General features: G+C 70.5%; 105 protein-coding genes, 2 tRNA genes and 1 pseudogene (1 of these 108 only partly in view). 73 read left to right on the forward strand and 35 right to left on the reverse strand.

From position 1 onward, the window contains the following. The first annotated feature begins 162 nt into the window (after positions 1–162). From ACFW6B_RS20185 to ACFW6B_RS20195, 3 genes are all read left to right on the forward strand, one after another. Complete coding sequence (locus tag ACFW6B_RS20185; protein WP_386597821.1) at positions 163–1,128, forward strand: zinc-binding dehydrogenase; 966 nt, start codon at positions 163–165, stop codon at positions 1,126–1,128. Between the two features lie 204 nt (positions 1,129–1,332). Beyond that, positions 1,333–1,542: a helix-turn-helix domain-containing protein gene (locus ACFW6B_RS20190; RefSeq protein ID WP_010984411.1), complete on the forward strand. Its 210-nt coding sequence runs from the start codon at positions 1,333–1,335 to the stop codon at positions 1,540–1,542. Then, positions 1,542–2,120 carry a Clp protease N-terminal domain-containing protein gene (locus ACFW6B_RS20195; protein WP_386597822.1) on the forward strand — a complete coding sequence of 193 codons (579 nt, stop codon included), beginning with the start codon at positions 1,542–1,544 and terminating at the stop codon, positions 2,118–2,120. The genes ACFW6B_RS20190 and ACFW6B_RS20195 overlap by 1 nt, the downstream gene beginning before the upstream one ends. Positions 2,121–2,340: 220 nt before the next feature. Here ACFW6B_RS20195 and ACFW6B_RS20200 read toward each other — a convergent pair whose 3' ends face one another. Continuing rightward, positions 2,341–3,417 carry a helix-turn-helix transcriptional regulator gene (locus ACFW6B_RS20200; RefSeq protein WP_386597823.1) on the reverse strand — a complete coding sequence of 359 codons (1,077 nt, stop codon included), beginning with the start codon at positions 3,415–3,417 and terminating at the stop codon, positions 2,341–2,343. 1 nt (position 3,418) lies between these two features. After that, complete coding sequence (locus ACFW6B_RS20205) at positions 3,419–4,399, reverse strand: DUF4097 domain-containing protein (RefSeq protein ID WP_386597824.1); 981 nt, start codon at positions 4,397–4,399, stop codon at positions 3,419–3,421. Between the two features lie 165 nt (positions 4,400–4,564). Between ACFW6B_RS20205 and ACFW6B_RS20210 the strand changes: the two genes are divergently transcribed. After that, on the forward strand, positions 4,565–5,398 hold the full coding sequence (locus tag ACFW6B_RS20210; protein WP_386597825.1) for a hypothetical protein: 834 nt from the start codon (positions 4,565–4,567) through the stop codon (positions 5,396–5,398). A 38-nt stretch (positions 5,399–5,436) separates the two neighbouring features. Here the strand turns inward: ACFW6B_RS20210 and ACFW6B_RS20215 are convergent, their stop codons facing one another. Continuing rightward, positions 5,437–5,610 carry a DUF6104 family protein gene (locus ACFW6B_RS20215; protein ID WP_386597826.1) on the reverse strand — a complete coding sequence of 58 codons (174 nt, stop codon included), beginning with the start codon at positions 5,608–5,610 and terminating at the stop codon, positions 5,437–5,439. 180 nt (positions 5,611–5,790) lie between these two features. Here ACFW6B_RS20215 and ACFW6B_RS20220 point away from each other — a divergent pair, with 180 nt between their 5' ends. From ACFW6B_RS20220 to fxsT, 8 genes are all read left to right on the forward strand, one after another. Continuing rightward, on the forward strand, positions 5,791–6,357 hold the full coding sequence (locus tag ACFW6B_RS20220; RefSeq protein WP_386597827.1) for a CU044_2847 family protein: 567 nt from the start codon (positions 5,791–5,793) through the stop codon (positions 6,355–6,357). A gap of 68 nt (positions 6,358–6,425) precedes the next feature. Further along, on the forward strand, positions 6,426–8,477 hold the full coding sequence (locus ACFW6B_RS20225; RefSeq protein ID WP_386597828.1) for a trypsin-like peptidase domain-containing protein: 2,052 nt from the start codon (positions 6,426–6,428) through the stop codon (positions 8,475–8,477). Positions 8,478–8,634: 157 nt separating this feature from the next. After that, positions 8,635–9,663, forward strand: coding sequence for an AAA family ATPase (locus ACFW6B_RS20230; protein ID WP_386597829.1), 1,029 nt, complete (start codon positions 8,635–8,637; stop codon positions 9,661–9,663). 7 nt (positions 9,664–9,670) lie between these two features. Further along, complete coding sequence (locus ACFW6B_RS20235) at positions 9,671–12,985, forward strand: SAV_2336 N-terminal domain-related protein (protein ID WP_386597830.1); 3,315 nt, start codon at positions 9,671–9,673, stop codon at positions 12,983–12,985. A 54-nt stretch (positions 12,986–13,039) separates the two neighbouring features. After that, positions 13,040–13,282, forward strand: coding sequence for an FxSxx-COOH cyclophane-containing RiPP peptide (gene fxsA, locus ACFW6B_RS20240; RefSeq protein ID WP_386597831.1), 243 nt, complete (start codon positions 13,040–13,042; stop codon positions 13,280–13,282). A 369-nt stretch (positions 13,283–13,651) separates the two neighbouring features. Beyond that, positions 13,652–14,860, forward strand: coding sequence for an FxsB family cyclophane-forming radical SAM/SPASM peptide maturase (locus tag ACFW6B_RS20245; RefSeq protein ID WP_386597832.1), 1,209 nt, complete (start codon positions 13,652–13,654; stop codon positions 14,858–14,860). Then, positions 14,860–16,341: an aKG-HExxH-type peptide beta-hydroxylase gene (locus ACFW6B_RS20250; RefSeq protein WP_386597941.1), complete on the forward strand. Its 1,482-nt coding sequence runs from the start codon at positions 14,860–14,862 to the stop codon at positions 16,339–16,341. Before ACFW6B_RS20245 ends, ACFW6B_RS20250 begins: the two co-directional genes overlap by 1 nt. Before the next feature lie 233 nt (positions 16,342–16,574). Next, entirely contained in the window at positions 16,575–19,586 is a 3,012-nt protein-coding gene (gene fxsT / locus ACFW6B_RS20255) for an FxSxx-COOH system tetratricopeptide repeat protein (protein ID WP_386597833.1), read from the forward strand. Between the two features lie 89 nt (positions 19,587–19,675). On the opposite strand, the gene ACFW6B_RS20260 is transcribed toward fxsT, so the two are convergent. The 5 genes from ACFW6B_RS20260 to ACFW6B_RS20280 all read right to left on the reverse strand — a co-directional run bounded on the left by ACFW6B_RS20260 (position 19,676) and on the right by ACFW6B_RS20280 (position 26,942). Next, positions 19,676–23,449 (reverse strand): multifunctional oxoglutarate decarboxylase/oxoglutarate dehydrogenase thiamine pyrophosphate-binding subunit/dihydrolipoyllysine-residue succinyltransferase subunit, encoded by a 3,774-nt coding sequence (locus tag ACFW6B_RS20260; RefSeq protein ID WP_386597834.1) that lies wholly within the window; start codon positions 23,447–23,449, stop codon positions 19,676–19,678. 281 nt (positions 23,450–23,730) lie between these two features. Next, on the reverse strand, positions 23,731–24,870 hold the full coding sequence (locus ACFW6B_RS20265) for an ATP-binding protein (RefSeq protein WP_386597835.1): 1,140 nt from the start codon (positions 24,868–24,870) through the stop codon (positions 23,731–23,733). Between the two features lie 61 nt (positions 24,871–24,931). Further along, positions 24,932–25,669: a response regulator transcription factor gene (locus ACFW6B_RS20270; RefSeq protein ID WP_037620929.1), complete on the reverse strand. Its 738-nt coding sequence runs from the start codon at positions 25,667–25,669 to the stop codon at positions 24,932–24,934. Positions 25,670–25,782: 113 nt separating this feature from the next. Beyond that, on the reverse strand, positions 25,783–26,460 hold the full coding sequence (locus ACFW6B_RS20275) for a spermidine synthase (protein ID WP_386597942.1): 678 nt from the start codon (positions 26,458–26,460) through the stop codon (positions 25,783–25,785). 203 nt (positions 26,461–26,663) lie between these two features. Beyond that, entirely contained in the window at positions 26,664–26,942 is a 279-nt protein-coding gene (locus tag ACFW6B_RS20280; RefSeq protein ID WP_386597837.1) for a hypothetical protein, read from the reverse strand. A 154-nt stretch (positions 26,943–27,096) separates the two neighbouring features. On the opposite strand from ACFW6B_RS20280, the gene lon reads away from it, so the two are divergent. After that, the gene (lon, locus tag ACFW6B_RS20285) at positions 27,097–29,511 is read left to right on the forward strand and encodes an endopeptidase La (protein WP_386597838.1); all 2,415 of its coding nucleotides are present in this window, start codon (positions 27,097–27,099) and stop codon (positions 29,509–29,511) included. A gap of 90 nt (positions 29,512–29,601) precedes the next feature. On the opposite strand, the gene ACFW6B_RS20290 is transcribed toward lon, so the two are convergent. After that, entirely contained in the window at positions 29,602–30,420 is an 819-nt protein-coding gene (locus ACFW6B_RS20290; RefSeq protein WP_386597839.1) for a lysozyme, read from the reverse strand. 299 nt (positions 30,421–30,719) lie between these two features. Between ACFW6B_RS20290 and ACFW6B_RS20295 the strand changes: the two genes are divergently transcribed. Next, positions 30,720–31,238: a MarR family winged helix-turn-helix transcriptional regulator gene (locus ACFW6B_RS20295; protein ID WP_386597840.1), complete on the forward strand. Its 519-nt coding sequence runs from the start codon at positions 30,720–30,722 to the stop codon at positions 31,236–31,238. 388 nt (positions 31,239–31,626) lie between these two features. Here ACFW6B_RS20295 and ACFW6B_RS20300 read toward each other — a convergent pair whose 3' ends face one another. Further along, positions 31,627–32,436 carry a protein phosphatase 2C domain-containing protein gene (locus ACFW6B_RS20300; RefSeq protein WP_386597842.1) on the reverse strand — a complete coding sequence of 270 codons (810 nt, stop codon included), beginning with the start codon at positions 32,434–32,436 and terminating at the stop codon, positions 31,627–31,629. Between the two features lie 369 nt (positions 32,437–32,805). On the opposite strand from ACFW6B_RS20300, the gene ACFW6B_RS20305 reads away from it, so the two are divergent. From ACFW6B_RS20305 to ACFW6B_RS20325, 5 genes are read left to right on the forward strand one after another with little or no spacing between them, the layout of a single operon-like run. Next, positions 32,806–35,889, forward strand: a complete 3,084-nt coding sequence (locus ACFW6B_RS20305) for a nitrate- and nitrite sensing domain-containing protein (RefSeq protein WP_386597843.1) — start codon at positions 32,806–32,808, stop codon at positions 35,887–35,889. Next, positions 35,886–36,392 carry a roadblock/LC7 domain-containing protein gene (locus tag ACFW6B_RS20310; protein ID WP_386597844.1) on the forward strand — a complete coding sequence of 169 codons (507 nt, stop codon included), beginning with the start codon at positions 35,886–35,888 and terminating at the stop codon, positions 36,390–36,392. Before ACFW6B_RS20305 ends, ACFW6B_RS20310 begins: the two co-directional genes overlap by 4 nt. Next, positions 36,392–36,832, forward strand: coding sequence for a DUF742 domain-containing protein (locus ACFW6B_RS20315; RefSeq protein WP_386597845.1), 441 nt, complete (start codon positions 36,392–36,394; stop codon positions 36,830–36,832). The genes ACFW6B_RS20310 and ACFW6B_RS20315 overlap by 1 nt, the downstream gene beginning before the upstream one ends. Continuing rightward, on the forward strand, positions 36,813–37,451 hold the full coding sequence (locus ACFW6B_RS20320) for an ATP/GTP-binding protein (RefSeq protein ID WP_386597846.1): 639 nt from the start codon (positions 36,813–36,815) through the stop codon (positions 37,449–37,451). The genes ACFW6B_RS20315 and ACFW6B_RS20320 overlap by 20 nt, the downstream gene beginning before the upstream one ends. 34 nt (positions 37,452–37,485) lie before the next feature. Beyond that, a complete protein-coding gene (locus ACFW6B_RS20325; protein WP_386597847.1) occupies positions 37,486–38,739 on the forward strand; it encodes a styrene monooxygenase/indole monooxygenase family protein in 1,254 nt (417 codons plus the stop codon). A 248-nt stretch (positions 38,740–38,987) separates the two neighbouring features. On the opposite strand, the gene ACFW6B_RS20330 is transcribed toward ACFW6B_RS20325, so the two are convergent. The 8 genes from ACFW6B_RS20330 to ACFW6B_RS20365 all read right to left on the reverse strand — a co-directional run bounded on the left by ACFW6B_RS20330 (position 38,988) and on the right by ACFW6B_RS20365 (position 44,631). Continuing rightward, positions 38,988–39,266, reverse strand: a complete 279-nt coding sequence (locus tag ACFW6B_RS20330; RefSeq protein WP_386597848.1) for a hypothetical protein — start codon at positions 39,264–39,266, stop codon at positions 38,988–38,990. Positions 39,267–39,353: 87 nt separating this feature from the next. Beyond that, positions 39,354–39,506, reverse strand: coding sequence for a hypothetical protein (locus ACFW6B_RS20335; RefSeq protein WP_386597849.1), 153 nt, complete (start codon positions 39,504–39,506; stop codon positions 39,354–39,356). Between the two features lie 158 nt (positions 39,507–39,664). Continuing rightward, entirely contained in the window at positions 39,665–39,976 is a 312-nt protein-coding gene (locus ACFW6B_RS20340; protein ID WP_386597850.1) for a hypothetical protein, read from the reverse strand. A gap of 72 nt (positions 39,977–40,048) precedes the next feature. Next, on the reverse strand, positions 40,049–40,738 hold the full coding sequence (locus ACFW6B_RS20345) for a DJ-1/PfpI family protein (protein ID WP_386597851.1): 690 nt from the start codon (positions 40,736–40,738) through the stop codon (positions 40,049–40,051). A gap of 130 nt (positions 40,739–40,868) precedes the next feature. Continuing rightward, positions 40,869–41,996: an NlpC/P60 family protein gene (locus ACFW6B_RS20350; RefSeq protein WP_386597852.1), complete on the reverse strand. Its 1,128-nt coding sequence runs from the start codon at positions 41,994–41,996 to the stop codon at positions 40,869–40,871. 109 nt (positions 41,997–42,105) lie between these two features. Next, positions 42,106–42,420: a hypothetical protein gene (locus ACFW6B_RS20355; protein WP_386597854.1), complete on the reverse strand. Its 315-nt coding sequence runs from the start codon at positions 42,418–42,420 to the stop codon at positions 42,106–42,108. A gap of 10 nt (positions 42,421–42,430) precedes the next feature. After that, entirely contained in the window at positions 42,431–43,156 is a 726-nt protein-coding gene (locus ACFW6B_RS20360; RefSeq protein WP_386597855.1) for a TetR/AcrR family transcriptional regulator, read from the reverse strand. A gap of 545 nt (positions 43,157–43,701) precedes the next feature. Further along, complete coding sequence (locus ACFW6B_RS20365) at positions 43,702–44,631, reverse strand: diiron oxygenase (protein ID WP_386597856.1); 930 nt, start codon at positions 44,629–44,631, stop codon at positions 43,702–43,704. Between the two features lie 140 nt (positions 44,632–44,771). On the opposite strand from ACFW6B_RS20365, the gene ACFW6B_RS20370 reads away from it, so the two are divergent. Next, the gene (locus ACFW6B_RS20370; protein ID WP_386597857.1) at positions 44,772–45,881 is read left to right on the forward strand and encodes a ferritin-like domain-containing protein; all 1,110 of its coding nucleotides are present in this window, start codon (positions 44,772–44,774) and stop codon (positions 45,879–45,881) included. A gap of 187 nt (positions 45,882–46,068) precedes the next feature. Further along, the gene (locus ACFW6B_RS20375) at positions 46,069–46,971 is read left to right on the forward strand and encodes an ADP-ribosylglycohydrolase family protein (protein WP_386597858.1); all 903 of its coding nucleotides are present in this window, start codon (positions 46,069–46,071) and stop codon (positions 46,969–46,971) included. Between the two features lie 24 nt (positions 46,972–46,995). Here the strand turns inward: ACFW6B_RS20375 and ACFW6B_RS20380 are convergent, their stop codons facing one another. The 5 genes from ACFW6B_RS20380 to ACFW6B_RS20400 all read right to left on the reverse strand — a co-directional run bounded on the left by ACFW6B_RS20380 (position 46,996) and on the right by ACFW6B_RS20400 (position 51,961). Then, positions 46,996–47,499: a DUF3291 domain-containing protein gene (locus ACFW6B_RS20380; RefSeq protein WP_386597859.1), complete on the reverse strand. Its 504-nt coding sequence runs from the start codon at positions 47,497–47,499 to the stop codon at positions 46,996–46,998. 142 nt (positions 47,500–47,641) lie between these two features. Then, positions 47,642–49,099, reverse strand: coding sequence for a penicillin-binding transpeptidase domain-containing protein (locus ACFW6B_RS20385; RefSeq protein ID WP_386597860.1), 1,458 nt, complete (start codon positions 49,097–49,099; stop codon positions 47,642–47,644). After that, positions 49,096–50,472, reverse strand: a complete 1,377-nt coding sequence (locus ACFW6B_RS20390) for an FtsW/RodA/SpoVE family cell cycle protein (RefSeq protein WP_386597861.1) — start codon at positions 50,470–50,472, stop codon at positions 49,096–49,098. The genes ACFW6B_RS20385 and ACFW6B_RS20390 overlap by 4 nt, the downstream gene beginning before the upstream one ends. 118 nt (positions 50,473–50,590) lie before the next feature. Beyond that, the gene (locus ACFW6B_RS20395) at positions 50,591–51,178 is read right to left on the reverse strand and encodes an SH3 domain-containing protein (RefSeq protein ID WP_386597862.1); all 588 of its coding nucleotides are present in this window, start codon (positions 51,176–51,178) and stop codon (positions 50,591–50,593) included. Between the two features lie 276 nt (positions 51,179–51,454). After that, on the reverse strand, positions 51,455–51,961 hold the full coding sequence (locus ACFW6B_RS20400) for a dual specificity protein phosphatase family protein (RefSeq protein ID WP_386597863.1): 507 nt from the start codon (positions 51,959–51,961) through the stop codon (positions 51,455–51,457). 99 nt (positions 51,962–52,060) lie between these two features. Between ACFW6B_RS20400 and ACFW6B_RS20405 the strand changes: the two genes are divergently transcribed. Beyond that, on the forward strand, positions 52,061–52,864 hold the full coding sequence (locus tag ACFW6B_RS20405) for an NERD domain-containing protein (protein WP_386597864.1): 804 nt from the start codon (positions 52,061–52,063) through the stop codon (positions 52,862–52,864). A gap of 45 nt (positions 52,865–52,909) precedes the next feature. On the opposite strand, the gene ACFW6B_RS20410 is transcribed toward ACFW6B_RS20405, so the two are convergent. After that, a complete protein-coding gene (locus ACFW6B_RS20410) occupies positions 52,910–53,374 on the reverse strand; it encodes a hypothetical protein (RefSeq protein ID WP_386597865.1) in 465 nt (154 codons plus the stop codon). Between the two features lie 308 nt (positions 53,375–53,682). Between ACFW6B_RS20410 and ACFW6B_RS20415 the strand changes: the two genes are divergently transcribed. Continuing rightward, positions 53,683–54,027 carry a hypothetical protein gene (locus ACFW6B_RS20415; protein WP_386597866.1) on the forward strand — a complete coding sequence of 115 codons (345 nt, stop codon included), beginning with the start codon at positions 53,683–53,685 and terminating at the stop codon, positions 54,025–54,027. 349 nt (positions 54,028–54,376) lie between these two features. Here ACFW6B_RS20415 and ACFW6B_RS20420 read toward each other — a convergent pair whose 3' ends face one another. The 5 genes from ACFW6B_RS20420 to ACFW6B_RS20440 form a co-directional block, all read right to left on the reverse strand. Continuing rightward, positions 54,377–55,162 carry a DUF3592 domain-containing protein gene (locus tag ACFW6B_RS20420; protein WP_386597867.1) on the reverse strand — a complete coding sequence of 262 codons (786 nt, stop codon included), beginning with the start codon at positions 55,160–55,162 and terminating at the stop codon, positions 54,377–54,379. A 272-nt stretch (positions 55,163–55,434) separates the two neighbouring features. Then, positions 55,435–55,505: transfer RNA gene (locus ACFW6B_RS20425), tRNA-Ser, on the reverse strand. Positions 55,506–55,647: 142 nt separating this feature from the next. Then, on the reverse strand, positions 55,648–56,343 hold the full coding sequence (locus ACFW6B_RS20430) for a hypothetical protein (RefSeq protein ID WP_386597868.1): 696 nt from the start codon (positions 56,341–56,343) through the stop codon (positions 55,648–55,650). Between the two features lie 3 nt (positions 56,344–56,346). Next, complete coding sequence (locus ACFW6B_RS20435; protein WP_386597869.1) at positions 56,347–57,600, reverse strand: DUF262 domain-containing protein; 1,254 nt, start codon at positions 57,598–57,600, stop codon at positions 56,347–56,349. A 79-nt stretch (positions 57,601–57,679) separates the two neighbouring features. Beyond that, the gene (locus ACFW6B_RS20440) at positions 57,680–58,588 is read right to left on the reverse strand and encodes a YDG/SRA domain-containing protein (RefSeq protein ID WP_386597870.1); all 909 of its coding nucleotides are present in this window, start codon (positions 58,586–58,588) and stop codon (positions 57,680–57,682) included. Positions 58,589–58,986: 398 nt separating this feature from the next. On the opposite strand from ACFW6B_RS20440, the gene ACFW6B_RS20445 reads away from it, so the two are divergent. The 18 genes from ACFW6B_RS20445 to ACFW6B_RS20530 all read left to right on the forward strand — a co-directional run bounded on the left by ACFW6B_RS20445 (position 58,987) and on the right by ACFW6B_RS20530 (position 72,309). Further along, positions 58,987–59,499: a DUF4365 domain-containing protein gene (locus ACFW6B_RS20445; protein WP_386597871.1), complete on the forward strand. Its 513-nt coding sequence runs from the start codon at positions 58,987–58,989 to the stop codon at positions 59,497–59,499. After that, entirely contained in the window at positions 59,496–60,644 is a 1,149-nt protein-coding gene (locus tag ACFW6B_RS20450) for a hypothetical protein (protein WP_386597872.1), read from the forward strand. The genes ACFW6B_RS20445 and ACFW6B_RS20450 overlap by 4 nt, the downstream gene beginning before the upstream one ends. A 128-nt stretch (positions 60,645–60,772) precedes the next feature. Beyond that, positions 60,773–61,522, forward strand: a complete 750-nt coding sequence (locus tag ACFW6B_RS20455; protein ID WP_386597873.1) for a transposase family protein — start codon at positions 60,773–60,775, stop codon at positions 61,520–61,522. A 513-nt stretch (positions 61,523–62,035) separates the two neighbouring features. Further along, on the forward strand, positions 62,036–62,872 hold the full coding sequence (locus ACFW6B_RS20460; protein ID WP_386597943.1) for a helix-turn-helix domain-containing protein: 837 nt from the start codon (positions 62,036–62,038) through the stop codon (positions 62,870–62,872). A 170-nt stretch (positions 62,873–63,042) separates the two neighbouring features. After that, positions 63,043–63,363: an ATP-binding protein gene (locus ACFW6B_RS20465; protein ID WP_386597944.1), complete on the forward strand. Its 321-nt coding sequence runs from the start codon at positions 63,043–63,045 to the stop codon at positions 63,361–63,363. 175 nt (positions 63,364–63,538) lie between these two features. Next, positions 63,539–64,390, forward strand: coding sequence for a sigma-70 family RNA polymerase sigma factor (locus ACFW6B_RS20470; protein WP_386597874.1), 852 nt, complete (start codon positions 63,539–63,541; stop codon positions 64,388–64,390). After that, positions 64,387–65,208: a protein phosphatase 2C domain-containing protein gene (locus ACFW6B_RS20475; RefSeq protein WP_386597875.1), complete on the forward strand. Its 822-nt coding sequence runs from the start codon at positions 64,387–64,389 to the stop codon at positions 65,206–65,208. The genes ACFW6B_RS20470 and ACFW6B_RS20475 overlap by 4 nt, the downstream gene beginning before the upstream one ends. A 178-nt stretch (positions 65,209–65,386) precedes the next feature. Then, complete coding sequence (locus ACFW6B_RS20480) at positions 65,387–65,734, forward strand: hypothetical protein (RefSeq protein ID WP_329299726.1); 348 nt, start codon at positions 65,387–65,389, stop codon at positions 65,732–65,734. A gap of 5 nt (positions 65,735–65,739) precedes the next feature. Further along, entirely contained in the window at positions 65,740–67,107 is a 1,368-nt protein-coding gene (locus tag ACFW6B_RS20485; protein WP_386597876.1) for an FtsK/SpoIIIE domain-containing protein, read from the forward strand. 85 nt (positions 67,108–67,192) lie between these two features. Next, a complete protein-coding gene (locus tag ACFW6B_RS20490; protein ID WP_386597877.1) occupies positions 67,193–67,849 on the forward strand; it encodes a DUF2637 domain-containing protein in 657 nt (218 codons plus the stop codon). Between the two features lie 17 nt (positions 67,850–67,866). After that, the gene (locus ACFW6B_RS20495) at positions 67,867–68,052 is read left to right on the forward strand and encodes a hypothetical protein (protein WP_386597878.1); all 186 of its coding nucleotides are present in this window, start codon (positions 67,867–67,869) and stop codon (positions 68,050–68,052) included. Further along, positions 68,049–68,228 carry a mobile element transfer protein gene (locus ACFW6B_RS20500; protein WP_386597879.1) on the forward strand — a complete coding sequence of 60 codons (180 nt, stop codon included), beginning with the start codon at positions 68,049–68,051 and terminating at the stop codon, positions 68,226–68,228. Before ACFW6B_RS20495 ends, ACFW6B_RS20500 begins: the two co-directional genes overlap by 4 nt. A gap of 15 nt (positions 68,229–68,243) precedes the next feature. Further along, complete coding sequence (locus ACFW6B_RS20505; protein ID WP_385706818.1) at positions 68,244–68,399, forward strand: hypothetical protein; 156 nt, start codon at positions 68,244–68,246, stop codon at positions 68,397–68,399. 26 nt (positions 68,400–68,425) lie between these two features. Then, positions 68,426–68,731, forward strand: a complete 306-nt coding sequence (locus tag ACFW6B_RS20510) for a SpdD protein (RefSeq protein WP_386597880.1) — start codon at positions 68,426–68,428, stop codon at positions 68,729–68,731. A gap of 97 nt (positions 68,732–68,828) precedes the next feature. Then, positions 68,829–70,169, forward strand: coding sequence for a replication initiator (locus ACFW6B_RS20515; RefSeq protein ID WP_386597881.1), 1,341 nt, complete (start codon positions 68,829–68,831; stop codon positions 70,167–70,169). Between the two features lie 20 nt (positions 70,170–70,189). Continuing rightward, positions 70,190–70,360: an AlpA family transcriptional regulator gene (locus ACFW6B_RS20520; protein ID WP_266765852.1), complete on the forward strand. Its 171-nt coding sequence runs from the start codon at positions 70,190–70,192 to the stop codon at positions 70,358–70,360. Continuing rightward, positions 70,357–71,730 (forward strand): tyrosine-type recombinase/integrase, encoded by a 1,374-nt coding sequence (locus tag ACFW6B_RS20525; protein WP_386597882.1) that lies wholly within the window; start codon positions 70,357–70,359, stop codon positions 71,728–71,730. Before ACFW6B_RS20520 ends, ACFW6B_RS20525 begins: the two co-directional genes overlap by 4 nt. Positions 71,731–71,925: 195 nt before the next feature. Continuing rightward, the gene (locus ACFW6B_RS20530; protein WP_386597883.1) at positions 71,926–72,309 is read left to right on the forward strand and encodes a DUF6083 domain-containing protein; all 384 of its coding nucleotides are present in this window, start codon (positions 71,926–71,928) and stop codon (positions 72,307–72,309) included. 175 nt (positions 72,310–72,484) lie between these two features. Here the strand turns inward: ACFW6B_RS20530 and ACFW6B_RS20535 are convergent. Then, a tRNA-Arg gene (locus ACFW6B_RS20535) sits at positions 72,485–72,556 on the reverse strand. 257 nt (positions 72,557–72,813) lie between these two features. Between ACFW6B_RS20535 and ACFW6B_RS20540 the strand changes: the two genes are divergently transcribed. The 27 genes from ACFW6B_RS20540 to ACFW6B_RS20670 all read left to right on the forward strand — a co-directional run bounded on the left by ACFW6B_RS20540 (position 72,814) and on the right by ACFW6B_RS20670 (position 101,695). Beyond that, positions 72,814–73,386, forward strand: coding sequence for a response regulator (locus ACFW6B_RS20540; RefSeq protein ID WP_386597946.1), 573 nt, complete (start codon positions 72,814–72,816; stop codon positions 73,384–73,386). 327 nt (positions 73,387–73,713) lie between these two features. Next, the gene (nrtL, locus tag ACFW6B_RS20545) at positions 73,714–74,829 is read left to right on the forward strand and encodes an ArgS-related anticodon-binding protein NrtL (protein WP_386597884.1); all 1,116 of its coding nucleotides are present in this window, start codon (positions 73,714–73,716) and stop codon (positions 74,827–74,829) included. A gap of 22 nt (positions 74,830–74,851) precedes the next feature. Continuing rightward, positions 74,852–76,243, forward strand: a complete 1,392-nt coding sequence (gene lysA, locus ACFW6B_RS20550; RefSeq protein ID WP_386597885.1) for a diaminopimelate decarboxylase — start codon at positions 74,852–74,854, stop codon at positions 76,241–76,243. A 194-nt stretch (positions 76,244–76,437) separates the two neighbouring features. After that, the gene (locus tag ACFW6B_RS20555; protein ID WP_386597886.1) at positions 76,438–77,730 is read left to right on the forward strand and encodes a homoserine dehydrogenase; all 1,293 of its coding nucleotides are present in this window, start codon (positions 76,438–76,440) and stop codon (positions 77,728–77,730) included. 6 nt (positions 77,731–77,736) lie between these two features. Further along, positions 77,737–78,795 (forward strand): threonine synthase, encoded by a 1,059-nt coding sequence (thrC, locus tag ACFW6B_RS20560; protein WP_386597887.1) that lies wholly within the window; start codon positions 77,737–77,739, stop codon positions 78,793–78,795. Between the two features lie 676 nt (positions 78,796–79,471). Further along, positions 79,472–80,401, forward strand: a complete 930-nt coding sequence (gene thrB, locus ACFW6B_RS20565; protein WP_386597888.1) for a homoserine kinase — start codon at positions 79,472–79,474, stop codon at positions 80,399–80,401. A 388-nt stretch (positions 80,402–80,789) separates the two neighbouring features. After that, complete coding sequence (gene rho, locus ACFW6B_RS20570; protein ID WP_386597889.1) at positions 80,790–82,826, forward strand: transcription termination factor Rho; 2,037 nt, start codon at positions 80,790–80,792, stop codon at positions 82,824–82,826. Between the two features lie 177 nt (positions 82,827–83,003). Next, on the forward strand, positions 83,004–84,791 hold the full coding sequence (locus ACFW6B_RS20575) for a trypsin-like serine protease (protein WP_386597890.1): 1,788 nt from the start codon (positions 83,004–83,006) through the stop codon (positions 84,789–84,791). A 211-nt stretch (positions 84,792–85,002) separates the two neighbouring features. After that, entirely contained in the window at positions 85,003–86,139 is a 1,137-nt protein-coding gene (locus ACFW6B_RS20580; RefSeq protein WP_386597891.1) for an LCP family protein, read from the forward strand. A 223-nt stretch (positions 86,140–86,362) separates the two neighbouring features. Next, the gene (rpmE, locus tag ACFW6B_RS20585) at positions 86,363–86,584 is read left to right on the forward strand and encodes a 50S ribosomal protein L31 (protein WP_386597892.1); all 222 of its coding nucleotides are present in this window, start codon (positions 86,363–86,365) and stop codon (positions 86,582–86,584) included. Between the two features lie 168 nt (positions 86,585–86,752). Continuing rightward, a complete protein-coding gene (prfA, locus tag ACFW6B_RS20590) occupies positions 86,753–87,829 on the forward strand; it encodes a peptide chain release factor 1 (protein ID WP_386597893.1) in 1,077 nt (358 codons plus the stop codon). Between the two features lie 33 nt (positions 87,830–87,862). Beyond that, a complete protein-coding gene (gene prmC, locus ACFW6B_RS20595; protein WP_386597894.1) occupies positions 87,863–88,708 on the forward strand; it encodes a peptide chain release factor N(5)-glutamine methyltransferase in 846 nt (281 codons plus the stop codon). Next, a complete protein-coding gene (locus ACFW6B_RS20600) occupies positions 88,705–88,857 on the forward strand; it encodes a hypothetical protein (protein WP_386597895.1) in 153 nt (50 codons plus the stop codon). Before prmC ends, ACFW6B_RS20600 begins: the two co-directional genes overlap by 4 nt. Beyond that, complete coding sequence (locus ACFW6B_RS20605; RefSeq protein ID WP_386597896.1) at positions 88,858–89,505, forward strand: L-threonylcarbamoyladenylate synthase; 648 nt, start codon at positions 88,858–88,860, stop codon at positions 89,503–89,505. It begins immediately after the preceding gene. A gap of 52 nt (positions 89,506–89,557) precedes the next feature. After that, a complete protein-coding gene (locus ACFW6B_RS20610; RefSeq protein WP_386597897.1) occupies positions 89,558–90,205 on the forward strand; it encodes a protein-tyrosine-phosphatase in 648 nt (215 codons plus the stop codon). 70 nt (positions 90,206–90,275) lie between these two features. After that, positions 90,276–91,514 (forward strand): serine hydroxymethyltransferase, encoded by a 1,239-nt coding sequence (gene glyA, locus ACFW6B_RS20615; protein WP_386597898.1) that lies wholly within the window; start codon positions 90,276–90,278, stop codon positions 91,512–91,514. A 129-nt stretch (positions 91,515–91,643) separates the two neighbouring features. Beyond that, entirely contained in the window at positions 91,644–92,999 is a 1,356-nt protein-coding gene (locus ACFW6B_RS20620) for an MraY family glycosyltransferase (RefSeq protein ID WP_386597899.1), read from the forward strand. A gap of 294 nt (positions 93,000–93,293) precedes the next feature. Beyond that, positions 93,294–93,731: a hypothetical protein gene (locus tag ACFW6B_RS20625; protein ID WP_386597900.1), complete on the forward strand. Its 438-nt coding sequence runs from the start codon at positions 93,294–93,296 to the stop codon at positions 93,729–93,731. Between the two features lie 225 nt (positions 93,732–93,956). Further along, positions 93,957–94,778 (forward strand): F0F1 ATP synthase subunit A, encoded by an 822-nt coding sequence (gene atpB / locus ACFW6B_RS20630; protein ID WP_386597901.1) that lies wholly within the window; start codon positions 93,957–93,959, stop codon positions 94,776–94,778. Between the two features lie 83 nt (positions 94,779–94,861). Beyond that, positions 94,862–95,092: an ATP synthase F0 subunit C gene (atpE, locus tag ACFW6B_RS20635; protein WP_024884520.1), complete on the forward strand. Its 231-nt coding sequence runs from the start codon at positions 94,862–94,864 to the stop codon at positions 95,090–95,092. A gap of 41 nt (positions 95,093–95,133) precedes the next feature. After that, positions 95,134–95,679 carry a F0F1 ATP synthase subunit B gene (locus ACFW6B_RS20640; protein WP_386597902.1) on the forward strand — a complete coding sequence of 182 codons (546 nt, stop codon included), beginning with the start codon at positions 95,134–95,136 and terminating at the stop codon, positions 95,677–95,679. After that, on the forward strand, positions 95,676–96,497 hold the full coding sequence (locus tag ACFW6B_RS20645) for a F0F1 ATP synthase subunit delta (RefSeq protein WP_386597903.1): 822 nt from the start codon (positions 95,676–95,678) through the stop codon (positions 96,495–96,497). Before ACFW6B_RS20640 ends, ACFW6B_RS20645 begins: the two co-directional genes overlap by 4 nt. Positions 96,498–96,625: 128 nt before the next feature. Then, positions 96,626–98,215: a F0F1 ATP synthase subunit alpha gene (atpA, locus tag ACFW6B_RS20650; protein ID WP_386597904.1), complete on the forward strand. Its 1,590-nt coding sequence runs from the start codon at positions 96,626–96,628 to the stop codon at positions 98,213–98,215. A 21-nt stretch (positions 98,216–98,236) separates the two neighbouring features. Beyond that, positions 98,237–99,151 (forward strand): F0F1 ATP synthase subunit gamma, encoded by a 915-nt coding sequence (locus ACFW6B_RS20655; RefSeq protein WP_386597905.1) that lies wholly within the window; start codon positions 98,237–98,239, stop codon positions 99,149–99,151. Further along, the gene (gene atpD / locus ACFW6B_RS20660) at positions 99,151–100,587 is read left to right on the forward strand and encodes a F0F1 ATP synthase subunit beta (protein ID WP_103550962.1); all 1,437 of its coding nucleotides are present in this window, start codon (positions 99,151–99,153) and stop codon (positions 100,585–100,587) included. Before ACFW6B_RS20655 ends, atpD begins: the two co-directional genes overlap by 1 nt. Before the next feature lie 127 nt (positions 100,588–100,714). After that, entirely contained in the window at positions 100,715–101,089 is a 375-nt protein-coding gene (locus ACFW6B_RS20665; protein WP_103550961.1) for a F0F1 ATP synthase subunit epsilon, read from the forward strand. Between the two features lie 159 nt (positions 101,090–101,248). After that, positions 101,249–101,695 (forward strand): DUF2550 domain-containing protein, encoded by a 447-nt coding sequence (locus tag ACFW6B_RS20670; RefSeq protein ID WP_386597906.1) that lies wholly within the window; start codon positions 101,249–101,251, stop codon positions 101,693–101,695. Positions 101,696–101,753: 58 nt separating this feature from the next. Here ACFW6B_RS20670 and ACFW6B_RS20675 read toward each other — a convergent pair. The 3 genes and pseudogenes from ACFW6B_RS20675 to ACFW6B_RS20685 form a co-directional block, all read right to left on the reverse strand. Beyond that, positions 101,754–102,990, reverse strand: a pseudogene (locus ACFW6B_RS20675) (RNA-guided endonuclease InsQ/TnpB family protein). 469 nt (positions 102,991–103,459) lie between these two features. Beyond that, positions 103,460–105,286: a glycosyl hydrolase family 18 protein gene (locus ACFW6B_RS20680; protein WP_386597907.1), complete on the reverse strand. Its 1,827-nt coding sequence runs from the start codon at positions 105,284–105,286 to the stop codon at positions 103,460–103,462. 346 nt (positions 105,287–105,632) lie between these two features. Beyond that, a complete protein-coding gene (locus ACFW6B_RS20685; protein ID WP_386597908.1) occupies positions 105,633–106,205 on the reverse strand; it encodes a cob(I)yrinic acid a,c-diamide adenosyltransferase in 573 nt (190 codons plus the stop codon). A 224-nt stretch (positions 106,206–106,429) separates the two neighbouring features. On the opposite strand from ACFW6B_RS20685, the gene ACFW6B_RS20690 reads away from it, so the two are divergent. From ACFW6B_RS20690 to ACFW6B_RS20700, 3 genes are all read left to right on the forward strand, one after another. Continuing rightward, positions 106,430–107,278 carry a 3-hydroxyacyl-CoA dehydrogenase family protein gene (locus ACFW6B_RS20690; protein ID WP_386597909.1) on the forward strand — a complete coding sequence of 283 codons (849 nt, stop codon included), beginning with the start codon at positions 106,430–106,432 and terminating at the stop codon, positions 107,276–107,278. A gap of 215 nt (positions 107,279–107,493) precedes the next feature. After that, the gene (locus ACFW6B_RS20695) at positions 107,494–107,817 is read left to right on the forward strand and encodes an STAS domain-containing protein (protein ID WP_386597910.1); all 324 of its coding nucleotides are present in this window, start codon (positions 107,494–107,496) and stop codon (positions 107,815–107,817) included. 261 nt (positions 107,818–108,078) lie between these two features. Continuing rightward, positions 108,079–110,538, forward strand: coding sequence for an ATP-binding protein (locus tag ACFW6B_RS20700; RefSeq protein WP_386597911.1), 2,460 nt, complete (start codon positions 108,079–108,081; stop codon positions 110,536–110,538). Between the two features lie 97 nt (positions 110,539–110,635). Here the strand turns inward: ACFW6B_RS20700 and nucS are convergent, their stop codons facing one another. Beyond that, complete coding sequence (gene nucS / locus ACFW6B_RS20705; RefSeq protein WP_386597912.1) at positions 110,636–111,307, reverse strand: endonuclease NucS; 672 nt, start codon at positions 111,305–111,307, stop codon at positions 110,636–110,638. Between the two features lie 362 nt (positions 111,308–111,669). Between nucS and ACFW6B_RS20710 the strand changes: the two genes are divergently transcribed. After that, positions 111,670–112,062 (forward strand): SCO5389 family protein, encoded by a 393-nt coding sequence (locus ACFW6B_RS20710; RefSeq protein WP_386597913.1) that lies wholly within the window; start codon positions 111,670–111,672, stop codon positions 112,060–112,062. Between the two features lie 104 nt (positions 112,063–112,166). On the opposite strand, the gene ACFW6B_RS20715 is transcribed toward ACFW6B_RS20710, so the two are convergent. Continuing rightward, a complete protein-coding gene (locus ACFW6B_RS20715; RefSeq protein WP_386597914.1) occupies positions 112,167–113,195 on the reverse strand; it encodes an LLM class flavin-dependent oxidoreductase in 1,029 nt (342 codons plus the stop codon). A gap of 243 nt (positions 113,196–113,438) precedes the next feature. Between ACFW6B_RS20715 and ACFW6B_RS20720 the strand changes: the two genes are divergently transcribed. Further along, positions 113,439–113,745, forward strand: the 5' portion of a protein-coding gene (locus tag ACFW6B_RS20720; protein ID WP_386597915.1) for an ATP/GTP-binding protein. Its footprint extends 26 nt past the window's final position; only the first 307 of its 333 coding nucleotides appear in the window; the start codon lies at positions 113,439–113,441; its stop codon lies beyond the right edge, outside the window.

The raw sequence follows: 113,745 nt of genomic DNA on the forward strand, positions 1-113,745 counted from the left end.
GCCCCTACCCGTCCCGTCCCTGGGGGCTGCCGCCCCCGTGACGGGACGGGTAGGGGCGGAGGGGGCGAAGGACGTCTGTGCCCGGGGCCACCCTGTCGGTGGGGGGCGTGTCACAGACGGAGGCGGTTCCCCCTGCCGGGGGCGGAGCCTATCGTCGGGGTCATGTTCGCTGCCTATGCCGCCCGAATCGACCGTGACCAGCCGCTGAACGGCCTGGAGTTGGGGGAGCGCCCGGCCCCCGGACAGAGGCCGGGCTGGACGACCGTGAACGTACGGGCCGCCTCCCTCAACCACCATGACCTGTGGTCGCTGCGCGGGGTCGGCCTCGCCGAGGACAAACTGCCGATGATCCTCGGCTGCGACGCCGCCGGGATCGACGAGGACGGCAACGAGGTCGTCCTGCACTCCGTCATCGGCCAGAGCGGGCACGGGGTCGGCCCCGAGGAGCCCCGGTCCATCCTCACCGAGCGCTACCAGGGCACCTTCGCCGAGCAGGTCTCCGTGCCCACGTGGAACGTGCTGCCGAAGCCCAAGGAGCTGTCCTTCGCGGAGGCCGCCTGTCTGCCGACCGCGTGGCTGACCGCGTACCGCATGCTGTTCACCAACGCCGGGGTGCGGCCCGGCGACTCCGTGCTCGTCCAAGGAGCGGGCGGGGGCGTGGCCACCGCCGCGATCGTGCTCGGCAGGGCCGCGGGGCTGCGGGTCTTCGCCACCAGCCGGGACGAGGCCAAGCGCAAGCGGGCGCTCGAACTCGGCGCCGTCGAGGCGCTGGAGCCCGGGGCGCGGCTGCCGCAGCGGGTCGACGCGGTCATCGAGACGGTCGGCGCCGCCACCTGGTCGCACTCGGTCAAGTCGCTGCGCCCCGGCGGAACCGTCGTCATCTCGGGCGCCACCAGTGGTGACCGGCCCTCGCACGCCGAGCTGACGCGGATCTTCTTCCTCGAACTCAAGGTGGTCGGCTCCACCATGGGGACGAAGGACGAGCTGGAGGACCTGCTGGCCTTCTGCGCGGCCACCGGCGTGCGGCCCGTCGTCGACGAGGTGCTGCCGCTCGACCGGGCCCGCGAGGGGTTCGAGCGGCTGGAGTCGGGCGAGCTGTTCGGCAAGATCGTGCTGACGGCGGGCTGACGGCCGTGCGGTGAGGGCCGTGCGATGACGGTCGTGTACTGACGGCTGTGCGCGGCCGGCCGTGCGGGTGCGGCCGGCCGGGGGTGGGTTCTGGCGGCGGGTCCGGGTTTCCGGGCCCGCCGTTTCGCGTGTCCGGGGGCGGGCACGGTCCGGCGGATGTCAATTTTGGTTGACAGGGGAGAGTTGTCAACATAGGTTGACGTCATGACCGAAGCAACGGATCTCGCCGAGCGTGCGGGTGATCGCGATCCGCGGATCGGACTGCGGGCGGTCTCCGCGTTGCGGAGGCTGCTGGAGCAGTTGGAGGCGGTACAGGTGCGCAGTGCGCGCAATCAGGGCTGGTCGTGGCAGGAGATCGCCGCGGAACTCGGCGTGAGCAGGCAGGCCGTGCACAAGAAGTACGGGAGGCAGTGATGTTCGAACGCTTGACCAGGGACGCGCGTGCCGTCGTCGAGGGCGCGGTGTCGCACTCCGGGCGGGTGGGGGCCGAGACGGTCGAGGAGGAGCACATGCTGCTGGCCCTCCTGGACCGGGAGGGCAGCCGGGGTTCCTTCGCCCTGACCTCGCTCGGGGAGTCCGGGTTCCGGGAGTCGCTGGAGCGGGACCTCGCCGAGGCGCGGCGCAGGGGCGGGCTGTCGCGCGCCGACGCGGACGCCCTCTCCGGCCTCGGCATCGACCTGTCCGAGATCGTCTCCCGGATCGAGGAGGCGCACGGGGAGGGGGCCCTGGAGTCGGGCAGGCGCGGCGGGAACGGCAGGCGGGTCCGTCGGCGGCCCTTCGGGCAGGAGGCGAAGGACGTGCTGGTGCGGGCCCTGCGAATCGCCGTCGCCCGAAGGGACCGGCACGTCGGGGACGAGCACCTGCTGCTGGCGATCACCCTGCGCGGCGGGATCGCCGCCGAGGTGCTGGCCGATCACGGCGTCACCTACGAGTCGGTGACCCGCGTTCTGTACGGCGGGACCGGGGCGGACGGGGTGGCGGAGGCGGGATGAGCCCTGGGGGCGGACCGGTGCGACCGGCGCGGGCCGTGTGACTGGCACGAGTCGGTGTAACTGGCACGAGCCGGTGCGACTGGTGCGGGCCGGTCGCCACTGTGTCGGCCGCCCCTGCCCGGTGTGCCGCCCCGCCCCGTGCCGGCCCACCACCCCGGTACGCAGCCCGGTCCGGTACGCCGCCCCGCTCCGGCACGCCGGACCGGCGGACCGGCGTGAATTACGGCCGCCCGCTTCGCAGTGCCGCGCCGATGTGGGCCGCCGCTGTCGACAAGTGGCGGCGGATGTCGCGGAGTTGGTCCTCCGTGATCCCGTGGTCGCGGGACGTGTCGCGGATGTCGTCGCGGAAGCGGTCCAGCAGACGGTCCAGGTCCCGGGCGGGGTTGCCCGTGGAGTCCTCGTGCGCCCAGGCCGGTTCGTACGCGGCGGGGAAGTCCTCCGGCGTGGCCGAGTACTCCGGGTCCACGGGCGCTCCGGAAGGCGTGCGGCCGAAGCCGAACTCCTTGCCGAGGTCCTTCCCCAGGTCCTTGCCGAAATTCTTCCCGAAGTCGCCGAACTCCTTGGCCAGTTCGGCCAGCCCCTCGCGCACGCCCGTCGGCCAGTCGCCGCGCGCGAAATGGTCCTGGACCTGGTCCTGGACGCGCTTGGCCATGCGCTGCATCTCCTCCTGGGCCTGCGCACGGGCCTTCTCCTGGGCCTCCTTGGCCTGGCGGCGGGCCCGCTGCGCCTCGTCGCGGGCGCGGCGGCTCTCGTCCTTCGCGCGGCGGGCCTGTTCCTTCCACTCCTGACGGACGCGCCGCATCTCCTCCTTCGCCGCCCGCCACGACTCCCTGTCCTGGAAGTCGTCCATGCCGCCGAAGCCGCCCGCCGGATCGTCGTGCTTCGGCCGGGTGCCCCCCTTCGAGCCGTTGCGCGCCTCCGTGGCCGCCGCCAGCATCTCGCGGCGCAGGTCACCGGCCGCGCCCCGGACGTCCGCGCGGATCTCCGCCGCGAGCTCCGCGACCGACTCGCGGATCTCCAGCTCCAGATCGGCCAGCTCGCCGCTGCGGTCGGCCAGTTCGGCGCGGCCCGCGTCGGTGATCGCGTACACCTTGCGGCCGCCCTCGGATGTGTGGGTGACGAGTCCCTCGGCCTCCAGCTTCGCCAGCCGGGGGTAGACGGTGCCCGCCGAGGGTGCGTACAGGCCCTGGAAGCGCTCCTCCAGGAGGCGGATCACCTCGTACCCGTGGCGCGGGGCCTCGTCCAGCAGCTTGAGGAGGTACAGACGCAGTCGGCCGTGGGCGAAGACGGGGGCCATGTCAGAGCACCTTCTTGTCGGTCGAGGAGTCGGCCGGCCGGCCCTCCGTGGCATCGGTGTCCGGTGCGCCGCCCTCCGTGCCGCCCGTCGTGGCGGCGGCGGAGTCACCGGCTGTGTCGTCAGGGGTGTCGGCCGTGTCCCGGGGCCCGGGGGCGTCCTCGTACGGCTCGTCCTCCGCCGGGGGCCTGCGCAGCAGGGCGATCGAGCCCGAGACGGTCATCGCCCGCAGCCTGCCGTTGCCCGCGCCGAGCCGGCCGGTGATCTTCTTGGCGCCCCACTGGCCGTTGACCCGCAGGTCCTCGAAGGCACTGGAGACGCTGCCGCTCGCGGTGTTCGCCTCCACCTCGGCGTCCGCGGGGTGGGGGAGCCGCACGGCGATCTCGCCCGAGACGTTCGACAGCCGGACGTCGGTCGGCGAGCCCGCGGCGTCGAGGTCCACGATCATCGAGCCGCTCACCGACTCGGCCCGCACGGAGGTGCCGGAGCCCTCGACGACGGTCAGGTCGCCGGAGACCGAGTTGAAGTGGAGGTCGCCGGTGACGGCCTGGGCCTCCAGGTTCCCCGAGACGGTCTCCACGCGCACCGGGCCGGCGACGCGGACGAGCGTGGTGTCGCCGGTGACGCCCCTCACCTGGACCCGCCCGTCCGTCCCCGAGACCACGGCGGCGGCGCCGACCACGCCCACCTCGACGTGCGTGCGCGCCGGGACGGTCAGGGAGACCACGGCCGTACGGCGCCAGCCCTTGCGGTCGAGCCACTTCATGAAGCCCTTCCAGGGAAGGTCCTCGTAGGCCACGGTGAGGGTGCCGCCCTCCTGGGTCACCTGGAGCGGGGGGCCGTCCAGCTCGGACACCTCCAGCCGGGCGGAACCCTCGTCGGTCCCCACGACGTTCACCGTTCCGTTGACGATGCGTACGTGCAGTGTCTGCACGGGGCCGTCGAAGGAGAACTTCTCCGGCTCTGTCACGGACCACTCGGACATGGTGCAGACCTCCTCGACCCGACCGGACCCCCGTACGGGCCCGGGCCCGACGCGGCATATCGCGTCTCTCGTATTCACGATATATCGCGGATATGGAAAGTCAAGACACCCGTTCTGGGGATCATTCGGTGCGTCGAACCGGTCGATTCGGCCTAAAGTGGGGCCATGTCGACTCCCTCCGGCGCGCCCAGGGACGACCGTCCGGCCCCCGGCGCCCTGCTGCTGTGCCGGGCCCGTCCGGAGTCGGTCGGTCCCGCCGTCCAGCTCCTGCGCGAGCGGATGCTGCTCGCCGGGGCGGGACCCGACTGGAGCGTGCTGGTCCCGGAGGGCAGGCCCTGGCGGCACGGCGCGGAACCCGTCGACCGCGTGCTCGCCGGCTGGGCGTCGGCGCTCGCCGTCGGCGCTCCCTGGCCCGTCCTCGCGCTGTGGTGGGACACCGACCGCAGCGGCTTCACCCTCGCCTCGGGATTCCGGCGCACCGTGGGCTACGAATGGCTGGCGAACGGCACCCCGGTCGGCGAGGACGAGGCGATGCGCACCTTCGCCGCCCGTCTTGGGCTCGACCCGGTGCTCGACGTGCAACTGCTGGAACCGCTGACGCGGCCCGACCCGGCCGCCGACGCGCACGCGCGCGTGAGCGGACTGCTCGCCGTCCTCACGCGCGCGGGAGTGCTCCTCCCGCCCGGGGTCGACCCCGGGGAACCCGTGGAGCGGCTCCGCGACGCGGTCCGGGTCCGGCCGGACGCCGAGCAGATCGAGTGGACCGGCTGGCGCGACGCCGTGGGCGCCGAACTCGACGTCGTGGAGAGCGGCGGTCTCGGGCCCTGGCTGCGCGGCCCCAAGGCCCGCACCCTCGCCGCGGTCCAGCTCTCCGCCGGCCTCCCGCTCACCGCCTGGGGGATCCGGCGGCACAGCGGCGGCTGGACCGTCGTCGGCGCGGCCCTGACGCTCCACGGCGCCCTCGGCCTGGCGTACGACCACCTGCGCGCGTACGACTGACCGGTCCGCGCGCGGGAGCGGTGCCGAAGGCCCCGCTCCTACTCCTCGTCGTCCAGCCGGGCCAGCCAGGTCGCCAGCCGCTCCACCGGCACCTCGAAGTCCGGGTTGAGGTCGACGAACGTGCGCAACTGCTCGGCGAGCCACTCGAAGGTGACCTCTTCCTCGCCGCGCCGCTTCTCAAGTTCCTCGATGCCGCGGTCGGTGAAGTACATGGATGGTGCTCCGTGGGTGAAAGGGAAGTGGAACGCTGGGAAAAGGATAGGCAGGCTCCAGGGCCCCGTGGGGGCCTCGGGGGGCGGGGCCCCGTGGAGGGCCTCTGTCGTGCGGGGACCGCCGCCGCTAGCCTGCAAGGTCGGCCGGAACCACGGGGGCGTGGGGGAACGGGGGATGCCATGGGCGACGGGACGACCCGCATCGCGCGGATCGAGATGCCCGACGGGACACCGGTGTGGGCCCGGATCTCGGGAGCGGACGAACTGGAGGATCCCGGCGGCGAGCTGTCGTTGACGGACGTCGGCTTCGCGGAACGGGTCGAGGCGCAGGTCGAGTCCCTGCAGTCGGTGATCACCGGCGTCGCGCGCTCGCTCGCCGCCCCGCTGCGCGCGGTACGGCCCGACGAGGTCAGCGTCGAGTTCGGCATCGAACTGACGGCGAAGGCCGGCAAGGTGGTCGGACTGCTCGCGGACGGCGAGGCCAAGGCGGGCATCACGGTGACGCTCACCTGGAACGGCGCTCCCCCCGACCTGGAAGGAAACGGGTCCGCCGCCCCGGACCCGGGACCACCCGCGCCGGCCCCGGGGTTACCCGCCCCGGCAGGTTCCGCCGTCCCGCCCGCCCGGGCAGGTTCCGCCGTCCCGCCCGGCCCGGAAGGGGGCCGGGCCGCCCCGCACGGGGGCGCGTCCCCCGGCGCCCCGGCGCACGGCGGTGCCACCGACCCCTTTGGCGGGGGACGGGTATGACGGACGGGCACGCCCCGGGCGCACCGGGCGGCCCCGGGAACGCTCACCGTGCGCTCCGTGATCTCGTCATGGCCGCCACCGTGCGCATCCATCGCGCGGGCCCCGGGTATGCCCTCGACGAACCCGGCACGTTCCTCGGGAGCGGCTTCTTCATCGCTCCGAACTGGGTTCTGACCTGCGCGCACGTGGTCCGGAGCGGGGAGGGGAACGAGGTGAGGGTGGTGTACGAGAGGGGGCCGGGCCGCGGTACGTCCGCCGTCACCGGCGAGGTCGCGACGGTCCTCCCGGACCGCGCGGGGCTCCCGGTGCGCGGCACCTGGCCGTCCCCCGACCTCGCCCTGGTGCGACTGAGCGAGCCGGTGGACCACGACTGCGCGTACGTCACCGAACGCCCGGCCGCCTACTACGAGGAGGCCGTCGTCCTCTACTCGGGCTGGTCCGTGGTCGGCGGGGAACTGCGCCGGCTGAGCGGCACCTGCACGGTGCAGGGCACGCTCGGCGGCTGGTCCGACGACGAGCAGATCCGCCTCGGCGGCGACGTGCTGCCGCCCGGCGTCTCGGGCGGGCCGGTCGTCGACCCCGTACGCGGTGAGGTCGTCGGTGTCCTCAAGTCGCGCACGGACCGGGGGCTCGGCGGCACCTGCACGGGCGTGGAGCAGCTGCGGTCGCTGCCGGTGCCGGCCGGGGAGACGGCCGCCGAGCACGACGACCCGTACCACGCCGTCTTCCACGCCCACGACCGCTACCACCGGGACCGGCAGCGCCACCCGGACACCGACCGCAGCACCTGGGCCGACGTCCAGAACCAGCTCGGCGCCCGGCCCGGCCGGGCCCTCAGTCCCGAGGAGCGGACCCAGCTCCTCGGCAGGCTCGCCGACCTGCCGCCGCCGGTCAGCACCCGCGCCCTGCTCGACCTGCTCGAATCCCTGCTGGGCGACCAGGCCGCGATCCCGCATCCGGCGCCCCGCGGCTGGCGCGACGGACTCGGGGCGCTGTACGAGAGCTCGCGCCACGCCGCCGCGCTCGACCTCGTCCTCGACTACGCGATGCGGGCGATGTCCGCCGAACGCCCCTTCGTCACGCCGGGCACCCGGGCCGCCGAACGGGCGCTGTGGGAGTGGGTGCGGCAGACCGCCGAGGGCCGTCCGGGCCCCGCGTACCGGCGCCGCCTCGGCCAGCAGTGGATCGAACGGCTCCAGCTGGTGCCCCGCGGCCCCTCGGCGGCGGGAGCAGAGGCGGCGCACGCCACCGCGCACAGCGCCGACCGTGCGCCCCGCCTCTTCGTCCTCCTCGAACTGGAACAGCTCGGCTGGGAGCCGGGCCGCTGCGACTGGCACGTCTCGGTGGGCCGGCCGACCGGCGAGGTGGTACGGCTGCGCGACGGCGAACGCACCCCGCTGGAGGAACTTCCGGCCACCCTCGCGGCACCCCTGACGGAGGCGTTCCGCCAGTGCGACGAACCCGGACGGCCCGCGGACCTCCAGGTCGCGCTGCCCCACCTGCTGCTCGGACTCGACGTCGACGCCTGGCGGTTCGGCCCCGACGAGGCGCCGCTCGGCGCCCACCGGCCCGTCGTCGTGCGCTGCGCCGACCGGGAACAGTTCCCCGAACCCGCCGACACGGCCGCCCACGCGGCGAAGCCGCTCCCCGCCGACGAGGAGCAGCACGAGCGCGAGGCCCGCTGGCGGTGGATCCACGCGCACGGCGCACAGGCCGAGGTCCTCGACTGCGAGGACGGGTTGCGGGTGCCGGTACCGGCGGCGGAGTCGTTGCGCGGCCTGCCGCACACGACCGTCCCGGTGCTCTGCCGCTACGGGGACCACCGCTTCGAGGACGACCCCGTCGCGCTCGTCCGGATCGTGCACGGCGGGTACGGGGTCGCGCTGTGGCGGCGCTGGCGCGGCCAGTCCGAGGCGGTCTGCGGCGAGTTCCACCGCAGGGCCGGTGACACGGTGGCGGGCGCGGGCGGCGCGGACCGGCTCCCCGCCCTGGTGCACGCCCTGCGGGCCGGGCTGAGCGAGGGCCGGCCGGAGACCTACTGGGCCCATGGGATCGCCCTGTTCTACGACGACCCGCGCCGGCCCCTGCCCGGGACCGGAGACCTGCTGGAGGCGCCATGACCGCATCGGTGGACCCGCTGTCGCGTGATGCTCGAAACAGGCCGAAGCGGGCTGCCACGAGCCCCTCTCGGGGCCTTACGGGGCCCACCGCGGATCGATACGGTGAGGCGACGATCGACGGCTGCCGGGGTGGACGAGTGACGACGAGGACTGGGCAATGACCGATTCCAGCGAGTGGCTCATCTACCGAGGCGCAGGCGAACCCCACGACGGCCTGAACCGGCTTCCGGCCCCGCCGCCGTGGCGCGACTTCGCGAGCCGGGACGCCGCCGGGAGCGACGGCGACGGCTCCGAGGACCGCAGGCTGGGCGCCTACCGGCACCTGGCCGAACTGCACCGGCCCGGCGCCGAGGAACTCGAGATGATCAACGCGGCGCTCTATCTGCGCCGGCCCCTGCTGGTCACCGGCAGCCCCGGCGCGGGCAAGAGCACGCTCGCGCACTCGGTGGCGTACGAACTCGGCCTCGGCAACGTCCTGCGCTGGCCGATCGTCAGCCGGTCCACCCTGCAGAGCGGCCTCTACCACTACGACGCGATCGCCCGGCTCCAGGACGTGCAGCTCGCCGCCCCGCACGGCGCGGGCCCGGCCGAACCCGGCGCCCCCGGCTCCGTCGAGGGCATCGGCAGCTACATCCGGCTCGGCCCGCTCGGCACCGCGCTGCTGCCCTCGGAGACCCCGCGCGTGCTGCTCATCGACGAGCTGGACAAGAGCGACATCGACCTGCCCAACGACCTCCTGAACGTCCTGGAGGAGGGCGAGTTCGAGATCCCCGAACTCCAGCGCGTCGCCGACCGGCTGCCCGGCGGCGAGGCCGAGGTGCTCACCGCCGACGGCACCAAGGCGCGGGTGCGCGACGGCCGCGTGCGCTGCCACGCCTTCCCCTTCGTGGTCCTCACCAGCAACGGCGAGCGCGACTTCCCCGCCCCGCTCATGCGCCGCTGCATCCACCTCGAACTGGGCCGCCCGGACCACAAGCGGCTCGCCACCTTCGTACGCGCCCACCTGGGCGACGAGGCCGCGCGGGCCGGGGACGACCTGATCACCCACTTCCTGGAGCGCTCGCGCAGCGAACTCGTCGCCGCCGACCAGCTCCTGAACGCCATCTACCTCACCGACGCGGCGGCCCCGCCCAGCCGCGACCGGCTCGCCGACCTGCTCATCCAGCGACTCGACCGTCCGAGGTGACGCGCTGATGACCGGCGGCGACCCGATCGCCGAACTCATCGCCCGGATACGGCGGGCCGGGCTGGACCCCGATGCCCGGCAGCTCGCCGACGCGCTGTGGCTGGCACGCTGGTCGCGCCCGACGGACCGCACCGGCGGCGAGCCCGGGAGCGCTCCGCCGGCCGGCCGGCGGACGGCGGCCGAGGAGCCCGCCGGCGGACGCGCGGACGCGCGGGGAGACGAACGCCCGGCGCCCGGCGACCGGCCGGGACCGGCGTGGCCGGACACGGAGACGGACCGGCGCGTCGCGCTGTACCCGGTCCCGCGCGACGGAGCGCCGCGCGGATACGGACAGGGCCGGTCGGCGGTGCTGCCGGTCGGCGTACCGGCCGCGCCCGTGTTCCCCTCCCCCCTCGAACTCCAGCGCGCATTACGCCCGTTGCAGGGCTACCGCACCGCCGCGCCACCCCTGCGCGCCGTCCTCGACGAGCCCGAGACCGCCGAACGGACCGCCCGCGCGGGAGGTCTGGTCCTGCCGGTTTTCCGCGGGGTGACCCGGGCCGACGCCACGCTCCAGCTGGTCATGGACGCCTCCTCGTCCATGCGCGTGTGGGACCGGATGTTCGCCGAACTGGAACAGGTCTTCGGCGGGTTGGGCGCCTTCCGGGACATCCAGGTCGGCCACCTCCACCAGGGCCCGGACGGAGAGCCCGCCGTCAGCCGCAGCCCCGAACCCGACGCGGCCCCCCTGCACTCCGCCGACCGGCTGAGCGACCCGACGGGCCGCCGCGTCACCCTCCTCGTCAGCGACTGCGCCGGCCCCCTGTGGCACAGCGGCCACGCCCACCGGCTCCTGCACCACCTGTCCGGGCTCGGCCCCGCCGCCGTGCTCCAGCCGCTGCCGCAGCGCATGTGGAACCGCACCCGGCTCCCGGTCTCGTACGGCGAACTGACCCGCGGTGAAGCCCTCGCGGGCGCCGCCACGCTCAAGGTCCGGCTGCCCGTCGGCACCGTGCCGGAGGCGCGCGGCGGCGCGCTCCCGGTGCCCGTCCTGCCGCCCGAGCCCACCGCGCTCGGCGCCTGGGCGCGCCTGCTCTCCGGGGCCGGCGCGGGCCCGGTGGCCGGCGCCGTCGGCTGGGTGCGCAGGCACCACGAGCCCGCCCCGGGCGCCCGGCCCGGACGCCGTATGTCGGGGCTCGAACTGGTCAGCCGCTTCCGCTCCAACGCCTCGAAGACCGCCGGGCGACTGGCCGGCTACCTGGCCGCGGCCCCGCTCAGCCTCCCCGTGATGCAGCTCGTCCAGCGCACCATGCTCCCCGACTCCGGACCCGCCGAACTGGCCGAGGTCCTGCTCAGCGGCCTGGTCTCACGCGCCAGGACCGAGGAGTACGGCGCGGACGGCACCCAGTGGTACGAGTTCGTGCCCGGCGCGCAGGAAGCCCTGCTGTCCCCGCTGGGCCTCGACGAGGCCATGCTCGTGCTCAAGCACTGCTCCGAGTACATAGAGCACCGCTTCGGCAAGGGCGGCCCCAACTTCCCCGCCCTGGCGCTCGCACAGCTCGGCGAGGGCGGCCTCGGACCGCCGTTCTCACCCGGTGCCGGATACCCGGGCGAGAACGGCGACAACGGCGGCGCCACCCTCGTGCCCCAGCCCTTCGCCGAGGTCGCCGCACGGGTACTGGAGCGATTCATGCCGCTGCCGGAACACTTCGCGAGCCACGTGCCGGCCCGGCGCCCCGACGACCCGCCCGGCCGGCGGCCCGCCCACCCCGCCGTGCCCAGGGCCCGTTCCCTGGCCGCCCGGTTCGCCGGCGAGGGCATGGTGCAGGACCTCATCGACGCCGTACAACTGCTGCGCGGCGCGACCGAACACGAGGTGCTGCCCGGCGCCGACCCGGAACTGTGGGCCGAGTACGCCAACTGCGTACTGCTGCTGTGGGAGGTGCAGGGCGGCGCCGACCTGCTGCGCGAGGCGGAGGCCGCCGCCGAACGCGCCGTCGCGCACCCCCGGGCCCTGCGCGAGCGGGCCGTCCTGGCCAGGGTGCTGCACGCCGCCGCCACCGACCGCAGGCGGCGCGGCGACCGGCGCGGCGCGCTCGACCTGCTGCAACGCGCGGACCGCGAGTACGCGGTGGCCTGCGCCGCGCCCGACCTGGACGCCGCCGAGGCCCTGCGGCTCACCCTGGAGCGGGTACGGGCGCTGGAGGCGCAGTGGCGCCTCGGCGGCGACAGCGCGCTCCTCCAGGGCGCCGTCGGCATGCTGGAGGCGTTCGCCGACGCCTGGCCCGACCGGCGGAGCCGTCCCTCCGGGCTCCCGCTCGCCCACGGCCGCATCCTGCTGCGCCTGTCGGGCGCCACGGCCGACCACGAACAGGCCCGCCTGTACGCGGAACAGGGCGCGCGCTCCCTGCGCGCCGCCCTGGACACCAGCCCCGGCGGCACGCCCGCCCCCGGCGGCGAGTCCTCGCGCGTCCGCATCCTCCTCGACCTCGTCGACGCGCTCCTGAGGTCCGGCGGGGCGCTGGACGACGCCCGCGACCACGTCGAGGAGGCGCTCGCCCTCACCCGTGAACAGGGCCTGCGCTCCGCCCTGCTGGTGCGCGCCGGACGCGTCCACGTCGCCCGGTACGCCGACACGGGCGACCCGCGCGAACTCCAGGACGCCGCCGCGCGGTTCGAGCAGGCGTCCCGCGGAGTGCCCCGGGACGCCCCCGCGCACGCCGACGTCCTCGCCGAATGGGGCGAGGCCCTGCTGCGGCACGCCGTGACGGACGGCGGACGCGGCCCGGGCGAACCGCTGTACCGGGCCATCCGGGTGCTGCGGGACTGCCGCACCGAGACGCCCGCGGGCAGCACCGAACTCGCGCACCGCCTGCTGCTCCTCGGCCGCGCGCTGATGCTGCGCTACCGCGCCCGCGGCGACCGGGTCGACCTGCGCGAGGCCGAGCACCTCTTCGGCCTCGCGGCCCTCGAGGACGGCCCGCCGCTCACCACCGCCCGCTGCTGGCTGGAGCTCGGACAGGCCCAGTTCGAGGCGTACCAGAGCCTCGGCCGCAAGGCGCGGCTCGACGAGGCCATCGACGCCTTCCGGGCCGCGGCCGAGTCGGCCCGCGAGGCCGAGGAGGAGGCGGAGACGGAGCGCACCCGCCAGGAAGCCGTGGAACTGGGTGCTCGGGCACAGCACTGGCGGGGTATGTCCTACGAAGCGGCGGCGCGCCCGCGTGCCGCGCGCGAGGCCTACCGGGCCGCACGGACCGAGTGGTCCAGGCTGCCGGACGGTGTCGCGAGCACGGGCGAGCCGACGGCCGGGCAGACGGCACAGCGGCTGGCCGAACTGGAGTGAGAGGCGCCTGCCGGCGGCCGCCGGGGCGGAGTCAGGGAAGGCGAGGGAGAAGACATGGGCGCACGGGACGACGTACGGGACGGCATACGGGACGGCGCGCGGGACGCCGACGCGGCGGGGGACCGGCCGGCCGGGTCACCGGACCCGGCGGACCTGCCCGTCCCCGACCTGCTGGACCTGGACCTCGCGGCACTGCGGACCGTCCAGCACCCGGTCCTGACGGAGGTACTGGCCGATCTGCGGGCCCGCTCCGGAGAGCCGAGCGAGATCCTGTGGGGGTTCAACAACGCCTTCTGAACGGCCGGGTGAGCGGGGGTCCGGCGAACCGTCGCTCACGCGCGGTCGGTTCAAGGCCAGCCCTGTGATTGAACCGGACAAACTCGGACGGCCGGTGTTTGTGACCGGTGCGCGGGCGGGCATGTCGCCCGGTACGGGCAGGGGGCCGTGGAGCGGTTCGCGGCGTGGGATCGTGCGGCCGTACACCATGGGGGTGCCGGAGTGTCTGCAGAGGCGACCTCCCCGACACCGACACCGAGACCGGCCCCGGCACCGGTCGCGACACCGGCACCGATACCGCACCCCGTCACCTCCGCGCCGCTCCCCGCCGTCCGGCCCCCGCGAGACGGTCCCGGACCCGAACCGCCCTTTCCCTTCCGGCAGTTCATCGTGAAGACGCACGGCCGCTGCAACCTCGCCTGCCGCTACTGCTACCTCTACGAAGGCCCCGACCACACCTGGCGCACCCGTCCCGCCGCCGCCCCGCCCGGAGTCCTGGAACGGACCGCGCGGCGGATCGGCGAACACGCCGAGGCCCACGGCCTGACGGATCTGTCCCTGGTCCTGCACGGCGGCGAACCCCTGCTGGCCGGAGCGGACACCCTCACCCGGTTCACCGGCCTCGTGCGCGACCGGGTCCCGCACGACTGCGCCGTGCACGCCACCGTCCAGACCAACGCCACCCTGCTCACCGAACGGCGGCTCGCCGCCCTGGCCCGGCACTCGATCCGCGTCGGCATCAGCCTGGACGGCGGCCTGCCCGAGCACAACACGCTGCGCACCGACCACGCCGGCCGCCCGTCCTGGCCCGCCGCCGCGCGCGGCGCCCGCCTGATCGCCGAGCAGCACCCGGAGGCGTACGCCGGGATCCTCACCGTCGTCGACCCCACGACGGACCCGGTCGAGGTGTACGAGTCCCTGCTCGCCCTGCGGCCGCCGGCCCTCGACCTGCTGCTCCCGCACGGCAACTGGTCCGCGCCCCCACCGCACCGGGAAGGCCCCGGAACCCCCTACGGCGACTGGCTGTGCGCCGTCTTCGACCGCTGGTGGCGGGCCGGGCGGCGGGAGACGCGGGTGCGGCTCTTCGAGGAGTGCCTCGCGCTGCTCCTCGGACTGCCCGCCGCCACCGAGTCGCTCGGCCTCGCGCCCTTCGACGCCGTCGTCGTCGAGACCGACGGCTCCATCGAACAGGTCGACTCCCTCAAGTCCTGCTACGAGGGGGCGGCCAGGACCGGTCTCGACGTCTTCCGGAACAGTTTCGACCAGGCCCTGCGCCACCCCGGCGTCGCCGCCCGGCAGGCGGGCACCGCCTCACTGGCCGCGCGCTGCCGGGCCTGCCCCCTGCTCTCCGTGTGCGGCGGCGGACACTACGCGCATCGATACCGCTCCGGCCACGGCTTCGCCAACCCGTCCGTGTACTGCGCCGACCTCCAGCGCTTCATCCGCCATGTCGCCGGGAGTCTCGCGGAGACCGCCGCCGTTCCCCCCGTGGCCACCGTGGCCACCGTGGCCGCGGTGCCGGCCTCCGGTCCCGCGCCCGCTTCCGGAGCCCCCGCTCCCCCCGCCGCCTCCGCCGCCCTCGAAGGAGATGCCCCGTGATCCTCCCCGCGGTCCCGGAACGGGCCGTGGACGAACTCGGCCGCACCGAAGGCGGCCCCGAGACCCTCGGGCTCCTCGTCCGCGACCAGCACACCCGCCGGCTGCTCCTGCTCCGCGCGGTCCTCGACGCCGCGGAGTCGGCCGCCCCGGACGTCTGTCCCCCCGCCGCGCTGAACCGGCTGCGCGAGGACTGGTCCCTGCTGGAGGAGGCCGAACGACTGGAGCCGTACGGACCCGCCGGCCTCCCGCCGGCGGCCGGGCCGGGCGCGGCCCGCGGGAACCGGCCCCCGCCGTCTCCCGTCCGAGCCCTCCTCCTCCACCCGTTCATCGGTCCCTGGGCCAGGGACGCCCTGCGCGCCCTCGGATCCGCGGCGGGGCCGCCGTCCACCGGTGAGACCCGTGAACCGGCCCGCGCCTTCGCACACTTCGGGGCACTCGCCGTCGTCGCCGCCGCCCGCGCCGGGGTGTCCTGCACGGTACGGCTGACCGCCCACGACGGCCTGCTGGCGCTTCCCTCGCTCGGCGCGCTGCGCACGGGCGGCCCCGGTTCCGGGACCACGGAGGTGGCGCTCGTGCACCGGCACGGCCGGCTGACGCTCAGACGGCCCGGCGAGGCCGACGTGGTCGTTCACCTCCAGAGCGGCACCGGCGCGTGGTCGGAGTCGGCGGCCTGGACGCCCGCGTACACGCTGCCCGGCCTGGTGCCGGGCTCCGCCCCCGTACCGCTGGACGACCTCGACCCCTACCGCACCGCACGCGGCGGACCCCGCCCGGACACCCTGAGCGGCCCGGCCGCCCTCGACGAAGCCGACCGCAAGCACTGGCTGCACACCTGGTCCGGCACCGCCGCGGCGCTCGGCACGGGCGGCGAGCGCCGGCTCGCGGAGTCGGTGGCACTGCTGCGCTGCCTGGTCCCGCTGGCCGCGCCGCCCGGCTCGGTCCCGGGCGGCACGGGCGGCAGTTGCAGCGGCACCCGGCGCGAGGCCTTCGGTGCGGTCCTCAGCAGCGCGCCCGCCACCGCGACCGCCTTCGCCGCCACCCTCGTCCACGAGATCCAGCACACCAAACTCGCCGCGCTCAGCGACATGACGACGCTCCATCACGCGAGCCCGGCGCTCCGCCACTTCGCGCCCTGGCGCCCCGATCCCCGCCCGTACGACGGCCTGTTGCAGGGCGCCTACTCCCACCTCGCGCTCGCGGACTTCTTCCAGTGCAGCGCGCTCTCCGCCACCCTTCCCGCCCGCCGCGACGCCGCCTGGGTGCAGCACGCGCGCTACCAGGCACAGGTCGGGGCCGTCCTGCCGACGCTCGTCGGATCGGGTGATCTCACCGTACGGGGACGCCGGTTCGTCGACCGCATGGTCGAGGTGTACGAACGGCTCGCCGAACAGCCGCCGCCCCGCGGACACGCTGCGCGCGCCACGGCGTACGTACAGGCCGCACGGACCCTGTGGAACCGGCGCCATGCCCCGGGCGAATGAACCGCGCGCCCCTCGCGCCCGCCGAACGCACCACACGCCGCCGTACCGATTGAGCCATCCTCGCCGGGAATCCACGGCTCTCGGCGAGGATGGCTCAATCGGTACGGACCGTACGCCAAGATCGTCGCTGAAGACCTTCGAGAAGGAACCGTGGAGCAAGCGACCGGCGTGTGTTCGCGCCCTATCGCCGACCCCCGCGGCGGTTCTAAAATCACGCGCGGGGAGGCCGCTGCATGTCTGGAGCTCGTACACCGGTCGGGCCGTCCGAGAGGGGGCCCGAGAAGCAGACCGTCACCATCAGCTTCGCCGGTTTCAACCGGGCCTGGGCGGCCTGGATCGGGGACCGTCTGGAGCGGCGCGGACACCGCGTGGTGTACCAGCGCTGGGACTCCCCGGCCGAGGTGCCCCTCGTCGACCTGCTGCGCGACCTGACCCTGGCCAAGGGCCGCATCCTGATCGTCGTCAGCGAGTGGTACTTCCAGCTCGGCCCGCGCACCCACGAGGAGTGGAACGCCGCGCTGCGCGAGGTCGTCGTACCCGACCCGTCCCGCTTCGCGGCCGTCTCCGTCACCAACAGCATCCTGCCGACGGCCACCACCGTGCTCGGCGCGGTCGACCTGAACAACATGGGCGCCGACGAAGCCGAGCGCCGCGTCCTGGAACGCCTCGACCTGCCCTCCGAACCGCTCCCCGACTCCGTCGAGGGCACCCGGCGCGGCCCCCGCTTCCCGGCGGCCATGCCCGAGGTCTGGGGCGGGGTACCGCGCCGCAACACCCGCTTCACCGGCCGCGAGCCGCTCCTGAACGACGCCTACCACCTGCTCCAGGGCGCCGAGGCGGGCGCGGGCGTGGTCACCCTGCACGGCATGTCCGGCGTCGGCAAGACCCAGCTGGCCGCCGAGTACGTGTACCGCTTCGGCTCCGAGTACGACGTGGTGTGGTGGGTCAACGCCGAGAAACGGGTCACCTACCGGCGCCGACTGGCCGAACTCGCACCGCAGTTGGGTCTGACGACCGGCGCCGAATACGGTGAACGGCTGCGTGCCGTACGCGACTCGCTGCGCCGGGGCGACCCGTACGCCCGCTGGCTGCTGATCCTGGACGGCGCGGACGAGCCCGACCAGATCTACGACCTCGTCCCCACCGGACCCGGCCACGTCCTGATCACCTCGCGCAACCCCGAGTGGAGCGAGCACAACAGCAAGCTGCTGGAGGTGCCGGTCTACGCCCGCGACGAGTCCGTCGCCTTCATCCGCCGCCGCGCTCCCCGCCTGACCGAACCCGAGGCCGACCAGCTCGCCGAGGCCCTGGAGGACCTGCCGCTCCTGCTGGACCAGACGGCCGGCTGGCTCAACGACTCGGACCTGTCCGTCCAGGAGTACATCGCCCTCCTGGACGGCGGAATCGACCAGGACGTCGTCAAGATCTCCGCCGACTTCCCGGTCGCCTTCCAGACCGCCTGGTCGATACTGCTGAACAAACTCCGCGACACCGTCCCGGAGTCCGTCGACCTGCTGCGCCTGTGCACCTTCTTCGCACCGGGCTTCATCCCCGTACGCCTCCTGAAGGAGATGCCGCACGACCAGCTGCCGGAACAGATCGCGGGCCTGCTCAACGACCCGCTGCTGTGGAACAGGGCGATCAACCAGCTCCGCCAGTACTCCGTCGTCCGCCTGGAGTCCCACGAGGCGGCCGGCGACGAGGCGGCCTCGTCCGGCGAGTCCCTGTACCTGCACCGCATGGTCCACCAGATCGTCCACAAGGACATGCCCGACGAGGACCGCCGCGAGTTCATCGACGTGGTCCGCCGCGCCCTGGCGGCGGCGGACCCCCGCCGCCCCACGGACACCCGCCTGTGGCCCGGCTACGCGGAGATCGTCCCGCACCTGAAGTACGCGGACGTCCTGCAGAGCAACGACTCCGCGGTCCAGCGGCTCGTCTTCAACTCCCTGCGCTACATGTACCTTTCGGGAGAGTACGTCGCGGGCATCAAGCTGGGTGAACGTGCCATGGAAACCTGGCGCGCCCTGCTCGGCGACACCCACCCCCGAGTCTGGGAACTGACCCACCACTACGCCAACCTCCTGCGCGCCGTGGGCGACTACGAACGGACGGAAGCCCTGGAGAGGGCGGCCGTCGACCATCTGCGCCAGGAACGGGGCGAACACGACCTCGATCATCTGCGGGCGGTCGGCGGGCTTGCCGCCGACCTGCGGGGTCTGGCGCGCTACGACGAGGCGCTGGAGCGCTCCGAGTGGCTCCTGTCGGCGTACCGGGAACTGCTCGGTGAGACGGACTCGCGCACCCTGAACGCGCAGAACAACGTCGCCGTCTCGCTGCGCCTGCTCGGCCGCTATCAGAAAGTGCTGGAGATCGACCAGCGGATGCTGGAAGCGCGTCGGCAGCTTCTGCGCGGACGGCACCCGTGGACCCTGTACTCGGAGATCGCCTACGCGACCGACCTGCGCCTCCTGGGGCGTTACACCGAGGCCGAGTCGATCCAGGCGAAGAGCGTCCGCGAGCACCGTATCGTCATGGGCGCCGATCACCCGGAGACTCTGCGCGCGGAGCACAACCTCGCGCTGTGCCAGTACCGTGCGGGTGACCGGACCAGGGCCGGAGCGATGTTCGCTCATGTACTGGAGCGCAGCGAGCGGGTCCTCGGAGAGAGCCACCCGACCACTTTGAGCTTCGCCGTCAGCGAGAGCTGCTTCGCCCGCGAGCACGGAGACATCGACCACGCGCGGGAAGTCAGCGAAGCCGTCGTCGCACGCTACGAACTGCTGCTCGCCGAGGGGCACCCCTACCTCGCCGGAACCCGGGCCAACCACGCCCTGGTGCTCCGCAGCGTGGGCGAGCGCCAGGCGGCCCACGTGACCATCGAACAGTCCCTGGCCGAGATGACCGCGGCCGTGGGGGAGAACCACCCCTGGACCCTGGGGTGCGCCGTCAACGCCGCTGCCCTGCGCAATCTCCTGGGAGACCCCGAGTCGGCGGCGGAACTCGGCCATCTGACGGTCATGAGGGCCACCGAGATGCTGGGACGGGTCCATCCCCTGACCCTGTCGGCGCGCGTCGCGCTCGCGGCGGACCTCCGCGGACTGAGGGACGTCCAGCAGGCCGAGAAGATCGAGCAGGAGGCGCTGGAGGATCTGGCGGGCACGCTGGGCGCCCAGCACGCTCACACCATCTCGGCCCGCTCGCGCAACCGGCCGTTCTGGGACTTCGAGCCCTACATCACCTGACAGGCAGGTACCAGGACAGCGGAAAAGGGCCCGGCCCCGAGTCCACCAGGACTCGGGGCCGGGCCCCTTCGTGCTGCCGTGCCGGAGGCCTACGCCTCGTACACCTCACGCACCAGCTGCTCCTGCTCCGCCTGGTGCCGCTTCGCGGAACCGACGGCGGGGGAGGAGGAGTGCGGACGCGAGATGCGGCGCAGGCGCTCGGCGCCCGGGACGTCCGCGCCGACCGCCAGGTCCAGGTGGTCGATCAGGTTGAGCGCGATGAACGGCCAGGCACCCTGGTTCGCCGGCTCCTCCTGGGCCCACAGGTACTTCTCGGCGTTCGGGTACTTGGCGATCTCCGCCTGGAGCTCGGCACCCGGGAGCGGGTACAGGCGCTCGATGCGGATGATCGCCGTGTCCGTGGAGCCGCGCTTCTGCCGCTCGGCCTCCAGGTCGTAGTACAGCTTGCCGGCGCAGAACACGACCTTGCGCACGGCGGCCGCGTCGACCGAGTCGTCGCCGATGACCGGGCGGAACTGGCCCGAGGTGAACTCCTCCGCCTTCGAGGCCGCGGCCTTCAGGCGCAGCATCGACTTCGGGGTGAAGACCACCAGCGGCTTGTGGTGCGGGTTGTGCACCTGCCACCGCAGGAGGTGGAAGTAGTTCGCCGGGGACGTCGGCTGGGCGACCGTCATGTTGTTCTGGGCGCACAGCTGCAGGAAGCGCTCGATACGGGCCGAGGAGTGGTCCGGGCCCTGGCCCTCGTAGCCGTGCGGCAGGAGCAGGGTGACGCCGGACGTCTGGCCCCACTTCTGCTCGGCGGCCGAGATGTACTCGTCGACGACCGTCTGCGCGCCGTTGACGAAGTCGCCGAACTGCGCCTCCCACATCACCAGCGCGTCCGGGCGGGCCAGCGAGTAGCCGTACTCGAAGCCCATGACCGCGTACTCGGAGAGCAGCGAGTCGTAGACGTTCAGACGGGCCTGCTCGTCCGAGAGGTACTGGAGCGGGGTGTAGTCCTCGCCGTTGACCCGGTCGATCAGCACCGCGTGGCGCTGGCCGAAGGTGCCGCGGCGCGAGTCCTGGCCGGACAGCCGGACCGGCGTGCCCTCCAGGAGCAGCGAACCGATGGCGAGGGTCTCGCCCATGCCCCAGTCGATCGTGCCGTCCTCGATCATCGCCGCGCGGCGCTGGAGCTGCGGGAGCAGCCGCGGGTGCACGGTGACGCTGTCGGGGATGTTGACCTGGGACTCGGCGATCCGCTTCACGACCTCCTGGGAGACCGCGGTGGGCACGGCGACCGGGAACTCGGCCTTGGCGTCCGGGACGTGGGCCTCGGGTGCCTGCGAGACGGCCTCGCGGACCTCGGTGAAGACCTTCTCCAGCTGGCCCTGGAAGTCCTGCAGCGCCTGCTCGGCCTCTTCGAGGGTGATGTCGCCGCGGCCGATCAGGGACTCGGTGTAGAGCTTGCGCACCGAGCGCTTCTTGTCGATCAGGTCGTACATCAGCGGCTGCGTGAACGCCGGGTTGTCGGACTCGTTGTGTCCGCGGCGGCGGTAGCAGATGAGGTCGATCACGACGTCCTTGTTGAACGCCTGACGGAACTCGAACGCGAGGCGCGCGACGCGGACGACGGCCTCGGGGTCGTCGCCGTTCACGTGGAAGATCGGCGCCTCGATCATGCGGGCCACGTCGGTGGCGTACATGGAGGAGCGCGACGACTCCGGGGCGGCGGTGAAGCCGACCTGGTTGTTGATGACGATGTGGACCGTGCCGCCCGTGCGGTAGCCGCGCAGCTGCGACATGTTGAGCGTCTCGGCGACCACGCCCTGGCCGGCGAAGGCCGCGTCACCGTGCAGGGCGACGGGCAGGACGGTGAAGTCCGTGCCGCCCTTGTTGATGATGTCCTGCTTGGCGCGGACGATGCCCTCGATGACCGGGTCGACCGTCTCCAGGTGGGACGGGTTGGCGGCCAGCGAGACCTTGATCTGCTCGCCGTCCAGGCCGGTGAAGGTGCCCTGGGCGCCCAGGTGGTACTTCACGTCGCCGGAGCCGTGCATCGACTTCGGGTCGAGGTTGCCCTCGAACTCGCGGAAGATCTGCGCGTACGACTTGCCGACGATGTTGGCGAGGACGTTCAGGCGGCCGCGGTGGGCCATGCCGATGACGACCTCGTCCAGGCGGGACTCCGCGGCGCTGTCGATGACGGCGTCGAGGAGCGGGATGACGGACTCGCCGCCCTCCAGGGAGAAGCGCTTCTGGCCGACGTACTTCGTCTGCAGGAAGGTCTCGAAGGCCTCGGCGGAGTTCAGCCGGCGCAGGATGCGCAGCTGCTCCTCGCGCTCCGGCTTGGAGTGCGGGCGCTCGATGCGGTCCTGGATCCACTTGCGCTGCTTCGGGTCCTGGATGTGCATGAACTCGATGCCGGTGGTGCGGCAGTACGAGTCGCGCAGCACGCCGAGGATGTCGCGCAGCTTCATCAGGGACTTGCCCGAGAAACCGCCGACCGCGAACTCGCGCTCCAGGTCCCACAGGGTGAGCCCGTGCTCGGTGATGTCCAGGTCGGGGTGCTTGCGCTGCTTGTACTCCAGCGGGTCGGTGTCGGCCATGACGTGGCCGCGGACCCGGTAGGAGTGGATCAGCTCGAAGACGCGGGCGGCCTTGGTGACGTCGTCGTCGTGGCTGGCGTCGATGTCCTTGAGCCAGCGGACCGGCTCGTAGGGGATCCGCAGCGACTCGAAGATCTCGTCGTAGAAGCCGGTCTCGCCGAGCAGGTAGTTCGCGACGATGCGCAGGAACTCGCCGGAGGCGGCGCCCTGGATGACCCGGTGGTCGTAGGTCGACGTGAGCGTCATGACCTTCGCGATGCCGAGCTTGTTCAGGGTGTCCTGGGAGGTGCCCTGGAACTCCGCCGGGTAGTCCATCGAGCCGACGCCCATGATGACCGACTGTCCGGGCATCAGACGCGGGACCGAGTGGACGGTGCCGAGGCCGCCGGGGTTGGTCAGGGAGACCGTGACACCGGTGAAGTCGTCCATCGTCAGCTTGCCGTCACGGGCGCGGCGGACGATGTCCTCGTAGGCCTGCCAGAACTCGAAGAAGTTCAGCGTCTCGGCCTTCTTGATGCCCGCGACGACGAGCTGGCGGTCGCCGTTGGGCTTCACCAGGTCGATGGCGAGGCCGAAGTTGACGTGCGCGGGCTTGACGAGGGTGGGCTTCCCGTCCTTCTCCGCGTAGTGCCAGTTCATCGACGGCATGGCCTTGATGGCCTGCACCATCGCGTACCCGATGAGGTGGGTGAAGGAGATCTTCCCGCCCCGGGCGCGCTTCAGGTGGTTGTTGATGACGATGCGGTTGTCGAAGAGCAGCTTCACCGGGACCGCGCGCACGGACGTGGCCGTGGGCAGCTCGAGGGAGGCGTTCATGTTCTTCGCGACGGCACCGGCGGGACCGCGCAGGGTGACGTACTCGGGGCCCTCGGGCGCCTCGGCGGCCGGAGCGGCCTTCGGCTTCGCGGCGGCGGGAGCCGGGGCGGCGGCAGCGGGCTTCGGAGCCGCGGGAGCGGCGGCCGGAGCGGGCGCGGCCGGGGCCTGGGGAGGAGCCTGGCGCGCCGGGGGAGGCACGGGAGCGGCCGGTGCGGCCGTGGTGGTCCCTGCGGCCCCCGCGGCCGCAGTACCCGCCGCAGCCGCGGCGGCGGGCGCCCCGGGCTTGTAATCGGCGAAGAAGTCCCACCAGGCTCGGTCTACGGAGTTCGGGTCCTGGAGGTACTGCTGATAGATCTCGTCGACGAGCCACTCGTTGGCACCGAAGGCGGCCGCGGGGTTCTTCCCGGCGGCCTGGTCATCGGTCGAGATACTCGAGTTACTGGGGGACTGTGGCGACACGGCGCTAACCGCCCTCTTCCGCTTCACAAGGTGATGGACAGCGGGAATAAAGGCTACGCCTCCCCGGCCGAGAAGGTCAGGCCGGGCCCGTCCAACGTCGCGTAAGTCACATCGGATTCCGTGTTTCGCCCATGGAAATGGCGGGAAACAAGCGTGGTTCCGCATCGGAATGGGTACGTCGGCCCGGGGTCGCGGCATGCCTCACGCGGCCCTGTGCCTGATCACACGTGTACGCGCGCGGCGACAGCGATGGATCTTGTGGCTCCGGTTCGAACTTTACGTCAACTTGGCAGAGAAGGGAGGCCCGGAAGGATGACCTGGATCCGGCAGCCCCGCTGAGATTCGGCCACACCGATGCGTCCGCCGTGCAGATCCACGGCCCAGCGGGCGATCGCGAGCCCCAGTCCCGTACCGCCGTCGCTGCCCGGACCGTGCGGCGCGGGCACCCCTCCGCGGTTGAACCGCTCGAAGACGCGGTGCCACTCCGACTTCGGAATGCCGGGCCCCTCGTCCAGGACCTCCAGGGCCAGCGACTCGGGAAGGTCGCCGCGCCTGGCCCGTACCGTCACCCGGCCGTGCGGCGGGCTGTGCTTGACCGCGTTGTCGATGAGGTTCGCCACGACCTGGTGGATCCGCTCCGGGTCCGCGTGCGCGGTCAGCTCCGGCGGGGACACGTCGAGGTGCAGATGGACGTCCGTACGGGTGTGGCCGCCGCCGGAGCCCGAGGTGAGGTCCGCGCGCGCGGAGGCGACCATGTTGGCCTCCTTCAGCACCCCGGACAGATACGGCCACACCTCGAAACGCCGCCTGCGCAGCGGTACGACGCCGTTGTCCAGCCGGGACAGGTCGAGGAGGGTCTCCACCAGCCGCCCGAGCCGCTCCGTCTGCTTCAGCGCGGTGCGCATCGTCTCGGGATCGGCCTCGGAGACACCGTCCACGACGTTCTCCAGGACGGCGCGGAGCCCCGCGATGGGGGTCCGCAGCTCGTGCGAGACGTTCGCCACGAGCTCCTTGCGCTGACGGTCCTGGGCCTCCAGCTCGTCGGCCATGAGGTTGATCGTCTGGGCCAGGTCGCCCAGCTCGTCCCGCCGGTCGTCGCGCACCCGGCGGGTGTAGTCCCCGTGCCATATGGAGCGGGCCACCGCGTTCATCTCGTCCAGCGGCGCGGTGAGCGAGTGCGCCACGAACTGCGTGATCAGCAGGGTGGCGATCATCGAGAAGACCGTGATGAAGCGGAGCTCCGTCTTGGTGTGCACCGCGATCATCGACAGACCGGTCGTGATGAGCACGGATATGACGACCAGCGCGCCCAGCTTGGTCTTGATCGAGAAGGGCCGCACCTCGCCCCAGGAACCCGAGCTCCTGCGCTCCGCGGACGCGCGCTCGCCGAGCCCGCGTCCCCGCTCTCCGAGTCCGCTCATCACATCAGCCCCTCACGCGGGTCCCGTCGAACGGGTCCCGACGTCTTCTACGAAACCCGGCTCAGGGAGTCGGGGTCTCCAGCGCGTAGCCGACGCCGTGGACCGTACGGATCCGCTCGGCGCCGATCTTGCGGCGCAGCGCCTTGATGTGGCTGTCGACCGTCCGGGTGCCGGAGGCGTCCGCCCAGTCCCACACCTCGGCGAGCAACTGCTCGCGCGAGAGTACGGCACGCGGGGTGTTCGCGAGGCAGACGAGCAGGTCGAACTCGGTCGGGGTGAGGTGGACGTCCTCGCTGCGGACCCGCACCCGGCGCTGCGCGTGGTCGATCTCCAGCTCGCCGAGCCGCAGGATGCCGCTGCGCGGGGTGGAGGCCGCGACCACCGCGCGCTCGACCCTGCGCAGCAGGACGTGCACCCGGGCGGCCAGCTCGCGCATCGAGAACGGCTTGGTCATGTAGTCGTCGGCGCCGACCCCGAGCCCGACCAGCATGTCGGTCTCGTCGTCGCGCGCGGTGAGCATCAGCACCGGCACCGGGCGGGCGGCCTGCACGCGCCGGCAGACCTCCAGACCGTCGAAGCCGGGCAGCATGATGTCGAGGATCAGCAGGTCGGGCTGCCATGCCTCGGCGGTGTCGACGGCGGCCGGGCCGTCGCCCGCGGTTTGCACGAGGAATCCCTCGGCTCGCAGACGGGCCGCGATGGCGTCGACGATCGTGGGGTCGTCCTCGACGACCAGGACCCGGCGCTGAGCGCCCGGGGTCGCCGCCGTGCCGTTCTGGGAGGTGTGTGTCTGCTCCATCGCCCGCCCCTGAAGTGTGCTTTCCGGAATCCGTGGGGTGATCCCATGACTGCGCTTGACGCTTGAATGATCCGCGCCAGGCAAGCAGGGTACGGGCAGTGGGTGCGCCGCGGCTATCCAGGTCTTACCGCGAGGTGCACCACGTCGGGAACGCCTCGGGCAACAGGGATCATTTCGGTGCGCACCCGATGGAATCCGGCATCACGCAGGGTTCCCTCGAACTCCGGGGAGGGCTGCGCCGACCACACGGCGAGGACCCCGCCCGGCCTCAACGCCCTTGCGCAGCTCGCCAGTCCGGACGGTCCGTACAGTCCCGCGTTGCCTTCGGTGACCGTCCAGCCGGGTCCGTTGTCGATGTCGAGGCACAGGGCGTCGAACGTGTCGGAGATCTCGGCGACGTACTCGACGAGATCCCGCTCGACGATGTCGGTGCGCGGATCGGCGAGCGCCCGGGCCGACAGCGCGGCGAGGGGGCCGTCCCGGTGCCAGCCGACGATCGCCCGTTCGCGCTCGACGACGGTGATGCGCCCCCAGCGCCGGTCGGCCGCGGCGTGCGCCAGCGAGAACCCGACGCCCAGCCCGCCGATCAGCACGCTCGGCTCCGGGCGCCCGTCCAGGGCGTCGTACGCCGCGTCCATGAGCAGCCGCTCGGAGCGCCCGTCGGAGGTGTCCATCAGGAAGCACCCGTTGGCGATGATCTGCAGCAGGTCGCCGTGGCGCCGCAGCACGACCTCCCCGTACGGACCCTGGCGGCGGTCGATGACTTCGGGAGTCTCGTACGAGGCGGTCATGGCCGCCATCCTGGCATTTTCACCTGTACGGGTTCCGGGATTTCGCCGGGAACGGCTCTCTCGGCTCCCGGGGTGACGGCGGCCGCACGAGGTTGACGCGTCCCGCAGGCGCCCCTTTCTCCCCTCCCCCGGCGGACGGGAGGCGGCCCGTTGAGCCGTCGGAGGGAGGGTAGGGCGGAGGAGGCCGGGCCGGAGGGGACCGGTCAGCGGTGGTGGGCCCCGTTCTGGGCGTGGGACGCGGAGTGCCACGCCTCCATGCCGGCCAGGGAGGCTTCCTTGGCCTGCCGCCACTTCATGGCCGCCGCCTGCGACGGGGGCACGTCCATGGCGCGGATCATGCGCCGGCCCGCGGAGACCACGGCGCCGGCCGCGATGACCATGCCGGTGCACGCCACCAGGGCGCCGGCCGCGGTGAGCGCGGCGCCGACCGTGACGAGACGGGTGTCGATGTCGAGCTTGTTCTGGGCGAGGTGATGGTTCATGACTCCACCATCCGAGCCGGACGGCCACCCCGCATCCCGGGCGGCCTCCGGGAGCCCGTAAGCGATCGCTCACAGCGAACGGTCATCGGGGAACATTGCGGAGCCCCCGTGCATTGAGTCGGCATAGCTCAACTTGACTGCCGAAGGGGAGATCATGGCTTCGACGTCCGCATCACTCACCCTGCCCGTGCTGCCGCTCGACGACGAGGTGGTGCTGCCCGGGATGGTGGTTCCGCTGGACCTGAACGACACCGATGTGCGCGCCGCGGTGGAGGCAGCCCAGGCCGCCGCCCGTTCAACGCCCGGAAAGCCTCAGGTACTCCTGGTGCCGCGCATCGACGGGACCTACGCGGGCACCGGAGTGCTCGGCACGGTCGAGCAGGTCGGCCGGCTGGCCGACGGTGACCCGGGCGCGCTGATCCGGGGGCGCGGGCGCGTGAGGGTGGGCGCGGGGACCACCGGTCCCGGTGCCGCGCTGTGGGTCGAGGGCACCCGGGTCGAGGAGACCGTGCCCGAACCCCTGCCCGGCAAGGTCGCCGACCTGGTGAAGGAGTACAAGGCCCTGGCCACGAGCTGGCTGCGCAAGCGCGCCGCCTGGCAGGTCGTGGACCGGGTGCAGCAGATCGACGACGTCTCCGCCCTTGCCGACAATTCCGGTTACTCACCCTTCCTCACCGTGGAACAGAAGGTCGAGCTCCTGGAGACCGCCGACCCGGTGGCCCGGCTCAAGCTCGCCACCGAGCAGCTCCGCGAGCACCTCGCCGAGCAGGACGTCGCCGAGTCCATCGCCAAGGACGTCCAGGAGGGCGTCGACAAGCAGCAGCGCGAGTTCCTGCTGCGGCGCCAGCTCGAAGCGGTGCGCAAGGAGCTGCGCGACCTCAAGGGAGAGGGAGGCGAGGACGAGACCGACGACTACCGCGCCCGGGTCGAGGCCGCCGACCTCCCGGAGAACGTCCGCGAGGCGGCGCTCAAGGAGGTCGAGAAGCTGGAGCGGTCCAGTGACCAGTCGCCCGAGGGCGGCTGGATCCGGACCTGGCTCGACACCGTCCTGGAGCTGCCGTGGAACGAACGGACCGAGGACGCGTACGACATCAGGGGCGCCCGGGCCGTGCTCGACGCCGAGCACGCCGGTCTGGAGGACGTGAAGGAGCGCATCACCGAGTACCTGGCCGTGCGCAAGCGGCGCTCGGACCGGGGCCTCGGAGTCGTCGGCGGGCGGCGCGGCGGCGCCGTGCTCGCACTCGTCGGCCCGCCCGGCGTCGGAAAGACCTCGCTCGGCGAGTCCGTCGCCCATGCCATGGGCCGCAAGTTCGTCCGCGTCGCCCTCGGCGGCGTCCGGGACGAGGCCGAGATCCGCGGACACCGCCGTACGTACGTCGGCGCGCTGCCCGGCCGGATCGTCCGAGCGGTCAAGGAGGCCGGGTCGATGAACCCGGTGGTCCTGCTGGACGAGATCGACAAGGTCGGCTCCGACTTCCGGGGCGACCCGGCGGCGGCCCTGCTCGAAGTCCTCGACCCGGCGCAGAACCACACCTTCCGCGACCACTACCTGGAGGTCGAACTCGACCTGTCCGACGTCGTGTTCCTCGCCACGGCCAACGTCCTGGAAGCCATCCCGGAAGCCCTGCTCGACCGCATGGAGCTGGTCCGCCTCGACGGCTACACCGAGGACGAGAAGGTCGTCATCGCCCGGGACCACCTGCTGCCGCGCCAGCTGGAGCGGGCGGGCCTGGAGAAGGGCGAGGTCGTCCTCGACGAGAGCGCGCTGCGCAGGCTCGCGGGGGAGTACACCCGGGAAGCGGGCGTGCGGAACCTGGAGCGGGGCATCGCCCGGTTGCTGCGCAAGGTCGCGGCCCAGCACGAACTGGGCGAGCGGGAGCTGCCGTTCACGGTGACCGACGCCGATCTGCGCGGGCTCATCGGGCGTCCGCACCACGTGCCGGAGTCGGCGCAGGACCCGGCCGAGCGCCGCACGGCGGTGCCCGGTGTCGCCACGGGGCTCGCGGTCACCGGCGCGGGCGGTGACGTCCTCTACGTGGAGGCGTCGCTGGCCGACCCGGAAACGGGCGCGGCCGGACTGACCCTCACCGGCCAGCTCGGCGACGTGATGAAGGAGTCGGCGCAGATCGCGCTCTCCTTCCTGCGCTCGCACGGCGCGGAGCTCGAACTGCCCGTCGGCGACCTGAAGGACCGGGGCGCGCACATCCACTTCCCGGCGGGCGCGGTCCCCAAGGACGGTCCGAGCGCGGGCGTCACGATGACGACCGCCCTGGCGTCGCTGCTGTCGGGCCGGCTGGTGCGCACCGACGTGGCCATGACCGGTGAGGTCTCGCTGACCGGGCGGGTGCTGCCGATCGGCGGGGTGAAGCAGAAGCTGCTCGCCGCGCACCGGGCGGGTGTCACGACCGTGATCATCCCCAAGCGCAACGAGGCCGACCTGGACGACGTCCCGGCCGAGGTCCTGGAGAAGCTCGACGTCCACACCGTCACGGACGTCCGCCAGGTCCTTCAGCTGGCACTCGCGCCGGCGACGAACGGCGCGGTGCCGGAGGTTCCGGTGGCGGCGTGACGGGCTGCCGCCGGAAGGGAAGGCCCGGGTCCCGTGAGGGAGGCCCGGGCCTTCGCCGTACGCCGGCGTCCCGTCGTACGGCGGGTGCTGTCAGCCGTTGGCCAGGGCCTTGACCCGGTCCAGGGCGCCGTTGAACTTGTCGTGGTCCCCGACCGTCGGGCCCGACGACGTGTACTGCCACATCGTGTAGTAACCCCAGCCCGCCGGGAGCGTCCCCGGGTCGGAGGCGTAGCGGGCGATCCACAGGGGGTGGTCGGACGCGAAGCCGCCGTGGTTGCCGGTGCACTGGGTCCACCAGGTCGCGGCCGTGTAGATCACCGCGTCACGGCCGGTCCTGGCCCGGTACTGGGTGAGGAAGCTGCTGATCCAGCTCACCATCGCGCTCTGCGACTTGCCGTAGCAGGCGGCCCCGTACGGGTTCCACTCGATGTCGAGGGTGCCGGGGAGCGTCTTGCCGTCGCCCGACCAGCCGCCGCCGTGGTCGACGAAGTAGTTGGCCTGGGCGGCACCCGTCGTGGTGTCCGGGGTCGCGAAGTGGTACGACCCGCGGATCATGCCGACGTTGTACGCGCCGTTGTACTGCTGGGCGAAGTACGGGTTCGTGTAGTACGTCCCCTCGGTCGCCTTGGTGTAGGCCCATCTGACCCCGCTGTTCCACAGGGTCGACCAGGCGACGTTGCCCTGGTGGCCGGAGACGTCGACGCCTTCCGTCTGGGTGGCGTCACCGGTGGACGGCGTGCCGTCCTGGCCGTCGTGGGCGATGACCCCGGTGCCCATCCGGGCGGAGCCCCGGGCGGGGGTGTCGGCGGCGGAGGAGGGGAGGGCGGAGAGGAGGGAGAAGGCGACGAGCAGGGTTCCTGCCGCGAGCACTCGCAGGCGGCGGGCCGTTCCGGATCTGTGCACGGACATGTGCGTGCCTCCGAAGGGCGAGGGAGCTCCGGAGCCCAGCAGGGGGAGCTCGGTGGAGCTCGGTGGGGGGAAAGCGCGGGCATGCGTGCCCCGGGGGGATCAGGTCGTCCTTGACCTGGGAGTGGCGTGCGCATGCCAGTAAAGGTGTCTGATAAAGAAGCTACGCACGTAGACGACGGCGTGGAAGAGGGGTCGGAGGCTGCCGTTGGTCTACGCCTGCGAAATACTGGCCGAGCTGCGGCAACGGCGAGTTCCGGCAGAAACTTTCAGGATCGGGAAACCGGGTCAGGGGTGCTGACGTGCACGAGGGCGGAAACGACGGCGGACGTCCGGTCGAATCCGGTGTGTCGGGAAATGGTGTGGACCGGCCCGCGGCGCTCGGCGGCGGGGACCGCGAGTTCCTTTCCCTGGAACGCGAGTTGACCGTGTTCCTGCGCCGCGCCCGCGCCAACCAGGGGGAGATGGCCCGCGAGGTCCACCCCGATCTGGAGTCCGCCGCGTACGGACTCCTCGTCAGGCTCGAGGAGTGCGGCCGCCAGCGCGCCACGGAACTCGCCGCCTACATCGGCGTCGGCAAGGCCACGATGTCCCGGCAGCTCCGCGCCCTGGAGGAGCTGGGCCTGGTCGCGCGCGAACCCGACCCCGCCGACGGCCGCGCCTGGCTCGTCCACCTCACCGAGGAGGGCCGCGGCCGTGTCTCCAGCGTCCGCGAGGCCCGCCGTGCCCGCTACGTCCGCCAGCTCGCCCACTGGGACCAGAACGAGGTCGCCGAGCTCGCCCGGCTGCTGAACCAGCTCAACCGCGGCATGGAGAAGTAGCCCCCACCCGGCCGACGCCCGCACACCACCTCCGGCGGGTCCGCCACCGCTTCCCCGGCGGACACCCGGGCCCGCCATCCCCGGCCGACGCCCGGGCCGCGTCCCGGGCCGCCTTCCCGATCGATGTCCGGGCTCGACGCCCCGGTCGACGCCCGTACCGTCGGCTCCGGCCGATGCCGGGCCCGTCGCCTCCCTCCGGCCGGCATCCGTGCCGCCGCTTCCCTGGTGGACGCCTGACCGCTTCCTCGGCCGACGCCCGGGCCCGCCGCCCCGGCCGATGTCCGGGCCGCAGCGCCCGCCGATGTCCGGGCTCGCCGCCCCGGCCGACGCCCGCACCGCCGGCTCCGGCCGATGCCGGGGTCCGTCAGGCCGGCATGCGCGCCGCCGCTCACGGCCCCGTCCGTGCCTCCGGGAGTTCCACGAACACCACCGTCGCGTCGTCGTGCGTCTTGCCCCGCCGGCCCTCCGGCCGCTCCGCGGCCTCCGAGCGCTCCAGGCGCCGTACGCGCTCGACGAGCGAGGCGGAGCCCTCCTCGCGCACCAGCGCGAACAGCTCGGCCCAGTCGCCCGCCCGGAACCTCTCCACCCACCGGGCGGCGCCGTCCGTGAGGGCCGTCAGGGCGCGCACCGAGGACCGGGGGAGGACGCCCGTCACCGCGCGCGAGGCCACCGACGGGTCCGCGGCCGCCGTGAAGAAGCCGCCCTCCATGTTGCGGACGGTGGAGTCGACGACGGCGTCCGAGACGAGGGCCGCGCGCGGCAGGCGCGCGAGACGGTCGTCCATCAGGACGGCGACCTCGCCGGCGGGGGACTCCACCAGCAGGGCCGAGTCCGAGAGGATCAGGTACTCCACCTGCGCCGGGGACCACCGCGCGAGGACCACGGTTGCCTGGGGCGTGCGCGGGTGAGAAAGGTCACAGGTGTCGGCGTGCGCGTCGGCGACGCGGCGAATCGCCCGCGCCAGGACCTCCGAGAGGGGCAAATCCCCCTGCGAAACGGACAGTTCGGTCAGTGCTCCGCCGAGCCGCGCGCAGAACCAGGGCACCGGGTGCACACAGCCGTAGTCGCTCCGGGGCGGCGTCACCCCGTCGAGCAGGACCAGCGAACCGCCCTGTCCTGAAGCGGGAAGCCCGACCGATGCGAAGTCCTCATTGGGGCGGTCCGGGTCTCCGGGCTCCGACACGAGTTCAGTGCGCATTCCGCCAGTCTGCACGAGGGCTTCACAAGGGTGCCCGGAGGACGCCGGGGAACGTCCGACGTGCGGTTCGGCGGCGCGGGCGCCGGGTTTGGCCCGGAATGATCGACTCCGGCAAAACGTGGCGGCGAATATTGCCAAAGCCCGTCCCGGACGTCCAACCGGCCCACCGCACAGGGCGCCCGTGAGCACCTGGGAGACTTGCTCGCCAACTCCCCTCCGATGTTCACTCCTTCGGGTGGCGGGTCAGATGATGCGGGACCACTGCCCACCGGCACTGGGAGGGTCGGGATCCGTACCGGGCGTACGCCGCGATTGACAGGACGTCACCCGGGCCCCAAATGGGTACACGAGTCAGGAATGCGAGCACCGGTGCAGAAGACGCGGCCGAGGCGCACAGGCAAGAAGACGGCCTCCAACTCCACAGAGGGCGGCGTCGTCGGCGACGCCACCGACTCCACGGGCCGGGGCAGGACCGCCCATGTGCGCAACAGGCTGATCGTGGCCGTGGCGGTCGTCGCGGCCGCCATCGCCGGAGCAGGCGCGCCCATGGTGCTGTCGGCCTCACAACAGCTGAACGACTCCCAGAATCTGGTGACGCTCGCCCAGCGCACCCAGCAGGCGCTGACCCTCGCGCACGCGCTGGCCGACGAGCGCGACGAGGTCACCTCCTACGTCGCCGCGGGCAGGCCCAAGACCAAGGCGCCCTCCGAGCAGCGCAGCGCCCAGGTCGACCGGCAGGTCGACGAGCTGCGCTCGGACGCGGACGCCCCCGCCTCGCTGCTCGAGGACCTCGACGGCATCGCGACCCTCAGGCGGGCGGCCCTCACCGGGAAGAGCTCCGCCCTGGAGGCGCACCAGGCGTACTCCGGCACCATCGCCGAGCTCCACGCCCTCGCCGAGGACCTGGCCGACCGGATGCCGCCGCGCGCGGGCTCCGGCTCGCACGCCCTCGCCGAGCTGGACACCGCCGTCCAGCAGTCCGCCGCAGCCCGCGGACTGCTCCTGGCGGCCTTCGGCGTCCCGCACACCACCCAGAGCGTCTACAACCCGGTCACGGGTCTGACGAGCACCACGGCCGTCTCGTCGGCCGCCGACACCAAGCAGCGTGACGCGCTGAGCGCCGCCGCCCAGCAGGCGCGCCTGCGCTCCGACGCGGCGATCGCGGACTTCCGCGAGACCGCGCCCGAGCAGGCCGCGACGTCGTACGACTCCACGGTCACCGGCCCCGACGTCGGCTCCGCGGAGAGGTACCTGGCGAGACTCACCGGGCAGCCCAAGCTCTCCGGCTCCGCGCTCGGCACCGACACCAAGAAGCTGAACGCGGCCCTGTCCGCCCGGATCGACCTGATGCGCGGCGCCGAGGCGTCCCTCAACGAGCACCGCACCAAGGACCTGGAGAAGCTGCGGGACGACGACGTCACCGCGCTGGAGCTGCGCGTCACCCTCCTCGGCGTCCTGATGCTCGTCGCGGCCGGCATGACGATGGCCATGGCCCGCACCCTCACCCGGCCGCTCGCCGTCCTGCGCCTCGGCTCGGCCCGGCTCGCCACCGACCCGGCCGCCGGGGAACCGATCAGGTTCACCGGCCGCAACGACGAGTTCGCCCAGGTCGTCCGCTCCGTCAACGCGCTGCACAAGCACGTGGTCACGCTGCACGAGCGCAACACCACCCTCGAAGGCGACCGCAAGCACCTCATCGGCCAGCGCCAGCAGACGGCCGACGAGCGCGACCGGCTGCGCGGCGAGCTCGCCGAGGCGGCGGCCCACCTGGAGCAGGTGCGCGGCACCATCCACAGCACCTTCGTGAACCTCGCGCTGCGCACCCTCGGCCTCGTCGAGCGCCAGCTCGGCGTCATCGAGAGCCTGGAGGAGCGCGAGCAGGACCCGGACCGCCTCGCCACCCTCTTCAAGCTCGACCACTTCGCCACCGTCATGCGGCGGCACAGCGAGAACCTCCTCGTCCTCGCGGGCGCCGAGCACGTCCAGCACCACGCGAACCCGGTCCCGCTCGTCGACGTCGCCCGCGCGTCGGTCAGCGAGATCGAACGGTACGAGCGGGTACGGATCGCCGCGCTGCCCCCGCACGCGCACATCGCCGGGTTCGCCGCCGACGACATCAGCCACCTGCTGGCCGAGCTCCTGGAGAACGCCACCTCGTTCTCACCGCCCGACGTCCCCGTCGAGGTCTCCGGCTGGCTGCTGGAGAGCGGTGACGTGATGCTCTCCGTGCAGGACGAGGGCATCGGCATGACCGACGACCGGATGAGGCACCTCAACGTCCGCCTCTCCGAGTTCGAGCCGGAGGATTCGTACGACCAGGAGAGCGGCGAGGGACTCGGGCTCGGCCTGTACGTCGTGGCCCGGCTCGCCCACCGGCACGGCGTGCGGGTGAAGCTGCGCGAGCAGAAGCAGGGCGGGGTGGCCGCCGTGGTCGTCCTCCCGAAGGCGCTGCTCGCCGCCGCCCCGGCGTCCACCGTCCCCACCTCCGTGCGCATCGTCGGGGGAGCCCCCGCGGTGACCCTGCCCGGCGCGGACGCCGAGGCCAACTCCAACGTGCTGCGCGGCCGTTCGATCCGGCGTGCCTCGGTCCCGGTCACGGCCGACGGCGAGGACCCGCTGATCGCGGCGGCCGAGGCGGCCCTCAAGGAGTCCGCCGCCGAAGCCGAGTCCGCCACCGAGCCGGAGTCCGTCACCGAGCCGGATACGGCATCCGGCCCGGATACGGCATCCGACCTGGAGACGGCGCCCGAGAAGACGCAGGCCCCCGAGGGGACGCAGGCCCCCGAGGCCGGCCCGGACGTCCGGACCCCGGTCATCCCGGGCCCCCGTGAGCCCGAGCCGGAGCGCGTATCCGAGACGACGATGGAGCTGCTGCTCCCGGAGCTCGCCCCGGCGGCCTCCAAGCCGGAGGCCCCGGCACCGCACTCCGCCGCGGACGAGGAGACCTCCCGCCCGGACGGGACCGCCGCCGAACCGGCCGCGGCTTCCGAGGCCCCCGAGGCGGACGCCCCCGCGGCGTCGGTCACCGAGGCACCCGCGGACGCCGACGCCGACCCGGCCGCGGGTCAGGAGGAGGCCGACGACTCGTACGCCATCGGCCCCGACGACCACGAGCGCGTTCCCGACGAACACCCCAGGCTCACCGACAAGGGCCTGCCCAAGCGCACACCGAAGATCTCCGCCCCCGTCGCCGCCCCGAGGCCCCGTGTGGGCGGCGTGGACGCCGACGCCCTGCGCCGCAGGCTCGGCGGGTTCCACCGGGGGGCCGTCGAAGGCCGCCGCGACGTGGAGGCCGAGATCGCCGAAAGGACGGCGGAGACCCCCGCACCCGAAGGACAGACCCCGCAGGCCCCCACACCCGCACACGCGCCCGCAGGACCCGCGCCCACCGCGCACCGGTCCGGCGCACAGGACGCGGAAGCCGGGGGCACAGCCGAGGAGGCAAGCAGTTGACCGCGACCAGTACCTTCGGCCTGAGCAGCGAAGCACGTAACCTGCACTGGCTGCTGACCAATCTCGTCGAGGAGGTGCCCGGCCTCCAGTCGGTCGCGGTCGTCTCCTCCGACGGCCTGCTCCTGCTCTCCTCCGACCCCGGCCACAACGCCGAGGCGAGGACGGCCGACGGGACCACCAAGCCGAAGGGCCCCAAGGGCTCCGCGGCAGACCTCGCCACCATCGTCTCCGGCATCGGCAGCCTCACCCTCGGCGCCGCCAAGCTGATGGACAACGGCGGCGTCAAGCAGACCATGGTCGCGATGGACGAGGGCAGCCTCTTCGTCATGGCGATCAGCGACGGCTCGCTGCTCGGCGTGCACGGCTCCGCGGACTGCGACATGAGCGTGGTGGCGTACCACATGGCGCTCTTCGTCGGCCGGGCCGGACACGTCCTGACCCCCGAGCTGCGCATCGAGCTCCGAAAATCCATCGAGGCCGACGCCGCCGCCGGGAGCGCCTGATGACCGTGTCGAACGGCGTCAGGAAACTCCCGGTCCGCGGCGGCGACCGAAAACCCGCCCGCGTACGCCCCTACTCGCTCACCGGCGGACGGACGCGCTTCGGCCACGTCCTGCTGGTGGAGACGTTCGTGGCCGCGCTGGACGCCCCGGAGGTGCGCAAGGAGCTGACCGGGGGCACCTCCCACGCGCTGAGCCACGGGGCGGGCCCGCTCACCGCCCGGGTCATGCCCGAGATGCGGGCCATCGTCGAACTCTGCCGCCGGATGCGTACGGTGGCGGAGATCTCCGCCCTCCTCAGGATGCCGCTCGGGGTGGTCCGAGTGCTCCTGAGCGACCTGGCGGACCAGGGAAAGATCCGCGTGTACGGAACAGGTCACGGTCCGGGACAGCCGGACCGTGCTCTGCTGGAAAGGGTTCTGAGTGGACTCCGTCGTCTCTGACGCCGAACCTGGCGTCACCCCCCTCCTCGACGAAGAGGAGAATCTGCAGCCCTGGCAGACGGACCGCACGCGCGCGCCGATCGCCACGAAGATCGTGGTGGCCGGCGGCTTCGGCGCCGGCAAGACCACCCTCGTCACGTCCGTCTCGGAGATCACGCCCCTCCAGACGGAGGCGCTGATGACCCGGGCCAGCGAGGAGACCGACGACCTCACGGGGACGCCGGACAAGCTGACCACCACCGTGGCCATGGACTTCGGGCGCATCACGCTCGACGACGACCTGGTGCTCTACCTCTTCGGGACGCCGGGCCAGGAGCGGTTCTGGTTCATGTGGGACGACCTGGTGCGCGGCGCGATCGGCGCGGTGGTCCTCGCCGACACCCGCCGCCTCTCGGACTGCTTCCCGGCGCTCGACTACTTCGAGAGCTGCGGACTGCCGTACGTCGTCGCCGTCAACCACTTCGACGGCAGCGACGAGTACGAGCCGGACGACGTGCGCGAGGCCCTTACCGTCCCCTCGCACATACCTGTCATGATCATGGACGCGCGCCGCCGGATCTCGGTCGTCGAGACCCTGCTCGCGCTCGTCGGCCACGCACTCGAAGTCAGCCCCGAATAAGCGGGGCCCCCGAGGACTGGGAGAAGCAACCCGCATGCGGAAGATACTCGTCGTCGGAGCCGGTCAGTCCGGACTCCAGCTCGCCCTCGGACTCCAGTCGCACGGGTACGAGGTCACCCTGATGTCGAACCGGACGGCGGACGAGATCCGCTCCGGCCGGGTCATGTCGACGCAGTGCATGTTCGACAGGGCGCTCCAGCACGAGCGCGATCTTCAGCTGAACTTCTGGGAGTCCCAGGCCCCGAAGATCGAAGGGCTCGGGGTCTCCGTCGCGGTCCCCGGCTCCTTCGACCCGGGCCCCTCGCAGCGGGCCATCGACTGGGTCGGCAAGCTCGACGGCTACGCGCAGTCGGTCGACCAGCGGGTCAAGATGGCCGGCTGGATGGAGACGTTCGCCCAGCGCGGCGGCCAGCTGGTCATCCACGGTGCCGCGGTCTCCGACCTCGACTACTTCTCCCGCGCGTACGACCTGGTGCTCGTCTCGGCGGGCAAGGGCGAACTCGTCTCCATGTTCGGCCGTGACGCCGCCCGCTCCCCGTACACCGAGCCGCAGCGCGCCCTCGCCGTGTCCTACGTGCACGGCCTGGGCCCGCGCCCGGAGCACCCGGACCAGGAGGCGGTCCGCTGCAACCTGGTCCCCGGCGTCGGCGAGCTGTTCATCATGCCGACCCTCACCACCTCGGGCCGTGCCGACATCCTGTTCTGGGAGGGCGTCCCCGGCGGTCCGCTCGACGTCTTCAACGGCGTCAAGGACCCCGCCGAGCACCTCTCCCTGACCCTGGAACTCATGGAGCGGTTCACGCCCTGGGAGTACGCGCGCGCCACGAACGTCGAACTCACCGACGCGGGCGGCACGTTGTCCGGGCGGTACGCCCCCACCGTCCGCAACCCGATCGGCCGCCTCCCCGGCGGCGGACTGGTCCTCGGTGTCGCCGACGTCGTCGTCGCCAACGACCCGATCACGGGCCAGGGTTCCAACTCGGCCTCCAAGTGCGCCGCCGCCTACCTCGCCTCGATCGTCGAGCAGGGCGACAAGCCGTTCGACGAGGAGTGGATGCAGGCGACGTTCGACCGCTACTGGGACACCGCGCAGCACGTCACCAAGTGGACGAACGCGATGCTGGGCGTCCCGCCGGAGCACGTTCTCAACCTGATCGGCGCCGCGGGCCAACTCCAGCCCGTGGCCGACCGTTTCGCCAACGGCTTCAACGACCCGGCCGACTTCGAGGAGTACTTCTTCGACCCCGAGAAGACGAACGCCTACCTGGCGTCGGTCGCCGGGGCCTGACGCCCCCTCCGACCCGCGGTCCGGCTGTCGACGCCTGTCGTCGTTCGTCGTCGCCGGTTCCTCTCGGACGGCCCACGGACGGCCCCGGGGATGTCCCCGGGGCCGTCCGTTCCGGCTTGCTGTCGCCGGCCGCGAGGACCGTCAGGGTGACGGCGAGTTCGTGGACCGAGGCGAGGGACGCGGTGCCCAGTCGGGTCGGTCCGTACCCGTGGCGACCGCGGCGAGCGGTCCCGTGATCACTTGCTCTGTCAGGCGGGCGTGCACTTCTTCTTCACCGTGTCGTAGAAGTCGTCGGCGAACTCGTCCTCCGACATCGCCGAGGCGTACGAGGGGACACGGATGGGGCGCTGCGGATCGTGCGCTCGGTAAGCGGCGCAGTACTCCTGTCGCTGCTTCTCGGTGCTCTCGTACCAGGCCGCTTCCCCTGGCGACCTTGTCGGATGCAGTGGCTTGGGCTCCTCCTGCGCGCATCCTGCGAGCAGGGCGGCCAGCGACAGGGCCAAGGCGGCTGCCGATACGCGTCTCACACGGTCTCCCGGTGCTGAAAATCAAGGTCGGTGGGGCTATGACGGCCGACTCGAAAGTCCAGTGATCTTAAGCGTGGCCGTTCCACGCTAGTCGGTGATCCTGTGGTGGACGGCCTGCTTGCCCGTTGCTTCGCCGAGCCGGCCGGCCATCTCGTTCACCATCTGATCGGCCGCTTCCGATGATGGCGCACCTTCGGCATGGACATACCAATTTCCGGCCAGCTCCCAGGACGCTTCCACGGTGGTGTTCCCGGTGCTGAGTCCGAGCAGGGCATCGTCCTGCAGGATCTCGCATTGGCGGGATCCGGGCCGGAGGACCGCGGCAAGGCTGGTGCCGAGGGCCGGCCGGTCGTCGCCGCCGCCGCGCTGATCGCGTATTCGAGCATGGACACATCATGTCAGCGTGTCGGGCCGCCGCGGCGCTCGCCGGTGACCTTCGAGGCCGGAAGGCGTCCGGCCCTGGAAGTGCCCGCCAGGGTGTCGCCGTCGACCGTCACGGCGAAGACCAGGTTCAGCCGCACGGGCCTGGTGACGGCCTGCTTCCACGTGAGCCGGTGGCCGTCGAGGACGACGTCGCTGAGGGACACCTCCTCTCCCGCCCCGCGGGCGGTCCCGACGAGGTCACCGTCCTCGCGCCGGAACTCGACCGTGGCCTCGATCCTGCCGATGGGGGTGGAGATGGACAGGTCCCAGGTGCCTTCGACGGACATGCTGTTGTTCTTCCTCACGGCGTGGTGCGAGTGGGCGGTGCGAGTGGGCAGTGCGGGGGAAAGGGGCCCGGGTCAGAACGGGACGGGCTCCGGGCCCCTGTCGCGCCAGACGGTGCCGCGACGCTCGTGGGCGAACAGCTCTTCGACGGCATGGGCGATCCGGGGACCCACCTCGCGCTCCAGGAGGTACAGGCCCAGGTCGAGTCCGGACGTGACACCGGCGCCGGTGACGAGGTCGCCGTCGTCGACGACACGGGCGCTCACCGCGTGGACACCTGTGGCGTCGAGCATGTCCAGGCCCAGGTGGTGGGTGGTGGCACGGCGCCCCTCCAGCAGGCTGGCCATGGCCAGGACGAGCGAGCCGCCGCACACGGCGCAGACCGTCACCTCGGGATTCTCCATCGCGGCCTTCAACAGCGCGGGCAGCTCGGTGGTCAGGGTACGGCCCAGCAGTACCGGGATGGATTCGTCCTGCCGCAACTGACCGGCCCCCGCGTCGTGGTCGGGCACCTCGCCGGGTTCTCCGACACGGCCCGAGGCGCCGGGGACCATGATCAGACCGGCCCGCCCGGGGTCGAGGGCGGCAGTGGCGCGCAGCGCCAGCCCGCCGGTGCCGCTGACCACCTCACGCGGTCCTTCGGCGGAGACCAGTTCCACGCTCACCGCGCCCGCGGAGGCACCGCCGCCCGCGTACAGCACCTCGTAGGGGGCGATGACGTCGAGCGGATCGAAGCCGTCGAACAAGACGATCTGGGCGTGCATCAGGGGGTCCTTCGGGTACGGGAAGTCCGGCGTGCGCCGGTACGCCCCGAACGTAAAGGGCCGCCGCCCCGCCTCCCAGTGGCAGGAGTGACACCCTTCAACGGGATACTGCCAACGCCCCGAAGCGGCCCTACCCCGCCGCGGCGGCGTAGCCCTCGTCGGAACCTGCCGTGGCGTCCTCGGGGAGCTCGGGGGGCGTGTAGTGCCGCAGGGGCTTCCCGCCCGGGTCCGGGCGCACGGCGCCCAGCAGTGGGTTCGCCGCGATGGGGGACACCTTGATCCTCGCCCCGGGCCGCGGCGCCTGCACCACCATCCCGTCGCCCAGGTACATGGCGACGTGCGTGGCCTCGGGGAAGTAGACCACCAGATCGCCGGGACGCAGCTCGTCCAGCGGGATCCTCGGCAGCTCGGCCCACTGCTCCTGACTGGTGCGCGGGATGGGCCGGCCGGCCCGCTCCCAGGCCCGTGACGTCAGCCCCGAGCAGTCGTAGGCCTTCGGGCCCTGCGCACCCCACCGGTACGGCTTGCCGAGCTGCCCGACGGCGTAGCGGAGCGCGTCCTCGCCCTCCCGCGTGGGCGGACGGACACTGCTGAGGGCGCCGGACGCCATGATCTTCTTCTGGGCGGCCGCCGTTCCCGCCTCCTCCGCCCGGTCCAGTTCGGCGAGCTGTTCCGCGGTCAGCGAGGCGAGCAGCCGCTGCACGTCGTCGAGACGCTCGCGCACCTCGTCCCGCTCCTTCTTCTGCCGCGCGGCGAGGGAGAGTTGTCCGTCCAGCGCCTTGCGGGCCGCCCGGGCGAGTTCGCCGGCCCGCTTCTCGCGGCCCGCGACCCGCCGTACGGTCCCGGCCCGCTCCAGCGACAACTGCCTGATCAGATGCCCCTGGTCCAGGGCGTGCTGCGGATCCCGGGCGAGCAGCAGCCGTACGTACGCGGAGATCTCGTCGCCGCTCTGGTACTGCTGCCGGGCCAGCCGTCCGGCGGCGGTCCGGCTGTCCTCCAGCGACAGACGGGTCCTGGCCAGACGGGCGTCGAGCCCGGCGACCACCGCACGCTGCTTCCTCAGCCTCTCGGCGGTCCCGTTGTACCTCTCGGTGGCGCGCTCGGCGTCCCGGTAGAGCCGCTGAAGGTCCGTCAGCAGCGAGGCCGCGGACCGCCGGTCGCCGTCGGGTCCGGGGGCGGCCGGCGCGGGCGTGGAGGGGAGCAGCGCCCCGACCGCCACCGCTCCCGTACAGACCAGACGCAGAAGCCTTCCTGACACGCCATCACCTCCGGTGCCGGGGTGGCCCGTCCACCACCCGCCTCGCACCGGCAGGATCGGACCGGCGCACCCCGGGCGCTCGCGGAAGGGGCGCTTCGGACCAAGAAGCTCACCCGTCGGCGTTGCCGCCCGGCGTGGCGCCGCCGTCCCCGCCCCCGCGCGTGCCCGGGGACCAGGGCAGCTTGAACCGGCGTCCCGACGGCTCGCCCTCGGGGTCGTACTCGTACTTCCACCCCTGGTGCAGCCCGAGCTTCTTGCCGGAGGTCACCTGGACCCGCCGGTAGACCACCACGGTGGAGCCGCCGTCCGGGCCGGGCACCGGGATCCGGTACGTCTTCGGCGGGTGACCGGTGATCCCGAGCAGGACCGGCAGGACGCGCCCGTCCAGCGGGCCGCCGACAAAGGGGGTGTCTTCGCTCTTCACCGGACCAGTGTCACAGCAGGTGGGCCGCATTCCCGACAACGGGCAGCACCCGGCGGACCAGCGCCCCCGCGATCCCGTCGGGGCGTTCCATCACGAGCGCGGCCCGGACCACCGCCGCCGTCTGCGGATCACTTCCCGCGCTCGCCACGAGCGCCGCCGTGAACTGCTCGACGAGCCAGTCCCGCAGCTCGTCCAGCGGCGGTTCCTTGTCCTCGTCGAGCCAGATCAGCGAGGCGGCCTCCACGGCCGTGATCCACATCCGTACGGTCATCCGCAGCCGGGGCCCGGGATCCTTCACCACCAGATGGTCGAGGATGCGCTCCGCCGCCACCCTGCGCACTCCGTCGACTATGGCCGTGGTCCGCGAGGTCTCGATGACGCTGCCGCCCTGGAGCAGGGCGCTGAATCCGGCGGCGTGCTGGTCCACGAAGGCGAGGTACCGGTCGAGGGCCCGGGAGAGCCGCTCGGTCAGCGGCCCCTCCGCGGGCTCCGCGAAGCACTGCTCCAGCTCGTCGGCGGCGGACCGCAGGGCGGCCTCGTACAACTGCTGCTTGCCGCCCGGGAAGTACCGGTACACGAGAGGCCGCGACACCCCGGCCGCCTCCGCCACGTCGTCCAGCGAGACCTCCTCGGGCACCCGCTGGGCGAACAGGGACAGCGCGGCCTCGAGCAACTGGCTGCGCCGCTCCTCGACACTGAGCCGACGGTAAGCGGGGGAGGAAGCCTGCGAGGTCATGCCGGGCAGCGTAACCGCCCACCCGCACACACCCACGACACACGACGGCCACCCGGCCCCGCACTCCCCGCCACCCCACACCCACCCGAGGCCGCGGGCCCCTTGCCCACCCGAGGGCGCAAGCCCCGCACCCTCGCACGCGCGCCCCACGGAGGAGGCGAGCCCCGTACTTCCCGCACACGGCGCACCCCGCCCGAGGAGGCGAGCCCCGTACTTCCCGCAGCCGCCGTACGACGCGAGGGGCAAGCCCCGTACTCCCGCACATGGCGTGCCCCGCCCAAGGAGGCGCGCCCCGCACTTCCCGCAGCCGCCGTACGACGCGAGGGGCCGTGCCGGTACATCAGATGCCCGCAGGCCGGACGGATCGGAACCCGCCCGCACCTCGAAACCCCGCTGGGATCCGTTCGGATGCGGGCGGATGTACCGGCGCGGCCCCGCCCCACGGAGGGCCCGGCGCCCACCCCGGGCCCGAGCCCCGCCCTGAAACCCCAGCCGAGTCCGGACGCCCGGAAGCGAGAGTGGCCCACCCCCGCCCGGCGGTCACGTCAGGCCAGCAACCCCGACGCCCTCCACAACCGCCGCCCGACCCCCCGCAGCACCCCGATGTCGTCCAGGAAGTCCGTCAGCTTCCGGGCCCCGGTCTGCATGACCTCCCGCCGGTGCCCACTGGCCTTCACCTGGGCCAGGGCCTCCCGCTTGTCGAGCCCGACGTTCGTGTAGACCTCGGGATTGACGAACGCCACGGAGAACACCCGCGCGAACTCCCCCGAGGTGACCCGCGTGAACTCCTGCGACCACCGCGGCGCGGTGAGCATCTGACGCCGCAACTCCTCCCGCGCGTAGCGGACGTGCCGAGCCTCCTCGACGACATGGATCCGCGTGACCCCCCGGACGAGGGTCTGCACCCGCTCGTCCGGGAACGTCAGCCGCTGCATCCAGTCGAGGATCTCCTCACCGAGCAGCGTCGCCGTGAACGACCCCGGAGTGGTCGAGACGGTCTTGAACACCCGGCCCAGGTTCTGGTGCGCCCGGCTCACCGGGTAGTACGGCGTGCCCCCGCGCGTGATCAGCCGCGCGAACATCTTCGAGTGCCGGCACTCGTCCTCGATCTCCGTCAGCGCGTACCGCACGTGCGCGCTCGTCGCCGCCTTGTCGTAGATGTGCCGCACCAGCAGCTGTATCAGGATGATCTCGAACCAGATGCCCAGCGAGGCCAGCGCCGCCGCCTCGTGCTGGGACAGCGCGATCCGCTGCTCCTCGCCCATCTTCCGCCACAGCGGCGTGTCGTACAGCGACACCAGCTCGGGCGGCCAGAACCACTTGCCCTCCTCGAAGGGCGCGTCCCAGTCGAGCTCCTTGTCGGGGTCGAAGGAGTGCTTGGCGGAGGAGTCGAGGAGGCGCTCGGCCACCTGCTCCCGGTCCTTGAGCAGACCGAGCGCGTCACGGAGGACATCGGCTTCGGGCACCGTCGTCATGGCTGTTCCCACCTCGTCGTACGGGATCACTTCAGGAGTTACCGGCGGTCACGACTTATGAGACTGCCTGTCAGCAAGCTCGTCAATCCCTTGCGCCGGACTTGTTGACGGCGCGTCTACTCCATGTGAGCCTGCCGGGTATGCCGACGCATGAGCTGTACGCCGCGGACTCGGGAGATCCCCTCTGGCAGATACCGGCCTCGGGGGCGGCCCGCTTCAGCTGGGAGTACGACGACGGTCGTGACCGGCTGCTCGCCCTCTACCAGAAGGGCAAGGACAAACAGTGGGACGGCCAGAAGCGCATCGACTGGGGCCTGGAGGTCGACCCCGCCGATCCGCTCGGCACCCCCGACGAGGCACTGACCCTGTACGGCACCCCGTACTGGGCGAAGATGACCGACCGGGACAAGGGTGAACTGCGCACGCACTACGCGTCCTGGCAGTTCAGCCAGTTCCTGCACGGCGAGCAGGGAGCGATGGTCTGCGCGGCGCGGATCGTGGAGTCGGTCCCCGACCTCGACGCCAAGTTCTACTCGGCCACCCAGACCATGGACGAGGCCCGGCACGCCGAGGTCTACGCCCGCTTCCTGCACGAGAAGATCGGGATGCTCTACCCGATCAACGACAACCTCCAGGCCCTCCTCGGCGACACGCTCCGCGACTCGCGATGGGACATGCCCTACCTGGGCATGCAGGTCCTGATCGAGGGCCTGGCGCTGGCCGCCTTCGGGATGATCAGGGACACCACCGACAAGCCGCTGCCGAAACAGATCCTGTCCTACGTGATGCAGGACGAGGCCCGCCACGTGGCCTTCGGCCGCCTGGCGCTGCGCGACTACTACAAGCAGCTCTCCGACGCCGAACTCCGCGAGCGCGAGGAGTTCGTGATCGAGGGCTGCTACCTGATGCGGGACAGGCTGCGCGGGGTCGAGGTCCTGGAGAACTTCGGCGTCCCCCGGGCGGAGGCCGAGGAGTTCAGCGAGAACTCCGAATTCCTGCACCTTTTCCGCCAGTTGCTCTTCAGCCGTATCGTCCCGTGCGTCAAGGACATCGGTCTGTGGGGCGAACGCCTCCAGCGCGCCTACGTGGACATGGGCGTCTTCGACATGGGCAACTCCAACCTGGACCTGCTGATGGCACAGGACGAGGAGCTGGCCGAGCAGCTGGACGCGGAACGCTTCGCGGCCGAGGAACGGGAACGCGTGGCGGAGATCGAGACCACGATCGACGAGGGCCGCGCCGGCCCGTGACCCCGCGCCCGTGACCCCGCGCCGCCCCGGCCCCCGAAGCCCGTGATCCCGGCTCCCGCGCCACGGGATCACGGGCACCGGGCCGGGACAGGAACCACGGAGGTGCGCCCCCGCCTCCTCCGGGGCACCCGGGATCACGCTCGAATTCGCCTCCCCGTTCCCGCCCTCCACCCGGGATGATCACCCCATGACCCCGTCGATCACCCCGAACCGCACAGCCGCCCGACGCAGCCTCGAAGGCCTGGCCCTCGGCGACGCCTTCGGGGAGCGCTGGTTCCCCCTCTTCAGGGACAGGCTCCAGGCATACGAGGAGATCCGCGCCCGGCGGACCCCGCAGGAGCCCGTCTGGCACTGGACCGACGACACGGCGATGGCCCTCGGCGTCATGAGGGTCCTCGACGAGCACGGCGAGATCCGGCAGACCGAGCTGGCCCAGGCCTTCGCGCTCTCCTTCGAGGCGGACCCGGCCCGCGGGTACGGCCGCGGCATGTGCGAACTCCTGCCGAGACTGGTCCAGGAACCGCACCTGTGGCCGGAGCTGGCGCGCGGACTGTTCGGCGGCGAGGGCAGCCTCGGCAACGGCGCCGCGATGCGCGTGGCTCCGCTGGGGGCGTGGTTCCAGGCGAGCCTGCCGGCCGTCGCCGAGCAGGCCGTGCTGTCGGCCGAGGTGACGCACGCGCACCCGGAGGGCGTCGCGGGCGCCGTAGCGGTGGCGACGGCGGCCGCGCTGTCCGCCCGGGGCGAGCAGGACATCGCCGCCGTCGCGTCGGCGACCCCGCGGAGCGCTGTCCGGGACGGCCTCGAAAGGGCGGCGGACCTTTCCTTCTCCACCGCTCCGTGGAAGGCCTCGGACCTCCTCGGCAGCGGCCAGCGGGTGAGGGCCGACGACACCGTTCCCTTCGCGGTCTGGTGCGCCGCCCGTCACCCCGACGACCTGACGGCGGCGCTCTGGAGCACCGCCGAGGGCTTCGGCGACATCGACACGACGTGCGCGATCACCGGCGGGATCGTGGCCGCCCGCACCGGTGTCGACGCGGTCGCCGCCGACTGGCTGGGCCGCAGGGAGGCGGTGCCCGGTGGAGCCGGGTGACCCGGCGCCCCGGGCTTGCCACTGCTACCGGACCGGGACGTCCGGCCCCGGACGCCCGGAGTCGTCCACGGCTCCCGGCGGGAAGGAACTGCGCAGACCGAAGGCGTGCGGGGTGGGTCCGTGTTCGCGCAGACGCAGCAGACGGGACTCGGCTTCGGCGACCGTGGGCCGGTGACCGGCGGGGACCCACCACAGCGCGGTCATCGCCTCCTCCACCCGCTCGAACCAGTCGTGGCGCCTGGACAGCAGCTCCCGATGCCGGCCCCGGTACATGAAGGCCGTCAGTGCGTCGACGTCCCGCCACACGGTCAGGTTGACGATCAGCCGGTGATCGCCGAGGACGGGGACGTCCGTGGCGTTGCCGGAGTCGCTCTGCAGACGCCAGACGAATCCGTCCGCCGCGTCGGCGACGGCGTTCACCGGATCGAGGGCGTCGACGAAATCCTTCAACCGGGGTGAGTCCAAAGGTGCTTTGAGCCGTGCGATGTTGACCTGGGCGAGCTCGAACGAGGCTGTCGGCTGAGTCATGACCGAACGCTAGGCGGGCCGGCCCGGTGGCCACACCCCCTGTCTCATGGAGTGGTCGGCCCCACAAGGCGGGGACCCCCGGCGCGACACGGGGTCCTCACGGCACAGCACGGGGCCCCTCACGGGGCACGGCACGGACCCCTCAAGGCCCCAGCACCGCCTCCATCACCCCCCGGGCGATCGGCCCCGCGAACCCGCCCCCGGTGATGTCCCCCCGTTCCGCCGCCGCGTCCTCGACGACCACCGCGACGGCCACCGCGGGCTCCACGGAACCCTCGGCACGGGCCCAGGAGATGAACCAGGCGTACGGAGTACCGGCGTTGCCGATGCCGTGCTGGGCGGTGCCGGTCTTTCCGCCGACCGTGGCGCCGGGAACCGCGGCCACGGTCCCGGTGCCCTTCTCCACCACGTCGGTCATCAGCTCGCGCATGCGCTGCGCGGTCGACGCGGTCATCGCCTGACGGAGGATCCGCGGGCCGGCCGTGGTGAGCGTCGCGCCGCTGTGCGTGGTCGTCCGCTCCACCAGGTAGGGCACCTTGACCGAACCGTCACCCGCGACGGCCGCCGCGACCATCGCCATCTGCAGCGGAGTCGCCCGCGTGTCGAACTGGCCGATGGAGGAGAGCCCCAACTGCGCCCTGTCGAGCCGCAGGTCGAAGTTGCTGGGCACCACCGAGAAGGGGATGCGCAGCGTGCGGTCGTTGAAGCCGAAGTTCGCCACCGTGCGCGTCATGCCGGCGAGCCCGACGTCGACACCCAACTTCGCGAAGACCGTGTTGCAGGACCAGGTGAAGGCGTAGCGCAGGGAGGCGTTCTCGCAGCCCTCGGTCTCGTTCGTGAGCCTCGTCGTGGTGCCGGGGAGCCGGTAGGGGTCCGGCGACCCGGTCGGCGCGTCCACGTCCTCGACGACCCCGGAGTCCAGCGCCGCCGCGGCGGTCAGCACCTTGAACGTCGACCCCGGCGGATACGTCTGCCGGACCGCCCGGTTGAGCATCGGCCTGTCGTCCTGGCCGTTGAGCCCCGCCCACGCCCTGGACGTGTCCGGTCCCGTCCCGGAGAGCCGCGCGGGATCGTAGGAGGGCGTGGAGACCAGGGCCAGGATCCGCCCGGTGGACGGCTCGATCGCGGCGACCGCGCCCCGGCGGCCGTCGAGCCCCTCGTAGGCGGCCCGCTGCGCCGCCGCGTCGAGGGTCGTGACGACTCTGCCGCCGACGCCGCGGGCCCGGGTGAGGCCGCCCAGCAGGGGGAGCGGGGCGAGCATCGGGTCGCTGCCGGAAAGGACGCCGTCCTCGGTGCCCTCCAGCAGCGTGGCCCCGTAGAGCTGCGAGGCGAAGCCGGTGACGGACGCGTACAACGGCCCGTCCAGATAGGTGCGTTCGTAGCGGAACTGCCCACCGGTGTCCCTGGAGCCGGTGACCGTGCGGCCCTCGACGACGATGTCCCCGCGCGGCTGGCCGTAACGGGCGATCGCCGCACGGCGGTTGGCGGGATTGCCGTCGTACGACGGGGCCTCGACGACCTGGAGCCGGGCGGTGTTGACCAGGAGGGCCACGAGCAGCAGGGCGCACAGTCCGACGGCCCGGCGGATGTACTTGGTCATGGCGCCGGTGTCCCGTCGTACTGACCGCGGGCGCAGTCGCTGATCCGGATCAGCAGGGCCACGATGATCCAGTTGGTGACGACGGAGGAACCGCCCTGCGCGAGGAACGGCATCGCCATGCCGGTCAGCGGGATCAGCCCGGTCACGCCTCCCGCGATGACGAAGACCTGGAGCGCGACGATCGAGGCGAGACCGACCGCGAGCAGCCGGCCGAAGGGGTCGCGCAGCGCGAGGCCCGCGCGGTAGCCGCGCTCGACGAGGAGCGCGTAGAGGAGGAAGACGGCGGACAGACCGGTCAGCCCGAGTTCCTCGCCCGCGGTGGCCAGGATGAAGTCGGACTTGGCGGCGAAGCCGATGAGGACCGAATGGCCGAGCCCGAGACCGGTGCCGAGCATCCCGCCGGCGGCGAACGCGAAGAGGGACTGGGCGATCTGGTTGGGTCCCTGGCCGGAGGCGATCGAGGCGAAGGGGTCGAGCCAGTCCTCCACCCGGCTGTGCACGTGCGGTTCGAGACGGCCGACGGCGACCGCGCCGACGCAGGCGAGCAGCAGCCCGACCGCGATCCAGCCGGTGCGGCCGGTGGCGACGTAGAGCAGGATCACGAACAGGCCGAAGAAGAGCAGCGAGGTTCCGAGGTCCCGCTCCAGGACCAGGACCAGGACGCTGAGCAGCCAGACCGCCACGATCGGGCCGAGCACGCGGCCGGTGGGGAGCTGGAGCCGCCGGAACCGCCAGATCCGGCGGCCGCCGCGGGCGAGCGCGTTGCGGTTGGCGGCGAGGTAGCCGGCGAAGAAGACGGCGAGCAGGACCTTCGCGAACTCGCCCGGCTGGATGGAGAATCCGGCGATCCGGATCCAGATGCGGGCGCCGTTGACCGCCGGGAAGAAGATCGGCAGGACGAGCAGGGCGAGCGCGCCGACCACCGAGACGTAGGTGTAGCGCTGGAGGACGCGGTGGTCGCGCAGGCAGAGCACCACGACGATGAAGAACGCGACGCCGAGCGTGGACCAGACGAGCTGGACGGGGGCCGCCCGGTCGTCCGGGGTCTCCAGGTCGAGCCGGTAGATCAGCACCAGCCCCAGGCCGTTGAGGAGGACGGCGATGGGCAGCAGCAGCGGATCGGCGTGCGGGGCCCGCAGGCGCACGGCGACATGGGCGAGGAGCGCGAGCACGCCGAGCCCGGCGCCGTAACCGGCGGCGCCGGGCGGAACGGTGCCGTGCCTGGCCAGCCCGACGGCGCAGTAGCCGTACACGCAGAGCAGGACGGCGACGACGATGAGGGCGAGCTCGATCCCACGGCGCCTGGGCAGGCGTTCAGCGGGAGGGGCCGGGTCCGCCGCCACGGCCGTTCCGGACATTCCGGGCTGGATCATGTCCGGAACGTAGCAAGCGGGCGACCCGATGTCCCGTTACCCGATGTCCCGTCATGTGGCGACGGGCGGGCGGGCCGGTGGCGATGAGCGGGCGTGCCGGTTTCGCCGCCGCCGGGTGTCAGCACCAGCGGGGGGCCGGGCCGATGCTGTCGATGTAGCGCGCGGCGCCCCAGGCCCAGGTGCCGTCCGCGAGGAGGTACCAGAGCGGGTTGCCGTCGACGGTCTCGCCCGGCGTCTTGCAGAAGATGGAGACGATCTCCCCCTGCCGCGCGACCCGGATGAGCTGGCTGCCGCGGGTCGGGGCGCTGCGCAGGGCCAGTCCGCCGCGGGCGGTGACCCGGCCCTGGGACAGCTGCTGGCCGTTCTGGCCGTGGCTGTTGCCGTTGCCGTTGCCGTTGTTGTTCGCGTTGCTGTTCGCCGGTTCGCGGCCGTCGCCGCCACCGCCCCCGCCGTTGTTCCAGTTCTGGTTGCCGCCCCCGCCGTTCCAGGTGTTGCCGCCACCACCGCCGTTGTCCCCGGTGCCGCCACCTCCGTTGTTCCACGAGGTGCCGCCCCCGTCGCCACCGGTGCCCTGGTCGCGGCCGCCTCCGTCCCCGTCGCCGCCGGCGTTCCACTGGTGGCTGCCGGTGCTTCCGGTGCCGCCGCCGTCGTCGGCGAGGGCGGGAACGGTGCCGGAGAGGGCGAGCCCGCCGATGGCGAGGGCCATACCGATTCGGGTGCATGTGGACCGCAGGGACATGGAGGGCTCCTCCAGGAAGGGGGCGAAGCTGGCTTATCGCCACATTAGGATCGTGAGTCGGGGTGCGCAGTTCACGCTCCGCCATCGGAGACGCCGGCTCCGGGGCCTCCCGCCCTGAGGAAACGTCAGCGTCGCCACCGCCCACCGCCGACGGTGCGGTGGTGACGGCGGCGACGGCGGTGGTGACGGCGGTGCCGGGAACGACCCGACCGGCCCACCGACCCGGTCCTGCCCCCTACTCCGCTACTCCGCGAGTTCTTCGAGGAGGCGTGCCGTGGGGAGCCCGGCCCGCAGGTACTCCACGAACAGCTCGTTGTGCAGCGCCCAGGGCGAGCGCCGGGCCCGGATCAGCCGTATCGCGTCCTCGGCGGTGTGCCCCGCCAGGATGAGCGCGTGCGCGACGACCAGCCCCGAGCGGTTGTACCCGTGGAGGCAGCGGACGAGCACCCTGCGCCCGTCCTCCAGCGCGTCGTCGGCGGCCCGCGCGAGCCGCATGACCCCGGTGAGCTGCGTACCGTCCAGCGGCCCGTCCGGTATCGGCCACACGTGATGCTCGACCCCCGGGTCGGGCCCGTGCCCCGGCTGCCGCAGCAGCGTCAGGACCAGGTCGAACTCGTCGTGCACGACGACTGGTTGTGGCTGGCCCGAACGCCCCGCGAACTCGTGGCCGCCCATCCACAGGCCGGGCACGATCTCACTCCACGGGCTGCCCGGGGCCGGAACATCCGGATATCTTCTGCGAGTTCGCAACAGCGCCTCCCACCCAACCGCCCCAACTCCTGCCAAAGGTAACCGGGTTCTTGCCCCTGGAGCACCCCGCCTGTTCCCATGGTCATGGGGTGATGGTTCATGGACCGACTGCGCGTCGTACCGGCCCGGCGGCACGGACAGGAGCGCCTGTACGTGTGCATGGCCGACGGGAGGAGCATCGCCTGGTACGACCGTGACACGGCCCGGGTGAACCTGCTCAGCGAGGACCGGCGCGAGGACGTCCTCGGCGTTCTGCGCCCCTTCCTGGCCGGACCGGTGACCGTCGGACCACCGCCCGTCCCCACCTCGGCCGAGCTGGCCCGTCTGGCGCTCCACCCGGACGACGACCTCGCGCCCAACCGGCCCGGCGAGGCCCTGCTGATCGACCTCGACCGGGATCCCGGCCCGGCGCACCGGCTGCGCCCCGACCCGCGCCGCCGCGCGCTCGCCGCCGAGCAGACAGTCGGCACGGCCCTCGACCGCCTTGCGGGAGGCGGTCGGCACACCCTGCACTCGGTCCCGCTGCCGGGCGGCGACCGCGTCCACCACCTGCTGATCGGCCCCGCCGGCCTCTTCTGCTTACATGCCCTGGACGCCCACAGGCAGCGCGTCCGGATCGCCGATCCGATGGTCACCGTCGGCCGCAGGGAACCGCACCCGCTGCTCCGTCGGGTCCGCTCCGACGCCGACCGCGCGTCCCACGCCCTGACCGCCGAGGTCCATGCCGTCCTCGCGGTGGTCGGCGCCGCCCGCCTGGACGCGCCGGCTCCCCCGCGCCGGGTCCGCGTCCTGCGGGACACCGACCTCGGGGACCTCGTCCGGGCCGGCGGGGTGCTCAAACCGGCGGACGTGGAGGCCCTGCACGCGATGGCCCGCGACCGGCACACGTGGCTGCGGGTGTGAACCCCGGCAGAGGGGAAGGGCCCCGTACCGAAAGCCCCCGAAGCCCTACCAGCCAGGCAGGTGCACGAGGACACCGCACACCAGGAGGAGCGAGGCGACCTGAGCGATCGCCCAGGAGAAGCGGTAGCTGAGCGTCCGGTGGTTACGGACCTCCAGCAGCCGGGGGAAGATCTCGTTCGGGTGCTCCAGGTCGTACGTGTCGGTCCAGTGCACCGAGACGACCGTCAGGCTCAGGGCTCCGGACAGACCGCTCGCGACGAGGGCCGCGACCAGGAGGGCCGTGGATCCGGTGCCGCCGGGCAGGACGGTCAGGACGACGGAGGCGGCCGCGACCAGGAAGCCGTCGTAGGCGAGCAGCACCTGCGCCTTGGAATCCAGCACGCTCAGACACGAGTACAGGTAGTCGTGGGCGTACATGTCCTTCGGCTCGGGCTGCAGCCTTTTGAGCGCCTCCAGATGGGCCCGGGACCGAGGTCCTTGGAAGATCCCTTGCCGCAGCCAGGACCGCATCCGTCTCATCCCCCCACGCATCACCACCGCGTCCCTGACCGAGCATGCCCACCGCCCCCGACACCGCACGCCCGCGCGCACGTACCTGCGGCACGTATACGGCGGCATCGGTAGCCGACGCTCCTGCAGGACGAGGACGGCACGGCGAGCAGGGGCCCGCGCCAGGCCCGGAGGCCGGCGGGGTGACCACCACCGTCGTCCAGATCGGCAGGACGCGGCCGACCGGCGCATCGAGGACCTGCCGCACGAAGAGGACCTGCCGCACGAATACGAGTGACCGCACGGAACGGGGGCCTCATACTTCCGGCGTGGACGTATCCGACGATGCCCCGAAGCTCGATCCCGAGTGGGTGGAGGCCGGCAACAACGTATGCGGTGTCCTGCGCGGCTGCGGGGACGCCTCCGCGGTGGCCCGGCACTTCGTGCGGACGGGGTGGAGTTCGAGGTCGTCCTCCTGGCACGGCCACGAAGTCGAAACCAGCTGGTGCCGGCTGGAGATCGACCCGGTCAGGGGCCCGGACATCCTGCTGAACGGAGTCGTCGACCCCCGGCGCTTCGACGAACTCGGCGGCCTACTCCACCGCCTCGGGCTGAGCTGTTCCCTGGAGCTCTACGACGGAGACGACACCTTGGTCCACGAGATCCAGGCATGACCACCGGGCCCACGCACGAGGCCCCGGCACGTTGTCCGGGGCTTCTCCCGTCATGAGCGTGGGACGCCGCTCTCGATTCCGAACGGCTGAACTTCCCGGGCCGCGCCCAGGGGAACTGCACAGTGCTCTACGGGACGGCAGACCCGCGCGGATCGGCTACTGGGGGTCACCGCCGACTAGGGGGATCGATACTGCTTCGCGAGGACGAGTAGCACTCCTGCCCGCATCCGAGGCTTCTGGCGTCCCGTCCAAGGCCCCGTCCTTTCCGCCCGGCACTGTGTGGTGGCCTGCCAGATCGGCAAAGCCGGCCTGAAATCTCAAGGCATGACCACGAGTTGCATCGTGGCGTTCAGGCTCCGGGGCGGGGGGTGTCCGGTGTCTTGGCTGCTTCCGTCTGCTCCTTGACACGCACCACCTCTCGGGCGGTTCCCACCAGAAAACCTGCCGCGAGCAGTCCGGTCACCACGGAACCCAGTCGAATCCCGTCGGCGTCGGATCCGTCCAGACGGTCAGCGTGGCGGACCTCCGTGGAGTCCGACGGGTTGTAGACGACGGGTACGTGGCCTCCGGGCTTCGCGTCGTTTCCCGAGCCGTCGCCGACATCGATATCCGCCTGCACCGTGCTGGACGGTGCAGTGAAGCGCACGGTCAAGGAGTTGGCCCGGCCTTCCTCCGACCGGCCGGCAATGGCGACCACGGTCGCTTCGGTCCTGTGCCCGTGCTCCCGGAGGTTCTGCAGCATCTGGTCCTCCTGGCCGGCTTTCCATCCCATGAATCCGGCCACGGTGGCGAACAGCAGGAAACCCGCAGCAGCCGATCGCGCTCTGGCCCAGCGGGGGTCCAGCAGCGGCGATGGCACACCAGGTCTGGAGACCAGCCCCGTCGCGAGGCGGCCCGGCGGAGGAATCCGGCCGGCCCAACGACGAGCCCAGCCCCACCGCCGTAGGAGCAAGCTCGCGATGGCGCCCGCTGCGGACAGTGCCACCGCGCCGCCGAAAACCTGGTTCCAGGTCAGCTCGAACGGATCGAACGCGAGCCACACCACGAAGGCCGCGACGCCCGCCAGCGAGGCCCACCCCTCGAGAAAGCGGTACTTCCCCCGGCTGTCGCTCCGTACGGACCTGCGCTCACTCATCTGCGCCTCCTCGCCCCGTTACGAGCTAGGACACACCGGTCGCCGCCGAGGTTGCAGTGGTGGCCGGCTCCGCGCCAGAGACTCCGCGCCCCTGCCCGGAAGATTTATTCGTTTCCGGGCTTGGCCTGCGGCAATAGACCAAGATCCCATCCACGCCTCGTCCACAGACCTCGGCATGGAGCCGCTTCGGGCTACATCCGCCTGCACATACGTGAAGACCCCGGCCTCAGCGTTTCCGCTGGTGACGGGGTCTTTGGGCACCTGATAAGGGGTGCCCCCGGCAGGATTCGAACCTGCGCACACGGCTCCGGAGGCGGTTTCGGTTGATGATGTTCCTACTGGCCAAGCCCGTCACGGTCACTCTTTCGCTGGCGACTTGTCCACAAATGGTCCACGTGCCAGCTTCAGGAGGTTGGCCTTCCTCTGAGCTGCCGTTGAGCCGTCTCCGTGCTTACGCGTCGGCCATACGGTTGTTCAGGTGCCTTCTACCTCCAAAGAGGTTGTAGTAGCCGTGGGACGAACCGATCGGCCAGGCTCAGACCGGGTTCAATATCGAGGAATCTTTGCAATTCGCCACGACCTGTGGGAACACTCGAAACAAGCGCGCCGGCGCCGTGTGCTACTCGACCTCTTTGCTCCCCGAGTTCATCCATTTTGTCTCGAAAGCGAGATGTGAAGAAGGCGTCACGGAAGCCCACCGGAAGGAGAATCGTGTTCATGTTTGCTACCTTGATTCCATTATTCCCCTTGACTCTCTTCCGGTGGGCTTCAACTGCCTTTTGGAGTGAGCTTGCTGTAGCAGGCCAGTTAGCCCTCAGATCCTTCGACGAATACTGTGGGTAGCTTGCCTTAGCCGATGTCCTCGGAGTGGCAAGTGGGTTCATTGCTTGGAATACGAGCAGATGGTGGCCGGCGTGAGTGATTCGGGCATGAATTGACGATTCCTGCTCAGTCACGTCAAGTACCTGAGTTACGATACTTTCGAGGTAATATTGCACCTCGGCGTGCATTAAAACCCTGAAGGCGTGCAACCTATCGATCTCCGCTTGCCCGGTTGGGATTAGCTGCTCATTTACCCCCAACGAACTTGCAAGCTCTTTAATGCGGAGTTTTAGCTCTATTAGCTTTCGTGATCTCCTGCAAGGCTTTAGGATGGAGTCACCCAATTGAAGGTTTGCCATCGACTACGCCTTTCGTGGCGCAATGGGCAGGAAAGATGTCTGGAAATCTCGGTAGTCCAATTCGATACCGAGTGCCTGCCCCAAGGCTTCGCCCCAGAGACCGAGACGTCCCGTGACTGCATCGTAACGCTTCGTTGTCGAAATGAGGTAGGAGGCGAATTGCTGGTTGGTGGTACAGAGGTTTTCGAACGCATCTACCACGCTCTCGCCATTAGCCCTTGACAGCTCTGCCAGGCGAGGATCGGAGAAATACCAGGTCATGACGTCGAAGACTGCTACATTGAAACGCGGCATGTACTTCGCGCGCTCGGCATCGAACCGCAAGAAAGCAGTGCGTCCGAAGATTTCGAAGGTGACTTTAATGGCTAGCTCCAGTCTAGCTAGGAGCTCTACCAAGTCGTCAGAGATTTCATTGAAGTGATCATTGCCTCCACTCAGGACGCGATCCAGGAAATCTCTGAGATCTCCACCATATTTGGAAACATTTGTCTTGAAGCCGATGTAGCGCAAAAGCGTCTCGGCGTCCCTCAACCGGCTATCGGCGTCCTTGAGGCGACGCGCATCCAGAATTGGCTGACTGTTCGCGCTCTCATGGTTAACGAAGTTAGTCAAGCTTCCTGGGTAAAGAGCCTGGCGTAGTTCGTGCGAGGCCAGGGGAACGCTAGCCTTATTGAGGCGGGAAAAGATGAGGTGAAGGAGCGCCGGCGTCCGCCAGTTCCTTACCACGATGGTACGAATAGGTTGAGCATACATTGTCTGAATTAGTTTGCGAGTGTCGCTATTTAGGCGAATCTGGTCATAGTCGTGGCCTCCCACTCGATCATCAAGTAGTTCTAGGCCCGTAAGCCTTAGCTTATTAGGTGCCCCTTTAATGAAGGATTTGAGTGCGGTGAGTCGCTGCTTCCCGTCTAGAACGTAGAACTGACTAGGATTGGTTAGGCTTTCGGCAAGTACCAGTGGTGGGACTGGTAGTCCGAGCATCAAAGACTCAATGTAAAGACTCTGTCGCTTGGCATTCCAGGCCGTTCGGCGCTGGAACGGTGGTGTTGTGTAAATTACGCCTTGCGCTTCTGGGTCATTGGGATCCGCGTCGATTTGCTCGATGACTGAGCTAATCGTCCAGTCCACTGTGTAGACAACGCTTCCTTGGACCTGCTCGGCGGTGAGCTTGCCCGGCTCTTCGTATGACTCTCCAAATTCGTCATCGGGGTCCACTTCGAATTCGATGCGAGTATCACGACTGTCGGAATTTTTCACTTATTTATCCATTCTCAGATAATTGAGGTGGAGGTGAGCAGGTTGCTGACCGTTTTCATCGGATCCAGTGCTGGTGGCGTCAGGCGTGGCGCCACCGCTCACGGTGTTGGCGTACGCACTCCATGTCGAGGGTGTGCTGCGGTTGGGTACGGAGGGTACCGCCCTCAATTCCTCCCCGGACCACGGTCAGATCGTCGCGAATCATGATGGCGCCCGCATCGAACATGACATGGCAATTCGGGCACAAGCACAGGACGTTACCCGTCGTGTCGGGTCCGTTGTGGGGGCTACCGAGTGCCTGTATGTGGGCGCCTTCGCTGTAACTGCCGCCAGGTACCTCGATGCGCAGGCCGCAGATTTGGCAGCAGTTGTCGTGCCAGCCTTTGACCTGACGTTTGACCGCGCTGTTGCGAACGATGCGCTGGACGGTGGTGGCTACGCGCTTGGGCGACTGGTTCCCGGCCGAAAGCTGCTCGGGGCTACGGTCGACAGGTGCCCTGTCCTCGGTGTAGCCATCCTGCACCAGGGACTTGAGAGCTGATGCCCCGTCATACTCCTCGAGCCGGAATTGCCAGATAAGGAAGCCGTCGATGCCGAGCTTGCTTCCGTAGCTGGTGACTCGGAAGAGCCCGTCGTACCTGTACCCGTGCACTGGGGCCCACCGGGATCCTCTGTGGGCTCCGCGAAGCACCCGGACGGGGAGGCCTTCCAAGTAGCTCGTGACGAGCGCCGCGTTTCCCGCGTCGTCGAGACTCTGATCACTAGCCTGGCTGCCAGACGAATCCTGACCGCCGTGGCCGGTGTAGACGATGACATCCCCGTAGTCCTCATCGTCCTTGTAGCCACCAGATACGACGATCGACTCGGCGCCGTTCTTCTTGGTGCCACAGATGCCTGCCTGGAGTGGGCGATGGACGCCGGCCTCGTGGGCGAGCCGCCGGCTGACGAACTCCTGGCCAACCTTGGTGTTGGGGACTTCACCGATCATGCGTACACCCTGCCACCTGTCACTGACCGTTGCCGAGGAACTGAACTGTCTGAGCCACACGTGCTCGATGGAGCTCTGACTGTAGGAGGAGAGCCCGCTCCATCGTTTGGAGTAGTTCGTTAGGGCATGCAGCGAAACGAGCGCTTGTGAGTGGCAGTTTGCGGCTCCCGCGGGATCCTGGGTGGAGCACGGAAGGGTCCGGTTGTCGTACGCGCGTGCGACACTCCTCTGCGGCTCGACACTCCGTGCCACCACTTGCAGGGAGCGTGACACTTATGCGAACGCACAAGCGCCGTCGCTCGCTGCAATGCACGAAGCGGGCTACTTACCCCTGCACTCCCACTCCCCAGCCTGCGAGCCTGCGTTACGCTTGCCACAGGCTGAGAGTGGGGGGCTACGTGGGGGAGCCGGGAACCTGGCAGCAGGAGCAGATCAGCCTTGCCTACCTCTCCGCCGTGGCAACACGAGCTGGCGTAACGACTGCTCATTGGAACGTTGATAAAGACGCCGTTGACATCACTTTGAAGCGGCGTGGCCTCCTCGCCGAATTTCAAATGAAGTGTTCCTATTCCCCCACCTTGTTGAGCGATGGGGAGACTTACGCGTACGATCTGGACGTCCGCGCTTACGATATTTTGCGTGATCGTGAAAGGTCGGCAGCGGGGTATCTTGGACTTGTCGTCGTACCTCGAAATCTCGATGAATGGCTCGTGCATGACGAGGAATCATTGCTCATGCGATGCACGGGCTTTTATGCGCGAATTCAGAATTGTCCTCATGTTTCAAACGAGGGCACTACGCGAATCCATATCCCCAAGAAGCAGCGTATTGATGCGGCGGGTCTAGATAGCGTCTTCACTTATGCGTACGACCGCCTTTTCATGAACCAGGGTGACGAGGGGGTGCAGTGAAAATGTTCGACATCGGATTCGAAGAAGTCGAGTCTTACCTACGCCACTCGGGGTGGCGCCGCTCCCTCGCAGGCCCTCTAGCGGAGATGTGGCACCCGCAGCATGATGAAAATCTGACTGTGCTTGTGCCGAAGAAGTCAGATGCTCCAGACTTCTCAAAGAGTCTGAAGCTACTGACCGCGGAGGTTTCTCGTCTGGAGAATAGGCCGGAAGCGGATATCCGACTGGAAATTTCTCGTCAGTTTGTAGACGTTACCGACTTGCGAGCGGAAGATTCAGAAATTGCGGACGGTACCATTCCGCTGACTTCTGGAATTGGGCTTTTTAACTCGGCTCATCGCCTGATGGTTTCGGCTGCAGCTGCAGCACTGCAACGCCAGAGTTATTACGGCAACTCCATGCCAAGGGCTGCCTACAAGCATGCGCGACGCTTGCGGTTGGGGCAAACGCGACCCGGCTCCTATATCGTTCCCGTGATCAGTAGCGCTAAATTCGGCGCGTTGGTAACGACAGGATTCGACGGGCCGAGGCTTGAGGCCGGCGCCGATGACTCATACTTTGAGCGGAGAATGCTCACAACGCTTTCTCGTGCTCTAGAGACGCTTTCTGGACTCACTGTTGAAAGTGGGCGAGTTCCTGCTAAATCTGATGTGCTTGATGCCGTCGATGAAGGCGTTTCGAGTGAACTCTGTGCTGCAGTTTTGGATGTGATCGGAAAAGGTGATGTTGCGGTATTTGATGTCACTTTTAACTGGGCCCCTAATTCGTCTGCTCCATCCGATGTCCCAGAGAAGATTGCTTTCCCTGGAGAAGCTGCTCGTCTGATTGAACAGATTGAAGGGGACCTAAAGGAGGCTAACGCTCCTGCCGAGCGTGTGCTATATGGCGTAATTAGACGTCTGTCGCTGAAGAAGAATGAAACGGCAGGGCACGTGGCTCTCGAAACAGTTTTGGAGGGTAAGTCTCGTATCGTGAACTTCGAGCTTCCTCTAGACGTTTACCGACGCGCCGCCCAATATCATGGAGAGCGGCGTCCGGTAATTGTTCGAGGTATTCTCGATGCCACTCCAGGGCGGAGGGCAATAATGAAGGTTAAGGCGTTCGATGCTGACCGATCTGTGGCATCTTTCGATGACCTGAGCTGAATGCCAATCAGTGAGGTCTTTCAGTGAGGGCACCGATCGGGTGACAGCGACCTTGGCCACAACGCACAAGGCTCCCGTGCCGTTGAGGGAGGTGTTCGAAGTCTCAACCCATCGGCGCAGGAGCCCTGTTGGTCCCTCATCCTGCCGCGCTTGACCTGCCCCATGCGCTCATCGAGTGGGTCACCATGCTCATCGTCACCCGCGAGGGTGGCCGCCGATGCAAGCTCCCACCGCACCAGCGTGCCCTGGTCGCTCTGGTGTACCTGCGCAAGCACGAGCCCCTCGCACAGATCGCCGCCGGGTTCGGCATCTCGGTCGGCACCGCGCACGCCTACACCAGCGCGGTCGTCGAGCTGCTGGCCGCCCGTGCCCCGGGCCTGTTGCGTGCTCTGCGGGAGACGGACCCCGAGTTCGTCCTGCTGGACGGCACCCTGGCCGAGTGCGACCGCCTCGGTGACGGCCGGGCCGACTACTCGGCCAAGCACCGTCGGCACGGGGTGAACGTGCAGGTGGTCACCGACCTCCATGGCGAGGTGCTGTGGCTGTCTCCGGCCCTGCCGGGGCGCTGTCACGACCTGACCGCGGCCCGCGCCCACCGGATCATCAGGATCTGCGAGCGCCAAGGAGTGCCGATCCTCGCCGATCGCGCCTACATCGGTGCCGGCGCGTGGGTGACCACACCGGCCAGACGGCCTGCGGGAGGCGAACTGACGCTCACCCAACAGACCGTCAACCGCGCGCTGTCGAGGGCGCGGGCCCCGGTCGAGCGCGGCATCGCACGCCTGAAGTCCTGGCGTATCTTCCGCCGATCCCGATGCAGCCCGAATCGAATGACGTCAATCGCCGCAGCCATCCTCACCCTGGAGCGGCAACGCTGAAAGACCTCAGTCCCGCACCCGCCTCAGCTCCCATCCCGTCTGCCGTCGACCCACACACCGTGGAGCGGGCGTGGTTCAGGGCGTCAAGGTGGAGCGCCCTGCCGGACGAACGACCTTGACGCCCTGGGCCGCGACTGCTCGGCTCTGCCTGGGTCGACGGCAGACGGGATGGGAGCACTCCACACACGCCACACTCGGCCGGCACCCGCGAACGGCGCCCCCTCCATCTCGGAGCCTGAGCGCCCCCGCCGGAGGCACGTTCTGACCGGAGCACTCCGTGTCCAGGTCTCTACCCAGGGGCCGTAGCCTGCTGCGGCCCCTGGGGCCCGGCCCCGGCGCCGAAGGCGCAGAGGGGCCGGGCCCCAAGGGCCAGCCCGCGCTCGCGCGGGCACTTGAACCAGTAGAGAAAATTTGAATCACATCGTCCTTGTGGGGCCGCTGTGATCGTTGCGCTGGGTGCTCGCCCGGCGTTGGTGTAGAACGCTGGGTATGGGGAGTGAGCGGCAGGAACGAATGCGGGCGTTGGGGGTGCGCCTTCGGGCTCTGCGCGTGGATGCTGGCCTGACCGGTGCCGTGTTGGCGCAGCGAGCTGGGGTGGGCCAGCCGACGGTTTCGAAGGTGGAGAACGGGCGAATGGTTCCCAGCCGCGACGTCCTTGACCGTCTGACCGGAGCTCTCGGCCTGGATGTCTCTGCCGTCTCGGAGTTGCGGGCGGCTCTCGCCGAAGTCGAGTCGGCTTCTTCCGCGGGCGCGGACGAGAGCCTGTCGGGTTCGAGCGTTTCCGCAGACGCCGTTGTCGACCTGGCGGTGCGCGGGGCCCGGCTCGTTCGGTCGTTCCAGTGTGTTGTCCTGCCGGCCATGCTCCAGAGTGCGGAGTACGCGCGGCACGTCTTCGCGAGTACGCCTGGTGCGGATGCGGCCGAGGTGGGCAAGGCTGTTGCGGTTCGTGTGGAGCGGCAGAGCGTCTTGTACGAACCCGGACGAGAGTCTGTCTTCGTGGTGACCGAGGGCGTGCTCCGGACGTGGCCCGGCAGTCCGGCGCTGATGCTTGCTCAACTCGACCGGCTGCTTGCGGTGGAGAGCCTGACCACTGTGCGCCTCGGGGTGCTCCCGTGGGATCGGCCTGTGCCGGTCATGCCGCGGCACGGCTTCACCTTGTGTGACCGGGAGACGGTGGTCGTGGAGACCTTCCGGGACGAGCGGGCGGAGAAGGACCCGGACGTGCTCGCGTCGTACGAGGAGACGTTCGCCCAGTTCGAGGGTGCGGCTGTTTTCGGTGATGAGGCTCGGGAACTGCTGATGCGGATCATGGGTGATCTGCGAGTCCTGCCCGAGGACGTCACTCCATAGAGGAATAATTCCTCTGAATGCCTAGAGGGTTGGCGTGTAGAGGAATACGCTGCCTGCGTGCTGTCTAGCCCTCTAGACGAGGAGTGTTCCTCTTGCTTGCGAAGTGGTGCCGTCCGTTCCCTGGCCTGCCGCAACAGGTCGCTGAAGCCCGATACTTCGTCGCTGCCCTGATGGAGGCCGAGGGGCCCCGCATGGTGGAGAACGCCGTCCTCATCGTCAGTGAGCTGGCGTCCAATGCCGTCCGGCACTCCCGGAGCGGTCGTAAAGGCGGCTGGTTCCTCGTGATCGTCGTACTCGATGACGACCGGGTGCGCATCGAGGTGATCGACGAGGGCGGCTATGACAGACCGCAACTCCTCGCCGTCAACGACTGGGAGGAGGAGGGTGGGCGCGGGCTGTTGCTGATGGCGACCTGCGCCAAGGACTGGGGAGTGAAGGAACGGACGCACGGCCGGTCCGTCTGGGCCGAGCTCGCGCGAGCCGGCGCATGATCCCCGTCGCCCTGGGCGGCCGTGTTGCATGCCGCGTGGGCGGCGGGGGGTGAGCCCTCGGGGGGTCCCTGGCTATCGGTCCGGCTTCTATGTGGTCGATGTTCGTACGGGCCGCCGTCTCCCGCCCGAATCGTCTAGGGCCCTAGACTCCTGGGTGCGTCTAGGAGGTGTGGGCATGTCGGACGAGTTGCAACGGATCGCGGCCATCGATGATCCGTACTTGCTGCTGCGTGAGGTCACGACCAGGTTGGCCGACGCTCAGCAGGAGGTTACGGAACTCGCTCGGCTGCGTCGGCGTGTGGTGCAGGACCTGCATGCGCAGGGGTTGTCGTACGCGCAGATCGCGGCAAAGGCTGGCCTGAGTCGCGGGCGCATCCATCAGATCCGGCATACGGGACCGGCTCCTGAAGGGGCCTTCCTCGGGCGCGGTGCCGTCATCGTGGCCACTCCTTTGCGTCGCGATGATGAGCGTGGGCGCACGGTGGTCGCTGTGGACGACGTCAGTTCGGGTAAGCGGCTGGAGGATCTGGCGCGGTCGTACGGGCTCGACGTCCTCTCCGAGCACGTGTCGGTGAGCGGTGACATCGATCTCAACCGTGACGGCCTGGTCGTGGTTTGCGGCCCCCGGATGTCCCAGCAGATGTGGGACACCTACAGCCAGGACCCGGTGTTGAGCTGGGAGCAGGCGAACGACGGGCCGTGGACCGTTGTCGACGGGCGCACGGGCGCCGTGTACCGGTCGGGGCAGGACAGTGACCCGGCCCGCCCGTACGACGTCGGATACCTCGGCAGGCTGCGCCGGCCAGACGGGGCTGGCTCGCTGCTGGCCATCGCCGGAATCCACACGCAAGGCTCTCTCGGCGTCGTCCAGTTGCTCTCCTCCGACCTGAACAGCCTGTGGGGGCAGGTGGGCGAACAGCGCTTCTCCACTCTCGTGGGAGTCGAGTACGACCCCGAGACCGGCGAACCCCGCAGCGTCGAACTGCTCTGCCCGCTCTACCGCCACGACGAGGAGTCGGCGGCGTGACGATTGCGTTGGTCTCGCTCCCCGCGACGCCCAACGCTCCGAACGAGGATTTCGCCGCTGCCTCTCCTGAGGCTGCGGTCCTCCTTGACGGCGCGGGGGTGGCGGGGGGCCGGACTGGCTGCGAGCACGGTGTTGCCTGGTTCTCATCGACACTGGGCGGGGTCCTGCTCGGCACGCTCGTCGCTCAGCCGGGCCTCTCGCTGGCCGAGTGCCTGGGGCATGCGATCCGCACCGTCCGTTCCCTGCACGAGGGTGACTGCGACCTGCGCCACCCGGCCAGCCCGACCAGCACTGTCATCGCTGCGAGGATCCGGGCGGGCGCTCTGGAATACGTCGTCCTGGGAGACTCGGCGCTCCTCCTGGCCGATCGTGACGGCACGGTCGACGTCGTCACGGACCGACGGCTGGACGAAGTGGGCAAACAGCTGCGCGGTTCCGTCGATGCGTTGCCCACCGGTTCGCCCGAACACGCCGCCGCGCTGGCCGAGTACAGGAGTGCCCTGACCGGGCTGCGTAACCGGCCCGAGGGCTTCTGGATCGCGGGGCCCGACCCGGAAGCTGCCCAACATGCGCTCACCGGTTCTGTCCCGCTGGACTCGTTGGCGTCCGTGACGCTGATGAGCGACGGGGCAACCCGCCTCGTCGATCGCTTCGAACTCGCCACCTGGGACGAGCTGTTCGCGCTCGTCGCCGCTTCCGGCCCTGCTGAGGTGATCCGTCAGGTGCGAGACGCGGAAGCCGAGGACCCTGCTGGCCGGCGCTGGCCGCGGGGCAAAGCCCGTGACGATGCCACGGTGCTGCACTGGGTGCTGCCGTAGTCGCTGCGACTCGCCGCAGCCTTTTGTGTACCCCCCTAGACAGTTGACGGGTCGTCGGCTTACTGTTGTCGTCAACCCCCCTAGACAGTTAGGGCGGCTCCCTCCTCGTGCTGTCTAGGGGGGTATCCAATCGAGATGACGCCGGAAGCGGCGTCACCGACTCAGTGAGGTCAACAGAATGCGTGTCATCCCCGTGGACACTTCGGCCGCGACGCTCCTCGTCACCAAGCTGCCCGAGGTGAAGGTGAAGGACCGGCAGACGGGTGAGATCGCCGTGGACCCGGTGACCAACGACCGGCTGATGGTGCTGGAGGTGGTGTTCATCGCCCAGGGCGGCTCGGACATGGTCAAGGTGACCGTGCCCGCCAAGGGCGTCGGCGAGGGCCTGGTCATGGGTACGCCGGTGATCCTCTCCGGCCTGGTCGCGCGGCCCTGGGAGAGCGAGTTCGGCGGCCGGGCCCGGCACGGGATCGCCTACCGGGCCGATGCCGTCATGGCCAACGTCCCCGCCTCGGTGCAGGGCTGAACGCCATGACCGACTCCGTGTGGACGCTGCTCCTGGCGCTGGTGGCGCTGGGCGTGATCTTGCAGGTGTTGCGGCGCCGGTTACCGGTCGTCTTCTGGCGGCTCATCGGCTATCCGGTCGTCGCGCTGCGCGTGCTCACCACCTACCGCGCCACCATGGACGCCTGCGGCCTGACCGTCCCGGCTTCGGCTGTGCGGCGCGCGACGGCCCGGATGATGGGGCGGGAGGCGTCCCCCGTACCGCCGCGCCGGTCGCTTCCCCTGCCCACCGGCTCGGGACTCGTGATGCGACTGCGCATGGCGACCGGGCAGGCTCCGGAGGACTTCGCCGCCTCCGCCGACCGGTTGCGCCACGCCTGGGCGGCACACGCCGTCCACATCCGCCCGACCAAGCCGGGACGCCTCGAACTGCGGCTCATCGGCTGGGACGTACTCGCCGACGTGCGTCCCGCCCGGCGCCGGCTCTCCGGCGGACCGCTGACCCTGCCTCTCGCTCTGCGGGACGACGGGAGTTGGCACGTACGGGACTTCCGCACCGTGCCGCACGAACTGATCCTCGGTGCCACTCAGTCCGGCAAGTCCGTCTACCTGCGCAACCTGCTGTGCGGCCTGGCCCGGCAACGGGTCGTCCTCGTCGGCATCGACTGCAAGTGGGGCGTTGAACTGGCGCCGTTCGCGCCCCGGTTGTCCGCGCTCGCCGATACCTCGGACCGTGCGAACGAACTCCTGGACGTACTCCTGGAGGAAATGGAGGAGCGGTTCCGGCTGATCGGCGTCACCTCCGGAGCGGGCCCGGACGCCGTGCTCACCTCCGACGTGTGGGGCCTGCCCGACGCGGTCCGGCCCGTGCCGATCGTGGTCGTCGTCGACGAGGTGGCAGAACTCTTCCTCGCCGCGAGCCGCGACGACGAGAAGCGCCGGGACGCCATGGTCACCAAGCTGATCCGCATCGCCCAACTCGGCCGCGCCGCGGGCATCTACCTGGAAGTGTGCGGACAGCGCTTCGGCTCCGAACTCGGCAAGGGCGCCACCATGCTGCGGGCCCAGCTCACCGGCCGCGTCTGCCACCGGGTCAACGACGAGTCTTCCGCCAACATGGCCCTGGCCGACATCTCCCCGGAAGCCGCGCTCGCCGCGACCGGCATTCCCGCCGACCGCCCCGGTGTGGCCGTCGTCGGAGACTCCTCGGGCGGCTGGTCCCGCGCCCGCTCACCACACCTCACCCTGGACGACGCCGCGGCCGTCTGCCGCGCTACCGCGGACCTGGCCCCGGACCTGCCTCGCCTTGCCGCCTTCCGGCCGGCCGTCGCTCCGGAGGCCGTGGAGAAGCCCACGCCCTCCACCGCCGCCGCCCCGCGCCCGGTGACCGAGTAGCGGCACCTCTTCCCCCGGTCGGCGTGACCGCCTCGCGCCGTGTCCCTACCCCTCCCATGCCTCGAACCGGAAGGAGTCCGTGCCGATGCGTGCCTTCCTGGCCCGTGTGGACGCCGTGATCATCCAAGCCGTCATCGCGGGCGCACTGTCCTTCTCCCACCTGCACGACCTGGCCGAGGCGGCCGGACAGGGCGGCTGGAAGGCGTGGGCCTACCCCGTCTCCGTCGACCTGCTTCTCGTCGCTGCCTGGCGGCGAATGCGCGAACAGCAGCGCTCGGGGCTTCCGTCTGGTGGGTCGCGACTCTGGTTCCTTGTCGCCCTGGCCGCGTCCCTCGGTGCGAACGTCGCCACTGCCGGACTCCTCGACATGGAAGACGTCCCCGCGACGCTCCGGGTGGTTGTCGCGGGCTGGCCGGCCGTCGCCTTCTTCGGCGGCACCCTGCTGGCTCACACGCCCAGCAACCCGGAACCGCTGGACGGACCCACCCCGGTCGCGCCGGACCCGGACGCCCATACACCCACGCCTGAACCTGTCCCGGCCCTGGAGCCTGCGACCGAACCCACCCCGGCGGCCCCAGTGACGGTCCCGGCCGTCCAACTCCCGCCCGCCCTCGTCGACCGCGCCCAGACCCTCGCCCGAGAGCACCAGTTGGCCACCGGCCAGCCGGCCGACCCCGACACCATCCGCGCCAGCCTCGGCCTGCCCCCGTCCATGACCCCCGCCGTCGCCGCCCACCTCTGACAAGGGAGACAACCGCCATGCGCCCGGCTCTGCGCTCCGCCCTGGAGCACGCCGCCGAACTGACTCGCAGCAACCGCCTGGTCGACGCCTTCGCCCTCGGAGAGGCCGTGATCGACCAGGCCACCGACGAGGAACACGCCGAGATCCGCCAGTGGCTCGCCGACCACGCTCACGACTTCACCGGAGAGGACCCCCTGTTGTGAACCCCCGCTTCCGCGACGTCCGCCGCATCGGCCCCGTACAGGTCGCCTCGTACCTCTCCCGAGGCCGTACCCGACACGTCGCCGCCTGCACCGCCCCGCGCTGCGACTTCTCCGCCGAGTACGACAGCCGCGCCGCCGCCGAACTCGCCGCTCGCATCCACCGCTGCCGCGCCTGACAGGAGACGACCGACATGCACGTCCCGCTCTGGCTCGCCCTCCTCGCCGTCGGGGCCCTCGGCGTCCGGCTCGCCCGCCCGCCGTGGTGGCTCGTCGTCGTGCTCCTCCTCGGCGGCTACCTCGCCGCCGGGAGCTTCCTCGCCCCCGCCATCGATCCCGTCCTCAAGTAGCGCCCGTACAGAAGGGAGTTCGCTCCATGTTCAAGCCCAAGTACCCGCCCATGGACACCGCCCCGGTACCTGCCGCGCCGCCTTCGACCGTCCACAGCCTGGTTCCCCTTCAGCGCGCTGCGGCTCCTGCTCCCACAGAGGCGGCTTCGAGCCGTCCTGCCGTGTACTTCACCCCGGGGAGCGTGCTGACCCTCGTGGTGGGCGGCTCCGCCGTCGTCCTGGTCGTGGGGGCTGTCCTGGTCTCCATGCTTCTCGCCGTTGCGATCACTGCGGCTTCTGTGGCCGTCTGCGCGGTCACCGTTCGTTCGATCCTCAAGAGCGACCGCCGCTGACCTCACTTCGTCCGCGTACTGGCTTGCCCATGGTGTCTAGTCCCCTGGACAGGCCAGGCGCTGTCTCGAACTCGTTCCCTCAAGGAGGAACCCGCACATGCGCCCCGAGGCTCCGACCGGAGCCGTCCGTCAACTGGCGGCCCTCGCCCAGCTCGGCGACCTGAGCAACTACGCGCACCAGATCCAACGACTAGGCGGCTGCGAGCGACCTGTACGAATGGAGGGCCACCGCCTGGACGTCCTCGCCGCAACCGGCGAAATCGTCCGAGAGATCGCCGACCACGACCTTCCCGCCGGACAACTCCTCATCCGCTGCAACAACCGCCGCGCAACCCGCTGTGCCGCCTGCGCCGAGGTCTACCGCAAGGACACCTTCCACCTCGTCACAGCCGGCCTGAGCGGCGGCAAGGGCATCGGTCCCACGGTCGCCGAACACCCCCGCGTCTTCGCCACCTTCACCGCACCGTCCTTCGGCCCCGTCCACAACCGGCCCGGTGGCGGACGCTGCCGCTGCGGGCGCCTGCACGCGGACGGAGACGCCGAACTCGGCACCCCTCTGAATGCGGACCGCTACGACTACCGCGCCGCTGTCCTGTGGAACGCCCACGCCGGAGCCTTGTGGGCCCGCTTCGTCACGTACCTCCGCCAGCAGCTCGCATCTCGCGCAGGCATCGGCCGCTCGGAGCTGCGCGACTGCCTCAAGGTGTCGTACGCCAAGGTCGCCGAGTACCAGCGACGGGGCGCCGTCCACTTTCACGCCGTGATCCGCCTCGACGGACCGGACGGAGCCGAGGACACCCCGCCGGCCTGGGCCACAACCCAACTCCTCACCGACGCCATCCGCTCGGCCGCCACCCTCGCCGAGACGCCGGGCCCGGTCCTGGACGGCCGCGCGCACACCTTCCGATTCGGCGAACAACTCGACGTCCGCCCCATCCAGTCCGCCGACTTCACCGGCCCCACCAACCTGAGCAGCCGCGCCGTCGCCGCGTACATCGCCAAGTACGCGACCAAGGGCGCCGAAAGCGCGGGCACCCTGGACCGCCCCATTCGCAACCCCGTCACCGACCTCATCGGCGCCGAAGTCACCGACCACGCCCGACAGATGATCCTCACCTGCTGGCGCCTCGGAGCCCTGCCCGAACTCGAAGAACTGCGCCTGCGCAAGTGGGCTCACATGCTCGGCTTCCGCGGCCACTTCTCCACCAAGTCCCGCGCCTACTCCGTCACTCTCGGCGCCCTGCGCCAGGAACGCGCCGACCACAACGAGGCACGCACCCGCGAACGCGCCGTCGAAGCTGGCCACCCGCTGCCCGACCCGGACACCGTGCTTGTCCTCTCGCACTGGCGCTTCGCTGGCACTGGCTTGACCGACGCCGAGGCCTTGTTCGCCGCTGCTCGACACCCCGCCCCCGAGACAGAAGGAGAACCGACGTGAGCCCGCATCGAGACGAGTTGATGACTGTTCGCCAGGTCCTGGACGAGCTGGGTGGGGTCTCTCGCCGGACGTTTTATCGCTGGCGTGAGCTGGGGCATGGGCCAGCCGCGTTCAAGCTGCCCAACGGGGAGCTCCGGGTGTGGCGGAGTGACTTCTCCACGTGGTTGCGAGAGCTGGAGGCCGCGGCGTGAAGTCTCTCGATGTGAAGGTGTGGGGCGTTCGGAAGCGGAACACGAAGAAGTCGTCTTATGACGTCCGATGGATTGTCGCTGGCAACGTGTTCTCCGAGCAGTTCCGAACCAAGGGACTGGCGGACCACTACCGCTCCAAACTGCTTCAGGCCACCCATGGTGGCGAAGGGTTCGACACGGTCACTGGCCTTCCAGACTCGATGGTCGAAAAGGCGGCCTCGATGAGCTGGTACGTCTTCGCTCTGCGGTACCTCGCCATGAAGTGGCCCCACGCGGCTCCCAACACGCGCAGCGGGATCAACGAGTCTCTGACGGCGGTGACCATGGCGCTCCTGGATGACCGGCCGGGACAGCCTCCCGAAGAACTGATCAGGAAGACGCTCCGCAACTGGGCGTTCGTCCTCCCCGGACCGGATGAGCGCGAGTTGCCCGATGACGTGGCGAACACACTGCGCTGGGTGTCGAAGGCCTCGCGACCCTTGGCAGACCTCGGCGATGCCGCGCTTGCGAGAGCGGTTCTGGATTCGCTGAGACTGAAGCTCGACGGGACTGCTGCGTCCGCGGAAACCGTCCGTCGCAAGCGTCGAACGCTGGTCAATGCGCTGCACTACGCGGTGGACCTCGGAGAGTTCAAAGAGAACCCGGTGACCCGGATTCGGTGGAAGAAGCCGAAGGTTGCTGGCGAGGTCGACCCTCGTGTGGTCGCCAACCCCGAGCAGGCACGGGCTTTGCTGACGGCCGTGTCGTACATCGGCGGGTATGGCCGGGCCCGCGGTCGGCGGCTCGTCGGTCTGTTCGCCTGCATGTACTACGGAGCCTTCCGGCCAGCCGAGGCCGTGGCGCTCACCGAGGCGGACCTGAAGCTTCCCGAACGCGGCTGGGGTACGGCGCTTTTGAACCGGACGCGGCCCAGCGTCGGCAAGCAGTGGACGGATTCGGGCGAGACTCACGACGACCGGGGGCTCAAGAATCGTCCTGCGGAGGAGGTCCGGCTCGTTCCGATTCCGCCTCAGCTCGTCGTCATTCTCAAGCAGCATCTCGACACCTTCGGCACCGCTGAGGATGGGCGACTGTTCACGAACGAGCGTGGGGGAGTGGTCGGCTCGTCGACGTACTACCGCGTGTGGCAGGAAGCTCGGGCGCTGGCACTTTCGCCGGCCGCGGCTGCCTCGCCGCTCGCTGCCCGGCCGTACGACCTCCGGCACTCGGCCTTATCGACCTGGCTCAACTCTGGGGTAGACCCGACCGAGGTAGCCGAGCGGGCAGGGAACAGCGTCGAGGTCCTGCTTGGCCGTTATGCGAAATGCATCGACGGGCGCCAGGAGATCGCCAACCGGAAGATTGAAGACCTTTTGAGTGAGTACGAGTGAGTTGGATCGCTCGGCGAACAGCCCCCAGCCTTTTCGGGTTGGGGGCTTCGTCGTGTACTGGCCGTATCTTCTACGTCGCTGGTTGCTGGATACACCTGTCGCGTCGATTTCCCTTTCGCTGGTGCGCGGGCGCCTCAGGAGTCCCGTCCGATTCGCCCTCTACACGCGGACGGGCAGAGTGCTGACCCTCGCTGTATGGGGGCTGCGAAGAAGTCGACGCGCCGGTTGGGTGGGGCACGGCTGATGTGCCCGTACTGCGGTCTGCCGCAGGAACGGGTGCCGACGCTCGAACACGACTGGGTGCTATTGGAGCCGGACATGGCTCCGCTCGCCCACGTGGTGCCGGCGGAGCATCGGTGGATCGAGACGTCTGACGGGCGGGTGACGGTGTATGGCGTCTGTCCCCCCGATCCGTTCCAGCGGTGCCGCATCGAGCATCGGTTGGCCTGTCCCGAACAAGCCCTGCCCGACCTGTGGCCGTGGCTGACGAGCCTGCGAGGCGAGAACGCGCGCCAGGCCGAGCGGCTGAACGAACCCGAGCCGCCCCGCCCTCCCGAGGAGTGGCCGGACGCCGGATGACGGGCATCGGCTGAATTGCTGGGCTGACCTGGGGCGACGCTCCAAGATCCTGTCCACAAATAGTCCACAGACCCCGACATACGGCGGCTCTGGGCGGCATCCGGCTGCACATACGCGAAGACCCCGGCCTCAGCGTTTCCGCTGGTGACGGGGTCTTTGGGCACCTCATACAAGGTGCCCCCGGCAGGATTCGAACCTGCGCACACGGCTCCGGAGGCCGTTGCTCTATCCCCTGAGCTACGGGGGCGTGTCGGGCGCTTTGTGTGCGGCGACGGGTAGAACCCTACCAGCTCTTTCCGGGGTGATCGCCACGTGTTTTGGTCGGGTGGGTGGTGTCGCGGAGGCGGGAGGGGGGAGTGAGGTGCGAGTGGGGGAGCGGGGTGGAGGTGAGTGGAGTGGGGGCGGCTCCGGTGGTGGGGGCCGTGCGGGGTGGAAGTGGGGAAATCCCGGACGCGGCGGTGGGCGCGGACCTACTCTCGAGTTGTGTCAGGCGTGTCCGGTCGGGTGCTTGTTGTGGACGACAACAAGGTCATCCGGCAGCTGATCAGGGTCAACCTCGAGCTGGAGGGTCTCGAGGTCGTGACCGCGGCCGACGGTGCCGAGTGTCTGGATGTCGTTCATCAGGTTCGGCCCGATCTCGTCACCCTCGACGTCGCGATGCCCCGGCTCGACGGCCTGCGTACCGCCGCTCGGCTGCGTGCCGATCCCCGGACCCGGAACCTGCCCCTCGCCATCGTCAGCGCCTGTACGCAGTACGAGGTCGAGAGCGGGCTCGACGCCGGTGTCGACGCCTTTCTCGCCAAGCCTTTCGAGCCTGCCGAACTCGTGCGGCTTGTGCGGCAGTTGATCGAGCGGAGTGAGGTCGACGGCGGTGCCGTCGGTGATGTCGCCGGCGATATCACCGTCGGTGGCGTCGGTGGCGTCGGTGGGGTCACCAGCGGCTCCAGCCGCTCCAGCGGTCCCGTCGGCCCCAGCGGCCCCATCGGAGGTTCCGTCGAAGGGGCCGAGCGCGTGGGGCATGCCGGGCGTACGGGGAGTGCGGGCAGCGTGGGGTGGGCGGGGCATCCCGGGCATTGAGCCGTACCTGGTTCCGCCGGTTACGTAGTTCTTCGGTCCGAGTTCCTCGGTCCGAGGGTTTCGCCAGTACGCAGCCCCTCGGTCAGTAGGCAGCCCCTCGCTCGGTCCGCGGGTCCACCGGCCCCGGGTCCAAGGTCCCCGGTCCGCGGGTCCACCGCTCCATCGACCTTCCGGTTCCCCGCCCCAGCCTCACGGCCCCCAGGTTCACGGTTCCCCAGGTTCACGGCCCCCGGTTCACCGCCCCGCCCCCACCAATCCCGTCCACATCCCGGACCATCGGCCAAACCGGCTCGCTTTCACACCCCCCTCCTCCCCTAGGCTTGTCCCGTGACTCCCGTCGAGCTCTCCCGGACCGTGCTGCGCGCGGTGCGTCGTGCTGTCGACGGGGGGGAACTCGGCGTCTCCGTGCCCGTGAGTGCGGCGGTCACCCCGCCGGGGCCGGGTGGGTGCGGGGACTTCGCCACGAACATCGCGTTGCGGCTGGCCGGGCCTGCCGGGCGGCCCGCTTCCGAGGTCGCCGCGATCCTGCGGCCGTACATCGAGCGTGATCCCGGGGTCGCCGACGTGACCGTCACCGGGCCCGGTTTCCTCAACATCACCCTTGCGCGCGGCGCCCACGCAGGTCTGGTGGAGACGGTGCTGGAGCAGGGGCCGCGGTACGGGTACGGCGACGCCCTCGCCGGGCAGGTCGTCGAGCTGCGCGTGCCCCACGACACCCGGGCCGAGACCGTCGCCGACGCCCTCGTACGGATCGTCGCCACCCAGGGCGGACACGCCGAGGTGCGGCACGCCGAGCCCGTGAACCTGCGGCCCGTGCCCGCGCCCGAGGACCCCGCCCCCCTCGGTCACGACGCCGCCCGCTGGGCCCTGCTCCACCCCGCGCCGCACGACCGGCCCCGGATCGGCGCCGACCACCTCCTCCAGCGCGAGAGCAACCCCCTCTTCCGCGTCCGTTACGCCCACGCCCGCACCCGGGCCCTGAGCCGTAACGCCGCCGCCCTCGGTTACGGCGGCGACCCCCGGGCCGTGCGCTCCCCGGACGTACGGCAGCCGGACCACGACCGCTCCGGCGTTCCGGCCGGGGCCGGCGCGCCCGTCGGCACCGGGGCGCGTCCCCGCCGTGACGAGGGCCCGCTCCGGACGTCCGTCCCCGTCCTCGCCGACCCCACCCCCGCCCCCGGCGAAGCCGATCTCCTCGCCGCCCTGGCCGAGTATCCGCATGCCCTGCGTCAATCCGCGCGGCACCGGGCGCCCGACCGGCTGGCGCGGCACCTCGTCGTGACCGCCGACGCCGTTCTCGGTTTCCAGTACGTCGTGCTGCCGCTCGGCGACGAGAAACCCTCGGCCGCCCACCGTGCCCGGCTCGCGCTCGCCGAAGCCGCCGGGGCGGTGCTGGCCGGCGGCCTGTCCCTGCTCGGCATCAGCGCACCCCAATACCTTTGACGAAGTAGAGAGCACCGCAGACATGAGCCGTTCCGCACACCCCGCCGGGCCCCGGCACGCCGACGTCCTCACCGAGGGCCACTACAGCGCGCCGCCCGCCGACATCAACGCCCTCGACCCGAAGGTGTGGTCGCGCACCGTCAGCCGTACGCAGGACGGGGTCGTGAGCGTCGGAGGACTCGAAGTCACCGCGCTGGCCGATGAGTTCGGCACTCCCGCCTACTTCCTCGACGAGAGCGACTTCCGGGAGCGGGCGCGTGCCTGGCGCACCGCGTTCGGGCACGACGCCGACGTCTTCTACGCGGGCAAGGCGTTCCTCTCGCGCGCCGTCGTGCGGTGGCTGCACGAGGAGGGGCTCAACCTGGACGTGTGTTCCGGGGGTGAGCTGGCGACCGCCCTGTCCGCGGGGATGCCCGCCGACCGCATCGCCTTCCACGGCAACAACAAGTCCGTCCACGAGATCCGTACCGCCATCGAGGCCGGTGTCGGACGGATCGTGCTCGACTCCTTCCAGGAGATCGTGCGGGTGGCGCACATCGCGCAGTCCCTGGGCAGGCGGCAGCGGGTGCAGATCCGGGTGACCGTGGGCGTGGAGGCGCACACGCACGAGTTCATCGCCACGGCGCACGAGGACCAGAAGTTCGGGATCGCGCTCGCCGACGGGCAGGCCGCCGAGGCCGTACGGCGGGCGCTCGCGCTCGACGCGCTCGAACTCGTCGGGATCCACTCGCACATCGGCTCGCAGATCTTCGACATGGCCGGCTTCGAGGTCGCCGCCCGCCGCGTCGTCGCGCTGCTGGCCGCGGTGCGCGACGAGCACGGGATCGAGCTGCCCGAGATCGACCTCGGCGGCGGTCTCGGCATCGCGTACACCAGCGACGACGACCCCCGCGAGCCGCACGAGATCGCCAAGGCGCTGAGCGAGATCGTGACGCGGGAGTGCGAGGCCGCGAGGCTCAGCACGCCGCGCATCTCCGTGGAGCCGGGGCGCGCCATCGTCGGGCCGACCGCGTTCACGCTGTACGAGGTCGGCACGGTCAAGCCGCTCGACGGGCTGCGGACCTACGTCTCGGTGGACGGCGGCATGTCCGACAACATCAGGACCGCGCTGTACGACGCCGAGTACAGCGTCTCCCTCGTCTCGCGCACCTCCGACGCCGAGCCGATGCTCGTACGCGTCGTGGGCAAGCACTGCGAGAGCGGGGACATCGTGGTCAAGGACGCCTTCCTGCCGGCCGACCTCGCGCCGGGCGACCTGATCGCGGTGCCGGCCACCGGCGCGTACTGCCGGTCCATGGCCAGCAACTACAACCACGCCCTGCGCCCGCCGGTCGTCGCCGTGAAGGACGGCGAGGCCCGGGTGATCGTCCGCCGCGAGACGGAGGAGGACATCCTGCGTCTCGACGTCGGATGACATCGGGTGACAAGAGGTGACTTCAGGTGATCGGATGGACCGGATCGGCCGTACGGGGACCGGGGCGGAAGATCTCCTGTCGTCGCCTGCAAGGAAAATGAAATGGACGTCTCACAATCCGGACTAAGGGTAGAAAGTCCCGTCCGGTGAGTGAGACTGGTCCAACCGAAGACGGTATGAGGAAACGAGGTCGGATGATGCGTACGCGTCCGCTGAAGGTGGCGCTGCTGGGCTGCGGGGTTGTCGGCTCAGAGGTGGCGCGCATCATGACGACGCACGCCGACGACCTCACGGCCAGGATCGGCGCCCCCGTCGAACTCGCGGGTGTCGCCGTCCGCCGGCCCTCCAAGGTGCGCGAGGGCATCGACCCCGCCCTGGTCACCACCGACGCCACCGCCCTCGTCAAACGCGGGGACATCGACGTGGTCGTCGAGGTCATCGGCGGCATCGAGCCCGCCCGGGCGCTGATCACCACCGCGTTCGAGCACGGCGCCTCCGTCGTCTCCGCGAACAAGGCGCTGCTCGCCCAGGACGGCGCGGCCCTGCACGCGGCCGCCGTGGAGCACGGCAGGGACCTCTACTACGAGGCCGCCGTCGCCGGCGCCATCCCGCTGATCCGGCCGCTGCGCGAGTCCCTCGCCGGCGACAAGATCAACCGGGTGATGGGCATCGTCAACGGCACCACCAACTTCATCCTCGACAAGATGGACTCCACGGGCGCGGGGTACCAGGAGGCCCTGGACGAGGCCACCGCGCTCGGGTACGCCGAGGCCGACCCCACCGCCGACGTCGAGGCGTTCGACGCCGCCGCCAAGGCCGCCATCCTCGCCGGGATCGCCTTCCACACGCGGGTGCGCCTCGACGACGTCTACCGCGAGGGCATGACCGAGGTCACCGCCGCCGACTTCGCCTCGGCGAAGGGGATGGGCTGCACCATCAAGCTGCTCGCCATCTGCGAGCGGGCCGCGGACGGGGGCTCGGTGACGGCGCGCGTCCACCCCGCGATGATTCCGCTGACCCACCCCCTCGCCTCCGTGCGCGGCGCGTACAACGCCGTGTTCGTCGAGTCGGAGGCCGCCGGCCAGCTCATGTTCTACGGTCCGGGCGCCGGCGGCGCCCCGACCGCGTCCGCGGTCCTCGGCGACCTGGTGGCCGTGTGCCGCAACAGGCTCGGAGGTTCCACCGGCCCCGGCGACTCCGCGTACGCGCAGCTGCCCGTCTCGCCCATGGGCGAGGTCGTCACGCGGTACCACATCAGCCTCGACGTGGCCGACAAACCCGGTGTCCTCGCCCAGGTCGCCACCGTCTTCGCCGAGCACGGGGTTTCCATCGACACCGTGCGCCAGTCGGGCAAGGACGGCGAGGCCTCCCTCGTCGTCGTCACCCATCGCGCGTCCGACGCGTCCCTCGCCGGAACGGTCGAGGCGCTGCGCGGCCTCGACACCGTGCGGGGTGTCTCCAGCATCATGCGGGTTGAAGGAGAGTAACCAGCAATGACCCACCAGTGGCGCGGAATCATCGAGGAGTACCGGGACCGGCTTCCGGTGTCCGACAGCACGCCGGTCGTGTCGCTCCGCGAGGGCGGTACGCCTCTCGTGCCCGCGCAGGTGCTCTCCGAGCGCACGGGCTGCGACGTCCACCTCAAGGTGGAGGGCGCCAACCCGACCGGTTCCTTCAAGGACCGCGGCATGACCATGGCCATCACGCGGGCGAAGGAGGAGGGCGCGAAGGCCGTCATCTGCGCCTCCACCGGCAACACGTCGGCGAGCGCCGCCGCCTACGCCGTACGCGCCGGGATGGTCTGCGCCGTCCTCGTGCCGCAGGGCAAGATCGCGCTCGGCAAGATGGGCCAGGCCCTCGTGCACGGCGCCAAGATCCTCCAGGTCGACGGCAACTTCGACGACTGCCTGACGCTGGCGCGCTCGCTGTCCGACAACTACCCGGTGGCGCTGGTCAATTCGGTCAACCCGGTGCGCATCGAGGGCCAGAAGACCGCGGCCTTCGAGATCGTGGACATGCTCGGCGACGCGCCCGACATCCACGTCCTTCCGGTGGGCAACGCGGGCAACATCACCGCGTACTGGAAGGGGTACACGGAGTACGCCGCCGACGGCGTGGCCGGGAAGACCCCGCGCATGTGGGGGTTCCAGGCGTCCGGCTCCGCGCCCATCGTGCGCGGCGAGGTCGTCAAGGACCCGTCGACCATCGCCACCGCGATCCGGATCGGCAACCCGGCCTCGTGGCAGTTCGCGCTGGCCGCGCGGGACGAGTCGGGCGGTCTCATCGACGAGGTGACGGACCGTGAGATCCTGCGCGCCTACCGGCTGCTGGCGTCGCAGGAGGGCGTCTTCGTCGAGCCCGCGTCCGCCGCGTCCGTCGCCGGTCTGCTGAAGGCGGCCGAGCAGGGCAAGGTCGACCCGGGCCAGCGCATCGTCTGCACCGTCACCGGAAACGGTCTCAAGGACCCCGACTGGGCCGTCGCGGGCGCTCCGCAGCCGGTCACGGTCCCGGTGGACGCCGCGACGGCGGCGGAGCGGCTCGGTCTGGCGTAGGCCGGGCGGTCCGGTTCGGGCAGGGGTCGGTTCGGTTCGGGCCGGGTCGGTTCAGGCCAGGTCAGGATCGGGCAGGGCCCGGATCGGGTCAGGCCCGGCTCCGGTCGGGTCCGGTCCGGACCCGGCGCGGGTTCAGGCCAGGTCCGGGTCGGGTCCGGCCCGGGTCCGGTGCGGGACTTCGGCTCGAAGCCGTACCCGATCCGGTCGGAGCCGCGACCGGTCCGGTGCGGCGGGGCAGACCCGGATTGGCGTGAAGTCAGGCTTTTCCGGCGGGAATCCATCGGTGGCGGACATGCCGGGGGTGACTCGCCGGGCCGGGCCGGCCTCCCCCGTCCGGACCCGGCGGGAGCGTCCGGAGGGGAGGAACTCGCCACCGACGGGCGGGAAACCGTCGGAAAACCGACGGAAACCGGCCGTTCTCGAGGGTCATCCCCACGCCGACCCGACAGGGGGTGCACGAGGGGCTTACGACACGCATCGTGCGCCTCCTGTGCGCCCTATGTCGCCACAGAACCTTCCTTCGATAGGCTGTACCGAACCCGCCCGCCGCATATGCCGCGGCGTCGCGCGGTCTTCGCGGACTCCGGGTCCCGTACCCGTCCGTCGCGGTCCGTCCCGAAGTCCCCGTCCATTCGACATCTCGTACGTCACGCAGCTCAAGGAGAGTCATCGAGCGATGGCCGGTCCAGCGTTTCGCGCCGCCGCCGTCCGGGTGCGCGTCCCCGCCACCAGTGCCAACCTCGGCCCGGGTTTCGACGCCTTCGGCCTGTCACTGGGGCTCTACGACGACGTGGTCGTCCGGGTGGCCGACTCAGGACTGCACATCGACATCGCGGGTGAGGGCAGCGAGACGCTGCCCCGCGACGAGAGGCATCTCCTCGTACGCTCCCTGCGCACCGCCTTCGACCTGCTCGGCGGACAGCCGCGCGGTCTTGAGATCGTCTGCGCCAACCGCATCCCGCACGGCCGGGGCCTCGGCTCCTCGTCGGCCGCCATCTGCGCCGGCATCGTCGCCGCCCGCGCGGTGACGATAGGCGGGGAAAGCAGGCTCGACGACACCGCGCTCCTGGAGCTCGCGACCGAGATCGAGGGACACCCCGACAACGTCGCGGCCTGCCTGCTCGGCGGATTCACCCTCTCCTGGATGGAGTCCGGTGCCGCCCGGGCCATCAGGATGGACCCCGCGGACTCCATCGTTCCGGTGGTCTTCGTCCCCGGGAAGCCCGTGCTCACCGAGACCGCGCGCGGTCTGCTGCCGCGCACCGTCCCGCACGTCGACGCCGCCGCCAACGCGGGCCGCGCCGCACTGCTCGTCGAGGCGCTGACCCGGCGCCCCGGGCTGCTGCTGCCCGCCACCGAGGACCGGCTGCACCAGGAGTACCGCGCCCCGGCGATGCCGGAGAGCGCCGCGCTCGTGGACCGTCTGCGCGCCGACGGAATCCCGGCTGTCATCTCCGGCGCGGGACCCACGGTCCTCGCGCTCGCGGACCGCGCGTCGGCCGACAAGGTGGCCGATCTCGCAGGTCAGGGCTGGGCCGCCAACCGTCTGGACCTCGACGCCCAGGGGGCGTGCGTGTTGCCCCTCGCACCTGTCGAGGTCGATTGACGACGCACGATTGCCGGATTTGGAGAGGGGGAATGTTTGTTGGATCCGGTAGTGTTAACCTCAAGTCTGCACCCGACCCCACCATGGCGAGGTGCTTCGCGTCCCTGTCCGGGACACCCATTCTTCCGGGAGCCTCCCAAACTGCTACGTGCCTTGCATTGGGTGCCATGCGCTGAGCAGTGCTGAGCACGCTCCGGAACCGGCGTGACCGAGCCGATGACACCGAACCTCAGTGCCACGGCTCCGGAACCGTCATCACCAGCAATGTCTTCCGCCGCTTTGGCGGACCACCGCCCCGGCACGGTCCACACAGCAAGGGCCAATGCCGGACAGCACAACCGGTCGCCGAGCCAGACAGGCCGACGTCCGCTCCAGGGAAGGACCCTTCGTGAGCGACACCACCGATCTGATGGGCGCGCGTGTCGAGGAGACCGCTGCCGCGCCCGCCACGGACGCCTCCGCGCCTGCCACCGGTGCCGGCTCCAGGCGACGCCGCGGTACCGGCCTCGAGGGCATGGTGCTGGCCGAGCTGCAGCAGGTCGCATCCGGCCTCGGGATCAGGGGCACCGCGCGCATGCGCAAGAGCCAGCTGATCGAGGTCATCAAGGAGGCCCAGGCCGGAGGGGGCGCTCCGGCCAAGGCCGCGTCCGACGCCGCCGAGACCAAGCCGAAGCGCCGGACCACCTCGAAGGCCCGTACGGGCGAGGCGGCCGCGGCCCCGGCAGCGGACAAGGCCGAGAAGGTCGCCGAGAAGGCCGTGGCCCAGCAGCAGATCGACATCCCCGGCCAGCCGGCCGGCGGTCCCTCCCGCACGAGCGAGGCCGACCGCGGGGCAGAGGCCGAGCGTGGGGCGGACGAGGCCCCCGCCGAGCGCCGCCGTCGCCGCGCCACCGCCGAGGCGGGCAGCCCCGAGACGGTCACCGCCGAGGCGAAGACCGAGACGCAGGGCGACACCGAGGGCGCCGAGGGCCGCCGTGAGCGCCGTGACCGCCGTGACCGCGACCGGGGCGGCCGTGACCGCGACCGTCGTCCGGCCAAGGGCGACGAGCAGCAGGGCGGCCAGGGCGCCGGCCAGCAGCGTCCGGACCGTCAGGAGCGCCAGGACCGCCCGGACCGTCAGCAGCAGGGCGGCGGCCGTCAGGACCGCCAGCAGCCGCGCGACAACGGACCGCAGGACGACGACGACTTCGAGGGCGGCCGTCGCGGCCGTCGCGGCCGTTACCGGGACCGCCGTGGTCGTCGTGGACGCGACGAGATCGCCGAGCCGCAGGTCGCCGACGACGACGTGCTGATCCCCGTCGCGGGCATCCTCGACATCCTCGACAACTACGCGTTCATCCGCACCTCGGGCTACCTGCCGGGCCCCAACGACGTGTACGTCTCCCTCGCCCAGGTCCGCAAGAACGGTCTGCGCAAGGGCGACCACGTCACCGGCGCGGTCCGCCAGCCCAAGGACGGCGAGCGCCGCGAGAAGTTCAACGCGCTCGTGCGCCTGGACTCGACCAACGGCATGGCCCCCGACTCCGGTCGCGGCCGCCCCGAGTTCAACAAGCTCACGCCGCTCTACCCGCAGGACCGGCTCCGCCTGGAGACCGACCCGGGTGTGCTGACGACCCGCATCATCGACCTCGTCGCGCCCATCGGAAAGGGTCAGCGCGGTCTGATCGTGGCCCCGCCGAAGACCGGCAAGACCATGATCATGCAGGCGATCGCCAACGCGATCACGCACAACAACCCCGAGTGCCACCTGATGGTCGTCCTGGTCGACGAGCGTCCGGAAGAGGTCACCGACATGCAGCGGTCGGTCAAGGGCGAGGTCATCTCCTCGACCTTCGACCGTCCGGCCGAGGACCACACCACGGTCGCCGAGCTCGCCATCGAGCGCGCCAAGCGCCTGGTGGAGCTGGGCCACGACGTCGTCGTGCTGCTCGACTCGATCACGCGTCTGGGCCGTGCGTACAACCTCGCCGCCCCGGCCTCCGGCCGCATCCTGTCCGGTGGTGTCGACTCGACCGCGCTGTACCCGCCGAAGCGCTTCTTCGGTGCCGCGCGCAACATCGAGGACGGCGGCTCGCTGACCATCCTGGCCACCGCGCTCGTCGACACCGGCTCGCGCATGGACGAGGTCATCTTCGAGGAGTTCAAGGGCACCGGCAACGCCGAGCTCAAGCTCGACCGCAAGCTCGCCGACAAGCGCATCTTCCCCGCGGTGGACGTCGACGCGTCCGGTACCCGCAAGGAGGAGATCCTGCTCGGCAGCGACGAGCTCGCCATCACCTGGAAGCTGCGCCGCGTGCTGCACGCGCTCGACCAGCAGCAGGCGATCGAGCTGCTCCTCGACAAGATGAAGCAGACGAAGTCGAACGCCGAGTTCCTGCTCCAGATCCAGAAGACCACGCCGTCGCCGGGCAACGGCAACGACTGACGTCTTCACGAGCGAGGCCCGGACGACCGGAGTTCGCAGAGCAGAACAGCAAAGGGCCGCCCCCGTCACCCAGGTGACGGGGGCGGCCCTTTGCGCCGTCCGGGACACGTGTACGATCTCGCCCTTGAACTACTGCTGAAGCAGATCTGAACTCTTAATCTCTGAGGGGGGACTTGAGTGGATACGTCCACGTCCGGGGGCGGTAGGCACCGGCGCCGCATACGGATCGCCGTACCGGTCGCCGCGGCCGGCATCGCCGCCGCCGTCGCCGGAGCGCTCCTGGTGTCGTCCGCGAACGCCGCGCCCAGCCCGACGCTGCCCACGCCCACCGTGCGGCCCACCCACGCGACGCCGTCCCTGGCCGAGCTGGAGAAGCGCGTCGCGGGTGCCGTCGCCGGTGACGACATCGCGGGCCGGACGACCCAGAAGACGTCGCTGAGCGCCGGTACGAACACGGCGAAGGTCGACCCGAAGATCATCGGCGGCACCACGACCACCATCTCCACGGCCCCGTGGATGGCGCAGCTCTGGTACTACGACGAGGCCAACGGCATCGGCTTCTTCTGCGGTGGCTCCGTCGTGTCGCCGACGAAGATCCTCACCGCCGCGCACTGCGTCAAGGGCTACGACTGGAGCGCCAACGGCGCCGTCGTCACCGGCACCGCCCAGCTGGCGAGCGGCAGCACGCTGCCGTCGGGGGCCACGGTCACCGCTCCCCTGCGGCAGTGGAACCACCCGTCGTACAGCTCGACGACCATCGACAACGACATCGCGGTCATCACGCTGGCGAGCCCGGTCAAGGCCACGCCGATCCGTATGACGACGTCCGGCGACACCGCGTCGTACGCGTCCGGCACCCAGGCGAAGGTCTACGGCTGGGGCCGCACCTCGTCCACCTCGGACGACATCTCCCCGGCGCTGAAGACGGCCACGCTGCCGATCAACTCGGACACCACGTGCGGCAACACCTACGGCAGTGACTTCGTCAAGGGCCACATGGTGTGCGCGGGAACCAAGGCGACCGGCTCCGACGCCGGCACCACCACGGCCTGCAACGGCGACTCCGGCGGCCCGCTGGTCGTGAACGGCCGCATCGTCGGCGTGGTGTCCTGGGGCGTCGAGGACTGCGTCGCGCAGGGCGCGTACAGCGTCTTCTCGAAGGTCAGCACCTACGTCGGCGCCGCCTACCCGCGCGTCGAGGACACCAACCTGAACGGCGACCACAAGGCCGACCTGTGGGTCCGCAACGCGTCGACCAAGACGGGTTACGAGAAGGACTCCAACGGCACCTCGTTCGGCGCCCGTCAGTCGTGGGGTTCGTGGGCCGGCGTGAACGTCGTGCTCCAGACCGACCTCAACCGTGACGGCTACCAGGACTTCGTGGTCCGCGAGAGCGCCAGCGGCGACGTCTACTGGATGCACTGGCTGCCGTCGGTCGGGGACTGGGCCAACGACAAGATCTTCAGCGGCTGGGGAACCCGCCAGCGGATCATCGCCCCCGGCGACCTCAACACCGACGGCCTGCCCGACATCCTCTCCGTCGACTCCGCCGGAGTGATGTGGGAGTACCCGGGCAAGGGCAACGGCACCTTCTCGGCGCGGGTCCAGGTCAGCACCGGCTGGAGCCAGTACAACTCGGTGCGCGCGCACGGCGACTTCACCGGCGACGGCAAGGCCGACCTGATCGCGCGCAGCAAGACCGGCTCGTACGTCTACCTGTACAAGGGCACGGGCAAGACCGGCAGCGGAGCCTTCTCCACCCGCATCAAGGTGCGCACGTGGGCCGACTACAACGCCTTCGACGCCCCCGGTGACGTGACCGGCGACGGCAAGGCCGACTTCCTGGCCCGCACCCCCGGCGGCACGCTCTACCTCTACAAGGGGACCGGAAAGGCCACCAGCGAGATCTTCGCCACGAGGATCTCGGTCGGTACGGACTTCAAGCAGTACGACATCTTCGGCTGACACGGCAGGCGAGCGGGTCCTTCCCGCTCGGGCCGAACACACAGGGTGTCCACCGCGTCGCGCGGTGGGCACCCTGTGCCGTGCAACCCTTCGCCGGGTTTACCCGTCTGACCGTACGGAGTGACCATGGAGCGGTACGCCTCGTCACGACCACAGGGCTTGGCCCTGAAAGCAGGGGGTAACCGACCGCGAAGAGGAAGCCGAGGAACGCATGCCCGCCGAGAGCACGCCGGAGCCCGCGATACCGGGTGACCCCGGTGACAGCACTCCGCCCCGCCCCGGGGGCGGCCGCAGCAAGGCCCGCAGCAGGCGCAGCAAGGCCCTGCTCGTCACGGCCTGGACCGCGGCGGGCGTCGTGGCGCTCGGCGGTGCCGGGGCCGGCTACCTGTTCTTCAAGCTCAACGGCAACCTGAAGAGCGTCGACATCGACCACGCGCTCGGCAGCGACCGGCCCCTCAAGGTCGACAACGGTTCGCAGAACATCCTGGTCCTCGGCTCCGACACCCGCTCCGGCACCAACAGGAAGCTGGGCGGGGGCACCGACGACGGCAGCGCCCGCTCCGACACGGCGATGGTCGTCCACGTCCACAAGGGCCACAAGAGGGCCAGCGTGGTCTCCATCCCCCGGGACACCCTCGTCGAGCGGCCCTCCTGCACCGACTCCGGGGGAACCGTCCACCGCGCGGTCTCCGGCGCGATGTTCAACTCCGCCTACTCCACCGGCGGCGCCGCCTGCGCGGTGAAGACCGTCGAGTCCATGACCGGCATCCGCATGGACCACTACATCGAGATCGACTTCAGCGGCTTCCGAAAGCTCGTCGACGACCTCGGCGGCGTCACGGTCACCACGACCAGGGCCATCTCCGACCGGGAGAGCCATCTGAACCTGCCGGCCGGGTCCCACGAGCTCGACGGCAAGCAGGCGCTCGGCCTGGTCCGTACCCGGCACGGCGTCGGCGACGGTTCCGACCTCGGCCGCATCCAGCTCCAGCAGGCGTTCATGAAGGCCATGGTCGACAAGGTCAAGGACATCGGGCTCCTGTCCAACCCGAAAAGGCTGTACGACCTCGCCGACACCGCCACCAAGACGGTGACCACCGACTCAGGCCTCGGCAGCGTCACCGACCTCGCCTCCTTCGCGAGCGGCCTCAAGGGCATCGGCTCGTCCCACATGACCATGGTGACGATGCCGGTCCAGTACGACCCGGCCGACGCCAACCGCGTCCTGGTCGACAAGACCAAGGCCGAGCTGGTGTGGAAGGCGCTGAAGGCCGACCAGCCGGTCCCCGAGGCGGCCACCGAGGGAACCGCCACCGGCGCCGCGAAGGGCGTCGTCACCCCCGGCTGAGCCCCGGCGTGCGTGCGCGCGGGGCGGCGCCGGCCCGCGCGCGGACCCCGGACGGCCCGCGCGCAGGCTTCGGTCGGCCGTGCGCGGACCTCGGGGAATAGACCGCCGCGTCCCCCCGTTTTGGGGGATACGGCCAGTGCTGGCAAACTGGTACGTCGGCCCCGGTTCACGCATCCGCATCCCGCGGCGGCGACCCGGTGCCCTCCCGAAACTAGGAGACACCTTGAAGCGCGACATCCACCCCGAGTACGTCGAGACGCAGGTCAGCTGCACCTGTGGCGCGTCGTTCACCACCCGCAGCACGATCTCCAGCGGCACCATCCGCGCCGAGGTCTGCTCCGAGTGCCACCCGTTCTACACGGGCAAGCAGAAGATCCTCGACACCGGTGGCCGTGTGGCCCGCTTCGAGGCCCGCTTCGGCAAGGCTGCCGCTTCCAGCAAGTAGCGAGCCCACAGCGCCGGTCTTCGGAGTCCCCCGTACGGGGACGCCGGGACCGGCGCTTTGCGGTCCAGCCCCCTCCCCGGGCTCTCGACGCGTTCGAGCAGGGGAACCCATGCCGTACCTACGCCCCCGCGCCCGCACGGAGCTGGGGACAGTCCATTGGAGCCGGAGATGTTCGAGGCGGTCGAGGAACTGATCGGCGAGCACGCCGATCTGGAGAAGAAGCTCGCTGACCCGTCGGTCCACGCCGACCAGGCCAACGCGCGCAAGCTCAACAAGCGCTACGCCGAGCTGACCCCGATCGTCGCGACGTACCGCTCCTGGAAGCAGACCGGGGACGACATCGGCACGGCCAAGGAGCTCGCCGCCGACGACCCCGACTTCGCCGCAGAGGTCAAGGACCTGGAGAAGCAGCGCGAGGAGCTCACCGACAAGCTCCGCCTGCTGCTCGTCCCGCGCGACCCGAGCGACGACAAGGACGTCATCCTGGAGATCAAGGCGGGCGCCGGCGGCGACGAGTCCGCCCTGTTCGCCGGTGACCTGCTGCGCATGTACCTGCGCTACGCCGAGCGCATCGGCTGGAAGACCGAGATCATCGACTCCACCGAGTCCGAGCTCGGCGGCTACAAGGACGTCCAGGTCGCCGTGAAGACCAAGGGCGGCCAGGGCGCCACCGAGCCCGGCCAGGGCGTCTGGGCCCGCCTGAAGTACGAGGGCGGCGTGCACCGCGTGCAGCGCGTGCCCTCCACCGAGTCCCAGGGCCGCATCCACACCTCCGCCGCCGGTGTCCTCGTCACGCCCGAGGCCGAGGAGGTCGACGTCGAGATCCACGCGAACGACCTCCGCATCGACGTCTACCGCTCCTCGGGTCCCGGCGGCCAGTCCGTGAACACGACCGACTCCGCCGTGCGCATCACGCACATTCCCACCGGAGTCGTCGCCTCCTGCCAGAACGAGAAGAGCCAGCTGCAGAACAAGGAGCAGGCGATGCGTATCCTGCGCTCCAGGCTCCTCGCGGCCGCGCAGGAGGAGGCGGAGCGGGAGGCCGCCGACGCCCGCCGCAGCCAGGTCCGCACGGTCGACCGCTCCGAGAAGATCCGTACGTACAACTTCCCGGAGAACCGCATCTCGGACCACCGCGTCGGCTTCAAGGCGTACAACTTGGACCAGGTCCTCGACGGTGAGCTCGACGCCGTCATCCAGGCCTGCGTCGACGCGGACTCGGCAGCCAAGCTCGCCGCCGCATAACCCACGACAACAGCTCAGCCCCGGAGGACCAGCGTGAACCTGCTGCTCGCGGAAGTGGCCCAGGCCACCCAGCGGCTGGCCGACGCCGGCGTGCCCTCGCCGCGCAACGACGCGGAGGAGCTCGCCGCCTTCGTGCACGGCGTGAAGCGGGGCGAGCTGCACACCGTCAAGGACGCGGACTTCGACGCCCGCTACTGGGAGGTGACCGCGCGCCGCGAGGCCCGCGAACCGCTCCAGCACATCACCGGGCACGCCTACTTCCGCTACCTCGAACTCCAGGTGGGGCCCGGCGTCTTCGTCCCCCGCCCGGAGACCGAGTCGGTCGTCGGCTGGGCCATAGACGCCGTCCGCGCGATGGACGTCGTCGAACCGCTGATCGTCGACCTGTGCACCGGCTCGGGCGCCATCGCGCTCGCCCTCGCCCAGGAGGTCCCGCGCTCCCGCGTGCACGCCGTGGAGCTGTCCGAGGACGCCCTGCGGTGGACGCGCAAGAACGTCGAGGGGTCCAGGGTCGACCTGCGCCAGGGAGACGCCCTCACGTCGTTCCCCGACCTCGACGGCCAGGTCGACCTGGTGATCTCCAACCCTCCGTACATCCCGCTCACCGAATGGGAGTACGTGGCTCCGGAGGCCCGGGACTACGACCCCGAGCTCGCCCTGTTCTCCGGCGAGGACGGACTCGACCTCATCCGGGGCATCGAGCGCACCGCGCACCGGCTGCTGCGCCCCGGCGGCGTCGTCGTCATCGAGCACGCCGACACCCAGGGCGGACAGGTGCCCTGGATCTTCACCGAGGAGCGGGGCTGGGCCGACGCGGCCGACCACCCGGACCTCAACAAACGGCCGCGGTTCGCGACCGCCCGCAAGGCGATGCCGTGAGCACGGCCCACGAGGCCGCGGCGCACGAGGCCGCGGCGCACGGCGGCGCCGCCGCGCGTCGGCGCACCGCGTCCGCCCGCCGTGTCACGCTCGACCGCATCGCGTTGCGCACCCCCAGCCAGCAGTACGTGTACGAGGAGGCCCGCTAAATGGCACGGCGATACGACACCAACGACGCGACCGACCGCGCGACAGGTCTGCGTGAGGCGGCGTCCGCCGTCCGCCGTGGCGAGCTGGTGGTCCTCCCCACCGACACCGTCTACGGCATCGGCGCCGACGCGTTCACCTCGGAGGCCGTCGCCGACCTGCTCGACGCCAAGGGCCGGGGCCGCAACATGCCCACCCCCGTCCTCATCGGCTCCCCGAACACCCTGCACGGCCTCGTCACGGACTTCTCCGAGATGGCCTGGGAGCTCGTCGACGCGTTCTGGCCGGGCGCCCTGACCCTCGTCGCCAGGCACCAGCCCTCGCTCCAGTGGGACCTGGGGGACACCCGGGGCACGGTGGCGATCCGCATGCCGCTGCACCCCGTCGCCATCGAGCTCCTCACGGAGGTCGGCCCGATGGCCGTCTCCTCCGCCAACCTCACCGGCCACCCCGCGCCGGAGGACTGCGACGCCGCCCAGGGCATGCTCGGCGACTCCGTCTCCGTCTACCTGGACGGCGGTCCGACCCCGGGCATCGTGCCCTCCTCGATCGTCGACGTCACCGGCAAGGTGCCCGTCCTGCTGCGCGCGGGAGCCCTGTCGGCGGAGGAGCTCCGGAAGGTCGTACCCGACCTCGAGGTGGCGAATTGACAGCCCCCCAGTCCCCCGGGCTCCCGGCTCGGCCGGAGCAGGGAGCAGCCCCATGCGTGGCATAGGCCCGGGGATCACCGGGGCCGGCGGATCCCCGAGCGGGTCCTTCCGCATCCTCCACGTCAGCACCGGCAACGTGTGCCGCTCGCCCATCACCGAGCGGCTGACCCGGCACGCCCTGGCGGACCGGCTCGGCGACCCGCTGTGGGGCGGTCTCATCGTGGAGAGCGCCGGCACGTGGGGCCACGAGGGCGCGCCCATGGAGGCCAACGCCGCCACCGTCCTGACCGACCTCGGCGCGGACCCCTCGGGCTTCGTGGGCCGCGAACTCCTCGACGACCACGTCATCCGCGCCGACCTGGTCCTGACGGCCACCCGTGACCACCGCGCCCAGGTCATCTCCATGGGCCACTCCGCCGGCCTGCGCACCTTCACGCTGAAGGAGTTCACCCGGCTGGTGCGCGCCATAGACACCGCGACCCTGCCGCCCCTCCAGGACGGCGTGGTCGAGCGGGCCGTGGCCCTGGTGCGGGCCGCCGCCGCGCTGCGCGGCTGGCTGCTGGCCCCGACCGCGGAGGCGGACGAGGTGCACGACCCGTACGGGGCGCCCCTGCCGTTCTTCCGGTCCATCGGGGACGAGATCAACGAGGCGCTGGACCCGGTCGTCACCGCTCTGACGGGGGTACCCGCGCGGACCTGACACCGGGCGGGCCAACGGCACCGGTCCTACATTGGACGTAAGCGTCCCCCGCAGATGTCCGGAGTCCACCATGCCGGTCGCCACCGTGCCCGAGACGGATGTCCTGAGCCGCCAGGATCCCGAGCTCGCCGAGATCCTGCTCGGTGAGCGGGACCGGCAGTCGACCACGCTGCAACTCGTCGCGGCCGAGAACTTCACCTCGCCGGCCGTGCTGGCCGCGCTCGGCTCGCCGCTGGCGAACAAGTACGCGGAGGGCTATCCCGGCGCCCGCCACCACGGCGGCTGCGAGATCGTCGACGCCGCCGAGCGGATCGCCGTCGACCGCGCCAAGGCCCTCTTCGGCGCCGATCACGCCAACGTGCAGCCCCACTCCGGGAGTTCGGCCGTCCTGGCCGCGTACGCCGCCCTGCTGCGCCCCGGTGACACCGTCCTGGCGATGGGCCTGCCCTTCGGCGGTCATCTCACCCACGGGTCGCCCGCGAACTTCTCCGGCCGCTGGTTCGACTTCGTCGGCTACGGCGTCGAGGCGGAGTCGGGACTGATCGACTACGAGCAGGTGCGCACCCTGGCCCGCGCCCGTCGTCCCAAGGCCGTCGTCTGCGGGTCGATCTCGTATCCCCGGCACATCGACTACGCGCTGTTCCGGGAGATCGCCGACGAGGTCGGCGCCTGCCTCATCGCGGACGCCGCCCACCCCATCGGGCTCGTCGCGGGGGGAGCGGCGCCGAACCCGGTGCCGTACGCGGACGTCGTGTGCGCCACCACGCACAAGGTGCTCCGGGGGCCGCGCGGCGGCATGCTGCTGTGCGGCGCGGAACTGGCCGAGCGGGTGGACCGGGCCGTCTTCCCGTTCACCCAGGGCGGCGCGCAGATGAACACCATCGCGGCCAAGGCCGTCGCGTTCGGCGAGGCGGCGACCCCGGCCTTCACGGCGTACGCCCACCAGGTGATCGCCAACGCGCGGGTGCTGGCGGCGGGACTGGAGGCGGAGGGGCTGGCGGTCACCACGGGCGGCACCGACACGCACCTGCTGGTGGCGGATCCGGCGCCGCTGGGTGTCGACGGGCGCACCGCGCGGGGCCGGCTGGCGGCCGCCGGTATGGTCCTCGACACCTGTGCTCTGCCTCACGGCGACACCCGCGGTCTGCGGCTCGGCACCGCGGCGCTGACCACCCAGGGGATGGGGGAGCCGGAGATGGCACGGGTCGCGGCCCTGTTCTCCGGGGTGCTGCGGGACGAGGTCGACAGCCGGACGGCACGGGACGAAGTGCGGGAACTGACCGGAAGATTTCCGCCCCATCCGGACTGAGCGGGGGTACGCGTACCGAGCCGCACAGCCACACGTGCAACCATCGTCGCTACCCGAAAGTCCTCAACCATATGCGTGCATCGCTAGGGTGTGGGGCTGTGATGGCCAGCGAGACCTGTGGGGAAGCCCGTGCGTGAATACCTGCTGACGCTCTGCATCACGGCCGCGGTGACGTACCTGCTGACAGGGCCGGTACGGAAATTCGCGATCGTGGCCGGAGCCATGCCGGAAATCCGGGCGCGCGACGTGCACCGTGAACCCACGCCGAGGCTCGGCGGCATCGCCATGTTCTTCGGCCTGTGCGCCGGTCTGCTGGTCGCCGACCACCTGAAGAACCTCAACGCGGTCTTCCAGAACTCCAACGAACCGCGCGCCCTGCTCTCCGGCGCCGCGCTGATCTGGCTGATCGGCGTGCTGGACGACAAGTTCGAGATCGACGCCCTGATCAAGCTGGGCGGCCAGATGATCGCCGCCGGTGTGATGGTCATGCAGGGTCTGACGATCCTGTGGCTGCCGATCCCCGGGGTGGGCCTGGTCGCGCTGACCCAGTGGCAGGGCACGCTGCTGACGGTGGCGCTCGTCGTCATCACGATCAACGCGGTCAACTTCGTGGACGGCCTCGACGGGCTGGCCGCCGGCATGGTGTGCATCGCGTCCGCCGCGTTCTTCCTGTACGCCTACCGGATCTGGTACTCGTACGGCATCGAGGCCGCCGCCCCGGCGACGCTGTTCGCGGCGATCCTGATGGGCATGTGCCTGGGCTTCCTGCCGCACAACATGCACCCCGCGCGGATCTTCATGGGTGACTCCGGCTCGATGCTCATCGGTCTCGTGCTGGCCGCAGGCGCCATCTCCATCACCGGGCAGATCGACCCCGACGTGATGAACCTGTTCTCCGGTTCCGAGCGCAACACCGTGCACCAGACGGTGCCGGTGTTCATCCCGCTGCTCCTGCCGCTGACGATCATCGCGATCCCGGCCGCCGACCTGGTGCTCGCGATCGTGCGGCGCACCTGGCGCGGGCAGTCGCCGTTCGCCGCCGACCGGGGGCATCTGCACCACCGCCTCCTGGAGGTCGGCCACTCGCACAGCCGCGCGGTCCTGATCATGTACTTCTGGTCGGCGCTGATCGCCTTCGGCGCCCTCGCGTACTCGGTCAACTCCGGGGCCATGTGGAGCGTGCTCATCATCGCGGCGTTCAGCGCCGTCGGTCTCGTGCTGCTCCTGCTGCCGCGCTTCACCCCGCGGGCCCCGCGCTGGGCCGAGTTCCTCCTGCCGCCGCGCTACCGCCGCCGCAGGGCCGCCGCGGCCGCCGCCGGGGACGCGGTGCCCGTGACCCACGAGACGGCCTCCGCGGGCGAGCCGGACGGGGCCCGTGAGCACGCCGCTCCGGCGGTCGTCGGAGTCTCGGGAGTCAATGGAGCGACGGCGATCGGTACGCGTCCGCGACTGCTGGACCGGCGCGAGGCCGAGTCCTCGCGCTGATCCGAAGGTAAGAATCTGACTAACGCGTGACCAAACCATGGTGGAGCGAAGCACCCCAATATCAGACAAAGGGGTGCTGGGAATGCACAGACGTGCAGCTTCACTCTCACGTGTGACAGTCAGCACACCAACCAGGTAAAGACCTCATCAAATAGTTTGTGATACGGTTCACGAGAACCCAGGGCAGAGCCGAAGGACCCTCGTACGACGGTCCCTTGGCGTGAGGTTCTCTCTCGGCCCGGGACTACGCTCGTCCATGACGACACGCCCCCCTTAGCAAGCGGAGTTGCCGCCATGCCGTCCAATGACGCCCGGATCCTCCTTCAGGCCGCTGTGCCCACAGCTGCCGTCGGCGCGATTGCCGCCGTCGTCAGCGGTGCGGTCGCCGGCGGCAAGGGAGCGCTCGGGGCGGTCGTCGCGACGCTGGTGGTGCTCCTTTTCATGGGGCTGGGCCTCTACGTCCTGCAGCGCACTGCCAAATCGCTTCCGCACTTGTTCCAGGCGATGGGTCTCCTGCTCTACACGGCGCAGATTCTTTTGCTCTTCATCTTTGTCGCCGCGTTCAAGAACACATCGCTGTTCAATCCCAAGTCCTTCGCGCTCACCCTGGTCGCCACCACCCTCGCGTGGATCGGCGCACAGGCACGTGCCCATATGAAGGCCAAGATCCTTTACGTCGAACCCGAGTCCTCGAAGGCCGAAAAGCCCGAGAACAAGGGCCCGTCGTCGTGAAAGGTAGGGCCGGGATAAGTGCACGCAGGAGATCCTGCTATCGTCCGGTGCCAACTGCGGCATCGCGGGCGCGGGCATCTGAGCTGACGCCTGTTCGATCGCGAGGCTTGATGCCCCTCTGCCGCCCCCACACCCGTAACACCAGCCCAGTGCCGAACCGCGGCCGCACGCCGCGCCGACACAACGAGGATGCCGTACCTATGCGCCACGCTGAAGGAGCCCGCGGTGAGTGCTGACCCGACGCAGGTGCTCGCCTTCGAGACCGACTGCCACATCTTCGACGGTTGTGGCTTCCCGGCACCCGGCCTGCACTCGTTCCTGTTCGAGCCCATCTGGGGCGACGCGGACAGCAACCTGTACTTCAACAAGACGATGCTCCTGGCACTGCTGGGCTCGATTGTCATCGTCGGCTTCTTCTGGGCCGCCTTCCGTAAGCCGAAGATCGTCCCGGGCAAGCTCCAGATGGTCGCCGAGGCCGGCTACGACTTCGTCCGCCGCGGCGTCGTCTACGAGACGATCGGCAAGAAGGAGGGCGAGAAGTACGTTCCGCTCATCGTCTCGCTGTTCTTCTTCGTCTGGATGATGAACCTCTGGTCGATCATTCCGATCGCCCAGTTCCCGGTCACCGCGATCATCTCGTACCCGCTGGTGCTGGCCCTGATCGTCTACGTTCTGTGGGTCTCCCTGACCTTCAAGCGCCACGGCTTCGTGGGCTTCTTCAAGAACGTCACGGGCTACGACAAGTCGCTCGGCCCGGTCCTCCCGCTCGCCATGACGATCGAGTTCTTCTCGAACCTGCTCGTCCGCCCGTTCACGCACGCCGTGCGACTCTTCGCGAACATGTTCGCGGGCCACACGCTGCTGCTGCTGTTCACGATCGCGAGCTGGTACCTGCTCAACGGCGTGGGCATCGCCTACGCGGGCGTCTCGTTCATCATGACCATCGTGATGACGGCCTTCGAGCTCTTCATCCAGGCCCTGCAGGCGTACGTGTTCGTGCTGCTGACCTGCACCTACATCCAGGGCGCGCTGGCCGAGCACCACTGAGCACCGCTGAGCGCCCCTCCTCGACCCCCGCACTCGTCCGGTGGCCAACCCCCACCGGTCCGTAAAGAAAAGGAAGAACTGGCATGTCCCAGACCCTTGCCGCTGTCTCCGGCTCGCTCGGCTCGATCGGTTACGGCCTCGCGGCCATCGGCCCCGGCGTCGGCGTCGGCATCATCTTCGGTAACGGCACCCAGGCCCTCGCCCGTCAGCCCGAGGCCGCCGGTCTGATCCGCGCCAACCAGATCCTCGGCTTCGCCTTCTGTGAGGCGCTCGCCCTCATCGGTCTGGTCATGCCGTTCGTCTACGGCAAGTGATCTTCGGATCCACGACAGCCCACTAGACGAAAGGCACTGACATGAGCCAGCTGCTCATTCTGGCGGCCGAGGAAGCCGAAAACCCCCTCGTCCCGCCGATTCCCGAGCTTGTCATCGGCCTGCTCGCCTTCGTCATCGTCTTCGGCTTCCTGGCCTGGAAGCTCCTCCCGAACATCAACAAGGTTCTGGAGCAGCGTCGCGAGGCCATCGAGGGCGGTATCGAAAAGGCCGAGGCCGCGCAGACCGAGGCCCAGAGCGTTCTCGAGCAGTACAAGGCTCAGCTCGCCGAAGCCCGTCACGAGGCCGCGCGCCTGCGCCAGGAGGCACAGGAGCAGGGCGCCACGCTCATCACCGAGATGCGCGCGGAAGGCCAGCGGCAGCGCGAGGAGATCGTCGCCGCCGGTCACGCGCAGATCGAGGCCGACCGCAAGGCCGCCGCTTCGGCGCTGCGTCAGGACGTCGGCACGCTTGCCACCGACCTGGCCGGCAAGCTGGTCGGCGAGTCCCTCGAGGACCACGCCCGCCAGAGCCGCGTCATCGACCGTTTCCTCTCCGAGCTTGAGGAGAAGGCCGAGGCGGCTCGATGACTGCACACGGAGCGAGCCGCGAGGCAACCGCAGCCGCACGTGAGCGTCTCGACGCGCTGACGGACTCGACGTCCGTGGACGTGGCACAGCTCGCCGACGAGCTGGCCGCGGTCACCGCGCTGCTGCACCGCGAGGTGTCGCTGCGTCGGGTCCTCACCGACCCGGCGCAGCCCGGCGAGGCCAAGGCCGAGCTGGTCCAGCGCCTGATCGGTGGCCAGGTGGGCGGCGCCGCCGCCGACCTGGTGTCCGGCATGGTGCGTTCCCGCTGGTCGCAGCCCCGCGACCTGGTGGACGCCCTCGAGGAGCTCACCGCCACCGCCGACCTCACGGAGGCGCAGCGGAAGGGCACGCTCGACAACGTCGAGGACGAGCTGTTCCGCTTCGGCCGGATCGTCGCCTCGAACACCGAGCTGCGCGCCGCGCTGACCGACCGGGCCGCCACCACGGCGGCCAAGAGCGAGCTGCTGCGCGGCCTGCTCGGCGGCCGGGCCGACGTGACGACCGTGCGTCTGGTGACGCGTCTCGTGACCGCGCCCCGCGGACGTAGCCTGGAGGCGGGACTCGAGTCCCTGTCCAAGCTCGCCGCCGAGCGCCGCGACCGCATGGTCGCCGTGGTCACCTCCGCGGTGCCGCTGAGCGACGGACAGAAGCAGCGCCTCGGCGCCGCCCTGGCCAAGCTCTACGGCCGTCCGATGCACCTCAACCTCGACGTGGACCCCGATGTCCTCGGCGGGATCCGGGTGCAGGTCGGCGACGAGGTCATCAACGGCTCCATCGCGGACCGTCTCGAGGACGCCGCCCGCCGCATGGCGAGCTAGCAATTTCACAAGCAGTAGGCAATTACGGCCCTGGTTGGGCCGTGCAGAGGATTCACCTCTCATCGGGGGGAGTCCCCCATCCCCCCAAAGTGAAACTTCGGGCCCAACAAGGAGAGCAGGGAACCCAGATGGCGGAGCTCACGATCCGGCCGGAGGAGATCCGGGACGCACTGGAGAACTTTGTCCAGTCGTACCAGCCGGACGCGGCCTCGCGCGAGGAAGTCGGTACGGTCACCGTCGCCGGCGACGGTATCGCCAAGATCGAGGGTCTTCCCTCGGCCATGGCGAACGAGCTGCTGAAGTTCGAGGACGGAACCCTCGGTCTCGCGCTGAACCTGGAAGAGCGCGAGATCGGTGCGGTCATCCTCGGCGAGTTCAGCGGTATCGAAGAGGGCCAGCCGGTGCAGCGCACCGGTGAGGTGCTGTCCGTCGCCGTGGGCGAGGGCTACCTCGGCCGCGTCGTCGACCCGCTCGGCAACCCGATCGACGGCCTCGGCGAGATCGAGACGTCCGGCCGCCGCGCCCTCGAGCTGCAGGCCCCCGGCGTCATGGTCCGCAAGTCGGTCCACGAGCCGATGGAGACGGGCTACAAGGCCGTCGACGCGATGACCCCGATCGGCCGCGGCCAGCGTCAGCTGGTCATCGGCGACCGTCAGACCGGCAAGACCGCGCTGGCCGTCGACACGATCATCAACCAGCGCGACAACTGGCGCTCGGGCGACACCAAGAAGCAGGTCCGCTGCATCTACGTCGCCATCGGTCAGAAGGGTTCGACCATCGCCTCCGTGCGTGGCGCCCTCGAAGAGGCCGGCGCGCTGGAGTACACGACCATCGTCGCCGCCCCGGCGTCCGACCCGGCCGGCTTCAAGTACCTTGCGCCGTACACCGGTTCGGCCATCGGTCAGCAGTGGATGTACGAGGGCAAGCACGTCCTCATCATCTTCGACGACCTCTCGAAGCAGGCCGACGCCTACCGCGCCGTGTCCCTGCTGCTCCGCCGTCCGCCGGGCCGCGAGGCCTACCCCGGTGACGTCTTCTACCTGCACTCCCGTCTGCTGGAGCGCTGCGCGAAGCTCTCCGACGAGCTGGGCGCCGGTTCGATGACGGGTCTGCCGATCGTCGAGACCAAGGCGAACGACGTGTCGGCGTTCATCCCGACCAACGTCATCTCCATCACCGACGGCCAGTGCTTCCTGGAGTCCGACCTGTTCAACGCCGGCCAGCGTCCGGCCCTGAACGTCGGTATCTCGGTCTCCCGCGTCGGTGGCTCCGCCCAGCACAAGGCGATGAAGCAGGTCTCCGGCCGTCTTCGCCTCGACCTGGCCCAGTACCGCGAGCTGGAGGCGTTCGCCGCCTTCGGTTCCGACCTGGACGCCGCGTCGAAGGCGCAGCTGGAGCGCGGTCAGCGTCTGGTCGAGCTGCTCAAGCAGGCTCAGTACCAGCCGATGCCGACCGAGGACCAGGTCGTCTCCGTGTGGTCCGCGACCACCGGCAAGATGGACGACGTCCCGGTCGCCGACATCCGCCGCTTCGAGAAGGAGCTCCTGGAGTACCTGCACCGCAAGGAGCAGGGCCTCATGACCTCCATCAAGGAGGGCGGCAAGATGTCGGACGACACGCTCACCGCCATCGCCGACGGCATCACGGAGTTCAAGAAGCAGTTCGAGACCTCGGACGGGAAGCTTCTCGGCGAGGACGCTCCGGCCGCCGCCAAGTGACGTAAGGAAGGGACCTGACTCATGGGAGCCCAGCTCCGGGTCTACAAGCGTCGCATCCGATCCGTCACCGCGACCAAGAAGATCACCAAGGCGATGGAGATGATCGCCGCCTCGCGCGTCGTCAAGGCGCAGCGCAAGGTGGCGGCCTCCACGCCGTACGCGACCGAGCTCACCCGCGCGGTCACGGCGGTCGGCACCGGTTCGAACACCAAGCACCCGCTGACCACGGAGGCGGAGACGGCGACCCGTTCCGCGGTGCTGCTCCTCACGAGCGACCGCGGACTGGCCGGCGCCTTCAACTCCAACGCCATCAAGGCGGCGGAGCAGCTCACCGCCCGCCTCGAGGCCGAGGGCAAGCAGGTCGACACGTACATCGTCGGCCGCCGCGGTCTGGCCCACTACAACTTCCGCGAGCGCAAGGTCGTGGAGTCGTGGTCGGGCTTCACCGACGAGCCCACCTACGCGGACGCGAAGAAGGTCGCGGGTCCGCTGATCGAGGCCATCGAGAAGGACACGGCCGAGGGCGGCGTGGATGAACTCCACATCGTCTACACCGAGTTCGTCTCGATGATGACGCAGACGGCCATCGACGGCCGACTGCTGCCGCTTCGCCTCGAAGAGGTGGCGGAGGAAGCGCCCAAGGGCGAGATCCTTCCGCTGTACGAGTTCGAGCCGTCGGCGGAGGACGTCCTTGACGCCCTGCTGCCGCGCTACGTCGAGAGCCGTATCTACAACGCGCTGCTCCAGTCGGCTGCCTCCAAGCACGCCGCCACGCGCCGCGCGATGAAGTCGGCCACCGACAACGCGGGAGACCTGATCACCACGCTCTCCCGACTTGCCAATGCGGCCCGCCAGGCCGAAATCACCCAGGAAATCAGCGAGATCGTCGGTGGCTCCGCAGCCCTTGCCGACGCGACCGCGGGGAGTGACAAGTAATGACGACGACTTCAGAGACGGCCGTTGCCACGGGCCGCGTCGCCCGGGTCATCGGCCCGGTCGTCGACGTGGAGTTCCCCGTCGACGCGATGCCGGACATCTACAACGCCCTTCACGTCGAGGTGGCCGACCCGGCCAACGCCGGCGAGAAGAAGACGCTGACCCTGGAAGTCGCCCAGCACCTGGGTGACGGCCTGGTCCGTACGATCTCCATGCAGCCCACCGACGGTCTGGTCCGCCAGGCCGTGGTGACCGACACCGGCACGGGCATCAGCGTCCCCGTCGGCGACTTCACCAAGGGCAAGGTGTTCAACACCCTCGGTGAGGTGCTGAACTCGGACGAGAAGTACTCGGGCGAGCGCTGGTCCATCCACCGCAAGGCCCCGCGCTTCGACGAGCTCGAGTCGAAGACCGAGATGTTCGAGACCGGCGTCAAGGTCATCGACCTTCTCACCCCGTACGTCAAGGGTGGAAAGATCGGTCTGTTCGGTGGTGCCGGCGTCGGCAAGACGGTGCTCATCCAGGAGATGATCTACCGCGTCGCCAACAACCACGACGGTGTCTCCGTGTTCGCCGGTGTCGGTGAGCGCACGCGTGAGGGCAACGACCTCATCGAGGAGATGGCGGACTCGGGCGTCATCGACAAGACCGCCCTCGTCTTCGGCCAGATGGACGAGCCCCCGGGCACCCGTCTGCGCGTGGCCCTCGCGGGTCTGACCATGGCGGAGTACTTCCGCGATGTGCAGAAGCAGGACGTGCTGTTCTTCATCGACAACATCTTCCGCTTCACGCAGGCCGGTTCCGAGGTCTCGACCCTGCTCGGCCGTATGCCCTCCGCGGTGGGTTACCAGCCGAACCTGGCCGACGAGATGGGTCTCCTCCAGGAGCGCATCACCTCGACCCGTGGTCACTCGATCACCTCGATGCAGGCGATCTACGTCCCCGCGGACGACCTGACCGACCCGGCCCCGGCCACCACGTTCGCCCACCTCGACGCGACGACGGTTCTCTCCCGTCCGATCTCCGAGAAGGGCATCTACCCGGCCGTGGACCCGCTGGACTCCACGTCCCGCATCCTGGACCCCCGCTACATCGCGGCGGACCACTACGCGGCCGCGATGCGCGTCAAGTCGGTCCTCCAGAAGTACAAGGACCTCCAGGACATCATCGCGATCCTCGGTATCGACGAGCTGGGCGAGGAGGACAAGCTCACCGTCCACCGTGCCCGTCGCGTGGAGCGCTTCCTGTCCCAGAACACCCACGTCGCCAAGCAGTTCACCGGCGTCGACGGGTCGGACGTCCCGCTGGACGAGTCGATCGCGGCCTTCAACGCGATCATCGACGGTGAGTACGACCACTTCCCGGAGCAGGCGTTCTTCCTCTGCGGTGGCATCGAGGACCTCAAGGCCAACGCCAAGGAGCTCGGCGTCTCCTGAACCTCGGTTCTGAAGTGAGGGGGCGGGACCGCGCCTCGCGGGGCGCGGTCCTTCTCCCTCCGTACGCCTACTAGACTTTGACCCAACACCCGGCAGCAACGCCGGGTGGTGACCCGAGGAGCCCACCTTGGCTGCTGAGCTGCACGTCGAGCTCGTCGCCGCGGACCGCAGTGTCTGGTCCGGCGAGGCCACCCTGGTCGTCGCGCGTACCACGTCCGGCGACATCGGCGTCATGCCCGGTCACCAGCCGCTTCTCGGTGTGCTGGAGTCGGGCCCGGTGACCATTCGTACGAGTGATGGTGGAACGGTCGTCGCCGCGGTGCACGGCGGTTTCATCTCGTTCGCCGACAACAAGCTGTCGCTGCTGGCCGAGATCGCCGAGCTGTCGGACGAGATCGACGTCCAGCGTGCGGAGCGGGCGCTCGAGCGCGCGAAGTCGGACGCCGACGCGTCCGCCGAGCGTCGCGCGGACGTCCGTCTGCGTGCGGTGGCGAACCGCTGATCATCGGTGCGACCCCAGCCCTTTTGGCGCTGGGGGAGCACTGTGCAAGGCTCGACTCAGCCGCGGCTGGGACCGGATCACACCGGCCCTGGCCGCGGCTGAGGCAAATCCGGAAGTTTTTTCTTTTCCGTTACCTAGGAGACGAGGAGGTCGGTGTCGATGGTCCTCGCTCTGACTGTGTGCGGAGTGGTAGTGGCGCTCGTGGTGGTGGGGCTGTTCGTCTTCGGCCTCCGCCGCCGGCTCATCCAGCGTTCCGGCGGAACGTTCGACTGCAGCCTGCGCTGGGACGTCCCCGAGAAGGGTGACCCCAGCGGCAAGGGCTGGAGCTACGGGGTGGCCCGCTACAACGGCGACCGGGTCGAGTGGTACCGCGTCTTCTCGTACGCCCCCCGCCCGCGCCGCCTGCTCGAACGCTCGGCGATCGAGGTGGCCGGCCGCCGCGTGGCCGAGGGCGAGGAGGAGCTCGCGCTGCTCTCCGACGCGATCATCCTGGCCTGCCTCCACCGCGGGACGCGCCTGGAACTGGCGATGAGCGAGGACGCGCTCACGGGCTTCCTCGCCTGGCTTGAGGCGGCCCCGCCCGGACAGAGGGTGAACGTCGCTTGACATGCTCCTCGCCCTGATGGGTGAGGATTCTGGCCTTCCTTGACTGGTTGCTGTGCTCCTATGCGGCACGGTTTCCGGTCGGGATTCCGTGGCTTCCTGTTTCTTCGCGCTGTGCCAGAACGGGTTCTGGTCTTACCGGCGCTCCGCAGGCCGTCACCGCCAGTCCGGCGGCCTGTTTGATGTTGAGTGCGGCGTTGTGGTCCCGGTCGTGATGGGTGCCGCAGGTGGTGCAGGTCCATTCCCGCACGCTGAGGGGTTTGGGCCCGTCCACGGTGCCGCAGGTGGAGCAGACCTGGCTCGTCGGTTCGAACCGGCCGATCCTGACCAGGGTGCGCCCGTACCGGGTGGCCTTGTACGCCAGCATGCCGATGAACTGTGCCCAGCCCGCGTCGTGGACGCTCTTGGCCAGCCGGGTGCGCGCGAGTCCCTTCACCGCCAGGGTCTCCACGGCGATCGCTTGGTTCTCGCGGATCAGCTTGGTGGAGAGCTGGTGGAGGAAATCGCGGCGTGCGTCGGTGACCTTGGCGTGGGCGCGGGCGACCTTCAGGCGGGCCTTGGCCCGGTTCTTCGATCCCTTCTGTTTGCGGGACAGCTCCCTTTGGGTCTTCTTCAGTTTCTTCTCCGCGCGGCGCAGGAACCGCGGGGAGTCGATCTTCGTGCCGTCCGAGAGGACAGCGAAGGAGGTCAGGCCGAGGTCGATGCCGACCGTCTGGCCGGTGTCGGGCATCCGGGCGGCGTCTTCGGCGGGGTCGGTGTCGATGACGAAGGAGGCGAAGTACCGTCCCGCACTGTCCTTGATCACGGTGACGGAGGTGGGGGTGGTGGGCAGGGCGCGGGACCACTTCACCTTCACCGCGCCGATCTTCGGCAGGCTCAGCCGGCTGTCGGCGGTGATGTTCCAGCGGGCGTTGGCGGTGAACCGGACCGACTGGCGGGTGTCCTTGCGGGACTTCAACCGTGGTGCTCCCACCTTCGGGCCCTTGGGAGGTGAAGAAGTTGCGGTAGGCGGCCTCGGCGTCCCGCAGGGCCTGCTGGAGCACCACCGAAGAGACCTCACCCAGCCAGCACCTCCCCCAGACTCCGTCCGGGGGGACCCCCACCTTCGTCCGCTTCGCCTCGGTGATCAGCTTCCGGGACAGCTCGCCCGCCGCCGGGAACGGCTGCCCGGCCCTGCGGGCGTCCTCGCGGGCGCGCACGGCGTCGTTGAACACCACGCGGGCGCACCCGAACGCCCTCGCCAACGCGGTCCGCTGACCGGCGTCCGGGTACAGCCTGAAGGAGTACCGGAGCTGCACGACGATCACACTAGGCAAGTCGAACCCACATCGTCACCGGGAACATGCGAGCGGCCTGTCACCGACACGAAGCAGGGTCCGGCTCCGCCGGGACGCCACCGCCACGCTCCGCGCCGCGAACACAGGATTCGCTTCCCCTTCGGCCTGAAGGCTGGAGCACTGCGAATGAATCTCGGTAGCGGCGTCCATGGCCCCCTCGGGGGTGAACGTCGCCTGAGGCATCTACTGCCGGGCCCGTCGGCTTCGTCGCCGTACGGGCCCTTTCCCTTGGGTGGGAGCGGCCGGCTCGGCGGTGCCGTACGGGCCTGCGCCCGGGCCCGGACACCGGTCTCCCGGGCCGGACAGCGGGGTCTCCCGGCCCCGGACACCGCTCTCCCGGCCCCAAACAGCGAACCGCGGGCAGACCCTTGAGGGAGTCTGCCCGCGGCTCGTTCCTGCGGGTGGAGCGAGGTCCGTTTCAGGCCGGTGGTCAGCTCATGCCGCTGTTGATGGCGCTGACCAGTTCACCGTTGCCGGTGTCGCCGCTGAACTCCCAGAAGAAGGCGCCGCCCAGGCCCTGGTTCTTGGCCCAGGTCATCTTCGTCCCGATGGTGGCCGGGGTGTCGTACGACCACCAGTTGTTGCCGCAGTAGGCGTACGCCGTGCCTGCGATGGTGCCGGTGGCCGGGCAGGACGTCTTGAGGACCTTGTAGTCCTCGATGCCGGCCTCGTAGGTGCCGGGTGCGGCACCGGTCGCCGTGCCGCCGGGGGCGGACTGGGTGACCCCGGTCCAGCCGCGGCCGTAGAAGCCGATGCCGAGCAGGAGCTTGGCGGAGGGAACGCCCTTCGACTTCAGCTTGGCGATCGCGTCGGCGGAGTTGAAGCCCGCCTGCGGGATGCCGGAGTACGAGGTGAGCGGCGAGTGCGGGGCGGTGGGGCCCTGCGCGTTGAAGGCGCCGAAGTAGTCGTACGTCATCACGTTGTACCAGTCGACGGAGGCCGAGGCGCCGCCGTAGTCGGCCGCGTCGATCTTTCCGCCGGAGGAACCGTCTGCGGTGATGGCCGCGGTGACCAGGTAGTTCGAGCCGAACTCGGTGCGCAGTGCCGACATCAGGGTCTTGAAGGCGGCGGCACCGCTGGTGTCACAGGTCAGACCGCAGGCGTTCGGGTACTCCCAGTCGATGTCGATGCCGTCGAAGACGTCGGCCCAGCGCGGGTCCTCCACGACGGCCTTGCAGGACTTGGCGAAGGCGGTCGCGTTGGCCGCGGCCTGCGCGAAGCCGCCGGAGTAGGTCCAGCCACCGAAGGAGTACAGCACCTTGATGTGCGGGTACTTGGCCTTCAGCTGGCGCAGCTGGTTGAAGTTGCCGCGCAGCGGCTGGTCCCAGGTGTCGGCGGTGCCGCTGACGGACTGGTCGGCGGTGTACGCCTTGTCGTAGGCGGCGTAGGTGTCGTCGACGGTGCACTGACCGTTCTTGACGTTGCCGAACGCGTAGTTGATGTGCGTGATCTTCGACGCGGAGCCGGAGGTCACCAGGTTCTTGACGTGGTAGTTGCGGCCGTAGACGCCCCACTCGGTGAAGTAGCCGAGCTTGACCTTGTTGCCGGTGGGCGGGGGGTCCGTGGTGCCGCCGGTGGTGCGGACCGCGACCGAGCCGCTGACCGGACCGGTCTGGTCGGCGGTGTCACGGGCCTGGACGGTGTACGAGTAGTCGGTGCCGGCGGTCAGGCCGGTGTCCGTGTACGAGGTCGTCGTCACGGTCGCGACCTTGCTGCCGCCGCGCAGGACGTCGTAGTTCTTGACGCCCTTGTCGTCGGTGGCCGCGCTCCAGGAGAGCTTCACCGAGGTGTCGGTGACCGAGGAGGCGGTGGGGGTGCCCGGCGCGGAGGGCGCGCTGTCACCGGGGACGGTGGGGCCGCCGTCACAACTGCCGCCGTTGAGGGTGCAGTTGGACGGGGAGCCGGAGCCCGAACCGTTGAAGCCGAAGGAGATGGAGGCGCCCGCGGCGAGGGTCCCGTTCCAGGACTTGTTCTTGGCGGTCCAGTGGTTGCCCGAGCTGGTGACGTCCGCGTCCCAGGCCGAGGTGACGGAGGTGCCGGAGGGGAAGTCCCACTGGATCGTCCACGAACTGATCGCGGTGGTACCGGTGTTCTTGACGGTCCACTTGCCTTCGAAGCCGGTGCCCCAGTCCTGGGTCTTGGCGTACGTGGCGGTGGCGCTGTCGGCGGCGTGGGCCGGACTCGCGAGACCGACCAGGCCGGCCAGGGGGAGCAGGAGGGTCGCAAGCCCTGCCGTCGCTCGTTGTCTGAAGCGCATTCCGCGCCTCCTCGGGGGGAGTTGGGGGAGAGGGGCGTGACTGAGCCTTCACACCCACGGTGCCGCGAGAATAGGAAGGTCTGGACCACAGGTCAATAGGTCTGGACCACTGTTTCGCTCTCGTGATGGCACATCAACTCCGTTGAGCAGGCGGTGCATTGATGATCGCGCGCCCGTTCCTGACGGGCGGACGGGCGGCTGACGTGGGCCTTCGCGTCCCCGTTCATGATCGGCCGGAGTGCGTGGCGGGAACGCCGAAGGGCGCCCGCGGCAACGGGCCCGAAGTGACCTTCGGGCCCGGCGCGGACGCCCTTCGTCCGGTTCGGCGGGTGCGGCCGGGAGCCGCTCAGCGCTCCCCGCCCGGGACCCACAGCACGTCGCCCACGTCCTTGTTCGCCGTGCGCGCCAGGATGAACAGCAGATCGGAGAGCCGGTTGAGGTAGGTGGCGGTCAGCGGGTTCATCGCCTCGCCGTGGACCTCCAGCGCGGCCCAGGTCGAGCGCTCGGCCCGGCGCACGACCGTGCACGCCTGGTGCAGGAGCGCGGCGCCCGCGGTGCCGCCGGGCAGGATGAAGGAGCGGAGTTTCTCCAGCCGCTCGTTGAACAGGTCGCAGTCCGCCTCCAGCCTGTCGACGTAGAACTGCTCGACCCGCAGCGGCGGGAACTTCGGGTCCTCGGTCACCGGCGTCGACAGATCCGCGCCGACGTCGAACAGGTCGTTCTGGACGCGGGTGAGGACCCGCACGACCTCGTCCTCCAGACCGCCCAGCGCGATCGCCGTGCCGATCACCGCGTTCGCCTCGTTGGCGTCGGCGTACGCCGAGATCCGCAGATCGGTCTTGGCGACCCTGCTCATGTCGCCGAGGGCGGTGGTGCCCTGGTCGCCGGTCCTGGTGTAGATGCGCGTCAGATTGACCATGGGGCCAGCCTAATTACGCTCCGCTCCCGCGGAGCGCCCGTGTGCCCACCGTCACGGAGGGCGCGCCGGGGGCGAGGGGGAGTGCCGCCCGCCGCCGGACCCGACGTGACGGGTGTCTCACGCCCTGAGACCGTGACACGCGTTACTTACGGGTTTCACGCCCCCTTCCGAACGCTACTCTCCGCCGAAGAGGCATACACAAGCAGCGTGTTAAGGGAGTCTGAGTGGCTGGGAAGCTCGCCGTCATCGGGGCCGGACTGATGGGGTCCGGTATCGCCCAGGTCTCCGCGCAGGCGGGCTGGGACGTCGTTCTGCGCGATGTCACCGACGAGGCGCTGAACCGCGGCCTCGACGGCATCAGGACCTCGTACGACAAGTTCGTGAGCAAGGGCAAGCTGGAAGCCGCCGACGCGGACGCCGCGCTCGCGCGCATCACGGCGACCACCGACCTGGACGCCGCCGCCGACGCGGACATCGTCGTCGAGGCGGTCTTCGAGAAGCTCGAGGTCAAGCACGAGATCTTCCAGGCGCTGGACAAGATCGTCCGCCCCGACACCGTGCTCGCCTCCAACACCTCCGCGATCCCGATCACCAAGATCGCGGCGGCCACGGAGCGCCCGGAGCGGGTCGTCGGCGTGCACTTCTTCTCGCCGGTGCCGATGATGCAGCTCGTCGAGCTGGTCCGCGGCTACAAGACCAGCGACGAGACGCTCGCCACCGCGCGACGGTTCAGCGAGTCCGTCGGCAAGACCTGCATCGTCGTCAACCGCGACGTCGCCGGCTTCGTGACCACCCGTCTCATCTCGGCCCTCGTCGTCGAGGCGACGAAGCTGTACGAGTCGGGCGTGGCCACCGCCGAGGACATCGACCTCGCCTGTCGGCTGGGCTTCGGCCACGCCATGGGCCCCCTGGCCACCGCCGACCTCACGGGCGTCGACATCCTGCTGCACGCCACCGGCAACATCTACACCGAGACCCAGGACGAGAAGTTCGCCCCGCCGGAGCTGATGCGCCGGATGGTTGACGCCGGTGACATCGGGCGCAAGAGCGGGCAGGGCTTCTACAAGCACTGAAAGACCATGCGGCGACCGGGACCCGGTCGCCGCATGTGCCACGGACGCCGTGCACGCCTCCCCGATGTCACCCCATGAGGTGAATTCGGTATCGGTTCGCTTACGGACGGCAACCTCCACGGCTCTCAGGCAGTCAGACCATGCACAACATGCAGACGCGAAGACGCGGAAACAGACACACGCGGAGTTACGAGACGCATTCTCGGGGAGCGCATATGTACATCAGGGGCGACCACGCCGAGCTGGTCGTCGGGGGCCGCCTCGACGTACGCTGCGCGGCGGACGCCCGTACGGTCCTGCACTCGGCCGTCGACGACGGGGCCGGCGACCTGGTGCTGGACCTGTCCGAGCTGGACTCCTGGGACGCCACCGGACTCGGCGTCATCATGGGGGCCCACCGGCGTGCCGGGCGGTGCGGCCGACGGCTCGTACTGCGCGGAGTGCCGCCGCAGATGCAGCGCCTGCTGGTGGCCACCCGGCTGCACCGGATCCTGGCGATCGAGGGCGGCATCGGGGTCGAGTCACTGCCCCGGGTGTGACCCCGGCGCGCCCCTGCCCCGCGCGGCCGCGCACGCGCCCCGACCGGGCTCGCAGGGCCCACCACGTGCACAATCCTCACGAAGCTGTGACGGTTCGGACGGCGCGGTACCCCGCCTGTTCATAGATACTGTGCGAAGGTTTAGGGTTCGGCTGCCCGCCGACCGAAAACCTGCGCGGGGGCACCGGACCAGAAGCGACGAAGCGGTGTGCGGCCAGGCCGGGAGGGCATCGGCACACGACGCTTGTGGGGGGCTTGGAACATGGACCCGATCAACCGGGGACCCGAAGAGTACGGCCATGACGACGACGGCCAGGTGACTCGCCCGCGCCCGCCGCGCGACCCGCTCGCGGCCGACCTCGGACAGTCCAAACCCGCGCCCGTCCGCACGGTCAGGCTCGTCACGGGTGAATTCGCGCTCACGGTCAATCCCGTCGACGGCAGCGAGATCGAGAACTGCCCGCCGCACGAGCGGCCGCAGCCCCCGGCCAGGAACGGCGCCGACGAACGTGCCGAACTGGCCCGCGCGGCCCGGCCGCCCGCCCCGCCCGGCCCCACCCAGCCCCGGCTGCCGCTCCTCGAACGCCACGAGGAGCGCGAGCGGGTCGTACGCCTCCTCGCGCGCGGCCGCTCGGTACGGATCACCGGCCCCTCGGGATCGGGCCGCACCGTCCTGCTGGACGCCGTCGCCGACGACTGCGCGGACCTCGCCCCCGACGGCGTCGTCCGCCTCTCCGGCTACGGACGCACCGCGAGCGACGTGCTGTACGACCTCTTCGCCGCCGTCTACGAGGCCCCGCTGTACCGCCCGGACCACGAGGAACTGCTCCGGCTCGTCCGCGAGATCGGCGCGGTCGTCGTCCTCGACGACGCGGAGATCGGCGGCAACCCCCTCGACGTGCTGCTCGACGCCACCCCCGAGTGCGCCTTCCTGATAGCCGCGACCCCCGACATACCCGCCCCGTCCGCCCGCGCCGACGTCGAAGAGGTCCTCCTCGGCGGCCTCGACCGCAGCGGCAGCCTCGAACTGCTGGAGCGCTCCGTCGGACGCGTCCTGACCGAGGACGAGTCGAACTGGGCCGGCGACCTCTGGTTCGAGTCCGAGGGACTGCCGCTGCGCTTCATCCAGGCCGGAGCGCTGCTGAGGCAGCGCGACCGGGTCCGGACGGCCGAGGACGCCTTCGACGACTACGGCGTCTTCCAGGCGGCCCCGGCCGACGCGCCCTTCGAGGCCGGCGACGGCGCCGACAGGCCGCTGCCCTCCCTCGCCGAGGGCGCCGCGCCCGCCGCGCTGCTCGCCTCCCGGCTCAGCGAGTCGGCGCGCGCCACCCTGCGCCTCGCCGTCGCGCTCGGCGGCGAGGTGCCCCACCAGGCCCATCTGCCCGCGCTCGTGGGCGACACCCACGCCGACGCCGCCCTCGCCGAACTCGCGGCCTCCGCCCTGGTCTCCCCGGTCGGCTCCCGCTACCGGCTCGCCGCCGGCGTACAGGCCCAGCTGGAGCTCTCCGGATACGCGGACGCCCTCCAGGAGAACGCGCTGGCCGCCGCCCGGCACTACACCTGGTGGGCCGGGCACCCCTCGGTCACCCCGGAGCGGGTCTGCGCCGAGGCCGACGCGGTGCTCGCCGCCCTGGACGTGCTCGTCCCGGTCACCACCGCCCCGCAGGACGAGGACGAGGAGAGCGTCTCCGTCCAGCTCGCCCGCACGGCCGCCCCCGCCTTCGCGGCGGGACTGCACTGGAGCGCCTGGGAGCGCGTCCTGCGGCTGGGCGTCGAAGCCTCCGAGCTGGCCGAGGACCTTGGGGAACAGGCCTATTTCCACCACGAGTTGGGCGTCCTCGCGCTCTGCGGCAACCAGCTCGACCGGGCCCGCGCCGAGCTGGAGGCCTCCGTCGCCACGCGCGGCGAACTCGCCGACAAGCGCGGCACCACCGTCGGCCGCCGCGCCCTCGCGCTGGTCACCGACCGCTCCGGAACCCTGCAGCTCACCAGCGGGCGCACCCCGGCGGGCGAAGAGGTGTCCGACGCGCGTCACGACGAGTCCGTGCCGCCTCCCGGCGGTGTGCCCTCCAGCCCCTCCCGCACCGGCCCCTCGAGCGACACCGTCACGATGCTCGCCCACCCGGTGGGCGCCGCCGCCCCCGCCGCGGGGCCCCGGGGCATGGCGGGGCGGCTGGTCACCGGCACCCGGCGCAACCTGGTGGCCGCGGGCGCGGGCGCGCTCCTCGTCGCCGTCCTCGGGACCGTGGTGACCCTCGGCGCGACCTCGGAGCACAACACCGACACCCCGTCCGAGAAGGTCGGCGTCAACCCCTCGGCCACCCAGGACGCCCAGGACGACAGCCTGGGCGCCGACACGCCGGAGAAGGGCGACGACGACCCCTCTCCCGGCGCGGTGGCCTCGCCCGCCGACCCGACGCCGACGGCCACGGCCGTCCGGCCCTCCGGCGAGCCGAGCGGGACGCGCACCGGCACGAGCACCCCGTCGAGGTCGCCGTCCGGGTCGCCCTCGAAGCGGCCCACGCACAAGCCGTCCCCGTCCCCGTCGAAGTCGTCGCCGAGCGGTTCGCCGTCCCCGTCCCCCTCGAAGTCGTCGCCGAGCGGTTCGCCGTCCCCGTCACCGTCGGCCAGTACGTCGACGACCCCGTCCACCTCGGACTCCGCGAGCGGCCCCGTGCCGAGCCGCGCGCCGACGCGGACGCAGGGCGGCACGGCGATCTGACCGCGGGGTCCGGACGTACGGCCGGACCCCGCGGAAGGAAAAGAGGGCCGGATCCGTCATCGGACCCGGCCCTCTGCCGTATACGAAACCGAGGGGCCTAGAACAGCCGCAGCTTGTCGTCCTCGATGCCGCGCAGGGCGTCGTAGTCCAGGACCGTGCAGCCGATGCCGCGGTCGGTGGCGAGGACGCGGGCCTGCGGCTTGATCTCCTGGGCGGCGAAGACGCCGCGGACCGGCGCGAGGTGCGGGTCGCGGTTCAACAGCTCCAGGTAGCGCGTGAGTTGCTCCACACCGTCGATCTCGCCGCGCCGCTTGATCTCCACGGCGACGGTCTGTCCCTCGGCGTCCCGGCACAGGATGTCGACCGGGCCGATGGCCGTCATGTACTCGCGGCGGATGAGCGAGTAGCCCTCGCCGAGGGTCTCGATGCGGTCGGCGAGCAGCTCCTGGAGGTGCGCTTCCACGCCGTCCTTGATCAGGCCGGGGTCCACGCCGAGTTCGTGCGAGGAGTCGTGGAGGATCTCCTCCATCGTGATGATGAGCTTCTCGCCCGCCTTGTTGATGACGGTCCAGACGCCTTCGTCGTCGCCCGAGCCCTCCTTCAGTGTGCAGGGCGGCGACATCCAGTTGAGGGGCTTGTAGGCCCGGTCGTCCGCGTGGATCGAGACGCTGCCGTCCGCCTTCACGAGGATCAGACGGGGGGCCGACGGGAGATGGGCGGTGAGCCGGCCCGCGTAGTCCACGGAACAGCGGGCAATGACGAGACGCATGGTCGGCAACGCTACTCGACCGGCGGCGGTGCACGCGATTCTCGCGCCCGTCCCGCACCCCCTTCCGCACCCGCCCCAGGACGGAACCCGGGGTTCGTCCTGTTTGTTCCCGGGGCCGGCGCCGCCCGGCCCGGCCGGCGTTTTCGCGGGTCACCCCATTGATCCTGAAGGTTCCCTGTTCTGCCGTGGCCGATTGTGGGCCTACCGGGCGCTCGCCATGTGCCCATTCTCCTGGTGCCGTTACCTGCCGATGCTTACCGTATGAACGGGAGGTCGTGATGCGTGTACTCAGCGTGTTCGATATCGCGGTCCCCGTTTCTGTCCGGCAACCCCCGAGGTGTGGGGGTGCGAGAGGAGTACCCATGTCGCTCGACGTCTCACCGGCCCTACTTGAACAGGCCGAGCGAGGCGAGGTCGATGAAGCCGAATTCGTCGACTGCGTCCGGACCTCCCTGCCCTACGCGTGGGAGATGATCAGCTCCCTGGTGGCCCAGCTGAAGGTGGACGGCGGCAACTTCGCCGACAACCAGACGCCCCCGCCGGACGAGCAGGCACGTGGCCAGCTGCTGCGTGCGCTCGCGAGTGACGCGATACGCGGTGCGCTGCAGCGGCACTTCGGTGTGCGGCTGGCCTTCCAGAACTGCCACCGGGTGGCGGTGTTCCCACTGGACGACTCGGTGGACGACACGCTGGCACGCTTCACCTCGGTCCGCAGTCAGGTGCTCAACCAGTCCCCGGAGTTCAGGGACTGCTGACGCACCGATGCCGCATTGCTTGCCGCTCCGTACGCGGGAGGTGCATTGGTACTGGGGCGGCAAGCTCCCCGCGTGTCCGGCCCCTCGGGGCCGGACCTGTGCGGTCACCCGAGCTGGGACAGCACCTCGGCCCCCAGTCGCCGTACGTTCTCCTCGGTCGCCGCCAGGTCGCCGGAACCCTCGACCAGCAGCGCGAACCGCGCGATGCCGGTCCGCTCCGAGGTCGCCGCGAGCCGGTCGGCGCACAGCCGGGGGGTGCCCACCGGGTGCAGCCCGCAGAGCAGTTCGGTGTACGCCACCGGGTCGCGCATCGAGCGGGCGCGGCCGTCGACCGTCACGTGGGCGTCCAGCCCCTGCTTCAGCCAGCCCGGCATCGCCTTGACGAGCGTCTCGACGGCGTCGGTCCTGCGGTCCGCGATCTGGCAGACGCCGGCGGAGACATGGGCGGCCGTGCGGATCTCGTCGGCCGGGCGGCCCGCCGCGCGCGCGTGCCGCCTCCACAGTGCGACCATTTCGGCCTTCTCCTCGTCCCCGACGTGCATGCCGAGGAGCATCGGCAGCCCGCGCTCGGCGGCGAGCCGGACGCTCGCGGGCGAGGTGCACGCCACGACGACCTCGGGGCCCGGCGTGCCGCTCAGCGCCTCCGACGGGCGTGGTACGACGGGGACTTCGCGGAACGAGAACCGCTCGGAGGCGGCGGAGACCGACGGATCGCGCAGCCAGCGGATCAGCAGATCGAGTGATTCCGGGAACCCGTGTTCGTATGCCGAAAGGCCCGCGCCGAAGACCTCCAGGTCGACCCAGGGGCCGCCCCGGCCGACCCCGAGCGAGAACCGCCCGCCGGACGTCAGGTGCAGCAGGGCGGCCTGCTCGCCGAGTGCCACGGGGTGGACGGTGGGCAGCACGCTGACCGCCGTGCCGACGCGGATCCGGTCGGTGCGGCCGAGCAGGTACGCGGCGAGTGTGACGGCCGACGGGCAGGTCCCGTACGGCACGAAGTGGTGTTCGGCCAGCCAGACCGCGTCGAGCCCGGCCTCCTCGGCGACCTCGGCCGACCGCACCGCGCGGTGCAGGGCCTCTCCCTGGCCCTGTCCGGGGAACTGGGCGGCGAGTACAAAACTTCCAACGTGCATCGAACTTCCTGCTTCCTCGGCTCCGACACGGAGCTCCCCCACCCGGCATAACCGCCTGACACGTGCCGAAGACACGGCCTTGCGGGGAGATTTGCGGATTGTCTGGGAATTGGGCTGTCCGAAGACCGCCCGAGGAGTGTCCGAAGGGGGATCTGTGCGGGTTGGCGGATTACGCGTACCCGTGTGCGTCCCGCGTAGGCTGGGGTCGGCCCCTGCTTCCTGTATAGCTCCGTGAGGTGTCCCTTGTCCCCGCGTCGCAACCGTCCGAAGGACTCCGGCTCGTCCGGCAGGAGCCCCGAGGAGGACTCGTCGGACCGTTACGGCGGCTGGCAGTCCACGGAGAGCTGGCAGGGCGACGAGTGGAGCGTGCGTCAGGTGGCGGGCGCGAGCGCGCAGGGCAAGACCTACCGCTGCCCCGGCTGCGACCAGTTGATCCCCTCCGGGGTGCCGCACGTGGTGGCCTGGCCGGAGCACTCGGGCGTCGACGAGCGGCGGCACTGGCACAAGGCCTGCTGGAACGCGAAGGACCGCCGCACCTCGCGGGTGCAGC

The sequence above is a fragment of the Streptomyces sp. NPDC058751 genome (assembly GCF_042746485.1).
In the GTDB taxonomy this organism is placed as follows: Bacteria; Actinomycetota; Actinomycetes; order Streptomycetales; family Streptomycetaceae; genus Streptomyces.

Excerpts from the sequence above, each read along its gene's own strand:
- ACFW6B_RS20185 (WP_386597821.1), top strand. The coding sequence starts at position 163 with ATGTTCGCTGCCTATGCCGCCCGAATCGACCGTGACCAGCCGCTGAAC.
- ACFW6B_RS20190 (WP_010984411.1), top strand. The coding sequence starts at position 1,333 with ATGACCGAAGCAACGGATCTCGCCGAGCGTGCGGGTGATCGCGATCCG.
- ACFW6B_RS20195 (WP_386597822.1), top strand. The coding sequence starts at position 1,542 with ATGTTCGAACGCTTGACCAGGGACGCGCGTGCCGTCGTCGAGGGCGCG.
- ACFW6B_RS20200 (WP_386597823.1), bottom strand. The coding sequence starts at position 3,417 with ATGGCCCCCGTCTTCGCCCACGGCCGACTGCGTCTGTACCTCCTCAAG.
- ACFW6B_RS20205 (WP_386597824.1), bottom strand. The coding sequence starts at position 4,399 with ATGTCCGAGTGGTCCGTGACAGAGCCGGAGAAGTTCTCCTTCGACGGC.
- ACFW6B_RS20210 (WP_386597825.1), top strand. The coding sequence starts at position 4,565 with ATGTCGACTCCCTCCGGCGCGCCCAGGGACGACCGTCCGGCCCCCGGC.
- ACFW6B_RS20215 (WP_386597826.1), bottom strand. The coding sequence starts at position 5,610 with ATGTACTTCACCGACCGCGGCATCGAGGAACTTGAGAAGCGGCGCGGC.
- ACFW6B_RS20220 (WP_386597827.1), top strand. The coding sequence starts at position 5,791 with ATGGGCGACGGGACGACCCGCATCGCGCGGATCGAGATGCCCGACGGG.
- ACFW6B_RS20225 (WP_386597828.1), top strand. The coding sequence starts at position 6,426 with ATGGCCGCCACCGTGCGCATCCATCGCGCGGGCCCCGGGTATGCCCTC.
- ACFW6B_RS20230 (WP_386597829.1), top strand. The coding sequence starts at position 8,635 with ATGACCGATTCCAGCGAGTGGCTCATCTACCGAGGCGCAGGCGAACCC.
- ACFW6B_RS20235 (WP_386597830.1), top strand. The coding sequence starts at position 9,671 with ATGACCGGCGGCGACCCGATCGCCGAACTCATCGCCCGGATACGGCGG.
- fxsA (WP_386597831.1), top strand. The coding sequence starts at position 13,040 with ATGGGCGCACGGGACGACGTACGGGACGGCATACGGGACGGCGCGCGG.
- fxsT (WP_386597833.1), top strand. The coding sequence starts at position 16,575 with ATGTCTGGAGCTCGTACACCGGTCGGGCCGTCCGAGAGGGGGCCCGAG.
- ACFW6B_RS20265 (WP_386597835.1), bottom strand. The coding sequence starts at position 24,870 with ATGAGCGGACTCGGAGAGCGGGGACGCGGGCTCGGCGAGCGCGCGTCC.
- ACFW6B_RS20270 (WP_037620929.1), bottom strand. The coding sequence starts at position 25,669 with ATGGAGCAGACACACACCTCCCAGAACGGCACGGCGGCGACCCCGGGC.
- ACFW6B_RS20275 (WP_386597942.1), bottom strand. The coding sequence starts at position 26,460 with ATGACCGCCTCGTACGAGACTCCCGAAGTCATCGACCGCCGCCAGGGT.
- ACFW6B_RS20280 (WP_386597837.1), bottom strand. The coding sequence starts at position 26,942 with ATGAACCATCACCTCGCCCAGAACAAGCTCGACATCGACACCCGTCTC.
- lon (WP_386597838.1), top strand. The coding sequence starts at position 27,097 with ATGGCTTCGACGTCCGCATCACTCACCCTGCCCGTGCTGCCGCTCGAC.
- ACFW6B_RS20290 (WP_386597839.1), bottom strand. The coding sequence starts at position 30,420 with ATGTCCGTGCACAGATCCGGAACGGCCCGCCGCCTGCGAGTGCTCGCG.
- ACFW6B_RS20300 (WP_386597842.1), bottom strand. The coding sequence starts at position 32,436 with ATGCGCACTGAACTCGTGTCGGAGCCCGGAGACCCGGACCGCCCCAAT.
- ACFW6B_RS20315 (WP_386597845.1), top strand. The coding sequence starts at position 36,392 with ATGACCGTGTCGAACGGCGTCAGGAAACTCCCGGTCCGCGGCGGCGAC.
- ACFW6B_RS20325 (WP_386597847.1), top strand. The coding sequence starts at position 37,486 with ATGCGGAAGATACTCGTCGTCGGAGCCGGTCAGTCCGGACTCCAGCTC.
- ACFW6B_RS20340 (WP_386597850.1), bottom strand. The coding sequence starts at position 39,976 with ATGTCCGTCGAAGGCACCTGGGACCTGTCCATCTCCACCCCCATCGGC.
- ACFW6B_RS20345 (WP_386597851.1), bottom strand. The coding sequence starts at position 40,738 with ATGCACGCCCAGATCGTCTTGTTCGACGGCTTCGATCCGCTCGACGTC.
- ACFW6B_RS20360 (WP_386597855.1), bottom strand. The coding sequence starts at position 43,156 with ATGACCTCGCAGGCTTCCTCCCCCGCTTACCGTCGGCTCAGTGTCGAG.
- ACFW6B_RS20365 (WP_386597856.1), bottom strand. The coding sequence starts at position 44,631 with ATGACGACGGTGCCCGAAGCCGATGTCCTCCGTGACGCGCTCGGTCTG.
- ACFW6B_RS20370 (WP_386597857.1), top strand. The coding sequence starts at position 44,772 with ATGCCGACGCATGAGCTGTACGCCGCGGACTCGGGAGATCCCCTCTGG.
- ACFW6B_RS20375 (WP_386597858.1), top strand. The coding sequence starts at position 46,069 with ATGACCCCGTCGATCACCCCGAACCGCACAGCCGCCCGACGCAGCCTC.
- ACFW6B_RS20380 (WP_386597859.1), bottom strand. The coding sequence starts at position 47,499 with ATGACTCAGCCGACAGCCTCGTTCGAGCTCGCCCAGGTCAACATCGCA.
- ACFW6B_RS20385 (WP_386597860.1), bottom strand. The coding sequence starts at position 49,099 with ATGACCAAGTACATCCGCCGGGCCGTCGGACTGTGCGCCCTGCTGCTC.
- ACFW6B_RS20390 (WP_386597861.1), bottom strand. The coding sequence starts at position 50,472 with ATGATCCAGCCCGGAATGTCCGGAACGGCCGTGGCGGCGGACCCGGCC.
- ACFW6B_RS20395 (WP_386597862.1), bottom strand. The coding sequence starts at position 51,178 with ATGGCCCTCGCCATCGGCGGGCTCGCCCTCTCCGGCACCGTTCCCGCC.
- ACFW6B_RS20405 (WP_386597864.1), top strand. The coding sequence starts at position 52,061 with ATGGACCGACTGCGCGTCGTACCGGCCCGGCGGCACGGACAGGAGCGC.
- ACFW6B_RS20410 (WP_386597865.1), bottom strand. The coding sequence starts at position 53,374 with ATGCGGTCCTGGCTGCGGCAAGGGATCTTCCAAGGACCTCGGTCCCGG.
- ACFW6B_RS20420 (WP_386597867.1), bottom strand. The coding sequence starts at position 55,162 with ATGAGTGAGCGCAGGTCCGTACGGAGCGACAGCCGGGGGAAGTACCGC.
- ACFW6B_RS20430 (WP_386597868.1), bottom strand. The coding sequence starts at position 56,343 with ATGGCAAACCTTCAATTGGGTGACTCCATCCTAAAGCCTTGCAGGAGA.
- ACFW6B_RS20440 (WP_386597870.1), bottom strand. The coding sequence starts at position 58,588 with ATGATCGGTGAAGTCCCCAACACCAAGGTTGGCCAGGAGTTCGTCAGC.
- ACFW6B_RS20460 (WP_386597943.1), top strand. The coding sequence starts at position 62,036 with ATGCGGGCGTTGGGGGTGCGCCTTCGGGCTCTGCGCGTGGATGCTGGC.
- ACFW6B_RS20465 (WP_386597944.1), top strand. The coding sequence starts at position 63,043 with ATGGAGGCCGAGGGGCCCCGCATGGTGGAGAACGCCGTCCTCATCGTC.
- ACFW6B_RS20470 (WP_386597874.1), top strand. The coding sequence starts at position 63,539 with ATGTCGGACGAGTTGCAACGGATCGCGGCCATCGATGATCCGTACTTG.
- ACFW6B_RS20480 (WP_329299726.1), top strand. The coding sequence starts at position 65,387 with ATGCGTGTCATCCCCGTGGACACTTCGGCCGCGACGCTCCTCGTCACC.
- ACFW6B_RS20485 (WP_386597876.1), top strand. The coding sequence starts at position 65,740 with ATGACCGACTCCGTGTGGACGCTGCTCCTGGCGCTGGTGGCGCTGGGC.
- ACFW6B_RS20490 (WP_386597877.1), top strand. The coding sequence starts at position 67,193 with ATGCGTGCCTTCCTGGCCCGTGTGGACGCCGTGATCATCCAAGCCGTC.
- ACFW6B_RS20495 (WP_386597878.1), top strand. The coding sequence starts at position 67,867 with ATGCGCCCGGCTCTGCGCTCCGCCCTGGAGCACGCCGCCGAACTGACT.
- ACFW6B_RS20505 (WP_385706818.1), top strand. The coding sequence starts at position 68,244 with ATGCACGTCCCGCTCTGGCTCGCCCTCCTCGCCGTCGGGGCCCTCGGC.
- ACFW6B_RS20510 (WP_386597880.1), top strand. The coding sequence starts at position 68,426 with ATGTTCAAGCCCAAGTACCCGCCCATGGACACCGCCCCGGTACCTGCC.
- ACFW6B_RS20515 (WP_386597881.1), top strand. The coding sequence starts at position 68,829 with ATGCGCCCCGAGGCTCCGACCGGAGCCGTCCGTCAACTGGCGGCCCTC.
- ACFW6B_RS20520 (WP_266765852.1), top strand. The coding sequence starts at position 70,190 with ATGACTGTTCGCCAGGTCCTGGACGAGCTGGGTGGGGTCTCTCGCCGG.
- ACFW6B_RS20530 (WP_386597883.1), top strand. The coding sequence starts at position 71,926 with ATGGGGGCTGCGAAGAAGTCGACGCGCCGGTTGGGTGGGGCACGGCTG.
- lysA (WP_386597885.1), top strand. The coding sequence starts at position 74,852 with ATGAGCCGTTCCGCACACCCCGCCGGGCCCCGGCACGCCGACGTCCTC.
- ACFW6B_RS20555 (WP_386597886.1), top strand. The coding sequence starts at position 76,438 with ATGATGCGTACGCGTCCGCTGAAGGTGGCGCTGCTGGGCTGCGGGGTT.
- thrC (WP_386597887.1), top strand. The coding sequence starts at position 77,737 with ATGACCCACCAGTGGCGCGGAATCATCGAGGAGTACCGGGACCGGCTT.
- thrB (WP_386597888.1), top strand. The coding sequence starts at position 79,472 with ATGGCCGGTCCAGCGTTTCGCGCCGCCGCCGTCCGGGTGCGCGTCCCC.
- ACFW6B_RS20580 (WP_386597891.1), top strand. The coding sequence starts at position 85,003 with ATGCCCGCCGAGAGCACGCCGGAGCCCGCGATACCGGGTGACCCCGGT.
- prfA (WP_386597893.1), top strand. The coding sequence starts at position 86,753 with ATGTTCGAGGCGGTCGAGGAACTGATCGGCGAGCACGCCGATCTGGAG.
- ACFW6B_RS20605 (WP_386597896.1), top strand. The coding sequence starts at position 88,858 with ATGGCACGGCGATACGACACCAACGACGCGACCGACCGCGCGACAGGT.
- ACFW6B_RS20610 (WP_386597897.1), top strand. The coding sequence starts at position 89,558 with ATGCGTGGCATAGGCCCGGGGATCACCGGGGCCGGCGGATCCCCGAGC.
- glyA (WP_386597898.1), top strand. The coding sequence starts at position 90,276 with ATGCCGGTCGCCACCGTGCCCGAGACGGATGTCCTGAGCCGCCAGGAT.
- ACFW6B_RS20625 (WP_386597900.1), top strand. The coding sequence starts at position 93,294 with ATGCCGTCCAATGACGCCCGGATCCTCCTTCAGGCCGCTGTGCCCACA.
- atpE (WP_024884520.1), top strand. The coding sequence starts at position 94,862 with ATGTCCCAGACCCTTGCCGCTGTCTCCGGCTCGCTCGGCTCGATCGGT.
- ACFW6B_RS20640 (WP_386597902.1), top strand. The coding sequence starts at position 95,134 with ATGAGCCAGCTGCTCATTCTGGCGGCCGAGGAAGCCGAAAACCCCCTC.
- ACFW6B_RS20645 (WP_386597903.1), top strand. The coding sequence starts at position 95,676 with ATGACTGCACACGGAGCGAGCCGCGAGGCAACCGCAGCCGCACGTGAG.
- atpA (WP_386597904.1), top strand. The coding sequence starts at position 96,626 with ATGGCGGAGCTCACGATCCGGCCGGAGGAGATCCGGGACGCACTGGAG.
- ACFW6B_RS20655 (WP_386597905.1), top strand. The coding sequence starts at position 98,237 with ATGGGAGCCCAGCTCCGGGTCTACAAGCGTCGCATCCGATCCGTCACC.
- atpD (WP_103550962.1), top strand. The coding sequence starts at position 99,151 with ATGACGACGACTTCAGAGACGGCCGTTGCCACGGGCCGCGTCGCCCGG.
- ACFW6B_RS20670 (WP_386597906.1), top strand. The coding sequence starts at position 101,249 with ATGGTCCTCGCTCTGACTGTGTGCGGAGTGGTAGTGGCGCTCGTGGTG.
- ACFW6B_RS20680 (WP_386597907.1), bottom strand. The coding sequence starts at position 105,286 with ATGCGCTTCAGACAACGAGCGACGGCAGGGCTTGCGACCCTCCTGCTC.
- ACFW6B_RS20685 (WP_386597908.1), bottom strand. The coding sequence starts at position 106,205 with ATGGTCAATCTGACGCGCATCTACACCAGGACCGGCGACCAGGGCACC.
- ACFW6B_RS20695 (WP_386597910.1), top strand. The coding sequence starts at position 107,494 with ATGTACATCAGGGGCGACCACGCCGAGCTGGTCGTCGGGGGCCGCCTC.
- ACFW6B_RS20700 (WP_386597911.1), top strand. The coding sequence starts at position 108,079 with ATGGACCCGATCAACCGGGGACCCGAAGAGTACGGCCATGACGACGAC.
- nucS (WP_386597912.1), bottom strand. The coding sequence starts at position 111,307 with ATGCGTCTCGTCATTGCCCGCTGTTCCGTGGACTACGCGGGCCGGCTC.
- ACFW6B_RS20710 (WP_386597913.1), top strand. The coding sequence starts at position 111,670 with ATGTCGCTCGACGTCTCACCGGCCCTACTTGAACAGGCCGAGCGAGGC.
- ACFW6B_RS20715 (WP_386597914.1), bottom strand. The coding sequence starts at position 113,195 with ATGCACGTTGGAAGTTTTGTACTCGCCGCCCAGTTCCCCGGACAGGGC.